This is a genomic window from Micromonospora sp. NPDC048040 (assembly GCF_055587185.1).
The window spans coordinates 305252-400219 of record NZ_JBVJGT010000003.1 but is presented as its reverse complement, the minus strand read 5'-3'; the positions used below and the strand labels follow the sequence as shown (position 1 = coordinate 400219).

The 94968-nt window shown below is 75.2% G+C and carries 87 protein-coding genes, 1 tRNA gene and 2 pseudogenes (1 of these 90 running past the window's edge); 23 read left to right on the top strand and 67 right to left on the bottom strand.

The genetic code is table 11. The annotated features are described in order from the left end of the window. Positions 1-132 precede the first annotated feature (132 nt). The 3 genes from ACZ6O2_RS06390 to ACZ6O2_RS06380 form a co-directional block, all read right to left on the bottom strand. A complete protein-coding gene (locus ACZ6O2_RS06390; protein ID WP_350709241.1) occupies positions 133-1293 on the bottom strand; it encodes a branched-chain amino acid ABC transporter substrate-binding protein in 1161 nt (386 codons plus the stop codon). A gap of 259 nt (positions 1294-1552) precedes the next feature. Beyond that, positions 1553-2722 carry a hypothetical protein gene (locus ACZ6O2_RS06385; protein WP_466022195.1) on the bottom strand — a complete coding sequence of 390 codons (1170 nt, stop codon included), beginning with the start codon at positions 2720-2722 and terminating at the stop codon, positions 1553-1555. A 148-nt stretch (positions 2723-2870) separates the two neighbouring features. Continuing rightward, positions 2871-3491 (bottom strand): ANTAR domain-containing response regulator, encoded by a 621-nt coding sequence (locus tag ACZ6O2_RS06380; protein ID WP_357456729.1) that lies wholly within the window; start codon positions 3489-3491, stop codon positions 2871-2873. Positions 3492-3595: 104 nt separating this feature from the next. On the opposite strand from ACZ6O2_RS06380, the gene ACZ6O2_RS06375 reads away from it, so the two are divergent. After that, positions 3596-3669: transfer RNA gene (locus tag ACZ6O2_RS06375), tRNA-Leu, on the top strand. 36 nt (positions 3670-3705) lie between these two features. Next, positions 3706-4452, top strand: a complete 747-nt coding sequence (locus ACZ6O2_RS06370) for a transcriptional regulator (RefSeq protein WP_466022194.1) — start codon at positions 3706-3708, stop codon at positions 4450-4452. A gap of 265 nt (positions 4453-4717) precedes the next feature. On the opposite strand, the gene ACZ6O2_RS06365 is transcribed toward ACZ6O2_RS06370, so the two are convergent. Beyond that, on the bottom strand, positions 4718-5896 hold the full coding sequence (locus tag ACZ6O2_RS06365) for a trans-sulfuration enzyme family protein (RefSeq protein WP_350709245.1): 1179 nt from the start codon (positions 5894-5896) through the stop codon (positions 4718-4720). Between the two features lie 83 nt (positions 5897-5979). On the opposite strand from ACZ6O2_RS06365, the gene ACZ6O2_RS06360 reads away from it, so the two are divergent. The 3 genes from ACZ6O2_RS06360 to ACZ6O2_RS06350 all read left to right on the top strand — a co-directional run bounded on the left by ACZ6O2_RS06360 (position 5980) and on the right by ACZ6O2_RS06350 (position 9305). Further along, on the top strand, positions 5980-6459 hold the full coding sequence (locus ACZ6O2_RS06360; protein WP_466022193.1) for an Lrp/AsnC family transcriptional regulator: 480 nt from the start codon (positions 5980-5982) through the stop codon (positions 6457-6459). A gap of 76 nt (positions 6460-6535) precedes the next feature. Beyond that, positions 6536-7546: an LLM class flavin-dependent oxidoreductase gene (locus tag ACZ6O2_RS06355; RefSeq protein ID WP_466022192.1), complete on the top strand. Its 1011-nt coding sequence runs from the start codon at positions 6536-6538 to the stop codon at positions 7544-7546. 325 nt (positions 7547-7871) lie between these two features. Then, positions 7872-9305, top strand: a complete 1434-nt coding sequence (locus tag ACZ6O2_RS06350; RefSeq protein ID WP_466022191.1) for a pyridoxal-dependent decarboxylase — start codon at positions 7872-7874, stop codon at positions 9303-9305. A 15-nt stretch (positions 9306-9320) separates the two neighbouring features. Here ACZ6O2_RS06350 and ACZ6O2_RS06345 read toward each other — a convergent pair whose 3' ends face one another. From ACZ6O2_RS06345 to ACZ6O2_RS06320, 6 genes are all read right to left on the bottom strand, one after another. Next, positions 9321-10295 carry a sulfite exporter TauE/SafE family protein gene (locus ACZ6O2_RS06345; RefSeq protein ID WP_466022223.1) on the bottom strand — a complete coding sequence of 325 codons (975 nt, stop codon included), beginning with the start codon at positions 10293-10295 and terminating at the stop codon, positions 9321-9323. A gap of 232 nt (positions 10296-10527) precedes the next feature. After that, positions 10528-10998: an RrF2 family transcriptional regulator gene (locus tag ACZ6O2_RS06340; RefSeq protein WP_350709253.1), complete on the bottom strand. Its 471-nt coding sequence runs from the start codon at positions 10996-10998 to the stop codon at positions 10528-10530. 88 nt (positions 10999-11086) lie between these two features. Continuing rightward, positions 11087-11971 (bottom strand): acyl-CoA thioesterase, encoded by an 885-nt coding sequence (locus ACZ6O2_RS06335; RefSeq protein ID WP_350709255.1) that lies wholly within the window; start codon positions 11969-11971, stop codon positions 11087-11089. Beyond that, positions 11968-13416, bottom strand: coding sequence for a pyruvate kinase (pyk, locus tag ACZ6O2_RS06330; RefSeq protein WP_466022190.1), 1449 nt, complete (start codon positions 13414-13416; stop codon positions 11968-11970). Before pyk ends, ACZ6O2_RS06335 begins: the two co-directional genes overlap by 4 nt. Before the next feature lie 530 nt (positions 13417-13946). Further along, positions 13947-14312, bottom strand: a complete 366-nt coding sequence (locus ACZ6O2_RS06325) for a YciI family protein (RefSeq protein ID WP_466022189.1) — start codon at positions 14310-14312, stop codon at positions 13947-13949. Positions 14313-14497: 185 nt separating this feature from the next. Further along, on the bottom strand, positions 14498-15283 hold the full coding sequence (locus ACZ6O2_RS06320) for a lipase family alpha/beta hydrolase (RefSeq protein ID WP_466022188.1): 786 nt from the start codon (positions 15281-15283) through the stop codon (positions 14498-14500). 296 nt (positions 15284-15579) lie between these two features. Between ACZ6O2_RS06320 and ACZ6O2_RS06315 the strand changes: the two genes are divergently transcribed. The 3 genes from ACZ6O2_RS06315 to ACZ6O2_RS06305 are packed head-to-tail and all read left to right on the top strand — an operon-like array spanning position 15580 to position 17914. Further along, positions 15580-16929, top strand: a complete 1350-nt coding sequence (locus ACZ6O2_RS06315) for a pentapeptide repeat-containing protein (protein WP_466022187.1) — start codon at positions 15580-15582, stop codon at positions 16927-16929. Between the two features lie 31 nt (positions 16930-16960). Continuing rightward, on the top strand, positions 16961-17449 hold the full coding sequence (locus tag ACZ6O2_RS06310; protein ID WP_466022186.1) for an isochorismatase family protein: 489 nt from the start codon (positions 16961-16963) through the stop codon (positions 17447-17449). An 18-nt stretch (positions 17450-17467) separates the two neighbouring features. Then, complete coding sequence (locus ACZ6O2_RS06305; RefSeq protein WP_466022185.1) at positions 17468-17914, top strand: nitroreductase family deazaflavin-dependent oxidoreductase; 447 nt, start codon at positions 17468-17470, stop codon at positions 17912-17914. Positions 17915-18034: 120 nt separating this feature from the next. On the opposite strand, the gene ACZ6O2_RS06300 is transcribed toward ACZ6O2_RS06305, so the two are convergent. The 5 genes from ACZ6O2_RS06300 to gltB form a co-directional block, all read right to left on the bottom strand. Then, the gene (locus tag ACZ6O2_RS06300; protein WP_466022184.1) at positions 18035-18919 is read right to left on the bottom strand and encodes a hypothetical protein; all 885 of its coding nucleotides are present in this window, start codon (positions 18917-18919) and stop codon (positions 18035-18037) included. Between the two features lie 4 nt (positions 18920-18923). Continuing rightward, positions 18924-21575: an FtsK/SpoIIIE domain-containing protein gene (locus tag ACZ6O2_RS06295; RefSeq protein WP_466022183.1), complete on the bottom strand. Its 2652-nt coding sequence runs from the start codon at positions 21573-21575 to the stop codon at positions 18924-18926. A 73-nt stretch (positions 21576-21648) separates the two neighbouring features. Then, positions 21649-23187 carry an MFS transporter gene (locus ACZ6O2_RS06290; protein WP_466022182.1) on the bottom strand — a complete coding sequence of 513 codons (1539 nt, stop codon included), beginning with the start codon at positions 23185-23187 and terminating at the stop codon, positions 21649-21651. A 177-nt stretch (positions 23188-23364) separates the two neighbouring features. Then, positions 23365-24873, bottom strand: coding sequence for a glutamate synthase subunit beta (locus tag ACZ6O2_RS06285; RefSeq protein ID WP_363705088.1), 1509 nt, complete (start codon positions 24871-24873; stop codon positions 23365-23367). Beyond that, positions 24866-29560 (bottom strand): glutamate synthase large subunit, encoded by a 4695-nt coding sequence (gltB, locus tag ACZ6O2_RS06280; protein WP_466022181.1) that lies wholly within the window; start codon positions 29558-29560, stop codon positions 24866-24868. Before gltB ends, ACZ6O2_RS06285 begins: the two co-directional genes overlap by 8 nt. Positions 29561-29715: 155 nt before the next feature. Between gltB and ACZ6O2_RS06275 the strand changes: the two genes are divergently transcribed. After that, positions 29716-30552: a GNAT family N-acetyltransferase gene (locus ACZ6O2_RS06275; RefSeq protein WP_466022222.1), complete on the top strand. Its 837-nt coding sequence runs from the start codon at positions 29716-29718 to the stop codon at positions 30550-30552. Positions 30553-30582: 30 nt separating this feature from the next. Here ACZ6O2_RS06275 and ACZ6O2_RS06270 read toward each other — a convergent pair whose 3' ends face one another. Both ACZ6O2_RS06270 and lgt read right to left on the bottom strand, forming a co-directional pair. Then, on the bottom strand, positions 30583-31770 hold the full coding sequence (locus tag ACZ6O2_RS06270) for an FAD-dependent oxidoreductase (RefSeq protein WP_466022180.1): 1188 nt from the start codon (positions 31768-31770) through the stop codon (positions 30583-30585). 13 nt (positions 31771-31783) lie between these two features. Continuing rightward, positions 31784-32941, bottom strand: a complete 1158-nt coding sequence (lgt, locus tag ACZ6O2_RS06265) for a prolipoprotein diacylglyceryl transferase (protein WP_350709280.1) — start codon at positions 32939-32941, stop codon at positions 31784-31786. A 101-nt stretch (positions 32942-33042) separates the two neighbouring features. Here lgt and ACZ6O2_RS06260 point away from each other — a divergent pair, with 101 nt between their 5' ends. After that, positions 33043-33669: an NUDIX hydrolase gene (locus ACZ6O2_RS06260; RefSeq protein ID WP_466022179.1), complete on the top strand. Its 627-nt coding sequence runs from the start codon at positions 33043-33045 to the stop codon at positions 33667-33669. 35 nt (positions 33670-33704) lie between these two features. Here the strand turns inward: ACZ6O2_RS06260 and trpA are convergent, their stop codons facing one another. The 3 genes from trpA to trpC all read right to left on the bottom strand — a co-directional run bounded on the left by trpA (position 33705) and on the right by trpC (position 36672). Beyond that, a complete protein-coding gene (gene trpA / locus ACZ6O2_RS06255) occupies positions 33705-34508 on the bottom strand; it encodes a tryptophan synthase subunit alpha (RefSeq protein ID WP_466022178.1) in 804 nt (267 codons plus the stop codon). A 4-nt stretch (positions 34509-34512) separates the two neighbouring features. Next, positions 34513-35751: a tryptophan synthase subunit beta gene (gene trpB, locus ACZ6O2_RS06250; RefSeq protein ID WP_466022177.1), complete on the bottom strand. Its 1239-nt coding sequence runs from the start codon at positions 35749-35751 to the stop codon at positions 34513-34515. A 117-nt stretch (positions 35752-35868) separates the two neighbouring features. After that, positions 35869-36672, bottom strand: a complete 804-nt coding sequence (gene trpC / locus ACZ6O2_RS06245) for an indole-3-glycerol phosphate synthase TrpC (RefSeq protein ID WP_350681602.1) — start codon at positions 36670-36672, stop codon at positions 35869-35871. Positions 36673-37160: 488 nt separating this feature from the next. Here trpC and ACZ6O2_RS06240 point away from each other — a divergent pair, with 488 nt between their 5' ends. Beyond that, a complete protein-coding gene (locus ACZ6O2_RS06240) occupies positions 37161-37418 on the top strand; it encodes a hypothetical protein (protein WP_350709287.1) in 258 nt (85 codons plus the stop codon). On the opposite strand, the gene ACZ6O2_RS06235 is transcribed toward ACZ6O2_RS06240, so the two are convergent. From ACZ6O2_RS06235 to ACZ6O2_RS06210, 6 genes and pseudogenes are all read right to left on the bottom strand, one after another. Beyond that, positions 37411-38031, bottom strand: a complete 621-nt coding sequence (locus ACZ6O2_RS06235; RefSeq protein WP_466022176.1) for a Trp biosynthesis-associated membrane protein — start codon at positions 38029-38031, stop codon at positions 37411-37413. The genes ACZ6O2_RS06240 and ACZ6O2_RS06235 overlap by 8 nt on opposite strands. Beyond that, positions 38028-39617, bottom strand: a complete 1590-nt coding sequence (locus ACZ6O2_RS06230) for an anthranilate synthase component I (protein WP_466022175.1) — start codon at positions 39615-39617, stop codon at positions 38028-38030. Before ACZ6O2_RS06230 ends, ACZ6O2_RS06235 begins: the two co-directional genes overlap by 4 nt. Further along, positions 39614-40051, bottom strand: coding sequence for a phosphoribosyl-AMP cyclohydrolase (gene hisI / locus ACZ6O2_RS06225; protein ID WP_350709388.1), 438 nt, complete (start codon positions 40049-40051; stop codon positions 39614-39616). The genes ACZ6O2_RS06230 and hisI overlap by 4 nt, the downstream gene beginning before the upstream one ends. A 186-nt stretch (positions 40052-40237) precedes the next feature. Continuing rightward, positions 40238-40828: pseudogene (locus tag ACZ6O2_RS06220) on the bottom strand (phosphoribosyl-AMP cyclohydrolase); the annotation flags it as partial. A 159-nt stretch (positions 40829-40987) separates the two neighbouring features. Next, entirely contained in the window at positions 40988-41992 is a 1005-nt protein-coding gene (locus ACZ6O2_RS06215) for an aldo/keto reductase (protein WP_466022174.1), read from the bottom strand. After that, a complete protein-coding gene (locus ACZ6O2_RS06210) occupies positions 41989-42375 on the bottom strand; it encodes a MerR family transcriptional regulator (RefSeq protein ID WP_466022173.1) in 387 nt (128 codons plus the stop codon). Before ACZ6O2_RS06210 ends, ACZ6O2_RS06215 begins: the two co-directional genes overlap by 4 nt. 108 nt (positions 42376-42483) lie before the next feature. Between ACZ6O2_RS06210 and ACZ6O2_RS06205 the strand changes: the two genes are divergently transcribed. The 3 genes from ACZ6O2_RS06205 to ACZ6O2_RS06195 are packed head-to-tail and all read left to right on the top strand — an operon-like array spanning position 42484 to position 44641. Beyond that, positions 42484-43221, top strand: coding sequence for an ABC transporter ATP-binding protein (locus tag ACZ6O2_RS06205; protein WP_466022172.1), 738 nt, complete (start codon positions 42484-42486; stop codon positions 43219-43221). Further along, positions 43218-43973, top strand: a complete 756-nt coding sequence (locus tag ACZ6O2_RS06200) for an ABC transporter permease (RefSeq protein WP_466022171.1) — start codon at positions 43218-43220, stop codon at positions 43971-43973. Before ACZ6O2_RS06205 ends, ACZ6O2_RS06200 begins: the two co-directional genes overlap by 4 nt. 59 nt (positions 43974-44032) lie before the next feature. Beyond that, positions 44033-44641 (top strand): TetR/AcrR family transcriptional regulator, encoded by a 609-nt coding sequence (locus ACZ6O2_RS06195; RefSeq protein ID WP_350709301.1) that lies wholly within the window; start codon positions 44033-44035, stop codon positions 44639-44641. 60 nt (positions 44642-44701) lie between these two features. Here the strand turns inward: ACZ6O2_RS06195 and ACZ6O2_RS06190 are convergent, their stop codons facing one another. Continuing rightward, positions 44702-45460, bottom strand: coding sequence for a DUF2470 domain-containing protein (locus ACZ6O2_RS06190; RefSeq protein WP_466022170.1), 759 nt, complete (start codon positions 45458-45460; stop codon positions 44702-44704). Between the two features lie 111 nt (positions 45461-45571). Here ACZ6O2_RS06190 and ACZ6O2_RS06185 point away from each other — a divergent pair. Continuing rightward, a pseudogene (locus ACZ6O2_RS06185) lies at positions 45572-45782 on the top strand (30S ribosomal protein S4); the annotation flags it as partial. A gap of 17 nt (positions 45783-45799) precedes the next feature. On the opposite strand, the gene ACZ6O2_RS06180 reads toward ACZ6O2_RS06185, so the two are convergent. Then, positions 45800-46468, bottom strand: coding sequence for a DUF998 domain-containing protein (locus tag ACZ6O2_RS06180; protein ID WP_466022169.1), 669 nt, complete (start codon positions 46466-46468; stop codon positions 45800-45802). A 73-nt stretch (positions 46469-46541) separates the two neighbouring features. Between ACZ6O2_RS06180 and ACZ6O2_RS06175 the strand changes: the two genes are divergently transcribed. Next, positions 46542-46745 (top strand): helix-turn-helix domain-containing protein, encoded by a 204-nt coding sequence (locus tag ACZ6O2_RS06175; protein ID WP_466022168.1) that lies wholly within the window; start codon positions 46542-46544, stop codon positions 46743-46745. Positions 46746-46751: 6 nt separating this feature from the next. Continuing rightward, the gene (locus ACZ6O2_RS06170; RefSeq protein WP_466022167.1) at positions 46752-47210 is read left to right on the top strand and encodes a Clp protease N-terminal domain-containing protein; all 459 of its coding nucleotides are present in this window, start codon (positions 46752-46754) and stop codon (positions 47208-47210) included. A gap of 70 nt (positions 47211-47280) precedes the next feature. On the opposite strand, the gene ACZ6O2_RS06165 is transcribed toward ACZ6O2_RS06170, so the two are convergent. Further along, positions 47281-49083, bottom strand: coding sequence for an ABC transporter ATP-binding protein (locus tag ACZ6O2_RS06165; RefSeq protein WP_350709304.1), 1803 nt, complete (start codon positions 49081-49083; stop codon positions 47281-47283). A gap of 114 nt (positions 49084-49197) precedes the next feature. Further along, positions 49198-51078 carry an ABC transporter ATP-binding protein gene (locus ACZ6O2_RS06160; protein ID WP_466022166.1) on the bottom strand — a complete coding sequence of 627 codons (1881 nt, stop codon included), beginning with the start codon at positions 51076-51078 and terminating at the stop codon, positions 49198-49200. Positions 51079-51224: 146 nt separating this feature from the next. Here ACZ6O2_RS06160 and ACZ6O2_RS06155 point away from each other — a divergent pair, with 146 nt between their 5' ends. The 3 genes from ACZ6O2_RS06155 to ACZ6O2_RS06145 all read left to right on the top strand — a co-directional run bounded on the left by ACZ6O2_RS06155 (position 51225) and on the right by ACZ6O2_RS06145 (position 54895). Further along, on the top strand, positions 51225-51854 hold the full coding sequence (locus tag ACZ6O2_RS06155) for a TIGR03085 family metal-binding protein (RefSeq protein ID WP_466022165.1): 630 nt from the start codon (positions 51225-51227) through the stop codon (positions 51852-51854). Positions 51855-51979: 125 nt separating this feature from the next. After that, a complete protein-coding gene (locus tag ACZ6O2_RS06150; RefSeq protein WP_350709310.1) occupies positions 51980-52930 on the top strand; it encodes a terpene synthase family protein in 951 nt (316 codons plus the stop codon). A gap of 138 nt (positions 52931-53068) precedes the next feature. Further along, positions 53069-54895: an AMP-dependent synthetase/ligase gene (locus ACZ6O2_RS06145; protein ID WP_466022164.1), complete on the top strand. Its 1827-nt coding sequence runs from the start codon at positions 53069-53071 to the stop codon at positions 54893-54895. 83 nt (positions 54896-54978) lie between these two features. On the opposite strand, the gene ACZ6O2_RS06140 is transcribed toward ACZ6O2_RS06145, so the two are convergent. Next, the gene (locus tag ACZ6O2_RS06140) at positions 54979-56262 is read right to left on the bottom strand and encodes a low temperature requirement protein A (RefSeq protein WP_466022163.1); all 1284 of its coding nucleotides are present in this window, start codon (positions 56260-56262) and stop codon (positions 54979-54981) included. A 61-nt stretch (positions 56263-56323) separates the two neighbouring features. Beyond that, complete coding sequence (yczR, locus tag ACZ6O2_RS06135) at positions 56324-57781, bottom strand: MocR-like transcription factor YczR (RefSeq protein ID WP_350709316.1); 1458 nt, start codon at positions 57779-57781, stop codon at positions 56324-56326. Between the two features lie 57 nt (positions 57782-57838). Between yczR and yczE the strand changes: the two genes are divergently transcribed. Both yczE and ACZ6O2_RS06125 read left to right on the top strand, forming a co-directional pair. Then, positions 57839-58492 (top strand): membrane protein YczE, encoded by a 654-nt coding sequence (gene yczE / locus ACZ6O2_RS06130; protein WP_350709317.1) that lies wholly within the window; start codon positions 57839-57841, stop codon positions 58490-58492. A 218-nt stretch (positions 58493-58710) separates the two neighbouring features. Next, on the top strand, positions 58711-59172 hold the full coding sequence (locus ACZ6O2_RS06125; RefSeq protein ID WP_350709318.1) for a hypothetical protein: 462 nt from the start codon (positions 58711-58713) through the stop codon (positions 59170-59172). Between the two features lie 25 nt (positions 59173-59197). Here the strand turns inward: ACZ6O2_RS06125 and hisF are convergent, their stop codons facing one another. From hisF to hisD, 12 genes are all read right to left on the bottom strand, one after another. Next, on the bottom strand, positions 59198-59965 hold the full coding sequence (gene hisF / locus ACZ6O2_RS06120; protein ID WP_466022162.1) for an imidazole glycerol phosphate synthase subunit HisF: 768 nt from the start codon (positions 59963-59965) through the stop codon (positions 59198-59200). A gap of 140 nt (positions 59966-60105) precedes the next feature. Continuing rightward, a complete protein-coding gene (locus ACZ6O2_RS06115) occupies positions 60106-60663 on the bottom strand; it encodes a DUF3558 domain-containing protein (protein ID WP_466022161.1) in 558 nt (185 codons plus the stop codon). Continuing rightward, positions 60660-60938, bottom strand: a complete 279-nt coding sequence (locus ACZ6O2_RS06110) for a hypothetical protein (RefSeq protein WP_350709324.1) — start codon at positions 60936-60938, stop codon at positions 60660-60662. The genes ACZ6O2_RS06115 and ACZ6O2_RS06110 overlap by 4 nt, the downstream gene beginning before the upstream one ends. Positions 60939-60984: 46 nt before the next feature. Next, positions 60985-63741, bottom strand: a complete 2757-nt coding sequence (locus ACZ6O2_RS06105; protein WP_466022160.1) for an AAA family ATPase — start codon at positions 63739-63741, stop codon at positions 60985-60987. A gap of 90 nt (positions 63742-63831) precedes the next feature. Next, entirely contained in the window at positions 63832-64221 is a 390-nt protein-coding gene (locus ACZ6O2_RS06100; RefSeq protein ID WP_350709327.1) for a RidA family protein, read from the bottom strand. Continuing rightward, a complete protein-coding gene (priA, locus tag ACZ6O2_RS06095) occupies positions 64218-64943 on the bottom strand; it encodes a bifunctional 1-(5-phosphoribosyl)-5-((5-phosphoribosylamino)methylideneamino)imidazole-4-carboxamide isomerase/phosphoribosylanthranilate isomerase PriA (protein WP_350709329.1) in 726 nt (241 codons plus the stop codon). Before priA ends, ACZ6O2_RS06100 begins: the two co-directional genes overlap by 4 nt. A gap of 16 nt (positions 64944-64959) precedes the next feature. After that, positions 64960-65283, bottom strand: a complete 324-nt coding sequence (locus ACZ6O2_RS06090) for a hypothetical protein (protein ID WP_466022159.1) — start codon at positions 65281-65283, stop codon at positions 64960-64962. Between the two features lie 36 nt (positions 65284-65319). After that, complete coding sequence (gene hisH, locus ACZ6O2_RS06085) at positions 65320-65952, bottom strand: imidazole glycerol phosphate synthase subunit HisH (RefSeq protein WP_350709333.1); 633 nt, start codon at positions 65950-65952, stop codon at positions 65320-65322. 67 nt (positions 65953-66019) lie between these two features. After that, complete coding sequence (locus tag ACZ6O2_RS06080) at positions 66020-66193, bottom strand: hypothetical protein (protein ID WP_350709335.1); 174 nt, start codon at positions 66191-66193, stop codon at positions 66020-66022. A 58-nt stretch (positions 66194-66251) separates the two neighbouring features. After that, the gene (hisB, locus tag ACZ6O2_RS06075; protein ID WP_088999256.1) at positions 66252-66863 is read right to left on the bottom strand and encodes an imidazoleglycerol-phosphate dehydratase HisB; all 612 of its coding nucleotides are present in this window, start codon (positions 66861-66863) and stop codon (positions 66252-66254) included. Between the two features lie 55 nt (positions 66864-66918). Then, positions 66919-67989, bottom strand: coding sequence for a histidinol-phosphate transaminase (locus ACZ6O2_RS06070; protein ID WP_363707779.1), 1071 nt, complete (start codon positions 67987-67989; stop codon positions 66919-66921). Beyond that, on the bottom strand, positions 67986-69308 hold the full coding sequence (hisD, locus tag ACZ6O2_RS06065) for a histidinol dehydrogenase (protein WP_466022158.1): 1323 nt from the start codon (positions 69306-69308) through the stop codon (positions 67986-67988). Before hisD ends, ACZ6O2_RS06070 begins: the two co-directional genes overlap by 4 nt. 106 nt (positions 69309-69414) lie before the next feature. Between hisD and ACZ6O2_RS06060 the strand changes: the two genes are divergently transcribed. Beyond that, positions 69415-70119: an LON peptidase substrate-binding domain-containing protein gene (locus tag ACZ6O2_RS06060; protein ID WP_350709340.1), complete on the top strand. Its 705-nt coding sequence runs from the start codon at positions 69415-69417 to the stop codon at positions 70117-70119. Here ACZ6O2_RS06060 and ACZ6O2_RS06055 read toward each other — a convergent pair. From ACZ6O2_RS06055 to ftsL, 23 genes are all read right to left on the bottom strand, one after another. Next, positions 70034-70960 (bottom strand): DUF2567 domain-containing protein, encoded by a 927-nt coding sequence (locus ACZ6O2_RS06055; protein WP_466022157.1) that lies wholly within the window; start codon positions 70958-70960, stop codon positions 70034-70036. The two genes, ACZ6O2_RS06060 and ACZ6O2_RS06055, sit on opposite strands and share 86 nt — an antisense overlap. 56 nt (positions 70961-71016) lie before the next feature. Next, positions 71017-72621, bottom strand: coding sequence for a MinD/ParA family ATP-binding protein (locus ACZ6O2_RS06050; protein WP_466022156.1), 1605 nt, complete (start codon positions 72619-72621; stop codon positions 71017-71019). A gap of 77 nt (positions 72622-72698) precedes the next feature. Further along, entirely contained in the window at positions 72699-73712 is a 1014-nt protein-coding gene (locus ACZ6O2_RS06045; protein WP_466022155.1) for a hypothetical protein, read from the bottom strand. 44 nt (positions 73713-73756) lie between these two features. Continuing rightward, positions 73757-74701, bottom strand: coding sequence for an RluA family pseudouridine synthase (locus ACZ6O2_RS06040; protein ID WP_350686255.1), 945 nt, complete (start codon positions 74699-74701; stop codon positions 73757-73759). Beyond that, entirely contained in the window at positions 74698-75309 is a 612-nt protein-coding gene (gene lspA / locus ACZ6O2_RS06035; protein ID WP_466022154.1) for a signal peptidase II, read from the bottom strand. Before lspA ends, ACZ6O2_RS06040 begins: the two co-directional genes overlap by 4 nt. Positions 75310-75375: 66 nt before the next feature. After that, positions 75376-75795 (bottom strand): TraR/DksA family transcriptional regulator, encoded by a 420-nt coding sequence (locus ACZ6O2_RS06030; protein ID WP_088992775.1) that lies wholly within the window; start codon positions 75793-75795, stop codon positions 75376-75378. 221 nt (positions 75796-76016) lie between these two features. Then, the gene (locus tag ACZ6O2_RS06025; RefSeq protein ID WP_350709350.1) at positions 76017-77516 is read right to left on the bottom strand and encodes a potassium/proton antiporter; all 1500 of its coding nucleotides are present in this window, start codon (positions 77514-77516) and stop codon (positions 76017-76019) included. Between the two features lie 22 nt (positions 77517-77538). Continuing rightward, the gene (locus ACZ6O2_RS06020) at positions 77539-77838 is read right to left on the bottom strand and encodes a DUF167 domain-containing protein (protein ID WP_350709352.1); all 300 of its coding nucleotides are present in this window, start codon (positions 77836-77838) and stop codon (positions 77539-77541) included. Between the two features lie 14 nt (positions 77839-77852). Further along, positions 77853-78470, bottom strand: coding sequence for a hypothetical protein (locus ACZ6O2_RS06015; protein ID WP_466022153.1), 618 nt, complete (start codon positions 78468-78470; stop codon positions 77853-77855). Between the two features lie 76 nt (positions 78471-78546). After that, on the bottom strand, positions 78547-79347 hold the full coding sequence (locus ACZ6O2_RS06010) for a DivIVA domain-containing protein (protein WP_393262741.1): 801 nt from the start codon (positions 79345-79347) through the stop codon (positions 78547-78549). A gap of 44 nt (positions 79348-79391) precedes the next feature. Then, complete coding sequence (locus tag ACZ6O2_RS06005; protein ID WP_350709358.1) at positions 79392-79697, bottom strand: YggT family protein; 306 nt, start codon at positions 79695-79697, stop codon at positions 79392-79394. Positions 79698-79727: 30 nt separating this feature from the next. Beyond that, positions 79728-80423, bottom strand: a complete 696-nt coding sequence (locus ACZ6O2_RS06000; RefSeq protein ID WP_350709359.1) for a cell division protein SepF — start codon at positions 80421-80423, stop codon at positions 79728-79730. 196 nt (positions 80424-80619) lie between these two features. Continuing rightward, a complete protein-coding gene (locus ACZ6O2_RS05995; protein ID WP_466022152.1) occupies positions 80620-81366 on the bottom strand; it encodes a YggS family pyridoxal phosphate-dependent enzyme in 747 nt (248 codons plus the stop codon). A gap of 9 nt (positions 81367-81375) precedes the next feature. Further along, positions 81376-82491, bottom strand: coding sequence for a cell division protein FtsZ (gene ftsZ, locus ACZ6O2_RS05990; RefSeq protein ID WP_350686241.1), 1116 nt, complete (start codon positions 82489-82491; stop codon positions 81376-81378). Between the two features lie 252 nt (positions 82492-82743). Next, positions 82744-83559, bottom strand: a complete 816-nt coding sequence (locus tag ACZ6O2_RS05985) for a cell division protein FtsQ/DivIB (RefSeq protein ID WP_466022151.1) — start codon at positions 83557-83559, stop codon at positions 82744-82746. After that, positions 83556-85100 carry a UDP-N-acetylmuramate--L-alanine ligase gene (gene murC / locus ACZ6O2_RS05980; protein ID WP_466022150.1) on the bottom strand — a complete coding sequence of 515 codons (1545 nt, stop codon included), beginning with the start codon at positions 85098-85100 and terminating at the stop codon, positions 83556-83558. Before murC ends, ACZ6O2_RS05985 begins: the two co-directional genes overlap by 4 nt. Positions 85101-85155: 55 nt before the next feature. Next, complete coding sequence (gene murG / locus ACZ6O2_RS05975) at positions 85156-86265, bottom strand: undecaprenyldiphospho-muramoylpentapeptide beta-N-acetylglucosaminyltransferase (RefSeq protein WP_350709365.1); 1110 nt, start codon at positions 86263-86265, stop codon at positions 85156-85158. Then, the gene (locus ACZ6O2_RS05970; protein WP_350709390.1) at positions 86265-87677 is read right to left on the bottom strand and encodes an FtsW/RodA/SpoVE family cell cycle protein; all 1413 of its coding nucleotides are present in this window, start codon (positions 87675-87677) and stop codon (positions 86265-86267) included. Before ACZ6O2_RS05970 ends, murG begins: the two co-directional genes overlap by 1 nt. 306 nt (positions 87678-87983) lie before the next feature. Next, a complete protein-coding gene (mraY, locus tag ACZ6O2_RS05965; protein WP_350712094.1) occupies positions 87984-89111 on the bottom strand; it encodes a phospho-N-acetylmuramoyl-pentapeptide-transferase in 1128 nt (375 codons plus the stop codon). Next, positions 89108-90562: a UDP-N-acetylmuramoyl-tripeptide--D-alanyl-D-alanine ligase gene (locus ACZ6O2_RS05960; protein WP_466022149.1), complete on the bottom strand. Its 1455-nt coding sequence runs from the start codon at positions 90560-90562 to the stop codon at positions 89108-89110. The genes mraY and ACZ6O2_RS05960 overlap by 4 nt, the downstream gene beginning before the upstream one ends. Continuing rightward, entirely contained in the window at positions 90559-92121 is a 1563-nt protein-coding gene (locus ACZ6O2_RS05955; protein WP_466022148.1) for a UDP-N-acetylmuramoyl-L-alanyl-D-glutamate--2,6-diaminopimelate ligase, read from the bottom strand. Before ACZ6O2_RS05955 ends, ACZ6O2_RS05960 begins: the two co-directional genes overlap by 4 nt. Positions 92122-92173: 52 nt before the next feature. After that, positions 92174-94375: a peptidoglycan D,D-transpeptidase FtsI family protein gene (locus ACZ6O2_RS05950; protein ID WP_466022147.1), complete on the bottom strand. Its 2202-nt coding sequence runs from the start codon at positions 94373-94375 to the stop codon at positions 92174-92176. Positions 94376-94380: 5 nt separating this feature from the next. Continuing rightward, positions 94381-94968: the 3' portion of a cell division protein FtsL gene (gene ftsL / locus ACZ6O2_RS05945; protein WP_350712098.1), read on the bottom strand. Its footprint extends 18 nt past the window's final position; 588 of the gene's 606 nt are visible here — the last part of the coding sequence; its start codon lies off the right edge, out of view; its stop codon occupies positions 94381-94383.

Sequence of the window (94968 nt, the reverse complement as noted above, 5' to 3'; positions counted from 1 at the left end):
AATAGTCGGCTTGAGGGTCATAGGTCCCGCCCCCTCCTACCTACACCCCCAACCCCCCCCCCCCCCCCCCCCCCCCCCCCCCCCCCCCCCCCACCCGCGATCACAACTCAATCGCTGTAGCAGCGACCGGCGTCAGGACTTCGGGATCTCCTGATCCGGGACGACCTTGCCACCGACGACCTTGAAGGCCCAGACCTTGACCTGCGCCGGGTCGAGCTCGCCGCCCTCGACGAACTTGTAGCTCGCCGCGACGCCCTCGCCGCTGTAGCCCTTCACGAACTCCAGCAGGCCCGCACGGGTGGTCTTGCCCGCCTTGATGCCGGCGAGCAGGATGTTCGCCGCGTCGTAGGCCGTGTCGCTGTAGGTGCCCGGGTCGGTGCCGTTGAGGGCCTTGTACTCCTGGACGAAGGTGCCCCGAGCCTCGGCGGCCGGCGCGCACGGGCAGGTGAGGATGGTGCCCTCGGCCGCCGCCGCACCCGCGGAGGTGATGTACGCGGCGTCGTTCACGCCGTCACCGGCGATCAGCGGAGCGGTGACCCCGGCAGCGCTGAGCTGCTTGCGGATCAGGCCGGCCTCCTGGTAGTAGCCGCCGTAGAAGATGGCCTTGACGTTCGCGGCCTTGACCTTGGTGACCACGGCGGAGAACTCGGTCTGCTTGCCCTCGCCCTGGACCTTGTCCGAGCCGACGACCGCCGGGCCGAGCAGCTTCTTGACCTCGTCGGCCAGGCCGGCGCCGTACGCGGACTGGTCGTCGATGACGTAGACCTTGTCGGCCTTCAGCACGTTCTTGATGTAGTTGCCGGCCGCCGGGCCCTGGCTGAAGTCGTTGCCGACCGCACGGAAGAAGGTCTTCCAGCCCTGCTCCGCGAGGCTCGGGCGGGTCGCGGAGGGGGTGATGGTCACCAGACCGGCCTCGTTGAACAGCGGACCGGCGGCCTCCGACTCACCCGAGTAGGCCGGGCCGACGACGCCGAGGATCTTCGCGTCGTCGATGGCCTTCTGGGCCAGACTCGGGGCCTGGTCCGGGCTGCCCTGCGAGTCCAGCGGGACCAGCTCGACCTTGCAGTCGGCGTTTTCCTTGTTGTACTTGTCGACGGCCAGCTTGACGCCGTTGTTCTCGTTGATGCCGAGCGCCGCCGAGCTGCCGGTCAGCGCACCGAAGAACGCGATCTTGTTGCCACAGGCTTCCCCACCGGACGCCGTGTCGTCGCCACCGCTGGAGCATGCGGTGCCGCCGGCGACGAGTGCCAGCATGGCGACCCCACCGATAACGCGCGCGAGCTTCTGCCTCAAGGCCCGAACCCTCCTCCGTCCCATGGTCCGAACCACCCGCTGCCTATTGGCCCTTGCGGGGGCGGACGAACCAGACCGTCGTCGCCGGTCTGGGGCCGGACGCTATCCCACCTTTCAGCTGTGACGAAAGCCCCAGCGGAGCGGGTTGACCGAACCGTTACACGCCGTGGCGGATCGGAAACGATCGCTGTAAGAACCGTCGGCCATGAATGCCCCTAGCCTTCGTTTCATCGGTAACGGGCAGGTCAGCGCCCACTCCCTACCGATCGATGATCGAAAGCCCCGTCCACCAGGCACGAGACGCCTGGCCGTCATCGGCGACCAACACCAGTCGATCTCCCTGCGCCGCCACCGCCACCGCCGTGTTGCCGCCGTCGGGCACCACGGCAGGCATCGCCATCGTCCGCCACGAATCACCCGAATCGACCGAGAGCCACAGTCCGTGACCGCCGCCGTCCCCGGTCACCGCCACCAGAGCACGCCCGGCCGGCACCAGACCGTCGACCGACGACACCCCCGGCCCCGGCACGCCGAACCCGCCGACCCGCCGCCACGCGTCCCCGGCCAGCCGCCAGGCCGCGAACCCCTCACGCACCGGACCGACCGCCACCAGCCCGCCGTCGCCCACCGACGCCACCCGCTGCGCCTGGCCGCTCCCGTCGGCCGCCGGCAACGCCACCCGCCGCCAGGCACGGCCGTCCGCCGATGCCCACGCCAGGGGCGCCAGCGCGGTCGCGCCCGGCGGCAGCACCGCCCCCACCACCCACCAGCCCGACGCCACAGCGACCGCGTCGTACGCCACCGTCCGGCCGCGCCCGTCGCCGGCGAGCTCCGGCACGCCCTCCCGGATGGTGAACCGCTCGCCGTCGGGGGACGTCCAGACCGCCGCGCCGTCGACCCGGGCCCCCGCGATCAGCCAACCGGCCGGCCCGGCGGCCAACCGGGTCACGCTCACCGCCCGCGGCCCCGCGTACAGCTCGAAGGGGGCCGGCACCTCCCGCAGCGCGCCGTCCGGGGCCTGCGCCCACGTGCCCGTGCGGGGATTGCCGTGCACGCCGCCGTTCTTCGCCCCGAGAGCCGACACCCGCCCGTCCCGGCAGGCGGCCGCGTACAGCACGTGCTGGCGGCCGTAGAAACTCGACGCCGCCACCGGCAGCGCCGACCACGCCGCGCCGTCGGCGCTGCTCCAGGCCGCCGGCCGCGTCTCCCCCGCCGCGTCGGCCAGCCCGCCCACCACGTACCACCGGCCGGCGCAGGCCACGACGTCGCGCAACAGCGGCCGGCCGGCCGCGCCCGGCGGCGCGGGCAGGGTCAGCGGCTGCCACGCCGGGCGCAGCGGCTCGGCGGCGGGCTCCGCCGGGGCCCGGTCGCAGCCGGCCAGCAGCACGGCGACGACACCGAGCACCGCCACCAGCCGCCGGGACCACATGGGATCAGATGTTATCGATCGGCTGGCCCGCCGGGGAGCCCCGTCGCACGGGCCCCGCGTGTCGCGCCGTCGCTCCCGGGCCCGTCCTGCCGACCGCGACGGAGGGCCCGGCGCGGGATCCGAGCGGCCCGGCGGGTCGCGCCCCGGGTCAGGAGGCGGGCTGCGCGACCTCGCCGCCGGCGGTCTCGGCGAGGATCCGCTCGGCGACCTCCTTCATGGTCATCCGGTGGTCCATCGCCGTGCGCTGGATCCACTTGAACGCCTGCGGCTCGGTCATCCCGTAGGTCGTCATGAGCGCGCCCTTGGCGCGCTCCACGGTCTTGCGGACCTCCAGCCGGTCGGTCAGCCCGGCGACCTCCGACTCCAGCGCGGCGATCTCGGAGTAGCGGGACAGCGCGATCTCCACCGCCGGCACCAGGTCGCTCTTCTGGAAGGGCTTCACGAGGTACGCCATCGCGCCGGCCGCCCGGGCCCGCTCCACCAGGTCGCGCTGGCTGAACGCGGTCAGGATGATCACCGGGGCGATCCGGGCGCCGGCGATCCGCTCGGCGGCGGCGAGCCCGTCCATGATCGGCATCTTGATGTCGAGAATGACCAGATCGGGCTTGAGCTCCTCGGCGAGCCGGACGGCGGTCTCGCCGTCACCGGCCTCCCCGACCACCTCGTAGCCCTCTTCGACCAGCATCTCGGCGAGGTCCAGCCGAATGAGCGCCTCGTCCTCGGCGATCAGAACGCGCCTGCGCTCGACGTCCGTCTGCGTCTCGGCCACGAGCCACTCCCACCACTCTGTTCCCGGCACCCGCCGGTCCGGGTACCGTCGTGCCTAGCGTAGTGGGTAACCTATGTAGCGCCGCCACAGCGTGGGGTGGCGATGTCCCCGTATTCCAACTGGCAGAGAAGCGGAGCTCAAACCTCCGACAGTGTGGGTTCGAATCCCACCGGGGGCACCGAAACTGTCGCACGTACGCACCAAACTCGTCGGCGTGCATCCACCGGAAGTACGCGCACGAGCGCACCAGGTCCACCGCTCGGGAGCGACGGTCGCGGAGACGGCCCGCGCCGTCGGGCTTCCCTACCGCACCGTGTGGGAGTGGTGCCGCCGGCCCGAGGCCCCGGTCCGGGGCACGGCGCTGCGCTGCTTCCGTTGCCGTCCCGGCGTCGACAATCGGACTCAGGCCCGGGCCTACAGCTTCCTGCTCGGCCTCTACCTGGGTGACGGCTATCTGGTGTCCTCCGCCCGGGTGCCGGTGCTGCGAGTGGCATGCGACGGCGCGTGGCCCGGCCTGATCGATGCGTGCGACGCGGCGATGCGCGCGGTCCTGGCGGCTGCCGTCCAGCGGGTGCCGCAGCAGGGTTGTGTTTCCGTGCAGAGTTACGGCACGCACTGGCCCTGCCTGTTCCCTCAACACGGGCCGGGCAAGAAGCACGAGCGCCGGATCGTCCTCACCGACTGGCAGCGGGAGATCGTCACCGCCCATCCCGGCGACTTCGTCCGCGGCCTGTTCCACTCCGACGGGTGTCGGACCACCAACCGGGTGACGGTGCGCGGCAAGCAGTACGTCTACCCGCGCTACATGTTCGTCAACGAGTCGGCCGACATCATGGGCCTCTGCCAGTGGGCGCTCGACCTGCTCGGGGTCGCCTGGCGGATGAACCGCCGCAACTGCCTGTCGGTCGCGCGTCGCGAGGCGGTCGCCGCCCTCGACCGCCACGTCGGCCCGAAGTCCTGACCTGACGGTCGGAATCCCCGGCTGTTCGGCCCGATCGAAGGGGCCAGCCGCTCCGCGCGGTCGGAGAGACCAGCCGGCTCCGCGCGGTCGGCTGCTCGCCTCGCCCGACCCGGCGGGGCTTCGGCTCGACGAGTGGAATCCATGGGTGCGACGCCGCTCTTTGACACCCCTGGTGTTCCACCCGCGCCTCCAATGCGGCGGTCCGACGTGGCGAGGCGGCAGCCGTGCCGAGGTGCCGAGTCGTCGGGCGCGCGGACGTGCCGGCTCAGCCGAGTTCGGCGAGCGCCCGCGCCAGGTCCGCGCGCAGGTCCTCCGGGTCCTCCAGGCCGACGGAGACGCGCAGCAGCCCACCGACCGGCTTGGCCTCCTCCTCGACGGGCCGGTGGGTCAGCGAGGCCGGGTGCTGGATGAGCGTGTCGACCCCACCGAGCGAGACAGCGTGGGTGATCAGCCGGCAGCCGCCGGCGACGGCGGCCGCGGCGGGCGCGCCGCCGCGTACCTCGAAGGCGAGGAGGCTGCCGGGGCCGGCCATCTGCCGGCCGACGAGCCCGGCCGGGTCGTGCAGCGACGGGTGGTGAACCCGCGTGACGGCGGGGTGGGCGGCGAGCCAGGCGGCGAGTTTCTCCGCGCCGGCCTGCTGGGCGCGGACCCGCACCGGCAGGGTCTGCAGGCCGCGGTGCAGGAGGTACGCGCCGAGGGGGTGCAGGATCGCCCCGGTGAGCGCGCGGACCTGGCGCAGCCGGGCGGCCCAGTCGGCGTCGCAGGCGACGACTCCGGCGAGCACGTCGCCGTGTCCGCCGATGCTCTTGGTGGCGCTGTGCAGCACGAGGGCGGCGCCGTGCCGGGTGGGCTGCTGGAGCACGGGGGTCGCGACGGTGTTGTCCACGAGCAGGGGGACGTCGCCGGCGGCCTGCGCGAGGGCGGCGATGTCGACCAGGTCGAGGGTGGGGTTGGCCGGGGTCTCGGCGATGACCAGGGCGGTGTCGGGGCGGACGGCGGCGGCGACCTCGCCCGCGCAGGCCCAGGTGACGGTGGTGCCGAGCAGGCCGGTGGCGAGCACGTGGTCGGTGCCGCCGTAGAGCGGGCGGACGGCGACGAGGTGGCGCTTCCCGTCCCGGGTGGCGGCGAGCAGCGTGGCGGTGAGGGCGGCCATGCCGCTGGCGAAGGCGACGGCGTCGCCGGTGCCTTCGAGGTTGGCGAGGGCGGTCTCGAAGCGGGCGACGGTGGGGTTCCACAGGCGCTGGTAGACGGCGCTGCCGCCGGCGGGGAGCGTGCCCCCGGTGGCGAGGGTCTCGTACGCGTCGCCGCCGGCGCCGACGGACGGCAGGGGGTTGGTGGTGGAGAGGTCGATGGGCGGCACGTGGACGCCGAGGGCGGCGAGGTCGTCGCGGCCGGCGTGCACGGCTCGGGTGTCCACGGTCGTCATGCCGGAAGGATCGAACATAAAGCCAGCAGGGGGCAATAGTTCCGAAGATGATTCGGCCAGATTCCTTTGATTTGCGCGGCGGTTCGACGGAGGATGTCTCCATGGCCCCTGCGACGAACGATGTGCGGCGGTTCGCTGCCCTGGACGACACCGACCGGGCGATCCTGTCCGAGCTGGCCGCGGACGGCCGGCTGCCGAACAACGCCCTCGCCGAGCGGGTCGGGGTGGCCCCCTCGACGTGCCTGACCCGCACCCGCGCGCTGCGCGAGTGCGGTGCGATCCGCGGGTTCCACGCGGAGGTGGATCCGGCGGCGGTGGGGCTGCCGTTGCAGGCGCTGGTGTCGGTGCGGTTGACCGCGCACGAGCGGGCGGCGGTGGACGCGTTCCGGGCCCGGTCGGTGCGGCTGCCGGGGGTGGTGTCGGTGTTCCACGTGGCGGGCGCGGAGGACTACGTGCTGCACGTGCGGGCCGCCTCGGCGGACGCGCTGCGCGACTTCGTGCTGGACCACCTGGCGGTGGACCCGGCGGTGCTGCACACCCAGACGAGCCTGATCTTCGAACAGGCCCGCGGCCTGGGCTGAACACCCGGCGCGACGCGCCGCGTGAGCTTGGTTGCCCCGGGGAACAATTCGGGGGCCGGGCGGGTTGGCCAGCCGTGTGATCAACGTACCGCTGTCTGTTCTTGACCTTGCCCCGGTCGCGGCCGGCGCCACGGCCGGCGAGGCCCTGCGGCACACCACCGAGCTGGCCCGCCGCACCGAGGAGCTCGGATACCACCGGTTCTGGGTGGCCGAGCACCACAACATGCCGGGGATCGCGAGTTCCGCCCCGGCCGTGCTGCTCGCGCACCTGGCGGCGCACACGTCGACGATCCGGCTGGGCTCGGGCGGGGTGATGCTGCCCAACCACGCGCCGCTGGTGGTGGCCGAGCAGTTCGGCACCCTCGACGCGCTGCACCCGGGCCGGATCGACCTGGGCATCGGCCGCGCCCCGGGCACCGACCAGGTGACCGCGCTGGCGCTGCGCCGGACCATGGAGGGGCTGTCGGCGGAGGGCTTCCCCCGGGAACTGGCGGACCTGATGAACTACTTCACCGGCGAGCGGCCGGGGCCGATCACGGCCACCCCGGGTCGCGGGCAGCAGCCGGCGATCTGGCTGCTCGGCTCCAGCGGGTTCAGCGCCCAACTGGCGGGGATGCTGGGGCTGCCGTTCTCGTTCGCGCACCACTTCAGCTCGCAGCACACGCTGCCCGCCCTGGCGCTGTACCGGCAGAGCTTCCGCCCGTCGACGTGGCTGGCCGAGCCGTACGCGATGGTGGCGGTCAACGCGGTCTGCGCGGACACGGACGAGCGGGCGGAGTGGCTGGCGGGGCCGAGCGCGCTGTCGCTGCTGCGGCTGCGCTCGGGTCGACCGGGGCCCCTGGCCGCGCCGGACGAGGCGGCGGCGTACCCGTACACCGAGGTCGAGCGGGAGTTCGTGCGGCAACGCCGGGAGGGCCAGGCGATGGGCTCGCCGGAGACCGTACGGCGGCAGCTCGGCGAGCTGCTGGCGCGTACCGGCGCGGACGAGCTGATGCTGACCACCCTGGTGTACGACGTGGCCGACCGGGTGCGCTCGTACGAGCTGATCGCGGCGAAGGTGGCCGGTGGCCTGCGCCGGGACGGCTGAAACACGATCTTCACGTCGCCGTCACCGGGGAGACGCGCGGGCCGCCTAGGTTTGTCCCCGGTGGTGGTACGGCATCCCCGGTCGGGACGGGTCGGGGGTGCCGCGGTGTGGGGCACCGGGCCGCGGCTGTGCGGATTCCGCGGCTGCGGCCCGGTGCCTGCCCCACGCCCCGGACTTACCCACGCCTCCGGCCTGTCCTGCCGCCACGCCCCCGGCCTGTCCCGCTCCCGCCCCGACGCCGGGCGGGCGGGGGCCGGCAGCGCCGCCTCTCGATACGATCCGCCGTTTCCTTGCCGCCGGCCCGGATTATTGATCAACTCAGGGCGTGGCTGAGCACATGACCCCGGACGAGTTCCGACGCGCCGGGCACGCGGTGGTGGACTGGATCGCCGACTACTGGGCGACGGTGGGGCAGCGCCCGGTGACGTCGCAGGACCCGCCCGGCGCGGTGGCCGCCGGGCTGCCGGCCGGCCCGCCCGAGCACGGCGAGCCCGTGGCGGCCGTCCTCGCCGATCTGGACAGGCTGATCGCCCCGCGCCTGACCCACTGGCAGCACCCCGGTTTCTTCGGCTACTTCCCGGCCAACACCTCCGGGCCCAGCGTGCTGGGCGACCTGGTCAGCTCGGGGCTGGGCGTGCAGGGCATGCTCTGGGCCACCGGGCCGGCGTGCACCGAACTGGAGACGGTGATGCTGGACTGGCTCGCCGACCTGCTGGAGCTGCCGAAGCGGTTCCGCGCCGGCTCCGGCGGCGGCGGGGTGATCCAGGATTCCGCGTCCTCGGCGGCGCTGGTGGCGACCCTGGTCGCGCTGCACCGGGCCGGCGGCGGCCGGTGGCGCGAGGCCGGCGTCGACCGCCGGTACCGCGCCTACACGTCCACCCAGGGCCACTCCTCGATCGAGAAGGCCGCGCGGATCGCCGGGCTGGGCGCCGACGGCGTACGACCGATCGAGGTGGACCCCGGGACGCAGGCGATGTCCCCGGCGGCGCTGCGCGCGGCGATCGAGGCGGACCGGGCCGCCGGCGTGGTGCCCGCCATCGTGGTGGCCACCGTCGGGACCACGTCCACGACCGCGATCGACCCGCTGCCGGAGATCGGCGCGATCTGCGCCGAGTACGGCGTGTTCCTGCACGTCGACGCCGCGTACGCGGGGGCGGCGGCGGTCTGCCCGGAGCTGCGGTTCGGGCACGCCGGCCTGGAGTACGCCGATTCGTACTGTTTCGACCCGCACAAGTGGCTGCTCACCGGCTTCGACTGCGACGCGTTCTGGGTCGCCGACACCGCGGAGCTGATCGAGGCGCTGACCGTGCTGCCGGAGTACCTGCGCAACGCCGCCACCGAATCCGGAGCGGTGATCGACTACCGCGACTGGCAGGTGCCGCTGGGCCGCCGGTTCCGGGCGTTGAAGCTCTGGTTCGTGCTGCGCTGGTACGGCGCCGAGGGGCTGCGGGCGCACATCCGGTCCGGGGTGGCGCTCGCCGCCCGGTTCGCCGAGCAGGTCCGCGCCGACGACCGGTTCGCGCTGGTGGGGGCGCACCCGTACTCGCTGGTCTGCTTCCGGCTGCGCGCCGACGACGAGGTCAACGCGGAACTGCTGGCCCGGGTCAACGCCACGGGTCGGGTGCACCTGACGCACACCCGGGTGAACGGCCGGTACACGCTGCGCCTGGCCGTCGGCTCGCCGCAGACCGCCGAGGCCCACGTCGACGAGGCGTGGTCGCTGCTCCGCGACGCCGCGACCGCCCTCCTGCCCCGCTGACCCACCACTCCCCCGCTAGCGCGGGTCGGCCGTGCCGGCGGTCGGCACCGGGATCCGGGTGCTCGTGCCGGAGACGGACGCCGGGGCCGGGACCGGGGTCGCGGCGAGGGCCGCCGCGGCGACGGCCCGCTCCCGGCGGGTCCGCAGCAGCGCCCGGACGGCCAGCGCCAGGGCGGCGACCCAGGCGGCGGCGAGCAGCGCGTAGACCGCCGGTCGGGCGGGGCCGCCGAGGTCGGTCGAGCGCATCAGCGTGCGGGCGTTGGTCAACACGATCACGCCGCCGATCGCCGCGCCGAGCAGTTGGGCGGGGACGATCCGGACCAGCCAGGCGGCGACCGGCGCGGCGATCAGGCCACCGACGAGCAGCGCGGCCACCATGGGCAGCAGGAAGCCCTCCGCGCCGAGGCCGATGAGGAAGCCGATGCTGGCGGCGCCGGCGACCACGAACTCGGCCGTGTCCACCGAGCCGATCACCCTGCGGGGCTCCAGCCGGCCGCTGACCAGCAGGGCCGGCGTGGCGACCGGCCCCCACCCGCCGCCGCCCGTGGCGTCGACGAAGCCGGCGACCAGGCCGAGCGGGCCGAGGAAGCGCCCCCGCAGCCGACCGGCCCGCCGGTCGGTGCGCAGCGGTCGGGAGAAGCGCACCAGCAGGTACGCGCCGAGCGTGAACAGGATGCCGGCCATCCACGGGGCCGCCGACTCGGTGGAGATCGCGCTGAGGAAGGTCGCGCCGGCGAACGCGCCGACCGCGCCGGGGACGGCGATCCGGGCCACCACCCGCCAGTCGACGTTGCCGAACCGCCAGTGCGCCACCCCGGCGGCGAGCGTGGTGCCGATCTCGGCCAGGTGCACCGACGCCGACGCGGCGGCCGGGGCGACGCCCACGAGCAGCAGCAGCGTGGAGGAGGTCAGCCCGTACGCCATGCCGAGCGCGCCGTCGACGAGTTGCGCGGCGAGCCCGACCAGTGCGAGGACCAGCAGCTTGCGCACGAGCGCCCCCTGACTTTTCGGCATCTCCTATCGACTTGGTCGACAATGCGGCACGCGGGGTACCGGGGTCAAGACTCCGACCGGTCAGTGAGACGACAGTGGCGCGGGCCGGCGGCAGGGACGACGGTGACGACGGTCCGGGCGGCGGGGACGACGGTGACACCGGTCCGGGCGGCCGGGCGACGCGTCGACCGCCGGCGGGCGAGCCCCTACGCCGGCCGTTCGGCCCGGGTCAGGTCCAGGCGCGGGGGTCGGCGGCCAGCTCCGTGACCCGCTCGGGCAGGGTGCCGGCGGCCACGTCGGCGACGGTGACCAGTTCCAGGATCTGGCGTTCGCTGGCCCGCAGGGCGATCCAGACCTCCTGGAGGGAGCGGGCGGCGCCGTGGTAGCCGAGCTCCTCGGGCCGCTGCCCGCGTACGTGTGCGAGCGGGCCGTCGATCACCCGGATCACCTCGGCCAGCGAGATCTCCCCGCCCGGCCGCGCCAGCCAGTAGCCGCCCTCCGGACCGCGCTGGGCGTGCACGATGCCGCCGCGGCGCAGTTGCAGCAGGATGCTCTCCAGGAACTTCGGCGGGATCTCCTGGGCGCGGGCGATCTGCTCGGCGGTCACCGGCCGACCCCGCCCGGCCCCGGCACCGCCGGTCACCGAGGCGAGCTCGGCGACCGCACGGAGGGCGTAGTCGACCCGGGCGGAGAGGCGCATGCCGGCAAGATTAACGCGCTGGTCACCCCGGCCGGCCGATCACCCCTCGGCCGATCGGCCGACGGCGATGTGCCGCCCCGGCTCGGCGTCACTCCCCGACACGGCGCAGCAGCCCCTCCTGCACGGCGGTGGCGATGTGTCGGCCGTCCCTGGTGAACAGGCGACCCGTGGCGAGCCCCCGCGCGCCGGAGGCGGACGGGCTCCAGCAGTCGTAGAGGAACCACTCGTCGGCGCGGAACGGCCGGTGGAACCACAGCGCGTGGTCGAGGCTGGCCCCCACCACCCCGCCGGGGCCCCAGACCTCGCCGTGCACCGACAGCACCGAGTCGAGCAGGGTCAGGTCGGAGGCGTACGTCAGCGCGCAGGCGTGCAGCAGCGGATCGTCGGGCAGCTTGCCGTCGATGCGCATCCAGACCCGCTGGTGCGGGTCGGCCGGCCGGTCGCCGGGGCGCACCCAACCGGGCTCGCCCACGTAACGCACGTCGATCGGGCGCGGGATCTGCGCCCAGATGCCGAGCCGCTCGGGGTAGCGGGAGAGCCGGTCGGTCATCGTCGGGACCTCGTCCGGCCCCGGCACGTCGGGCGGCGTGGGCGCGTGGTGGTCCAGGCCCTCCTCGGGACGGTGGAACGACGCCGACATGAAGAAGATCGGCTTGCCGTGCTGGAGCGCCACGGAGCGGCGTACCGAGAAGGAGCGGCCGTCGCGGATGTTCTCCACCTCGTACGCGATCGGCTCGCTCGGGTCGCCGGCGCGCACGAAGTAGCCGTGCAGGGAGTGCACGAAGCGCGCCGGGTCGACCGTCCGGCCGGCGGCCACCAGGGCCTGGCCGGCGACCTGGCCGCCGTACACCCGCTGAGGGCCGACCGGCGGGCTCATCCCCCGGAAGGTCATCTCGCCGGTGTGCTCCAGGTCGAGCACGTCGAGGAGCTGGTCGACCGCGGCCTGGCCGACCGCGACCTCCCCGGCACTCACTGAAGCGCTCGCGCGGACGCGGCGTCGACCAACGACCCGAGCTGGTGTACGCGCAGCGTGTTGGTCGAGCCGGGGGTGCCGGGCGGGCTGCCGGCGACGATCACCACGTGGTCGCCGGGGTTGGCCCGGTTGAGCCCGAGCAGCGCCTGGTCGACCTGGCGGAACATGTCGTCGGTGTGCTCGACGAACGGCATCAGGAAGGTCTCCACGCCCCAGGAGAGGGCGAGCTGGTTGCGCACCTCGGGCACCGGGGTGAAGGCGAGCAGCGGCAGGTCGCAGTGCAGCCGGGACAGCCGCCGCACGGTGTCGCCGGTCTGCGAGAAGGCGACCATGGCCTTCGCGCCGATGGCCCGGGCGATCGAGGAGGCGGCGACGGTGAGCGCGCCGCCGTGCGTACGCGGGTCGTGCTGGAGGCGCGGCACCCCGATCGAGCCGGACTCGGTGGTGGTGACGATCTTCGCCATGGTGCTGACGGTGAGCACCGGGTACTTGCCGACGCTGGTCTCGCCGGAGAGCATCACGGCGTCCGCCCCGTCGAGCACGGCGTTGGCCACGTCGGAGGCCTCGGCGCGGGTCGGGCGCGAGTTCTCGATCATCGAGTCGAGCATCTGGGTGGCCACGATGACCGGCTTGGCGTTCTCCCGGCAGAGCTGCACGGCGCGCTTCTGCACCAGCGGGACCTGGTCGAGCGGCAGCTCCACGCCGAGGTCGCCGCGGGCGACCATGACCCCGTCGAAGGCCAGCACGATCTGCTCCAGGCAGTCGACCGCCTCGGGCTTCTCCACCTTGGCCAGCACCGGCCGGTGCACCCCGACCTCGGCCATGATGCCGTGCACCAGCTTGATGTCGTCGGCGGAGCGGACGAAGGAGAGCGCGACCAGGTCGACGCCGAGGCCGAGGGCGAAGCGCAGGTCCTCGGCGTCCTTCTCGGACATCGCGGGGACGCTGACCGCCACGTTCGGCAGCGAGACGCCCTTGTTGTTGGAGACCGGGCCACCCTCCGTGACCAGGCAGCGGATGTCGTTGCCGGTGACGTCGGTGACCTCGACGGCGACCCGGCCGTCGTCGATCAGCAGCCGGTCGCCGGGCTTGACCTCCTGCGGAAGCTTCCGGTAGGTGCAGGAGACCCGGTCCTTGGTGCCGAGAACGTCGTCGCCGGTGATCACGACGGAGTCGCCGGTGCGCCACTCGTGCGGGCCGTCGGCGAACCGGCCGAGCCGGATCTTCGGACCCTGCAGGTCGGCGAGCACGGCCACCGGGCGTCCGGCCGCCTCCGCGGCCTCGCGGACCAGCCGGTAGACCGCCTCGTGGTCGGAGTGGCTGCCGTGGCTGAAGTTGAGTCTGGCCACGTTCATGCCGGCCTCGACGAGCCCCCGGATCCGCTCCGGGGACGAGGTGGCAGGACCAAGAGTGCAGACGATCTTCGCGCGGCGTGTCACGCCCATCAGGCTAGTCTCTCCTCCGGGTCGGACTACGGGCCGACCCCTCGCGGGCTGCGGAAAATTGTCCAACGACGCGCGTCACGCGCGCAGCCGGCGGGCGGAACCCACGCCGGAACGTTGAGGCGGCGGGCAACGGCGACCGCGCGCCGGAATCGTACGCCCCCGGCGCCACCGGGCACCGGGGTGCTCCCGGCCGGCGCGCCCGCCGTCGATGGCTGGTCCACGCCGTGCCGCGCCCTGGCCGCACACCCGCCGCGCGGACGCCCGCCCGGCCCCGCCCGCGCACACCCGCCCCGCCCGACCCGCGGCGGCCTGGCCCGCACGCCCGACCCGCTCCCCCGGGCCGGTCCGACGGGTTCCGCTGATGGCGCCGGAGGGTGCCGGCGCGATGGTGACCCGCCGTTCCCCGGCCGCGGGTGCCCGACCGGGTCGCTCGCGCGCCGGGGGCGGACCGCTGCGGGAGGCCGGCGGTGCACGCCGGGTCGGCGGCCCGCGCCGCGCGCCACGGTGCGCCGGGCGTCCGGCGGAACCGCTCAGGTCTGCGTCTTGACCAGTGGGAACTCCAGCGAGCCCGCCGGGCAGAGGAAGGTCATCACGTCCACCCGGTAGAGCCCGGCCTGCACCGCCGGGTCGGCCTCCATCACGCTGCGCACATCGTCCACGGAACCGGTCCGGGCCAGACCGAAGCCGATCGGCGGGTCCGGCTCGCGGGCCTGGCCGTCCACCGAGCCGGCGACCAGGATGATCCTCCGGCGCTGGAGGGCCTGCATGTGCGCGAGGTGCTCGGCCTGCAACCGCTGCACCGTCTCCGCCGGCAGCGCCCGCCCGGCCGCGCCGGGATACAGCACGATGCACTCGTACGTGTCGAGCGCGAAGTCGACCTGCGGCACTCCCGTCATGGGCGTTCCCTCCCGCGTCGCGTTGCGCGGCGACCCGTGGTCGACGCCGACCGGCACGGGCCCAGCGTCGCACGCGCGGGCGGCCCGCACGGGCGCTCCGGTCAACTCCGTCCCCGCCCCGCCCGGTTGCCGCCCCGCTGCGCCCTTTCCCCCACCCGGCCCCGTCCACCCCAGGGCCACGTCCGCTACAGGGCCAGGCAGTCCGGGTGGATCGGGGTGCCGCGCAGCGCCTGCCGGACCACGGTGTACGTGGTGCCGTCGAGTACGAGCCCGAGGTGCCCGACGACCCGTAGCGGGCACGCCGCCTGGATCAGCACGTTGGTCGCGCCGTCGGCGAGCGAGGCGTTGTCGACCGGCCGGACCAGCTCGTCCTGCCACGTCCGGACCGTGGTCCAGCGAACCGCGCCGGGGGTGTCGTCGCCGCCGTTGAGGTCGGCTAGGAAATCGGAGCCGATCGACATCTGCTGACAGGCGACGACTGCGGCGCAGCTGCCGAGGCCGACGACCCGCAGGATGTTCGCGACGTACGTGCCCTGCTGGGGGCTGCCGAGGCTGACGTAGCGGCCGACGGCCGACTCGCCGCCGAGGAACTTCACGTACCAGCGGGAAACCAGTCCGCCCTCGGAGTGGCCGACGACGTCCACCCGGGACGCCCCGGTGACGGACCGGACCTGCTCGACGTACGCGGCGAAGGCACGGGCGGAGTCGCGGATGTCGCCGAAGCCGAGGCCGGGCAACTGGTAGACGAAGACCCGGAAGCCGTCGGCGCGCAGCCGGGCGGCGATCGGCTCGTACGCGATGGAGAGGCCGATCAGGCCGCCGACGACGATGACGGGGTTGACGGCGGCGGCGACCGGGGCGGCGGCGACCGCGGGGGTGGCGGGGCGTTCGGGGGCGGCTGTCGCGGCGGTGGCCGGGACGAGGAGCGCGGCGACCACGGTGGCGGTGGCGAGGATCTTTCGGAGCAGCATGGCTGCACCTCCGGCGGGAGGTACCCGGGAACCCGGGACGGCGGGCGGGGGTCCGATCGATCGTGGGACGATGATGAGGGTCTAGATTCACGGTCGTCAATAACTACGTTACAGGCCGGTAACCCTTGTCGCGCCGGAAGCGCAAACCGGCAATTCGCGCACGGTCGACGCGGGGTCGGGTCGGCCCTTACGGCTGGCGCGTTTCGCGGGCACGCGAGAGCAGGGCGACCCGGCGGCCCGCCGTCCACGCGGGACGGTGCGCGCGCGAGCCCGACGCCGGTGGCATGCTGTGGCCCGTGCCTCAGACACCGACCGGCGAGAAGCCGCTGCGGGTGATGCCCTGGTGGCTCGTGCTCGTCGGGCTGCTGGCCGCCGGGCTGCTGGGCTGGCTGGTCCTGGACTGGCTGCTCGACGAGGCCGGCCGGGCCGCCCAACCGGACACCCGCGCCACCCTGCGCATCGACGCCATCCGCACCGGGCTGACCGTGGTGGCCGGCACCGGCGGCGGCCTTGCGCTGCTGCTGGCCGCCCGCCGCCAGTGGATCAGCGAACGCGCCCAGCGGCACCAGGAGGCCGTCGCCGCGCAGGAGCAGGCGCACCGGGACCGGGCGCAGGCCCACGTGGAGGCGGTCGCCGAGGCCGGGCAGCGGCACCAGGACCGGCAGGCCGAGGCCGCCGAACACGACGCCGCCGAGCGCCGGCTGACCGAGCTATACACCCGCGCCGTCGAGCTGCTCGGCAACGACAAGGCGGCCGTACGCCTCGGCGGACTGCACGCCCTGGAACGGCTCGGGCAGGACAATCCGGCGCAGCGGCCGACGATCGTGGCGGTGCTCTGCGCGTACCTGCGGATGCCGGCGGGCGACGACGACGCGGGCGAGGCGGAGGTGCGCCGCACCGCGCAGCGGGTGTTGACCCGGCACCTGCGCGCCGACGACGACGCGTTCTGGCCCGGCGTCACGCTGGACCTGACCGGCGCCCACCTCGACGGCTTCGACGCCGCCGGCTGCACCCTGGTCGACGCGGACCTCACCGGCGCGGTCTGCGCCGGCACCACCAGCCTCGCCGGTGCGACCGTGCGCGGCCGGCTGTCCCTCGGCGCCACCTTCGCGGACCTGCGCTGCGACGACCTGCGCGGCGACGCCGAGATCGTCCTGGACGACGCCCGGATCGCCGGCCGCCTCAGCTTCGACCGCGCCGAGATCGGCGGCCTGTCGTGCCGGCACGCCACCGTCGCGTGGGCGTACTTCCGGGGCACCACGGTCGGACGGACGGCGAGCTTCGACGGGACCCGCTTCACCAGAAGCGCGACGTTCCGCGAGGCGGTCTTCCTCAGCGGGCTCTCGATGGACCACGCCACGTTAGGGGGCTACGCCGGATTCCGGCAGGTCCGCTTCGCCGACCTGGCCCTGTTCCGCTGGACCGAGTTCGGCGGCCAGGCATGGTTCGAGCGGGCCCGCTTCGAGGGCGCCGCGAACTTCGGCCGGACCCGCTTCCACGACGCGGCGACCTTCGACGGGGCGACGTTCGCCCGGCCTCCCCTGGTCGACCAGGCGCGGGCGGCGGCGGCCGGCCCGCACGTCTGGCCCGAGGGCACGAACGTCGCGCGGCTCGACGACGACTGGCTGCTGCTCACCGACCCCTGATCCGCACCGCCCGCCCTTTATGATCATCAGCGTGACGACGGCCCTCGTGCTCATCGACCTGATGCCCCGGATCATCGCGCTGGAGTTGGCCCCGCACCGTGGCGAGGATGTCCTCGACCGCTGCCGCCGGCTCGCCGCCGTGTTCCGCGCCCAGGGCCGGCCGGTGGTCCAGGTCCGGGTCGAGCGGCCCGGGGTGGCCGAGCAGCCGCCGGGCAGCGACTTCGCCGAGGGGCTGGTCGAGCCGGGGGACGTCGTGGTCGTCAAGCGCACCGTCGGCGCGTTCCACGGCACCGACCTGCACGGGCAGCTGCGCCGGCGCGGGGTCGACACCGTGGTGCTGGCCGGGCTGGTGACCACGATGGGCGTCGAGTCGACCGCCCGCGCGGCCAGCGACCACGGCTACGAGCTGGAGTTCGTGGCCGACGCGATGTCCGGCTTCGCCGCCGACGAACACGAGTTCACCGTCGAGCGGATCTTCCCGCGCTTCGGCGCCGTCCGACGCGCCGACGACTACCGCTGAGGCGGCTAGTCTGCTCCGATGGCGGAGACCATCGAGGACAGTCCGGTCGGCTGGGTGGCCGGCCACGTGGAGCGTTACCTGGCCACCGACGGCGCCGACGGCGGCAGGTACCACGGGTACGACGCCCTGCTGGTCACCACCCGGGGGCGCCGGACGGGCAAGCTGCGGCGGACGGCGCTCATCTACGGCCGGGACGGCGACCGGTACCTGCTGGTGGCGTCGAACGGCGGTGCGGCGCGGCACCCGGCCTGGTACCTCAACCTGTGCGCCGACCCCGAGGTGCAGGTGCAGGTCGGGGCCGACCGGTTCCGGGGCCGGGCGCGGACCGCCACCGCCGAGGAGCGGCCCCGGTTGTGGCAGGTGATGACCGGCGTCTTCCCGACCTACGCCCGCTATCAGCAGGGGACCGACCGGGAGATCCCCGTCGTCGTGGTCGAGCCGGTGCCGACCGACGTCGCGCCGTAGCGGAACCACCGGTGGAACACCACGGCCGTCTCCGGGCGCCGATGACGTCCATCGTGTTCCACCGGTCCCGGCGGCCGGGCGGCGCCCTGGCGACGGCCGGTCAGCGGAGGAGGCGGCCGGTCAGCGGAGGAGGCGGAACAGCAGCAGATAGGCCACGTAGGCGACCGGCACGGCGACGAAGCAGATCAGGAAGCCGAGGTGCACGTAGCGGGGCGGGGTGCCGGCGACCATGGCCGGCCGGCCCCAGCGGCCGAGCACCAGGTAGCCGGCGAAGAACGACAGCGCGGGCAGGCCGGCGCAGATCCAGGCGCCGAGGGTGAACCCGTCGACCAGGCCGACGCCGGAGGCGAGCACCATCACCACCATCAGCACCGCCGCCACGGCCGCGCAGCCGGCGTAGACGGCGAGCGCCCGGGCCACCGGCGACCAGGTCGGCAGCAGCGCGGGGCGTTGCGCGAGCAACTCGGCCTGCTGCCCGTGCCGGTCGGACTCGTCGGCGTAGCGCCGGGCCAGCTCCAGCTCGGTGGTCGGGTCGGTCTCCGCCGGGCGCGGGCCCGGCACCCCGCCCGCCCCCGGCGGCAGCGCGAGCCTCGTCTCCCCCACCCCGACCTGGGGATACGCCCCGACCCCCGGCCGCCCCGGGGCGCCGGCTGCGCCGGCGGGCTCCCCCGCCCCCGGTCCGGCGCCGCCGGTCGGCGCGCCGCCCGGACCGCCGTCACCGACCGACCCGGCGCCGGGCACGGCGGCCGGCCCGGTGACGGGGCCCGCGGGTGCGGTCGCCGGCGCGGGCGCGGGGCCGGTGGGCACGCCGGGGGCCGGGACGCCGATGGCCTGGCCGAGCTGGTCGAGGCGCTGCCCCTGGGCGGTCAGCCGGTGCTGGAGGTAGTCCGCGGCGGCGTGCAGGTTGCGCCGGCGCTCGGCCTCGGCGGCGGCGCCGCGCTCACCGGCCCGACGCCGCTCGGCGAGCTGGCGGGCCAGCGCCGCGTACTCGGAGTAGTCGGACACCGCCTCAGTCCTCCCCGTCCGGGCCGTGCCCGTCGCGGGCGAACGGCACGATGAGCCGGGTGCGCTGGTCGTGCCGGTCGACCAGCAGCGCCCGGTCGGGCCGGGGCGCGTACGCGAGGTCGTGCACCCCGAGGTGCAGCCCGAGGTCGGTGCCGGGCACGTTCAGCGCCACCAGGCAGGCGACGTCGTCGCGGTTGTGCGCGCCGCCGAGGTCGTCGGCGAGCCGGCGCAGCCCGCGCCACCAGCCGAGCAGGTGCACGCCCCGCGCGGGGCCCTGGCGCAGCAGCGCCCCCAGGTCGTCGTGGCCGGAGCGGAACGTCTCCGGGTCGGTGGCGGCGAGCGCCGCGCTGGCGGCGTCCATCCCGAACACGACGAGGTAGGTGCGGCCGGTGTCCGGCGCGGCACTGCCCTCCGGCCGGGCCGGGGTGGTCGGGCCGGACGGCGTGGTGGCGGCCGACAGCCCGGCGGCGAGGGTGGCGACGTGCCGGCGCAGGCCGGCGGTGTCGAGGCGGTCGACGGCGTGACCGGCGGCGATCAGCGTGGCGGCGGTGTCGTCGGCGGCGGGCTCGGCGGCGGTGACCAGCGGGGCGAGGAGGAACCGGGCGTCGCCCGGGGCGTGCTGGCGGGCGAGGCTCAGGGTGGCCGCGCGCAGCACCTCCGCGCCGGTGGCCGAGGTGCCCACCACGGCCAGGTGCCGGCCCGGGGTGGCGTCCAGCATGAACAGCGCGGAGGTGCCGTCCACGTCGACCGTCCGCCCGACCAGGGCGAGCGGGCGACGCCCGCCCGGGCGCAGGCCGGCGAAGGTGGGGTCGTCCTCGACGCGCGCGGTCTCGTAGCCCCTGAACACCGACGGGGGGCGCGCGCCCGCCGGCCGCGCCTGCCACAGCTCGTGCCGCAGCGCGGCCAGCTCGGCCGCGGCGGCGTGGGCGTCGGGGAAGCGGACGACGGCGTCGGCGCCGACCGCCCCGGCGGCGGTGTTGAGCACGGCCGAACCGATGGGCAGGGTGTGGGCGGCCTCGTTCAGCGGGTCGAGCACCCCGCCGCCGCCGGGCAGCGCCACCCGGAGCGCGAACTGACCGAAGATCGCCTCGGCCCGCCCGTAGAGCGCCTCGACGCCGGTCATGCTCTGGCTCGCCAGGACCAGGTGCACGCCGTACGAGCGGCCCTTGCGGGCCAACTCCTCGAGCAGGTCGACCGACTCGCGGGCCAGCGCGTCGTTGCCGGCGAGCAGCACGTGGAACTCGTCGACCACCGCCACGATCCGGGGCATCGGCGTGTCGCGGGGCAGGTCGGCGAGCTTGGTGACGCCGTGCCGCTTGAGCGCGGCGGCCCGCCGCGACAGCTCGCGGCGCAGCTCCCGCAGGACGGCGACGCCGTACTCCCGGTCGGACTCGATGCCGACGGCCCGGGCGTGCGGCAGCCAGGACGGGTCGCGGGGGGTGGGGACGAACTCGGTGAAGCTCACCCCCTCCTTGAAGTCGAGCAGGTAGAGCTGCAGCTCGGCGGGCGGGTAGCGGGCGGCGAGCCCGTAGAGGACGTCGAGCAGGAAGACCGTCTTGCCGGCGCCGGTGCGCCCGCCGACGAGCCAGTGCGGGGTGGCGTCGTCGAAGGCGACGGTGACCCGGTCCCGGCCGGCACGGCCGACCACGGTGCGCAGCCCGTTGCCCGCCGACTCGGCCCACCGCCGCTCGGGCAGCAGCTCGGCGAAGCCCACCGCGTCGCCGCGCCGGGCGGCGGCGCCGAGATGGGCGGCGAGGGCCGCCACCGACGCGGCCGGCGGGTCGCCGTCGAGCAGCACGGGGGCCGCCAGGCCGGTGCCGTCCACGCTGAACGGGGCGCCGGGCGGATCGCCGACGTGGGCGTACCGCTCGGTCAGCCGGACCGTGGTGGTGGCGCCGAGCTGCGGCGGCGGGTCGGCGGACGCGGCGGACGGCTGGCCGGCGACCAGGACGCAGACGGCGGCGGCCGGCCCGGCGTGGGTGAGCGCGGCGAGCCGGGCCGCCTCGCGGGGCGGCGGCGTCGACGCGGCGACGACCAGCAGCAGCTCCTGGTCGGGACGGTCGGCGTGCCGGGCGGCGCGGGCATGCCGCTCGGCGGCGTCGAGCAGGGCGGCCACCTCGGCCTCGCCGGTGGCGGGCGGGTCGAGCACGCCGGCGTCGACCAGCGGGCGCAGCGGCCCGAAGGTGGCGCCCAGCGCGGCGGTGTCGATCCCGGCGACCCGGACTCCGCCGGGCGGCGCCGTGGCGAGCAGCCGCAGCACGAGCGCCCGCAGCAGGCCGGCCACCCGGGGGTCGCGGGCGTCCGCGTCGACCGCGAGGTGGTGGCCGCCGCCCAGCGGCACGAGGACGGGGAAGGCGCCGTCGGGAGTGGACGCCTCGCCGACGCGCACCGGGACGGGCGCGACGGCGACCGGGGTGGCCCCGGGGGTCGGGGTGGCGAGCGCGCCGCCGAGTTCGGCGAGCCGGGCGACGAGCGCGCCCGCGCCGTTCGGGACGGCCGGGGTGGCGTGCCCGGCGAGCGCCCGACGGGCGGTGTCGAGGTGGGACCGGGCGGCGCGGTGCGCCGCGACCGCCTGCCCGTACGCCGACGCGAGCCTGCCCACCCTCTGCTCCCGTCGCCGTCGCCCCGCCTGGTCCTCAAGGACCCTAACGGACACGGGCGACGCCCGGACAGTGGCGAGGCGGGCGCGTCGGTCCTTCCGCACACCGGGAGCTGGTGGGGCGGTGGGGTCAGCCGGAGCGGGGGCACTCGGCCGGCTGGCCGACCGGGGGTGCCGCGCCGGTCAGGCGGGAGCGGCGGCGGGCACGGCGCGGCGTACAGGCGGCGCATTCGTGCTCCTCCCGTCCCGCCCGGGGTCGACCGGTGGCCGGCCGGGGCAGCACGGGGCGGCCGGCCGGGACGTCGCTTCCCGCCGGTCGGACGATCCGTGCGACGGCCCGGACGGACCGGACGGACCGCACCGCGCTCGACGCCGGTCGGACGACGCGGGCCGCCGTCGAGGCGACCCGACGCACCGGACGCCGTACCGCCGGCACGGCCAGCGCCAGGGCGACCCGCCGGCGCAGCGGGCGCCCGCGCAGTCGGTCGAGCCCGATCCCCGCCACCACGGTGGCGATCGCCGTCACCGTCCCGGCCAGCACGAGGGTCTGCCGGGGGCCCGCGTGTTCGGAGAGCCAGCCGAGCAGCGGCGCGCCGACCGCGGCGGAGACGGAGCCGGTGACCGCCAGCGCGGCCAGCACCCGGCCCCGCATCGCGTAGTCGGTGTCGAGCTGGGCGCGGGCGCCGACGGTGGTGTCGATGACCACGGCCGCGGCGGCGACCGGCAGGATCACCGCCGCGAAGCTCAGGGTGCCCGGGGCCACGCCGGCGACGATCTGCAGCACGCTGGCCAGCAGGCCGGCGGCGAGCAGGATCCCGTAGCCCAGCTCACGCCGCCGGGCCGCGACGAGGGCGCCGAGCACCGTGCCGATCGCGAAGACGGTGGAGAGGAACCCGTAGCCGGAGGCACCGCCGCCCAGCGGTCCGTCGCTCATGGCCGCCATGGTCACCTGGTAGTTGCGGCCGAGGCTGCCGAGCACGAACGACAGGGCGAGCGCGACGAGCACCACCGGCTGGCGCAGCAGATAGCGGAAGCCGGCGACGATGCCGCGGTCCGCCGGCTCCGCGTCGGCCGGCGCCGGCTCCCCCGCGTGCAGCTCCCGCTCGCGGACGGCGAACAGGGCCACCACCACCGCGACGAAGCTGGCGGCGTTGACCGCGAAGAGCAGCGCGGGGCCGACGGCGGCGACCAGGACGGCGCCGGCGCTCATGCCGAGGATGCGGCCGGCGGAGTTGGTCAGCGAGCCGAGCGCCAGGGCGTTGCCGAGGCTCTCCCGGTCCACCAGGGTCGAGCACCAGCGGCCCATCACGGGGCCCTCGATGGCCGAGACCGCTCCGGTCACCAGCGAGATCGCGTAGATCGCCGGGAGGCCGCCCACGCCGGTGACGGCGACCAGCGCCAGCCCGGCCGCCAGGGCCGCGTGGAGCGCCTGGGCGACGATCAGCAGCGGCTTCGCGCGCAGCCGGTCGGCCAGCGCTCCGCCCCAGACGCTGAGCAGCAGCGTGGGAAGGGCCTGGAGCAGGACGGTGAAGCCCATCGACGTCGCCGAGCCGGTCTCGGCGAGCACGTACCAGTTCACGCCCAGGACCTGCATCCAGGTCCCGACGACGGACACGAACCCGGCGGCGGCCCAGATCCGGTAGTTCCGGTGGCGCAGCGCGGCGAACACGACTGATTCCCCCGTGGGACGGCGACATGACGGTGCCGAACCCGGGTGGCGGTGCGCGGCAGCCGCCAAGCCTGGCGGCAATTAAACCGATTTGCCGCCTTTCGTGAGGCGGCTCACGCGACGTGGCCCCGGGCCTGCCAGGCGCAGGCCGGGGCCACGTCGGGTCCGAGCGGGTGGTCAGCGGGCCGCGAGCGGCTGCCGGGCCGGGTCCACCGGGGCCGGGAGCGTTCCGACCCCGCCGAGGTACGCGTGGATCGCGGCGGCCGCCGCCCGCCCCTCGGCGATCGCCCAGACGATCAGCGAGGCGCCCCGGTGCATGTCACCGGCGACGAAGACGCCGTCGGTGTCGGTCTGCCAGTCCGGCCGGGCGTCGACCGCCCCGCGCGCGTTGCGGACGACCCCGAACTGGTCGAGCAGCGGCTGCGCCTCGGTGCCCTCGAACCCGATGGCCAGGAGCACCAGGTCGGCCGGCAGCTCCCGCTCCGAGCCGGGCAGTGGGGTGACGATCCGCCGCCCGTCCCGCTTCTCCACGCTCACCTCGGCGATCCGCACCGCCCGCACCTGCCCGGTGCCGTCGTCGACGAACTCCTGCACCGCGACGGCGAAGACCCGCTCGCCGCCCTCCTCGTGCGCCGGGTAGCTGCGCAGGAGCCACGGCCAGGTCGGCCACGGGTCCCGGGCCTCGTCGCGGGCCTGCGGCGGCCGCGGGTAGAGGTCGAGCTGGTGTACGCCGGCCGTGCCCTGCCGGTGCGCCACGCCGAGACAGTCCGCCGCCGTGTCGCCGCCGCCGATGATCACCACGTGCTTCCCGGCCGCGTCGATGGGCGTGCCGTCGGGCAGCACGGCGGTGTCGGGCCGGCCGCCGGCCGCCGCGGCGACCACCCGGTTGGCCGCGACGAGGTGCTCCATCGCCTGGTGCACGCCGCGCAGGTGCCGGCCCGGGGTCTCCGGGGTGTCCCGGCCCTGCAACGCGCCGCAGGCGAGCAGCACCGCGTCGTGCTCGGCGCGCACCTGCTCGGCGGTGACGTCGACGCCGACGTTCACCCCGGTGCGGAAGCGCACGCCCTCGGCGGCGAGCTGGGCCAGCCGCCGGTCGATGTGGGCCTTCTCCAGCTTGAAGTCGGGGATGCCGTAGCGGAGCAGGCCGCCGATCGCGTCGTCGCGCTCGTACACCGTCACGGCGTGACCGGCGCGGGCGAGCTGCTGCGCGGCGGCGAGGCCGGCGGGCCCGGAGCCGACCACGGCGACCGACCGGCCGGTCGGCGCGGGCACCGGGCGCGGCAGCAGGCCGCCCCGCGCGACGGCCGCGTCGGCGATCTCCACCTCGACCTGCTTGATGGTGACCGGCTGGCCGCCGCCGATGCCGAGCACGCAGGCCGCCTCGCAGGGCGCCGGGCAGAGCCGGCCGGTGAACTCCGGGAAGTTGTTGGTGGCGTGCAGCGACTCCACCGCCGCGTCCCAGCCGCCCGTACGGACCAGGTCGTTCCAGTCGGGGATGCGGTTGCCCAGCGGGCAGCCGTCGTGGCAGAACGGGATGCCGCAGTCCATGCAGCGGGTGGCCTGCTCGCGGATCAGCTCCTCGCCGGCGGGCGGGTAGACCTCCCGCCAGTCGCTGATCCGCACCGGCACCGGGCGGCGCGCCGGCAGCCGCCGGTCGTAGCGCAGGAAACCGTTCGGGTCAGGCACGAGCCACCTCCTGGACCGCCGCCCGCGGGGCGGGCGCGGTCGGCATGGACTTCGCGGCGGGCGCGGAGAGCGCGCTCATCACCGCGTCGTCGACGTCGCGGCCGGCGGCTTCGGCGGCCCGCATGATCTCCAGCACCCGGCGGTAGTCCCGGGGCACCACCGCGGTGAACTCCGCCACCGCCTCCGGCCAGCGCTTCAGCAGCTCCTCGGCGACCGCCGAGTCGGTCTCGGCGAAGTGCCGCTGCACCAGCTCGTGCAGCACGGCCTGCTCCTGGTCGGACAGCGGGGCCAGGTCGACCAGCTCCGCGTTGACCCGGCGGCGGTCCAGCCGGTACACGAACGCGGTCCCGCCGGACATGCCGGCGGCGAAGTTGCGGCCGGTCGGCCCCAGCACCACCACGGTCCCGCCGGTCATGTACTCGCAGCCGTGGTCGCCGACACCCTCGACGACGGCCACCGCGCCGGAGTTGCGCACCGCGAACCGCTCCCCCACCCGCCCGCGCAGGAAGAGTTCGCCCGCCGTGGCGCCGTAGAGGATGGTGTTGCCGGCGATGGTCTGGTCCTCGGCCCGCTCCCCGGGTGCGGCGTCGGCGTCGACGAAGGGGGCGGCGGCGTCCGGCCGCACGACGAGCCGGCCACCGGAGAGGCCCTTGCCCACGTAGTCGTTGGCGTCGCCGTGCAGCCGCAGGGTGACCCCGCGCGGCAGGAACGCGCCGAACGACTGCCCGGCGGTGCCGCGCAGCGTGAACTCCACCGTGTCGGCGGGCAGGCCGGCCCCGCCGAAGCGGCGGGTCACCTCGCCACCCAGCATCGCGCCGACGCTGCGGTGCTCGTTGCGCACCGCCACCTCGACCCGTACGGGCGTGCCGTCGCGCAGCGCCGGCCCGGCGAGGGCGATCAGCTCGTTGTCCAGCGCCAGGTCCAGGCCGTGGTCCTGGGCGCGGACGCCCCGGCGGGCGGCGCCGGCCGGCAGCTCCGGCAGGTGCAGCACGGGCGTCAGGTCGAGCCCGCCGGCCTTCCAGTGCGCGATCGCCGGGGCGACGTCGAGCAGCTCGGCGTGCCCGATGGCCTCCTCGATCGAGTGGAAGCCCAGCTCGGCCAGGTAGCCGCGGACCTCCTCGGCGAGGAAGAGGAAGAAGTTCTCCACGAACTCCGGCCTGCCGGTGAAACGTTCCCGCAGCACCGGGTTCTGGGTGGCGATGCCGACCGGGCAGGTGTCCAGGTGGCACACCCGCATCATCACGCAGCCCTCGACGATCAGCGGGGCGGTGGCGAAGCCGAACTCCTCGGCGCCGAGCAGCGCCGCGACCAGCACGTCCCGGCCGGTCTTGAGCTGGCCGTCGACCTGCACGGTGACCCGGTCGCGCAGCTTGTTGAGCAGCAGCGTCTGCTGCGCCTCGGCCAGCCCCAGCTCCCACGGGGTGCCGGCGTGCTTGAGCGAGTTCAGCGGGGACGCGCCGGTGCCGCCGTCGTGGCCGGAGATCAGGATGACGTCGGCCTTGAGCTTCGCCACGCCCGCCGCCACGGTGCCGACGCCGACCTCGCTGACGAGCTTGACGTGCACCCGCGCGGACGGGTTGACGCACTTGAGGTCGTGGACGAGCTGGGCGAGGTCCTCGATGGAGTAGATGTCGTGGTGCGGCGGCGGGGAGATCAGGCCGACGCCCGGCGTGGCGTGCCGGGTGCGGGCGATCCACGGCCAGACCTTGTTGCCGGGTAGCTGCCCGCCCTCGCCGGGCTTGGCGCCCTGGGCCATCTTGATCTGGAGGTCGTCGGCGTTGACCAGGTATTCGCTGGTCACCCCGAACCGGCCGCTGGCGATCTGCTTCACGGCGGAGCGGCGGGCCGGATCGTGCAGCCGCTCGACGTCCTCGCCGCCCTCGCCGGTGTTGGACTTGCCGCCGAGGCGGTTCATGGCGATGGCGAGGGTCTCGTGCGCCTCCGCCGAGATCGACCCGTACGACATGGCGCCGGTGGCGAACCGCTTGACGATCTCGGTGGCCGGCTCGACCTCCTCGATCGGCACCGCCGGCCGCACTCCCGTACGCAGGGTGAACAGCCCGCGCAGGGAGCCGGCCTTCGCGGCCAGCTCGTCGACCTTCGCCGTGTACTGGCGGAAGACGTCGTACTGGCGGCTGCGGGTGGCGTGCTGGAGCAGGAAGACCGTCTCCGGGTTGAACAGGTGCAGCTCACCCTCGCGGCGCCACTGGTACTCGCCGCCCACCGCCAGCCGCCCGGAGGACTCGGCGCCCGGCTCCGGCCAGGCCACGGCGTGCCGGGCGGCCACCTCGGCGTGGATGCCGTCCAGCCCGATCCCGCCGATCTTGCTCGGGGTGCCGCGGAAGTAGCGCTCGACCAGCCGGGAGTCCAGCCCGACGGCCTCGAAGACCTGCGCCCCGCAGTACGACGACACCGTCGAGATGCCCATCTTGGACATGATCTTCAGGACGCCCTTGCCGAGGCCCTTGACGTAGTTGCGGACCGCCTTCACCGGCTCGACGCCGACGAGCGCGCCGGTGGAGATCATGTCCTCCACCGACTCGAAGGCCAGGTACGGGTTGACCGCCGCCGCGCCGTAGCCGATCAGCACGGCCGCGTGGTGCACCTCGCGGCAGTCGCCGGACTCGACGACAAGCGCCACCTGGGTACGGGTCTGCTCGCGGACCAGGTGCTGGTGCACGGCGGCGGTGAGCAGCAGCGACGGGATCGGGGCGAGGTCGGCGTTGGAGTCCCGGTCCGACAGCACCAGGATCCGTACGCCGTCCTCGATCGCCTCGGAGACGTGCCGGCAGATCTCGGTCAGCCGGGCCCTGATCCCGGCGCCGCCCTCCCGGACGCGGTAGAGCCCGGAGACCCGGACGGCCTTGAAGCCCGGCAGGTCGCCGTCCTCGTCGATGGAGAGGATCTTGGCCAGCTCGTCGTTGTCGATCACCGGGTACGGAAGCACGATCTGCCGGCAGCTCGCCGGGCCCGGGTCGAGCAGGTTGCCCTCCGGCCCGATCGTCGACGCCAGGCTGGTCACCAGCTCCTCGCGGATGGCGTCCAGCGGCGGGTTGGTGACCTGCGCGAAGAGCTGGTGGAAGTAGTCGTAGAGCAGCCGCGGCCGGGTGGACAGCGGGGCGATCGGGGTGTCGGTGCCCATCGAGCCGAGCGGCTCGGCGCCCGTCCGCGCCATCGGCGCGAGCAGGATCTTCAGCTCCTCCTCGGTGTAGCCGAAGGTCTGCTGCCGACGGCGCACCGAGTCGTGGGTGTAGACGATGTGCTCGCGCGGGGGCAGGTCGGTCAGCTCGATCAGGCCGGCGTGCAGCCACTCGGCGTACGGCTGCGCGGCGGCCAGCTCCGCCTTGATCTCGTCGTCGTGCACGATCCGCCCGGCGACGGTGTCGACCAGGAACATCTTCCCCGGCTGGAGGCGGCCCTTGGCGACCACCCGGGCGGGGTCGAGGTCGAGCACGCCGGCCTCGCTGCCGAGGACCACCAGGCCGTCGTCCGTCCGCCACCAGCGACCCGGGCGCAGCCCGTTGCGGTCGAGCACGGCGCCGACGATCTCGCCGTCGGTGAAGGCGACCGAGGCCGGCCCGTCCCACGGCTCCATGAGGCTCGCGTGGAAGCGGTAGAAGGCCCGCTTGTCGGGGGCCATGTCCGGGTCGTTCTCCCACGCCTCGGGGATCATCATCAGCACCGCGTGCGGCAGGCTCCGCCCGGCCAGGTGCAGCAGTTCGAGGACCTCGTCGAAGTTCGCCGAGTCGGAGGCGGCGGGGGTGCAGACCGGGAAGACCCGGCGGATGTTGCCGGGGAGATTCGGGCTGCGCAGGAGTGCTTCGCGGGCCTGCATCCAGTTCCGGTTGCCCCGGATGGTGTTGATCTCGCCGTTGTGCGCGATGAGCCGGTACGGGTGCGCCAGCGGCCAGGACGGGAACGTGTTGGTGGAGAACCGGGAGTGCACCAGCGCGATCGCGCTCTCCACCCGCTCGTCGGTCAGCTCGGGGTAGAACGCGGGGAGCTGGTCGGGGGTGAGCATGCCCTTCCAGACCATGGTCCGCGCCGACAGCGACGGAAAGTACGCCGCCACGCCCCGCTCGGCGCTCTCCCGCTCGGCCTGCTTGCGGACGCAGAACGCCACCCGCTCCAGTTCGATGCCGCCCAGCGGCGACCCGGCCGGCCCGGCGGGCGAGTCGGTGAGCCGGTGCGCGGCGAGGAACAGCTGCCGGACCCGGGGCATCGCCGTGAGGGCGGTCTCGCCGAGGCCGCTCGGGTCGACCGGCACGTCCCGCCAGCCGAGCAGGTCTGCCCCCTCGACCAGCGCGTACTTCTCCACCACGCGGCGGGCGCGGGCCTCGGCGGCGTCGTCGTCGGGGAGGAACACCAGGCCGGTGGCGTACTCTCCGGCGGGTGGCAGCGGGAAGTCGACCACCGCGCGCAGGAACGCGTCCGGCACCTGGATCATGATGCCCGCGCCGTCGCCGGTGTTCGGTTCCGCGCCACGGGCTCCCCGGTGGTCCAGTCGGCAGAGCGCGTCGAGGCCGTTGACCACGACCGCGTGCGAGCGCCGTCCGTGCAGGTCCGCCACGAAGGCCACACCGCAGGCGTCGTGCTCCTGGGCGGGGTCGTAGAGCCCGGCCGCGGGCGCTCCCGGGCCGAGGTGCGGGGCCTGCTGGGGGCTGCGGTGAGGGTACGGAAAGGCCACCGGGCCTCCTGTCGTCACTCAGGATGGATCTGGATCGGGACGACGTCGGCCCTCAGGGGTCTATTGAGTCTACGTTAGGGTCCAACGCGCAAGGCCAGTGCAGATTGATCACACCTTCCAGACTCTGGGACGTGTAGTCTCGCCCGGTGGATCGCCTGCCGAAGGACCTGTTCGACCGGTTGGAACGCTTCTACGACGCGGTGCCCCGGGACGTCGCCCGGACGGAGGAGCACGGCGCACTCGTGTTGTTCGTCCGGAACGGGGCCGGCTGGCCGTTCTACGCGCGGCCCAGGCTCGACGCCACCGAGCCGCCGTCGCTGGCCGACGTCGCGGCGGTGCGCGAACGGCAGCGCGAACTCGGCCTGCCCGAGGCCCTCGAGTGGGTGCACGAGACGACCCCGGACCTGCTCGCGGTGGCCCGCTCGGCGGGCCTGTCCGTGCTGGAGGCTCCGCTGATGGTGCTCGACCCGGGCGCCCTGCCCGACCAGGACGCCCTCACCGACGTGCCGGTGCGGCTGCTCGACCCGGCGGGCCCCGGCTTCGCGGCGGACGTGGCCGCGCAACGAGCGGTCGCCGCCGTCGGGTTCGGCGTGCCCGGCACCGACCGCGGCGAGGCCGGCCCGGCGCAGCGGGACGCCGCCGTGGCCGGGTTGGACGAGGCGGCGCTGGACGAGGAGCGGGCCCGGATCGCCGACGGTCGGCGACTGTCGGCGCTGGCCGGCACGCCCGCCGACGGCGCGCTGGCCAGCGGGATGGCGATGCGGGTCGGTGACGTGGCCGAGATCGCCGGGATCGCCACCCTGCCGGCCGCCCGCCGCCGCGGCCTGGGCGCGGCCGTCACGGCCGCGCTGGCCCGCGCGCTGCTCGCCGCCGGCACCGACCTGGTCTTCCTCTCCGCCGGCAGCGAGGACATCGCCCGGGTCTACCTCCGCGTCGGCTTCCGCCGCGTCGGCACCGCCTGCATCGCCGAGCCCGCCCCCGTCACCCCCTGACGCCCGCCCTGGCGCGGCGGGGTGGGCGGGTCAGGTCGGGGGGCGCCACTGGGCGGCCGTGGTGGCGGCGGTCGAGAGCAGGCGGGGCGTGATCGTGCCGAGGGCGGCGTCGCGGGCGCGCAGCGCCAGCGGGCCCCGGGCCTTCAGCACCGCCGACATCCGGCGGGTCTGCCGGACCACCGTCGCCGCGCGGGGACGGCGCGCCCGGTCGTACGCGACCACGGCGTCGGGCAGTCGGGACTCGCGCAGCAGCGAGGCGAGGGTCGCCGCGTCCTCGAAGGCGAGGCAGGCGCCCTGGCCGAGGTGCGGCGGCATGGCGTGCGCGGCGTCGCCGAGCAGCACCACCCCGCCCGGGCCGGCCGGGAAACCGTACGACCTGGGCAGCGGTCGCAGCTCGCGGATCTCCTGCTGCACCAGGTCCGCCGGGTCGGTGGCGTCGAGCAGCTCAGCGATCGGCGCGGGCCAGCCCGCGTACCAGCGGCGCAGCAGGGCCAGCTGGGTCTCCGGCGGCTCCGGGCGCGGCGCCCCGGCGGCCGTGGCCACCCAGTAGATGCCGCCCCGGCTGGAGGCGCCGGAGGATCCGCGCTCGCCCAGCGAGGCGGACACGAACCGGTACCCGGCGCCGAGCACCTCGCCGCCGACGGGCCGGTCGGCGGGCAGCTTCGGCGCGCGGTACCAGGGGATCACCGCCCGCCACGCGGCGCAGCCCGAGCTGACCACCCCGGACTCCGGGGCGAGCTGCCGGCGGATCTCGCTGTCGGTGCCGTCCGCGGCGACCACCAGATCCGCCTCGACGGTGTGCCGGCCGTCGCCGACCGACGGGCGTTGGCCGGGCTCGGCGCGGACCGTCCGCACCGTCACCCCGGTGCGCAGCTCGACCTCGTCGCCCAGCCCGGCGATCAGCGCGTCGTGCAGGTCCTCCCGGTGCACCACCACCGGCATCCGGTCGGCGGGGGTCGGCCGGGGCTGCACCAGCCAGTGGCCGTCCGGGCGGCGCACCCCGCCGTCGGGCAGCGGCGTGGCGATCGCCTCCAGGCCGGCGCCGAGACCGAGGGCGCGCAGCGCGCGTACGCCGTTGGGCCAGAGCACCACGGCGGTCGGCTCGGGGCGGACCCGGTCGGCGCGCTCCAGCAGGGTGACCCGCCACCCGGAGCGGGCCAGCGCGCCGGCGACCGCGAGGCCGCCGATGCCGGCGCCCACCACCACCGCGCTACGCATGTGGTGCTCCCCCTCAGCTGTCGCGGTCGGCGGGCCGGGAGCCGGCAGCCCCCGCCCGGTCCTCCGAGCTCTCCTCGTCGCCGTCCGGCTCGGCGGACCCGTCGCCAGCGCCCGCGGCGTCCGTGTCGGTCGCCGTCTCCTCGCCGGTCGTGGCGGGCAACTCGCCGGTCTCCCGCCAGCGGCGGTACTGCTCCTCGCCGACCACCCGGTAGCCCTCCGGCGCGGCCGGCTTCGCCCCCGCCTCGGCGGCGGAGAGGTCGACCTGCGAGACGTCGGAGTCGGCCGGCACGGGCGGCGTCGCGGCGGCGCCGACCGGAACGAGGTACTCGCGGGGCCCGCGCACCCGCACGAAGTAGACCAGGGCGCCGAGGAACACCAGGCCGGCGGTCCAGACGTTCAGGCGTACGCCGAGGATGGTGTTCGCCTCGTCGGTGCGCATCAGCTCGATCCAGAACCGCCCGGCGGTGTAGCCCATCACGTAGAGGGCGAACGCCCGCCCCCGGCCGAGGCGCAGCTTGCGGTCGAGGACGAAGACCAGCGCGGCGACGCCGAGGTTCCACAGCAGCTCGTACGCGAACGTCGGGTGGTAGAGCCCCGGCTCGAGGATCGGCCGGCCGGCGTCGTCCCGCAGCGCGTGGCCCGGGTTGTCCGGGTCCATCCGGTGGATCTCCAGCCCCCACGGCAGGGTGGTCCGGCCGCCGTAGAGCTCGTTGTTGAACCAGTTGCCGAGCCGGCCGACCGCCTGGGCCAGCGGCAGGCCGGGGGCCAGCGCGTCGGCGACCACCGCGAACGGGATGCCGAGCTGCCGGGCGGCGATCCAGGCGCCGACCGCGCCACCGGCCACCGCGCCCCAGATGCCGAGACCGCCCTCCCAGATGGCGAACGCCTTCAGCGGGTCGCCGCCGGTGCCGAAGTACTTCTCCGGCGAGGTGATCACGTGGTAGATGCGGGCGCCGATGATGCCGGCCGGCACCGCCCAGACCGCGATGTCGAGCACCGCGCCGGGGGCGACGCCGCGCTGGCGCAGTCGCCGTTCGGTGACCCAGCAGGCCACCACGATGCCGACGATGATGCACAGCGCGTACGCCCGGAGCGGCAGCGGTCCGAGCTGCCACACGGCGGTGCTGGGGCTGGGCAGGGCCGCCTGGGGGGTCAGCGAGGCGAGAGTCACGGATGCACACGCTACCGCCGTGCGCCCCTCCGGCGGCACCCCGGTCCACCGTCGCCCGATCCCGGTGACTTCTGGTTTGCGCCCCCGTAGGCTCTTTGTCCATGGGCGCGCTCACCTGGGCGGTCGCGGCGGTCGTCACCGACGACGCCGGCCGGGTGCTGCTCTGCCGGCAGGGCCGGGGCGAGCGACGCCACGGACTCCCGGGCGGCCGGCTGCGGCCGGCGGAGAGCCCGGTGCACGCCGCGGTGCGCGACATCCGGGCCGAGACGGGCTGGGAGGTCGAGGTCGTGGACCTGGTCGGCCTCTACCACCTGGCCGACGCGTCCGCCCCGCCGCCGACGGGCCCCGCCGCCCCGGCCTCGTCGACGGGCCGGGTCGCGTCGTCGGCCGGTCGCGCCGGGCCGCTGCCCGACGTCCTGGTGCACGTCTTCCGGGCGCGCGTCCGGGGGTCGGGGCCGACCGGCGAGCCGATGGGCGGGTGCCGGGCGTCCTGGCACGACCCCACGGCTCTGCCGGAGGCGCTCACGCCGACCACCCGGGCCGCGCTCGCCGACGCGCTGGCGGGCCGCTCCGGCGTCCTGCACACCACCACGCCGCCCACCCCCGCACCGGGCAGCCTCCCACCGGACACCGCGGCTGAGAGGGACAGCACTCCGGGCGCGGTCGCACCCCCGGCCGGACACCCGCCGGGCCAGCGGGCCAATCCACCCACGGCGACCCGCCACTAACTCCCCGCGCGCCCCTACGTCCCCACGCTCCCGCCTCAGCGGGTGGGGGTGCGGACGCCCTGGGCGAGTTCGGCGCTGAGGGCGCGGAGGGCGGCCAGGCCGGACGCCTCGTCCGGGGCGTCGAGCAGGCAGCGGATCAGGGCGCTACCGACGATGACGCCGTCGGCGTACCCGGCGACCGTGGCGGCCTGTGCGCCCGTGCCGACGCCCAGCCCGACGCCGACCGGCAGGTCGGTGACCTCCCGCACCCGGGAGACCAGGACCGGCGCCGCGTCGGAGGTCTTCGCCCGGGCGCCGGTGACGCCCATGATCGCGGTGGCGTAGACGAAGCCCCGGCAGTGCGCCGCGGTCATCGCCAGCCGCGCGTCGGTCGAGGAGGGCGACACCAGGAAGGTGCGGTCCAGCCCGTACGCGTCCGAGGCGGCGAGCCACTCGCCGGCCTCCTCGGGGATCAGGTCCGGGGTGACCAGGCCGGTGCCCCCGGCCGAGGCGAGGTCCCGGGCGAAGGCGTCCACGCCGTAGCGCTCGACCGGGTTCCAGTAGGTCATGGTGACCACGGGCGCCCCGGTGGCCGCGACCGCCTCGATGATGCGCAGCGTGTCAGCGGTGCGTACGCCGCCGGCGAGGGCGATGTCGCTGGCCTTCTGGATCACCGGGCCGTCCATCACCGGGTCGGAGTACGGGATCTCCACCTCGATCACGTCGACGCCGGCCTCGACCATCGCGGTCATCGCGGCGATGCTGCCCTCGACGGTCGGGAACCCGGCTGGCATGCAGCCGACCAGCACCGCCCGCCCGTCGGCGCGCGCCTTGTCGAACGCCACCCCGATCCGGCTCACGTTCTCACTGCTCCTTGTCGAGGATGCCGAAGTAGTTGCCGGCCGTGTGGACGTCCTTGTCGCCCCGGCCGGAGAGGTTGACCACGACGGTGGGCTCCCGACCCAGCTCGGCGGCGAGCTTCGGGGCGATCTTGAGGGTGCCGGCGAGCGCGTGCGCGCTCTCGATCGCCGGGATGATGCCCTCCGTCCGGCAGAGCAGCTCGAACGCGGCCATCGCCTCGTCGTCGGTGACGGGCACGTAACTGGCCCGGCCGGTGTCGTGCAGCCAGGCGTGCTCCGGCCCGACGCCGGGGTAGTCCAGCCCGGCGGAGATCGAGTGCGACTCGCAGGTCTGGCCGTCGGCGTCCTGGAGGACGTACGTGCGGGTGCCGTGCAGCACGCCGGCGGAGCCGCCGGTGATGCTGGCCGCGTGCCGCCCGGTCTCCACCCCGTCGCCGCCGGCCTCGAAGCCGTAGAGCCGCACGTCGGGGTCGCCGACGAAGGCGTGGAAGATGCCCAGCGCGTTGGAGCCGCCGCCGACGCAGGCGGTGACCGCGTCCGGCAGCGCGCCGGTCAGGTCGAGGCACTGCTGGCGCGCCTCGTCGCCGATGCCGCGGACGAAGTCGCGGACCATCGCCGGGAACGGGTGCGGCCCGGCGGCGGTGCCGATCAGGTAGTGGGTGTCGTCGACGTTGGCGACCCAGTCCCGCATCGCCTCGTTCATCGCGTCCTTGAGGGTGCGCGAGCCGTTGGTGACCGGGACGACGGTGGCGCCGAGCATGCGCATCCGCGCCACGTTGAGCGCCTGCCGCTCGGTGTCGACCTGACCCATGTAGACCACGCAGTCGAGGTCGAACAGGGCGGCGGCGGTGGCCGTGGCCACACCGTGCTGGCCGGCGCCGGTCTCCGCGATCACCCGGGTCTTGCCCATCCGCTTGGTCAGCAGCGCCTGGCCGAGCACGTTGCGCACCTTGTGCGCCCCGGTGTGGTTGAGGTCCTCCCGCTTGAGCAGCACCCGCGCGCCGGCCTTGGCGGAGAACCGCTGGGCCGCGTAGAGCAGCGAGGGCGTGCCGGCGTAGTCGCGCAGCAGGGCCGCGAACTCCGCCCGGAACGACTCGTCGGCCATCGCCGTGCGGTGCGCGGCGTCCAGCTCGTCGAGCGCCGCGACCAGCGCCTCCGGTACGAACCGGCCGCCGAACCGGCCGAAGTGACCGGCGGAGTCGGGCTGCGGACCGGCCGGGGCGGCCAGCGCTTCGGCGCTCATGCCCGCACTCCGCTTCGCTCCGTGCCGCCATGAGACACCACCGCACTGAACATGATGATTCGCTCGCTGCGCTCGCTCATGGGATCGTCCTCTCGGTGCTGACGAACCGGCGCGGGATCAGCGCACCGGGCGGGGCGTTGCCGGGTGGTTGCCGGCGTTGACCAGCTCGGCCACCGCCTCGCGGGGGCTCTTCTGGGTGACCAGGCCCTCGCCGACCAGGACCGCGTCGGCGCCCGCCGAGGCGTACCGGATGAGGTCGTGCGGACCACGCACCCCCGACTCGGCGATCTTGACGACGCTGCTGGGCAGGCCGGGCGCGATCCGCTCGAACACCGAGCGGTCGACCTCAAGGGTACGCAGGTTGCGGGCGTTGACCCCGATGACCTGGGCGCCGGCCTCCAGCGCCCGGTCGGCCTCCTCCTCGTCGTGCACCTCGACGAGCGCGGTCATGCCGAGCGACTCGATCCGCTCCAGCAGGCCGACGAGGGCGTTCTGCTCCAGGGCGGCGACGATCAGCAGCACCAGGTCGGCGCCGTGCGCCCGGGCCTCGTGCACCTGGTAGCTGGAGACCACGAAGTCCTTGCGCAGCACCGGGATGTTGACGGCGGCGCGGACGGCGGCCAGGTCGTCGAGCGAGCCGCCGAACCAGCGCCCCTCGGTGAGCACGCTGATCGCCCGCGCGCCACCGGCGGCGTAGTCGCCGGCCAGGTCGGCCGGGTCGGCGATCTCCGCCAGCCGCCCCTTGGACGGCGAGGAGCGCTTCACCTCGGCGATCACCGCGACGCCCGGCTTGCGCAGGGCCGCGTACGCGTCCAGCGGCGGCGGCGCGGCGGCGGCCAGTTCGCGGATCCGCTCCAGCGGAACCTGCTCCTGTCGCCGGGCGACGTCCTCACGCACGCCGGCCAGGATCTCGTCGAGCACGCCTAGGGACGCCGCCGGACCGGCCTCGTCCCCCTCCGCGTGCGCATGCTCAGCAGTCACCAACGGACTCCCCTCTCCGGGTGTCATGGGCCGATGCTAGGGGGCGCCACCTGGCGACGGGTGCCGGGGGTATGGCGTGCCTCACGAGATGGGCTGCGGCATAATGGCCGACTTCCGGTGAACGGGACGTCACGCAGGGCGACCGCGCCCATCGACGTTTGTCACCCCGTCTCGTCGCCCCACCGCGCGGGACATCGGCCCGATCCTGTCCACTCCCGTGCCCGGCCGCCCGGCGCGGCCACGGCGGGACGCCGACCCCCCCCTGTGACCTAGCTCAAGGGCGAACGGCCCTTTCCCTGGTCACGGGCCGGACGGAGAGTTGACGTGTCGGTCACCACGGCGAAACGTGAGCCAGCCAGCATCTCTCTCGGGCAGACTCGATGTCGCGCCTGCCCCACCGACACCAACGATCTCCGTGCGGGGTGATCATGAGCACCGTCGAGCCCAACCAGACCATCGGACTGACGACCATCTCGCGTACCGTCGCGTCGCTCGCCGCCGGCGTGGTCCACACCCTGGAGCGCGCGGTGGTCGGCGAGGCCCGGATGCGGACCGCGCGCGGCAACGCCTGGGAGGCCGTCTGCGCCGACCGGGCCCGCGCCGACCAGCGGGCCGAACTGGACCGCCTGGTGGCGGAGCTGACGGCCGCCCGGGCCGCCGCCCGCGACCGCCAGCCCGTCAGCTGACCGTCGGATCCTCGCCGCGGTCCAGCGCGTCCCACGCCTCCGTCGTGCGCCGGCCGGTGACGCGACCGTCCTCGCCCCGGGCGGCCGGCGCGCCGCCGCCCCGGGCCGGCCGCTCGTAGCGGGCGCCCATCGCCGGCCACCACCGGCCCCGCAGCGCGGTCAGCAGCCCGCCCGCCGCGGCGAGCACCCCGCCGACCAGGCAGAGCGCCGGCCAGTGCCGGCTGACCTCACCGTCGAACCCGGCGACCAGGCCGTAGCCGCCGCCGGCCGCCACCGCCACGCCGAGCCCGCACAGCAGCGCGCCCAGCAGCCGCCGCGACCGGCCCCGGGTGGCGAGCACCGCGCCGCCCCCGGCCAGCCCCACCAGGGCCAGCGCCGGCAGCCACGGCAGCAGGCCCGCGCCCGTGCGCGCGTCACGTACCGGCGGCAGCGGGGTGGGCCGGGCGGTCAGTTCGACCGCCCAGGTGCGGGTCGACGCCCAGAACGCCAGGCCCGCGCCGGCCACACAGAGCAGCACCGCGTACGTCAGCTCGCGCCGGCCCGCGACGGCCCGCGCGCGCTCCTCGACCTCGGCCGCCCCCGGCTCGTGGCCGCGCGGCTGCGCCGCCGTCATCGGGCGGGCCGGAGGGTCTCGGCGGCGGCGATCGCGGCGAGCACCGCGGCGGCCTTGTTCCGGGTCTCCTGGTCCTCGGCGGCCGGGTCCGAGTCGGCCACCACCCCCGCCCCGGCCTGCACGTACGCCCGGCCGTCGCGCATCAGCGCGGTGCGGATGGCGATCGCCATGTCCAGGTCCCCACCGAAGCCGAAGTAGCCGACGGTGCCGCCGTAGAGGCCGCGGCGGACCGGCTCCAGCTCCTCGATGATCTCCATCGCCCGCACCTTCGGCGCGCCGGAGAGCGTGCCGGCGGGGAAGGTCGCGGCGAGCGCGTCGAACGCCGTGCGGTCGTCCCGCAGCGTGCCGACGACGGTCGAGACGATGTGCATGACGTGGCTGTAGCGCTCGATGGTGGCGAACTCCGGCACCTCCACGGTGCCCGGACGGCACACCCGGCCCAGGTCGTTGCGGCCCAGGTCGACCAGCATCACGTGCTCGGCCCGCTCCTTGGGGTCGGTGAGCAGCTCCGCGGCGAGCCGGGCGTCGGCCTCCGGGCTGGCGCCGCGCGGCCGGGTGCCGGCGATCGGGTGCAGCAGCGCCCGCCGCTGCCCCTCCGCGTCGGCGGTCACCTTCAGGTGCGCCTCCGGGGAGGAGCCGACGATGTCGAAGCCGTCGAAGCGCAGCAGGTACATGTACGGGCTGGGATTGGTCGTGCGCAGCACCCGGTAGACGTCCAGCGGGTCGGCGTGCGTCTGCCGCTCGAACCGCTGGGCCAGCACGATCTGGAAGCACTCGCCGGCCCGGATCGCCTCCTTCGCCGCCTCCACCGCCTTCGGGTAACCGCCCTCGGGCGTGCGGCTGCGCACCTCCCCGGCGGGCGGCCGGTCGACGGTGGACACCATCGGCGGGATGGGCCGGGACAGGGCGGTGGTCATCGCGTCGAGCCGGCCGACCGCGTGGTGGTACGCGGCCGCGACCCGGGCCTCGCGGTCCGGCTCGTCCAGTGGCGGCAGGATCGCGTTGGCGACCAGGATCGCCGAGCCGTCGTAGTGGTCCAGCACCACCAGGTCGGCGGCGAGCATCATGCCCAGCTCGGGCAGGCCCAGGTCGTCCTCGGTCAGCTCGGGCAGCCGCTCGAACCGGCGGATCAGCTCGTAGCCGAGGTAGCCGACCATGCCCCCGGTCAGCGGCGGCATGCCGCTGGCCGCGTCCCAGGCCGGGCCGGCGAGGGCGTCGACGGTCTCGCGCAGCACCCGGACCGGGTCGCCGGAGGTGGGCAGGCCGGCCGGCGGCTGCCCGGTCCACACGGCGGCCCCGTCCCGCTCGGTCAGCGTGGCGCTGCTGCGTACGCCGATGAACGAGTACCGCGACCAGGCCAGCCCGGCCGAGCCGACGCCCTGCTCGGCGGACTCCAGCAGGAACGTTCCCGGACCGCCGGCCAGCTTGCGGTAGACACCGACCGGCGTCTCCGCGTCGGCGAGCAGCCGCCGGGTGACCGGGACGACACGCCAGCGGGCGGCCAGCTCCGTGAAGGAGGCCACGTCGGGGCTGACCGCGCCGTCGGTCCGGGACCCGCCGCCGGGCGTCGCGCGCTGCGCCGTCACCGGGCCCCCGCCTCTTCCCCGCTGACCGGCAGCTCCGTGAAGAAGCAGGTGCGGTGCCCGGTGTGGCAGGCCGCGCCGACCTGGTCGACGTCGACCAGCAGCGCGTCGCCGTCGCAGTCCAGGGCGACCGAGCGGACGTACTGGTGGTGCCCGGAGGTGGCGCCCTTGACCCAGTACTCCTGGCGGCTGCGCGACCAGTAGGTGGCCCGCCCGGTGGTCAGGGTGCGGTGCAGCGCCTCGTCGTCCATCCAGGCGACCATCAGAACCTCGCCGGAGTCGTGCTGGCGGACCACCGCGGCCACCAGGCCGTCGGGGGTGCGGCGCAGCCGGGCGGCGATGGCCGGGTCGAGCCGGGACGCACGGGCCGGGCCGCCGGCCGCGGGCTCCTGCGGAGTGGGGTGGACGCCGGTCACCGGCGCGTCAGGTACGGGCACAGTGACCCATTGTCCCGCACGCGGGGCGGGCACCGGCGACGGCTCCCGCCGGGGGCGCGGCGGCCGGCCGGCGGGCCGGGTCAGCTGGTCGACGTAGCGGTCCAGCCGGCCGTCGACCAGGGCGTCGGCCAGGTCCGCGCCGGCGACCCCGGCGATCTCGGCGGCGTACGGGCGGATCAGCGGCAGGGAGCCGGCGACCAGGCGGGCCGCGGCGGCGCAGACCTGCCCGACCGAGCCGGGGCGCAGCCCGAGGCAGAGCAGCATGTCCTCCCGGTAGTTCGGCGGCGCCACCGGCAGGTCGAGGGCGGCGGCGAAGGCCTCCCGGCGGGAGGCCACCCGGACCGTCGGGTTGGCCGGCCGCAGCACGGACGGGCAGAGCCGGGCCAGGTCGGCGGCGGCCAGCCGGACGCCGAGGTGGTCGTCGGCGTCCCGCGCGCCCGCCACCTTGCCGAGAGTGGCGATCAACTCCTCCAACTGCGGCTCGCCGGCCGGCTGGCAGAGCACCGGCAGGTCGATCCGGACCCGCCAGTGCGGATCCGCCCAGAGCAGCCGGGCCGGCGCCGTCACCGGCAGCCCGAACGCCCAGTCGGCCGGCTCGCCGAGCCGGCTCAGCCAGGAACGCACGTCGCGGGCGGCCACGGAGACGTGGGTCAGTCGCCCGGCGTGCTCCGCCAGGTACGCCCGGTGGGCCGCGTACGGGGCGCCACCGAGCAGCACGTCGACGTCGACGTCGCTGTGCGCGGTGGCGGCCCGCCGGGCGTGGCTGCCGCGCAGCATGATGCCGACGACGGGCTGCTCGGCGCCGGCCCGCAACCGGGCGGCCCATTCGCGGAGGAACCCCTCGTCCGGTGACGGAGCGTGACCCACGGCGCCATCGTGCCGTACGCCCGATCGGTGCGCAATGCCCGATGGCGGACCCGGTGTCCGGTCCGAAGGCTAATGCCCGACGAACCTCATCGACGCCTCGGGGTACCGTTCGCCGGCCGCCGCGCCCGGCGGCACCGCCTCGCCCAGCCGGGACCGCTGCGTCGGGGTGAGCCGGATGTCGGCCGCCGCCGCGTTCTCCTCCAGCCGGTGCGCCCGTCGGGTGCCCGGGATCGGGAAGACGTCCCCGCCCTGGGCGAGCAGCCAGGCCAGGGCGGCCTGGGCCGGGGTGCAGCCGATCTCGTCGGCCACCGCCCGCACCTCGTCGACCAGCTTCAGGTTGGCGTCGAGGTTGCCCTCGGCGAAGCGCGGCGCCGCCCGGCGCCAGTCGTCGGCGGCGAGCTGCTCCCGGCTGGTGATCGCCCCGGTCAGCAGCCCCCGCCCCACCGGCGAGTACGCGACCAGCGCCACCCCCAGCTCCCGGCAGGTGGCCAGCATCTCGCCCTCGACGTCCCGGCTGAACAGCGAGTACTCCATCTGCACGGCGGTCACCGGGTGCACCGCGTGCGCCGCACGCAGAGTCGCCGGGCTGACCTCGGACAGGCCGATGAGCCGCACCTTGCCGGCGGCCACCTGCTCGGCCATCGCGCCGACCGTGTCCTCGATCGGGGTGGCCGGGTCGCGCCGGTGCAGGTACCACAGGTCGATGACGTCCACCCCGAGCCGACGCAGGGAGGCGTCGCACGCCGTGCGCGCCCAGGCCGGGCTGCTGTCCACGTACGCACCGGGGCTGCCGGTGGCGCCGGAGCCGTCGCCGCGCAGCCGGTTGCCGAACTTGGTGGCCAGGAAGACCTCGTCGCGGCGCGCCCGCACCACCGGGAAGAGCAGTTCCTCGTTGCGGCCCCGGCCGTACATGTCGGCGGTGTCCAGGTGGTTCACGCCCAGGTCGAGCGCCCGGTGCAGGGTCCGGGTCGACTCGGCGTCGTCGGCCCCGCCGTAGGCGAAACTCATCCCCATGCAGCCCAGCCCGATCGCGGAGACCTCCGGCCCGGCCGCGCCCAGCCGACGGCGGATCATCGGCACCCCTCCGCCCGGCGGTAGTTGTCGATCTTGTAGTTGAGCACCTTCAGGTCCTCCTCCAGCTCGGCCATCCGGCTCAGCACGCGGGAGCGGTGCGCCTCGAACAGCGCCCGCCGGGCGGCCAGGGTGGCGTCGCCCTGCCGGGCCAGCTCGGCGTAGCGGCGCATGTCCCGCACGGGCATGCCCGTGCGGCGCAGCCGGGTGAGCAGGAACAGCCAGTCGACGTCCCGTTCGGTGTAGCGGCGGCGCCCGGCCGAGTCCCGCCCGACCGGGGCGACCAGCCCCTCCTGCTCGTACCAGCGCAGCGTGTAGGTGGTCAGGCCGACCCGCTCGGCCGCCTCGCCGACGGTGAGGGTCGTTTCCCACGTGCTGATGTCCACGCCCCCAGGCTTCCAGTTCGAGTACACGCGAAGTCAACCGTTGCGGCCCGGAAGACATCTCCACTAGCGTCGAGTTCAACAGCCGTTGAGTTTCCGGGGAGGTGGGCGATGGACGAGGCGATCGCCGTCCGTGACCTGGTCGTCGACCGGGGCGGGTGGCGGGTGCTGCACGGCATCAACGCGTCCGTGCCGCGCGGCCGGGTCACCGGCCTGCTCGGGCCGAGCGGCAGCGGCAAGACGACGCTGATGCGCGCGATCGTCGGAGTGCAGGTGGTCGGCGCCGGCTCCGTCACCGTGCTCGGGCGCCCCGCCGGAACGCCGGAGCTGCGCCGCCGGGTCGGCTACCTCACCCAGGCGCCCAGCGTCTACGCCGACCTCACCGTGCGGGAGAACGCGCGCTACTTCGCCGCCCTGCACGGCCGGGGCCGGGCCGACGCCGACCGGGCGGTCGCCGACGTCGGGCTCGCCGGGGCGGCCGGCCAACTCGTCGGCAACCTCTCCGGCGGGCAGCGCAGCCGCGCGTCCCTGGCCTGCGCGCTGGTCGGGGAGCCGGAGGTGGTCGTCCTCGACGAGCCGACGGTCGGCCAGGACCCGGTCCTGCGGGCCGACCTCTGGGCCCGGTTCCACGCCATGGCCGCCGCCGGCACCACCCTGCTGGTCTCCAGCCACGTGATGGACGAGGCGGCCCGCTGCGACCGGCTGCTGCTGATCCGCGAGGGGCGGCTGATCGCCGACGACACCCCGGACGCGGTGCGCGCCGCCGCCGGCGTCGACGACCTGGACGAGGCGTTCCTGCGGCTGATCAGGGCGGGCGAGGCGGGCGCCGCCGGACGGGAGGCGTCGTGAACCCGCGGATCCTGGCCGCCACCACCGGCCGCATCCTGCGCCAGCTGCGGCACGACCGGCGCACCGTGGCGCTGCTCGTGGTGGTGCCGTCGGCGCTGCTCGCCCTGGTCTACTTCATGTACGTCGACCAGCCCGCCCCGCCGGGGCAGCCGTCGACGTTCGACCGGGTCGCCCTGGTGATGCTCGGCTTCTTCCCCTTCGTGATCATGTTCCTGGTGACCAGCATCGCGATGCTGCGCGAGCGCACCACCGGCACCCTGGAGCGGCTGCTCACCACCCCGCTGGGCAAGCTCGACCTGCTCTTCGGCTACGGCATCGCGTTCGGGCTGGCCGCGGTCGTCCAGGCCGTCATCGCGTCCGCCGTGGCGTACGGGGTCTTCGACCTGGACACCGCCGGCAGCAGCGGTCTGGTGATCATGATCGCCGCGCTGAACGCGGTGCTCGCGGTCGCGCTCGGGCTCTTCTGCAGCGCCTTCGCCCGCACCGAGTTCCAGGCCGTACAGTTCATGCCGGTCGTGGTGGTGCCCCAGTTGCTGCTCTGCGGGCTGTTCGTGCCCCGGGGCGAGATGGCCGGCTGGTTGCAGGCGGTCAGTGACGTGCTGCCGCTGTCGTACGCCGTCGAGGCGCTGCAGGAGGTGGGCGCGAACGCCGAGCCGACCGCCACCATGTGGCGGGACATGGCGGTCGTCGCCGGCGCGGCGGTGCTGGCGCTGGTGCTCGCCGCGGCCACCCTGCGGCGGCGCAGCGGCTGACGCCACCGGCACCCGCCCCGGTGGGACCGGCGGCGGACGACGACGAGCGAAGGGCGGCGATGGCGCGGCGGACCGGACGGCGACCCGGCAACCCGGACACCCGGGAGGCGATCCTCGGGGCCGCCCGCGCCGCCTTCGCCGAGCGGGGTTTCGACGGGGCCTCGATCCGGGCCATCGCCGCCGCCGCGCAGGTGGACCCGGCGCTGGTGCACCACTACTTCGGCAGCAAGGACCAGCTCTTCCTGGCCGCGATGCACGCGCCGGTCGACCCGGGCGAGCTGCTGCCGAAGGTGCTCGCAGGGGACCGGGAGGGCCTCGGGGAGCGGCTGGTCCGCACGTTCCTGGGCGTCTGGGACTCCCCGGCCGGCACCGCCGGGGTAGCCCTGCTGCGCTCGGCGGTGAGCAACGAGTGGACCGCCCGCCTGCTGCGGGAGTTCCTGGTCAGCCAGGTGCTCCGCAAGGTCCTCGACCAGCTCGACGCCGACCCGGCCGAGCTGCCGCTGCGGGGCTCGCTGGTGGCCAGCCAGATGATCGGGCTGGCCATGATGCGACACGTGGTCCGGCTGGAGCCGGTCGCCTCGGCCGCCCCGGAGACGCTCGTCGCGGCGGTCGGCCCGACGGTGCAGCGCTACCTGACCGGCGACCTCGCCGAGGTCTTCGCCGGCTGACCCGCGCCGGCACCCCTGGCCGGCCGAGCGGCACCCGGCGGCGGGCCAGCCGCGGCGGGCTCAGGCGTGGTCGGCGTGCCGGGAGGCGGCGTGGCGGCAGAGCATCGGGGGCAGGAGGCGGGCCAGCTCCTCCTCGCCGTCGAGCGGGCGCGGGAACGCCAGGCGGGCCCGCCGGCGGGCGCCGGGCCGGCCGTGGTCCACCAGCAGGCCGTACCGGTCGATCCGGACCACCCGGGGCGCGGCGTCCGGGGCGCTGTCGGCCAGGCCGAGCTGCCGCCGCAGGTAGGCGGCCACCTCGGCCGCGTGGTGCTCGGCGAGGTCGGCCAGCAACCCGGCCTCGACCGCGTGCAGGGGGTCCGGCTCGGCCTCGGCGTACGCCGTGGGGTCGATCCGGCGCACAGCGTCGGCGCGTTCCCAGCGGGCCTCGGCCACCTCGAAGCGGTGCAGCCGGAACCGGGTGCCGACGTCGAGCAGGTCGCCGGTCGGCTCGACCGCCGCGAAGTCCAGCGCGGCCCGGCGTTCCTCCGCGCCCTCGAGGCGGGTCGCCCAGCCGGAGACCCAGGCCCGGCCGAGGCTCGGCGCGCCCGCGGCGGGCGGCAGGTCGAGCACGTCCAGCACCAACGCCACGTCGGACTCGCCGTCGGCGGGCCGCAGTGCGGCGGCGAGGTCGCTGACCACCGGCACCAGCAGCAGCACCCGCCCGTCCGGGTCGGTCACGTGCCGGACCTGGTGCGGGCCGGGTCGGTGCGCGACGTGGGCGATGCCGGGCAACCGGCCCGCGACAAGGGTACGGACGATCTCCGCCGGGCTGGGCCGCATGACACGACCTCCTTTGGTTAGGCTTACCTAACCCGGAGACTAGAGCACCGGTCCGGGGACGTCCAGCGTGACCACCCCGGGCCCAAGGCCCGGCTCTCCCGCGCCCTCGGCATCCCGCTCATCCCAAGTGCGTGCGACACCTCGAACGGCGCCCCTTCCCGCCCGGCGTGCACGGGCGGCAGCGCCGCAAGACCTCGGACTACCAGGTGCGGCTGCTGGAGAAGCAGCGCCTGCGCCACCAGCACAACGTCAGCGAGACCAACTGCGGCGCACGTTCGACTTGTGTGCCGGGATTGTCGGCTGCCCATCGTCCAAGACCGGCTTTCGCAAGCCCTTCGGCTAGCCGACACGGACGCCTGGCCTTGATCGTGCATCGCTGCGCAGTACCTCCCGGGCGAGCAGGGTCAGCCATAACCAGGCCACGACGATCATGACCCGCTGAAACAGGCCGCCGAACGCTACGAGGTCCTGCGACTGAGCGAAGGCGGCGCTCGACAGTCCGAGTGCGATGAGGACGACGATGGCCGTTATGGACGAGTAGAACGCCCAGCCCCACCGGTTGTAGGCGACGAACCGGCGGGTGAATGCGATGCAGGCCGCTGTGATTGCGATGAAGGCGACCAGCGATACGCCGTCGTGCAGGGCCGCCTTGGTGCCGCTGTAGGCGGGCAGCCGGTCCGGGCTGCCGGGTGGGTACCCGCTGACCGGGTCCGTGGCGAACAGCCCTGCGCCGACGAGGCCGAGCGCCCACACGCCGACAAGGAGGGGGCCCCACAGCCGGCCAGGTCCTGCGCGCAGAGTCCGCCGGAGTCCGACGGCGAACACGGCGGTCAACGCGCCGGCGACCAGGAACGTTGCCGTCTGCACCCAGCCGTGGTCGCCGAGGGCGAGGGAACTGACCGGATGGCGCTGCGGATCGTAACCGTCCCGGGCTGCGCCCTGGATCAGGAAGCTGAGCACGAACAGCGGGCCGGCGGCGATACCGCAGATGAATAGGGCCTTCAACATGGAACTCCTCGCGTTGTCGAGGTCTGTCAGTCTGGATTGACAACGCGGCGCCTGTCAATCCAGACTGACAGACATGGAGGAGTCCGAACTGGTCGCCCGATTGCGGTCCCATGATCCGGCCGTGTTGCTTCGAGCCGTCGGTGCCCTGCACCGGCTCGCCGAGCAGGTCGAGGCTGCCGCGGTTGCCCGCGCCCGGGCCGAAGGCTGGTCCTGGGAGCAGATCGGCGACGCCCTCGGCGTCTCACGCCAGTCCGCCCATACCAAGCATGGAAAGTGAGTTGCCATGTTCGAACGATTTACGGCTGGTGCCCGAGCCGCGGTTGCGGCGCACGCACCGGCGGAGGCGCGTAGGCGTGGCGACCGGCGCGTCGGCACGGAACATCTGCTCCTCGGAGTGCTCCATGACGCAGAGGCGGCCCAGACTCTCGGCGTCGACGTCGAATCGGCGCGGTCCGCGCTCGCCGCTTTGGACGAGGCGGCTCTTGCCGCAATCGGCGTTGACGCCCGTGGCGTCGAGCGGGCCACGATTCCCGAACCGTCGAAACGGTTGCCGTTCACGTCCGGCGCGAAGGCCACGCTGTCCCGGGCTCTCGCCGTGGCCAGACGCACCGGCGCGCGTCGGATCACCGCTCTCCACCTGCTGTCCGGGCTCCTGACCGGTGACCGCACCGACCCCGCAACGGACGTATTGACCGAACTCGGCGTAGACCGCGCAGCTGTCGGCGCCCGTCTTGCGCGGTAGCCGTCGCGTCAGCACGTCCCGTCCGGGCCGCGGTGGACGCGTTCGGCGCGCCGGCCGCGGCCCGGGCGGGTCAGCGGGTCTGCTCCAGCCAGGAGGCGTAGAGCAGGCCGTAGACCGACTCCGGGTCGCGGACCAACTCGTCGTGCGGGCCGCGCTGCACGATCCGGCCCCGGTCCACCACGATCACCTCGTCCGCGGACTGCGCCGTGGAGAGCCGGTGCGCGATGGCGAGGGTCGTCCGCCCCCGCGTCACCGCGTCCAGGGTGCGTTGCAGCCGCACCTCGGTGGCCGGGTCCACCGCGCTGGTCGCCTCGTCCAGCACCAGCAGGTCCGGGTCGGCCACGTACGCGCGGGCCAGCGCCACCAACTGCCGCTCCCCGACGCTCAGCGCCTCGCCCCGCTCCCCCACCGGGGTGCGCAGGCCCGCCGGCAGCCCCTCCAGCCAGTCGGCCAGACCCAACTCCGTGAAGGCCGCGGCGAGCTGCTCGTCGGTCAGCTCGGGGCGGGCGAAGCGGACGTTCTCCGCCACGGTGGCGTCGAAGAGGAAACCGTCCTGTGGCACCATCACCACCCGCGACCGCAGCGAGGCGAACCGGACCTGCTCCAGCGGCACCCCGGAAAGCAGCACCCGGCCGGCGGTCGGGTCCATGAGCCGGGTCAGCAGCTTGGCGAACGTGGTCTTGCCGCTGCCGGTCTCGCCGACCACCGCCACCCGGCTCTTCGCCGGGATCTCCACGTCGATCCCGTGCAGCACGGGCGGGCCGCCCGGGTAGGCGAAGCCCACCCCCGCGAAGCGGATGTCCAGCGGGCCGGGCGGCAGCTCGCGCCCCTGCTCGCCGGGGTCGGCGACGTCCGGCGCGACGTCCAGCACGTCCAGCACCCGGCGCCAGCCGGCGATGGCGTTCTGCGCCTCGTTGAGCACCTCCGTGGCGATCTGCACCGGCTGGATGAAGAGGGTGACCAGGAAGAGGAAGGCGGTCACCTCGCCGACGCTCAGGGTGCGGTCGGCGCCCAGGGTCACCCCGAGCACCACCACGCCCGCGAGGGCCAGCCCGGCGGCCAGCTCACCGACGGAGCTACCCATGATGCTGATCCTGATCGCCCGCTGCTGCGCCCGCCGCTGGCCGTCGATCGCCTCGTCGAGCCGGCGCGCGGTGCGCCCGGCGATCCCGTACGCCCGGATGACCGGCGCGCCGACCACGCTCTCCCCGATCGCGCCGAGCAGCGCTCCCGTGCGCTGCCGGACCACCCCGTACGCCCCGGCGAGGCGGCGCTGGAGCACCCGGATCACGAGCACGGCGGGCAGGAAGGCGGCGTAGACGACCAGGGTCAACTGCCAGGAGTACGCCAGCATCACCAGCGTGGTGACCACCAGCTGGCCGAGGTTGATCACCAGGATCACGCCGCCCCACTGGAGGAACTGGGTGATCTGGTCGACGTCGCTGGTCACCCGCGACACCAGCGAGCCGCGCCGCTCGGACTGCTGGTGCAACATGGAGAGGTCGTGCACGTGCCGGAACGCCCGTACCCGCACGTTGGCCAGCGCGGTCTCGCTGACCGTGAACAGCCGGCGCATCATCAGGTAGCCGCAGACCGTGGTCACCACCAGCACGGCGGCGGTGGCGGCGACCACCGTCCAGACCACGGTCAGGTCCAGACCACCGACGATGCCGTTGTCGATGCCCTGCTGCACGGCCACCGGCACGGCCGCCCGGCCGACCATGTAGACCAGGGCCAGGCCGAGCGTGCCGGCCAGGCCGACCCGCAGCTCCGGGGAGAGCGCCAGGCCCCGCCGCAGCGTCCGCCAGGTCGTCTCGGTCACCTCGGCCGTCTCGGCCGACTCCGCCTTGCGCTCGGTCGTGGTCGCGCTCATCGGCCCCGCCTTTCGTTCGCGACTGCGGGGCTCCGCTCCGCTGCACTCCTCGCGCTCACCGGGCCCGCCTCTCGTTCGCGACTGCGGGGCTCCGCTCCGCTGCACTCCTCGCGCTCACCGGTCCACCTCGATCTCCAGGCCCGAGTTCAGCGGGGCGACCTCGTCGTACGTCTCGTCCTTGGCGTGGTCGACCTCGGCCTGCTCGTAGGCGGTGACCAGGTCGGCGTAGCCGGGCACGGTGGCGAGCAGCTCGGCGTGCGTGCCACGGGCGACCACCCGACCCTGCTCCAGGTAGACCACCTCGTCGGCCAGCGCGATGGTGGCCCGCCGGTAGGCGACCACCAGGATCGACGCGGCCGGCGCGCCGGGCTCCCCGGCGGAGGACCGCAGCCCGGCCAGGATGGCCGCCTCCACGCGGGGGTCGACGGCGCTGGTCGCGTCGTCGAGGACGAGCAGGCGTGGCCGGCCCGCGAGCGCGCGGGCCAGGGTGAGCCGCTGCCGCTGCCCGCCGGAGAGCGAGGTGCCCCGCTCGCCGACCTTCGTGTCGAGGCCGTCGGGCAGTGCGGCGACGAAGCCGTCCGCCTCGGCGAGCCGCAACGCGGCCCAGACGTCGTCGTCGCCGATGCCCGGCCGGTCCAGGGTGATGTTGGCCCGCACCGTGTCGTCGAAGACGAACGGCACCTGGGCGACCAGCGCGGCGGTGCGGGCCAGCGAGGCGGCGGTGAGCCGGCGCACGTCCACCCCGTCCAGGGCGACCGTGCCGGCCCGGGGGTCGACCAGCCGCACGGCCAGCGAGGCGATCGTGGACTTGCCGGCGCCCGTCGGCCCGACCAGTGCGACGGTCTTCCCCGCGGGCACGGTGAAGGAGACCTCGCCGAGCACCTCCGTGCCGGGCAGGTGCGCCTCAGCGGGCTCGTAGCCGAACCGGACGCCGGTAAAGGTGAGGGGGGCGGGGCGGAGGTCGGCCGGGTCGAGCGTCGTGTCGCCGTACGGCATCTCGCCGGTGGCGTCGAGGACCCGGCGGACCCGGTCCCAGCCGGCGACGCTGCGCGGCAGCTCCGCCAGCACCCAGCCGATGGCCCGGACGGGGAAGGCCAGCACGGTGAAGAGGAAGGCGACGCTGACCAGCTCGGCGACGCTGATCGCGCCCTGCCGCAGCCGGAACGTGCCGACCACCAGCACCGCGAGGGTGCCGAGGCTGGGCAGGGTCTCCAGCACGGGGTCGAAGACGCCGCGCAGCCGCCCCACCGACACCAGCGCGTCGCGCAGCTCGCCCGCGCGGGCGGCGAACCGGTCCGTCTCCTGGGCCTCCCGGCCCATCGTCTTGACCACCAGCGCGCCGTCGAAGCTCTCGTGGGCGATGCCGCTGACCTCGGCGCGCAGCCGCTGGGCCCGCGCCTGGCGGGGGGCCATCCGGCGCGAGTAGGCGACGTTGAGCGCGAAGAGCGCCGGGAAGACCGCCAGGCCGACCAGGGCCAGCGCCCAGTCGGTGGCGAAGAGCGAGGCCACCGCGCCGACCAGCATCACCAGGGTGCCGACCGCGAACGGCAGCGGGGCGATCGGGTGCCAGGCGGCCTCGACGTCGGAGTTGGCGTTGGACAGCAGGGTGCCGGTGGCGTTGCGGTGGTGCCAGGACAGCGGCAGCTCCAGGTAGCGCCGGGTGACCCGGCGCCGGTAGGCGGCCTGGAGGCGGTACTGCATGTAACCCGCGCCGAGCCGGCGGCCGAAGATGCCGGCCACCCGCAGCACGCTGATGCCGAACAGCGCGACGGCGGCCAGGGCGAGCGCCCCGACCCCGACCGAGCCGCGCTCGATCGCCGGGACCACCACGTCGCCGACCACCGCGCCCACCACGAACGCGCTGGCCACCGTCATGGCGCCGAAGAGCACGCTGCCGGTCACCGCGACCGCGAAGATCCGCGGCTGCTCCCGGATGGCCACCCCGAGGACGACCAACCCCCGACCGAGCACGTCCCGACTTGTCCTGCTCGCCACGCTCTCCCCCGCCGTAAGCCGCAATTATCTCCCTCATCCTTACCGGTCGGGGCCAGCTCCGCCGCCCCGGGCCGCTATGTCCGCCGTCACGGCCGGCCCGCCGCGCCGGCGCGCCGACCCGGGCGCCCGCGCTTACGATCGATGCCATGCCGCGGTACGCCCGATCGGAGCGCGAGGCGCTCGCCGACCTGATGCTCACGCTGGGACCGGACGCTCCGACGGTCAACGAGGGATGGACGACCCGCGACCTGGCCGCCCACCTGGTGCTGCGCGAGCGCCGCCCGGACGCCGCCGGCGGCATCCTGCTGCGGCCCCTGCGCGGGTACGCCGAGCGGGTGCGCCGGCACATCGCGGCGCGCCCCTGGCCCCACCTCGTCGAGCAGGTGCGCCGGCCACCGGTGTGGAGCCCGGTCAGCAACCCGGTGACCGACGAGCTGGCCAACACGATGGAGTTCTTCATCCACCACGAGGACGTGCGCCGCGCCCGTCCGGGCTGGCTCCCGCGCGACCTGGCCGCCCGGCTCCAGGCGGCACTGTGGACGCGCGCCGCCGGGCTGGCCCGGCTGGCACTGCGCCGGTTCCCGGCCGACGTCTTCGTGCAGGCGCCGGGCTACGGCGCGCTCTCCGTCGGCCGGGGCGGCGAACCCGTCCGGGTGGTCGGGGCACCCGGCGAACTGGTTCTCTTCCTCTCCGGCCGGCAGCGGGTGGCCCGGGTGCAGATCGACGGGCCGGCGGCGCTGGCCGACCGGCTGCGCAACACCCACCTGGGCATGTGACGGACTGCACGGAAGCGGTCACCATATCGCCGGCAGGACGCCTCTCCCCAACGACCGCCGCCGATCCCCCCTCCCGTACGCTGTCCCGCGCCGTCCCGCCCGGGGGCGGCGCGACAGGGGGCGCCATGCGGACCTTCGCACTCTCGGCGCTGCGGGAACCCCCTTTTCCCGCGCGCCGGCACGACGCCACGGATCAGGTGGCACAGGAGAGCACCGAGTGGGTGCTCGGCCACGGCCTGATCGCTAGCGGGCACCGACTCGACCGGCTGCGCCGGGCCGACGCCGCCGGCCTCGCCGGTCGGGCCTGCCCGGAGGGGCCGGTCGACCGGCTGCGGCTGCTCGCCGACCTGATCTCCTGGCTGTTCGTGATGGACGACGCCTGCGACGAGGACGGCCTCGGCGACGGCCCCACCCGGCTGGCGCCGACCGTCGCCGCCATGCTGGACGTGCTGGACCGGCACGGCGACCCGGTGGCGCCCGCCGGCGCCGCCGGCCCGCTGGGCGACGCGCTGGCCGACCTGTGCCGGCGCGTGCGCGCCGCCGGGACGCCGGCGGTGCTGCTGCGCTTCACCAGCCAGGTGCGGGAGTACCTGCTGGCGCTGCTCTGGGAGGCCGCGAACCGCGAGCACGGCCGGGTGCCGGAGCTGGCGGAGTACGTCCAGATGCGCCGGCACACCGGCGCGGTCCACCCCAGCTTCACCCTCACCGAACTGGCCGCCGGCGGTCGGCCGGAGGCGGCCGCCCGCGCCGAGCCCACGCTGGTCACGCTCGACCTGCTCGCCGCCGACCTGGTCTGCTGGTGCAACGACGTCTTCTCGTACGGCAAGGAGAACCTCGCCCAGCCGGACGGCCACAACCTGGTGGCCGTCATCGCCGCCGGGCGGTCCGGCGGCGACGAGCCGTCGGCCCTGCGGGCGGCGGCCGACCGGTTCAACGAGTCCCTGGCGGCCTACCTGGCGACGGAGTCGGCCCTGCTGGCCACCGGCGACGAGGGCCTGCGACCGGCGGTGCTCGCCCGCCGCAACTGGATCCGGGCCACCTACGACTGGTCGCTGCGGGCCGCCCGGTACGCCTGAGGGTGTTCCAGGTCCCGGGACGTGGCCCAGCCGTGATCGACCGGGGCTGGCCGACGCCCGGGGTGCAGGCAATACTCTTCGGTAACGAATACTGACGTGACGACCGTCACGCCTCCACCCCCGAAGGCGGCTACAGCGATGGCTCTCGATGTACCGTACCGCTCCATCCCGGACATGTTCCTCAAGCGCGTGGCGGCGTCCCCCGACCGCGACGCCTTTGCCCACCCGGCCTCCGACGACTCGGGGCCGGTCTGGTTGACCTGGGCACAGGTGGCCCGCCGCGCCAAGGCGGTCGCCGCCGGGCTGCACGGGCTCGGCGTCGGCCAGGAGGATCCGGTGGCGATCCTGGCCAACACCCGGCTCGAATGGGTGCTCGCCGACCTCGGCATCATGTGTGCCGGGGGCGCGACCACCACCGTCTACCCCACCACCGAGCCGGAGGACGCGACCTACATCATCGCCGACTCGGGCTCCCGGGTGCTGTTCGCCGAGAACCCGGCCCAGGCCGCCAAGATCGCCGGAGCCGACCTGCCGGCCCTGACCCACGTGGTGCTCTTCGACGGCGCGGCCGACCCGTCCGCCGCCGTCCCGCAGCTCACCCTCGCCGAGCTGGAGGAGCAGGGCGCCCGGGCGCTGGCCGCCGAGCCCGACCTGATCGAGATGCTGGTCGCCGGGATCGGCCCCGACCACCTGGCCACCCTGATCTACACCTCCGGCACCACCGGGCGCCCGAAGGGCGTCGAGCTGCTGCACGGCGGCTGGTGCTGGGAGGGCGTGGCGCAGGCCGAGCTGGGGCTGCTCCGCGACGACGACCTGCAGTACCTCTGGCTCCCGCTGTCCCACTCGTTCGGCAAGACGCTGCTCTGCGGGGTGATCCACGTGGGCCTGCCGACGTACGTCGACGGGCGGGTGGACAAGCTGGTCGAGCTGCTCGCGGTGGTGAAGCCGACGCTGATGTGCGGCGCGCCGCGGGTCTTCGAGAAGGTCTACAACAAGGCGGTCACCACGGCCCAGGACGCCGGCGGCGCGAAGGCGAAGATCTTCGCCTGGGGCGTGCGGGTCGGCAAGGAGAGGGTCGCCCTGGAGCAGGCCGGCAGGCTGGTCCCGACGGGGCTGAGGCTGAAGTACGCGGTGGCCGAGAAGCTGGTGTTCAGCAAGCTCCAGGCCCGCCTCGGCGGCCGGATCCGGGTGCTCGTCTCGGGCGCCGCCCCGCTCAGCGCGGAGATCGCCACCTTCTTCGCCGCCGCCAACCTGCCGATCTCCGAGGGCTACGGCCTCACCGAGACCAGCGCGGGCAACTTCGTCAACCCGCCGGACGGGCTGCGGATCGGCACCGTCGGCAAGGCGTTGGGTGATCTGGAGTGCCGGATCGACACCGACGGCGAGATCCTCGTCCGCGGCCGGCCGGTCATGCGCGGCTACCACAACCTGCCCGAGGAGACCGCCGCCGCGTTCACCGAGGGCGGCTACTTCCGCACCGGCGACATCGGCACGCTGGACGCCGAGGGCTACCTGAAGATCACCGACCGGAAGAAGGACCTGGTCAAGACCTCGGGCGGCAAGTACATCGCGCCCTCGCACATCGAGGGGATGTTCAAGGCGACCTGCCCGTACACCTCCCAGGCGGTGGTGATCGGCCAGGCCCGCAACTACTGCACGATGCTGGTCACGCTGGACCCGGACGCGATCAGGGGCTGGGCCGCCGGCACCCCGCTGGAGGGCCGCGACTACGCCGAGATCGTCGCCTCGCCCGAGGCGCAGGCCATGGTCGAGGAATACGTCGCGGAGCTCAACGCCAAGCTCAACCGCTGGGAGACGATCAAGAAGGTCGCCATCCTGCCGCGCGACCTGACCATCGAGGACGGCGAGATCACCCCGTCACTCAAGATCAAGCGCAGTGGGGTGGAGAGCAACTTCGCCGCCGAGATCGAGAAGATGTACGCCGGCACGCTCGCCGAACTCTGAGCACGCCGCGTCGGTGGCCCCGCGCCCGCCGGGCACGGGGCCACCGTCCGTCACAGGTGGTGGCCCCGCCACCTCCGGCGGGGTCAGCGGCCGGGCTCGGGCCCGGCGCCGTGCGCGGCCAGCGACGCGTCCCGCAGGGCTCGCCGGTCCTCGCCGAAGAGCCGCACCTCGGCCGCCACCATGCCGACGCAGACGACGGCGAGCACCGCGAGCGCGGCCAGCGCCGGCAGCCGGTCGGCCAGCGGCACGAGAGCGACCAGGAGCACCACCGTCACCGCCCGTGGCCAGTTCACCGAGCCCATGTTGCGCAGCCGGAAGCCCAGGTGCCCGAGCAGGTAGAGCACCACCCCGCCATAGAGGGCGTAGAGGCCCAGGCCGTGCAGCGGGTCGGTGAGGTCGTGCGCGCTGCCGTCGCCCACGTACGACAGGACCTTCTTGAAGCCGAGCGCGAGCAGGATGATGCCGACCACCATCGGCAGGTGCAGGTACGTGTACGAGTCCCGGCCCAGCGCGGCGCGAGCCGCGCCCTCGGCCCGGTGCAGCACCTGCTCCGCCGCGATGGCCACCACGTCGAAGTACGCCCACCACAACGCGGCCGTCACGGTGATGGCCAGCACGGAGGCGACGATGATCGGCCAGGAGATCGGCAGGTGCGTGACGCCGACGCCGATGGCCACCAGCGACTCCCCCAGCGCCACGATGATGATCAGCCCGTGCCGCTCGGTCCAGTGCGCGGCCGAGAAGATCCGCCAGCCATCCGCCCCGATGGCCATGATCCCGCCGTAGTCCACGGCCAGCGCGAGCACCCACAGCGCCGTACGGATGGTGGAGACCCGGGCCGGGTCGTCGGCGACCTGCTGCGGCAGCAACGCGGCGGAGAAGAGCAGCAGCGCCCCGCCCAGCATGGGCAGCACCGCCCGCAGCAACTGCCGGCGCAGCCCCTCGTCGCCACGCGCGGCGTGCCAGTAGATCACCAGGTGCAGCACACGCACGACGAGGTAGCACGCGGCGAAGACCACCGGCCCCGAGAGCCCGCCGGGCAGGTCGTCGAAGGCCTCCGGGATGGTCACCGCGACCACGAACATGGCGGCCATGACCGCGAACAGGGCCACCCGGACGACGCCCTCGTCGGCCCGGACCGTGTTGCCGAGCCACGCGTAGCAGCACCAGCACCACCAGAGCAGTGCCAGCACGAGCAGGCCACGCAGCAACCCACGCCCGGTGAGGTCGTCCGCCATCAGGGCGGTCACCTGGGTGAGCGCGTAGACGAAGACCAGATCGAAGAAGAGTTCGAGCGGGGTCACGGTGGACCCCTCCCGCATGACCCGCATGCGCGGCGCGCGCCGCGTCGTACTACCTGTCGCCACGGCGCACAGTCTGGCAGCCGCCTGCGGTGGAGAGTGTCCCGGCCGGGCCGGCGTCCCGGCGTCAGGCGATGACGGCCGGTTCCCGCCACTGCGGCCGGCCGCCGCGGTCCAGGTCGTACCGGACGGCGGCGATCCGCCCGACCGCCTCGACGAGGTCGCCGACGGGCAGGGTGAACGGCAGCCGCAGGAAACGCTCCAGCGTGCCGTCCAGGCCGAACCGGGGACCAGGCGCCAGCCGTACGCCGACCTCCTCGCTGGCCCGGGCGAGCGCGCTGGAGATCGGGCCGTCGAGTTCGGCCCACAGGGTCACGCCGCCGTGCGGCACCGTGACCCGCCACTCGGGCAGGCGCTGGGCGAGCGCCGCCAGCAGCGCGTCGCGCTGGGCCGTGAGCTGCGCCCGACGCGCGGCGACGATGGCCGGGGCGTCGGCGAGCAGGTGGACCGCGACCAACTGGTCCAGCACCGGGCTGGCCATGTCGACGCCGACCCGGGCGGCGGCCAGCCGCTGCACCTGCGGGGCCGAGGCGCGCACCCAGCCGATCCGCAGGCCGCCCCAGAAGGGCTTGCTCATCCCGCCGATGGTGACCACGCGGGAGTGCCGGTCGAAGCTGGCGGTCGGCGGGGGCAGCACCGTCCCGTCCAGGGGCAGGTCGACGAAGGACTCGTCGACGACCAGGTCGGTGCCGACGGCGTGCGCGGTGCCGACCACCCGCTCGCGCAGCGACGCCGGCATCAGGTGGCCGGTCGGGTTCTGGAAGTCCGGGATCAGGTACGCCAGCTTGGGCCGGGCCTGGCGGAGGCTGCCGAGCAGCAGGTCGGCGTCCCACCCGGGCTCGTCGACGGCGAGGCCGTGGGTGGTGATCCGGGCCCGCCGGGCGGCCAGCGCGGCCAGCGCGTTGGGGTAGCTGGGCGCCTCGACCAGCACGTTGCCGCCCGGCGCGAGCGACAGGCGCAGCACCAGGTCCAGCGCGTGCTGGGTGCCGTTGGTGACCATGATCTGGTCGGGCGAGGTGGGCAGGCCACGCTCGGTGTACGCGCGGGCCACCGCCTCACGCAGCTCGATGATCCCGGTCGGGTGGTAGCCGGCGCCGCCCAGGTAGCGCGGCAGGTCCTCGGCGGCGGCTCGGGCGGCCGGCAGCAACTCCGGCGGGGCGGCGAGCGCGGCCACGCCGAGATCGATCATGTCCCGGTCGTCCAGCGGGGTCCACAGGCCCGTGCTCGCCACCCGGTGGGTGCCGGGGAGCATGGTCCAACTGCCGGCACCGCGCCGGCTGGCCAGGTGGCCGCTCTCCCGCAGCTCCCGGTACGCGGCGGTGACCGTGGTCCGGCTGATCTTCAACGCCTCGGCGAGCTCCCGCTCGGCCGGCAGGCGTACGCCGAGCGGCAGCCGGCCGTCGGCGAGCAGGCCCCGCACGGCACCGGCCAGGGCGGCGTAGTCGGGGCTGCGGCGGCGGCCCGGAAGCGCATGCCACTGGCCGAGAAGGCGAGCCAATTGCGCACCCCGAACCTGACTCGTCATGCCACCCCTCCGACATTGGCTCTTCCATCTCGCCAATTGGACCCTAGAGTGGCATGGGTGGCAGCGATTGGCAATCTCCGGCATCGTCCCGCGCGGCGGCTGACCCAGCTCTACGCGGGGCTCGTCCTCTACGGCGTGAGCATGGCCCTCATGATCAACTCCGGGCTGGGCCTCGACCCGTGGGACGTGTTCCACCAGGGCCTGGCCGAGCTGACCGGCCTCTCCTTCGGCACGGTCACCATCGCGGTGGGCGCACTGGTGCTGCTGCTCTGGATCCCGCTGCGCCAGCGCCCCGGCCTCGGCACGGTGAGCAACGTCCTGGTGATCGGGCTGGTGGTGGACGCGACACTGGCCCTGCTGCCGGCCGGCGGGCCGCTCGGCGTACGGATCGGGCTGCTGGTGGCCGGCATCGTGGCCAACGGCGCGGCCACCGGCCTCTACATCGGCGCCCGCCTCGGCCCCGGCCCCCGCGACGGCCTGATGACCGGCTACGTCGCCCGGCGGCCCGGCCGGTCGATCCGGCTGGTCCGCACCGTCATCGAGGTCACCGTGCTGGCGCTCGGCTGGCTGCTCGGCGGGACGGTCGGCGTCGGCACGGTCGCCTACGCGCTAGCCATCGGCCCGCTGACCCAGGTCTTCCTGCCGCTGTTCACCGTCCCCGAGCCGGCGGAGGTCGCCCCGGGCCGGGTCGAGCCGCTCCCCGCGGCCTGACCGGTCCCACCGCGGCGAACGACTCCCGGCGCCCCGGACCCTCCCGGCCCGGACCGGTCACTCCGCTCCGGGCGACCCGACCGCTCCGCCGCGACGGGCACTCCCGGCGACCGACCCCACCGCGAGACCTCGTCCGCAGGCGGCCACGAACCCCTGTTCCGGGAGGCCCGCCCGTCCTCGGTGTTCCCTTCGGCCGCCACGCCCGGCAGAATCCTGGCATGGGGGAGAACGGTTGGCGCTGGACCGATGCCTGGATCTTCGTCTCGCTGGTGATCGCCAGCGGTGCCGGCCGGCACCGCCGGGCCGCGTCCAGCCGCCGGCCCGAGGGCGTGCGCCTCGCCGACGTGCTCTCCACCGCCGACCACCTCAACCAGGCGATCCCCGAGCGACACGAGGTGGAGGCGGCGGTCCGCCGCCTCGTCGGAGCCGGGCTGGTCAGCGTCACCGACGGCTGGTTCCGGATCACCGCCGACGGTGAACGGCTCTGGCGCACCCGACCGAGCGCCGGGCTGGCCACGACGGTGGACACGGTGCAGGGCGTGCTCAGCCGGCGGCACACCCCGGTCAGCGCGGAGTGGCACCTCGACGAGGAGGAGCACGCCGCGGCCGTCCAGGAATACGTGGTGCGGTCGATCCCGGCGCCCCGGCGCTCCCCCGAGAACCGGTCCCGCCCGGACTGACCCCGCCCGACGACCCGGGCCCCGGTCAGCGGACCGGGTGGCCGGCTCCGCGCAGCGCGTCCTTGACCTCGGCGACGGTCAGCTCCCCGAAATGGAAGACGCTGGCGGCGAGCACCGCGTCCGCGCCGGCGCCGACGGCCGGCGCGAAGTGCGCCACCTCGCCCGCGCCACCGCTGGCCACCACCGGCACGTCGACCACCCGGCGCACCGCGCCGATGAGTTCGAGATCGAAGCCGGCCTTGGTGCCGTCGGCGTCCATCGAGTTGAGCAGGATCTCCCCCGCGCCCAGCTCGGCGCCCCGCCGGGCCCAGTCGACCGCGTCCAGCCCCGTGCCGCGCCGGCCGCCGTGGGTGGTCACCTCGAAGCCGCTGGGCGTGGTGCCGGCCGGCGCGCGCCGCACGTCGAGCGAGAGCACCAGCACCTGCCGGCCGAACCGGTCGGCGATCTCGGCGATCAGCTCGGGGCGGGCGATCGCGGCGGTGTTCACCCCGACCTTGTCCGCGCCGGCCCGCAGCAGGGTGTCGACGTCGGCGACCTGCCGGATGCCGCCGCCGACGGTCAACGGGATGAAGACCGACTCCGCGGTGCGGCGAACCACGTCGAGCATGGTGCCGCGGTCGCTGGAGGAGGCGGTGACGTCGAGGAAGGTCAGCTCGTCCGCGCCGGCCCGGTCGTACACCGCGGCCAGCTCCACCGGGTCGCCGGCGTCGCGCAGGTCGAGGAAGTTGACCCCCTTGACCACCCGCCCGGCGTCCACGTCCAGACACGGGATCACGCGTACCGCCACCGTCATGCCGCGAGCCTATCCTTCCCGGTGACGGCGCTGACCGGCCCTGTGAGGCCGACCACCGCCGTCGCCACGGGTTCCCCGCCCTGCCGGAGGTGTCCGGAGGGTGCCCCTCCGCACGCCCGGACGAGCATCCCGCCCACCGCTCAGAGCCGTCCCGCCACCGTACGGGCCACCCGCTCCAGCGGCGCGCGGTTCTCCGCCGGGTCGTTGAGCCGCACCAGGCGCACCGACGCCCAGACCCCCGACCGGTGCACGAAGACGGCCTCGTGGCTCGCGTACGCCTCGTCGCCGACCCCGGCCAGCGGCCGCAGCTCGTGGCCGAGGTCCCGCTCGATGTCCAGGAATTTCCTCGCGCCCTCGCCCACGAAGATCTCCACCTGGGCCGTCGGCCCGCTGGTCGGCCCGGTGTAGGTGCAGGTCTCCCGCACCGGCTGACCCTCCTCCAGCGGGGTGCCGGCGAGCTGTTCGGCCTCCCGCCGGGACACGAGCGCGCACGGGTCCGGGGCCGACGCCGCCGGCGTCGGGGAAGGCTCGGCGGCCAGGGTCCCGGCGACCACCGCCTCCGGGGTCGCCTCGACACCGGCGACGGGCGGGGTCTCCTCCGTATCCCCGCAGCCGGCCACCGGCCCGGCCGTTGCGAGCAGCCCGGCCAGCAGCAGCACGGACCGCCGGTGACGACGGATCTGCTTCGGTACGGTCACGGTCGGTCTCCTCCACTCCACGGCGCCGGGGCGTCCGGCACGGTGATCCACTCGGCCGGGGCCAGCCGGTCGACACGCCAGCCGGCGGCGGCGGCCGCCTCGGCCACCGTCTCCGCGTCGGGCCCCTCGACCAGCGCCAGCGCCACGTCGTCGGCCGGGATCCGCAGCGCGCCCCGCAGCCGGGTGACGCCGGTGCTCAGCGCGCCGGCCGGCACGTCGGCGCACTCCCCCGGAACGCGGTCGTAGCGTTCGAGGACGAAGAGTCGGGTGGCCATGCGTCGACGCTAGGCCCGCCCGACGCCGGGGTAATCGGGTGTTTCCCTACCCTTCGCCGTCGGCCGCGCGGGCCATCGCGGCACCGAGTTCGGCACGGCTGGCAACCCCGAGCTTGCGGTAGATCCGCGCGAGGTTCGCCTCGACCGTCTTCGGGCTGATGAACAGCGTGTCGGCGATGACGCGGTTGGTGCGACCGGCGGCGGCGAGCCGGGCCACCTCGCGTTCCGTGCCGGTGAGCTGGCGGGGCGCGGGCGGGCGGCCGCCGGTGCGGCCCGCTTCCGCGCGGGCCCGGGCCGCCAGGGCGGCCGCCCCGAGCGCCTCGAACTCGGTGGCCGCCGCGACCAGCGCCTCCCGCGCCTCGCGGCGGCGCCGCACCCGCCGGTACGCGACCCCGGCCACCAGCAGGCAACGGGCCCGGTCCAGGGGCAGCACGTCGGCGGGCACCGCGGCCCGGGCGGCGGCCAGCTCCGCCAGGGCGTCCGACGGGTCCCGGCCCCGGGCGCCGGCGAGCAGGGCCCGACTGCGGGCCAGGCCCAGCGTGGTCCACGGCCGCGGCAGCCGCCGGTGCCGGGCGGCCAGCCGGTCCAGCACCGCCTCGGCGGTGACCAGGTCACCCGCGCCGACGCAGGCCTCCAGCCAGTCCGGCTCGAAGCGCTGGGCGATCGGCTCGACCAGGCCCAGCTCGTCGACGGTCGCGGCCAGCTCGCCGTAGTGCCGGGCGGCGGCCGGCAGCCGGCCACCGGTCAGCGCGGCGAAGCCGGCCAGCTGGGCGTAGATCCGCCGCCGCCAACGGTCGTCCAGCTCGGCGGCCCGGCGCAGCCCGTCCTCGGCGACGCGGGCGGCCTCGGCCAGCTCGCCCCGGTACGCGTGGAGCAGCCCGTCCAGCCAGTGTTCGCCGGCCGAGTCGCTGCCGTACTGCTCGCCCAGTTCGCGGGCGGCGGCGATGTGCGCCGCGGCGGCCGGATAGCGCCCGGCGAGCAGCTCGGTCTCCCCGAGGTGGCAGAGGAGCTCGTGCTGGGAGGGCTCGTCGCCGCGGGCGGCGGCCCGCTCCAGCATCCGGTGCAGCCGGTCGCGGGCCCGCCCGTGCTCGTCCACCGCCTTCCACCAGGCAGCCGGCACGATGCCCGCCAGCCAGGACGGTTCCTCCCCCTCCAGCGCCAGCCCCCGGTCCAGCAGGTCGGCGCGGGCCGGCAGCCCGGCGCGCACCTCGTTGAAGAAGAGCAGCAGCAGCGCCGCGGCGTGCACCGGGCGGTCGTCCGGGCGGTCGGCCAGCAGGGCGACCGCCGCCTCCGCGTGCCGCCGGGCCGGGTCCGGCGCGTCCCGGAACAGGCTGAGGTGCGCGTGGATCCGCCCCGCCAGCGACGAGCCGGGCGGGGCGGCGTCGAGCGCCCGGTCGGCCACCGCCCGGACCGCCTCCGGCGGCTCGTCGGAACTCCACGCGACGACCGCCCGCAGCAGCAGCGCCTCGGCGCGCGCCGGCCCGGTCAGCTCCTCGGCCGCGCGGTCGGCGGCAACCTTCGCGGCCGGGTAGTCGCCGCTGTCGAACCGGCACTCCGCGGCGGCCAGTCGCCACCGCGCGTGCCCGCCGGGCGCGCCCGGCGGGGCGAGCCGGGCCGCGCTGTCGTACAGCCCGGCCGCCGTCTCCGGTGCCCCCCGGCTGCGTTGGCGCGCGGCTGCCGCCGCGATCTCGGCCGCCGCCGCCGGGTCGGGGCCGGCGACGCACCGGGCCAGCTGCCGGGCCCGCTCGTCCGGGTCGGTCGCGGTGTCGGCCAGCAGCCGGTGCGACCGGCGGCGCACCCCCGGCGGCACGTCGTCGCGAACGGCGGCCGCGTAGACGGGGTGGGTGAACACGACCTCCTCCCCGCGCACCGCGACCAGGCCGGCCTCCTCGGCCGGGTCGAGGGCGGCCGCCGGGACCCCGGCCCGGGCCAGCCCCGCCACGGTGGGCAGGCCGGAGAGAGCGACCAGCCGGATCGCGTGCCGGGTGTCCGGCGGCAGGGCGGCCACCCGCTCGGCGACGAGCTGCCGCAGCGACGGCGCGGCCGGCAGGTCGGCACCGGGCGCCGGCAGCTGCGGCATCCGCAGGACCGCCCGGGCCAACTCGATGGCGAGCAGCGGATTACCCCCGGACTCCTCGGCGATCCGCACCAGCAGGGGCCGGGGCAGCGCCGTCCCGGTCTCGTTGTGCAGCACGTGGTGCAGCGCCCCCACGCCGAGCGGGCCGAGGGACACCCGGTCGAGTCGGGCGCCGGCGGCGCCGCGGTCGAGCCCGAGCGGGGCCGGCTCCGTCCCGGCGGGTTCGGCGCGGGCGGTGACCAGGACGGCGACCCGGGGCACCAGCCGGCGCACCGCGAACCGCAGCGCGCGCTCGCTCGGCGGGTCGAGCCACGGGGCGTCGTCGACGGCCAGCAACAGCCGCGGCGCGGCCGGGTCGGCGGCGGCGTCCAGCAGCGACCGGGTGGCCGCGCCGACCGTCCGCTCGTCGACCGGCTGCGCCACCTCGTCGCCGGCGAGCAGCACCCCGCCGAGCGCCGCGCGCTGCGGCGCGGGCAGCTCGGGCACCCGGGCGGCGAGCGGGGCCAGCAGGTCGGCGAGCGCCGCGAACGGCAGCGCCGCCTCCGTCTCCGTCGGCGCGCAGGCCAGCACCAGCCAGCCGGCCCGGCCGGCCGCGGCCAGCAGCGCCCGGTGCACGACGGTCTTGCCGATCCCGGCAGGGCCCTCCACCAGCACCGACCGGCCCTCGTCCAGAGCCCGCCAGGCGCGGTCGACCACCGTGTCCCGACCGACGGCCGCCCCGTTCACCGGGTCAGTCTGGCACCGGCGGGCCGGGTCGGTCGAGGACCGGACGGCGGGTCGCGCACGGCCGTCCGGAGCGGAATGCCCCGGCTGCGCTCAGCGGTCGCCGAGGTACGCCTCCACCTCCACCTCCACGAGGTGGTCCGGATCCAGCAGGCCGGCGACCACCACCATCGTGGCGGCCGGGCGGACCGCTCCGAAGACCGCGTTGTGCGCCCGACCCACCTCGTCGGCGTACGCGCGGTCGGTGACGTACATCCGGGTGCGGACCACGTCGCCGGGCGCCGCGCCGACCTCGGCGAGCGCGTCCAGGGCGATCCGCAGGGCCTGCGCGGTCTGCGCCGCGGCGTCCCCGACGTGGGTGACCACGCCGTCCACGGTGGAGGTGCACCCGGCGGTCCAGGCCAGGTCGCCGGCCCGGACCACCCGGGAGTAGCCGTACACGGACTCCCAGGGGCCGCCGGAGCCGAGCCGGGTGGCGGTCACGCCGCGGCCAGGGTGTCCAGCGCCTGCGCGACGGTGAACGCGCCCGCGTAGAGCGCCTTGCCGGCGATCACGCCCTCCACGCCGATCGGCTCCAGGGTGGCCAGCGCCCGCAGGTCGTCCAGGGTGGAGACGCCACCGGAGGCGATCACCGGGGCGTCCGTGCGCGCGCAGACCTCGCGCAGCAGGTCCAGGTTCGGCCCGCGCATGGTGCCGTCCTTGGTGATGTCGGTGACCACGTACCGCGCCGCGCCGGCCTTGTCCAGCCGCTCCAGCACCTCGTAGAGGTCGCCGCCGTCGCGGGTCCAGCCCCGGGCGGAGAGGGTACGGCCCCGCACGTCGAGCCCGATCGCCACCCGGTCGCCGTACTCGCCGCAGATCCGGTCGCACCAGACCGGGTCCTCCAGGGCCGCGGTGCCGATGTTCACCCGGGCCGCGCCGGTACCGAGCGCGGCCTGCAACGACTCGTCGTCGCGGATGCCGCCGGAAAGCTCCACCTTCACGTCGAGCTGGCGCACCACCTCGGCCAGCAGGTGCGCGTTGGAGCCCCGTCCGAACGCCGCGTCGAGGTCGACCAGGTGGATCCACTCGGCACCGTCCCGCTGCCAGGCCAGCGCGGCCTCCAGTGGGTCGCCGTACGTCGTCTCGCTGCCGGCGGCGCCCTGCACGAGCCGGACGGCCTGGCCGTCGGCGACGTCCACGGCGGGCAACAGGGTGAGGCTCACGATTCTTCTCCTCGGGTCAGGTGCGACGGTCCAGGGCGATCACCACGATCGCCGGCAGTACGAGCAGCAACAGCACGACCAGCGCGATCCGCAGCGCCAGGTCGTCCACGAGCGACCAGATCAGGACCATCGCCGCCAGGGTCAGCAGCACGATCGCGGCCCGCTCGCCGCGGCTGTGCCGGGGCAGCCGGCCGGTACGCCGCCGCCGCAGCGTGGGCGTGATCCGGCGGACCAGCGCCCGCCGGCGCGCCCGCCGGGCCGCCCGCCGCTCCCGGACTACCCGGTCCCGGGCCGCCTCGGCCTCCCGGGCCGCCCGGCGACGGGCCCGCTCCTTGCTCACGACGTGCCCCGCCGACGGGCGGGGGCGGACGGGCGCTCAGTCACCGGTGGAGAGCGTGGCGAGCCAGTTGCCCAGCAGCGCGGCACCGGTGTCGGCGGACTTCTCCGGGTGGAACTGCGCCGCGCACAGCGCGCCCCGCTCCACGGCCGCCACGAAGTCGGTCCCGTGGTGGGCGGTGGTGACCGTGGCGCCGGCGGCGGCCAGGGCCCCCGGGTCGCCGACGGCGTACGAGTGCACGAAGTAGAACCGGCTGTCGGCGGGCAGCCCGGCGAAGAGCACCGACCCGGCCGGCGCCGACACCGTGTTCCAGCCCATGTGCGGCAGGCGGTCGGCGGCCAGCCTCGTCACCCCGCCGGGGAGCAGCCCGAGGCCCTTGGTCACCACGCCGTGCTCGTCACCGTGCTCGAAGAGCACCTGCATGCCGACGCAGATGCCCAGCACCGGACGCCCCGCGGCGACGCGCTCCGCGATCACCGGCCCGGCGCCGAGCGCCTCGATGCCGGCCATGCAGGCGGCGAACGCGCCCACGCCCGGCACCACCAGCCCGTCCGCCTCGGCGGCGGCGGTCAGGTCGTCGGTCACCGTCACGTCCGCGCCGGCGCGGGCCAGGGCCCGCTCCGCCGAGCGCAGGTTGCCCGACCCGTAGTCGAGCACCACCACGTTGCTCATGCCGCCACCTCGCCGCCCCGGGCGACGGCTCGGGGCCGCGCCGCGGCCGGCCCGACGAGCCGCCGGCTCACGAGCCGTCCCCGGGCAGCAGCCAGAGCACGCCGCCGGCCGTGGCCAGCACGGCGAGCAGCGCGGTCACGACCACCGCGCCGCGCGGCGCGCCCTGCTTGTGCAGCGACCAGGTGCCGCCCACCAGCACACCGGCCAGGATCAGCAGCAACGTCGGCAGGACCCCGCCCATCAACTCCGCCCTCCGTCCGCGGCTGCGGGGCTCCGCCGTGCCGCCTTCCTCGCGCCCATCAGAGAGCACCCTTCGTGCTGGGGATCGCGCCCGCGGCGCGCGGGTCGATCGCGGTGGCCTCGCGCAGCGCGCGCGAGACGGCCTTGAACTGCGCCTCCACCACGTGGTGGGCGTCCGGGTGCCCGCCGGGGCGGGCCGCTCGCAGCACGTCCACGTGCAGGGTGATCCGGGCCGCCTGGCCGAAGGACTCCCAGATGTGCCGGGTCATGCTGGTCGGGTAGACAGGCCCGATGTACGGCGCGAGCGCCGGCTCGTCGTGCACCACGTACGGGCGGCCGGAGAGGTCGACCGCGGCCCGGACGAGGACCTCGTCCATCGGGACGGTGGCGGAGCCGTACCGCCGGATGCCGGCCTTGTCGCCCAGCGCCTGGTCGAACGCGGCGCCCAGGGCGAGCGCGGTGTCCTCCATCGTGTGGTGGGCGTCGATCTCCAGGTCGCCGACGGTGCGCACCGTCAGGTCGAAGCCGCCGTGCCGGGCGATCTGGTGCAGCATGTGGTCGTAGAAGCCCACCCCGGTGCCGATCTCGGCGCGGCCGGTGCCGTCGAGGTCGATCTCGACGAGGACCTTGGTCTCCTTGGTGATCCGCTCCACCCGGGCGGTCCGGCTCATTGTCTGCCTCTCGGTCGCGACTGCGGGGCTCGCAAGCTCACTCCTCGCGCTCCCACTAGATCTTCTCCATGGCGGCGAGGAAGGCGTCGGTCTCGGCGGGGGTGCCGGCGGTGACCCGCAGCCAGCCGGGCAGGCCGACGTCGCGGACCAGCACGCCGGCGTCGAGCAGGGTGCGCCAGGCGGCGGCCTGGTCGCCCCCGACCTCGAACAGCACGAAGTTGGCGTCGCTGTCCGCGACCCGCAGCCCCCGGCCCCGCAGCTCCGCCACGATCCGGTCGCGCTGCCGCATGATCGCGGCCACCGTGCCGAGCAGGGCGTCGCGGTGCGCCAGCGCCGCCCGGGCCGCGGCCTGGGTCAGCGCCGAGAGGTGGTACGGCAGCCGGACCAGCTGCACCGCCGCCACCACCGCCGGGTCGGCGGCCAGGTAGCCCAGCCGGCCGCCGGCGAACCCGAACGCCTTGCTCATCGTCCGGGTCACCACCAGCCGCGGGTGCCCGGGCAGCACCGCCAGCGCGCTGACCGTGCCGGGGCGGGCGAACTCGGCGTACGCCTCGTCGACGACCACCATGCCGGGCGCGACGTCCAGCACGGCGGCGACCACGGCCGGGTCGAGCGCCGTGCCGGTCGGGTTGTTCGGCGAGCAGAGGAAGACCACGTCCGGGGCGTGCGCGCGGACCTGGGCGACCGCCTCGTCGGCGGTCAGCCCGAAGTCGACGCCGCGCCGGGCCGGCACCCAGCGCGTGCCGGTGCCGAGCGCCAGCAGCGGGTGCATCGAGTACGCCGGGGTGAAGCCGAGCGCGGTACGCCCCGGCCCGCCGAACGCCTGGAGCAGCTGCTGCTGGATCTCGTTGGAGCCGTTGGCCGCCCACACCTGCTCGACGGTGAGCCCGTGGCCCAGGTAGCCGGCGAGGTCGGCGCGCAGCGCCACGGCGTCGCGGTCCGGGTAGCGGTTGAGGTCGCGCAGCTCCGCCGCGAGGGCCTTGCCGATGGCGTCCACCACCGGCTCGGGCACCGGGTAGGAGTTCTCGTTGGTGTTCAGCCGCACCGCGACGTCGAGCTGCGGCGCCCCGTACGGCGTGAGCCCGCGCAGGTCGTCCCGGATCGGCAGGTCGTCGAGCCCGCTCACGACGCCGTCCCCGGGAAGCGCACGCTGACCGCCTGCCCGTGCGCGGGCAGGTCCTCCACTCCTGCGAGGGTGACCACGTGCGGGGCCACCTCGCGCAGCGCCTCCTGCGAATACTCCACCAGGTGGATGCCGCGCAGGAAGGACTGCACGGAGAGCCCGGAGGAGTGCCGGGCGCAGCCCCCGGTGGGCAGCACGTGGTTGGAGCCGGCGCAGTAGTCGCCGAGCGACACCGGCGACCAGGCGCCGACGAAGATCGCCCCGGCGTTACGCACGCGCAGCGCCCACTCGCGGGCGTCCCGGGTCTGGATCTCCAGGTGCTCGGCCGCGTAGGCGTCGACCACCCGCAGCCCGGCGTCGAGGTCGTCGACCAGGACCACGCCGCTCTGCTCGCCGGTCAGCGCGGTGGTGACCCGCTCGGCGTGCTTGGTGGCCGGCACCTGCCGGGCCAACTCCCGCTCGACCGCGTCGACCAGCGCGACCGACGGGGTGACCAGCACGCTGGCGGCGAGGGGGTCGTGCTCGGCCTGGCTGATCAGGTCGGCCGCGACGTGCGCCGGGTCGGCGGTGTCGTCGGCCAGGATGGCGATCTCGGTCGGGCCGGCCTCGGCGTCGATGCCGACGACGCCGCGCAGCAGCCGCTTGGCGGCGGTCACCCAGATGTTGCCCGGGCCGGTGATCATGTCGACGGGGTCGCAGTGCGCGTCGCCCCCGGCGTCGACGGCCGCCCCGTACGCGAGCATCGCGACAGCCTGGGCGCCGCCGACGGCGTAGACCTCGTCGACGCCGAGCAGGGCGCACGCGGCGAGCACCCGGGGATCGGGCAGGCCGCCGTTGTCCTTCTGCGGCGGGCTGACCACGACCAGGGAGCGGACCCCGGCCGCCTGGGCCGGCACCACGTTCATCACCACGGTCGACGGGTACATCGCCAGGCCACCGGGGACGTAGAGGCCGACCCGGTCGACCGGCACCCAGCGCTCGGTCACCGTGCCGCCCGGCACCACCTGGGTGGTGTGGTCGGTGCGCCGCTGGTCGGCGTGCACCTTGCGGGCCCGCGTGATCGACTCCAGGAGCGCGGTGCGCACCGCGGGGTCGAGGGTCCCCTCCGCCTCGGCGATCGCCTCGCCGGGCACCCGCAGCACCTCGGGCGAGACCCCGTCGAACCGCTCGCTGGCCTCCCGGATCGCCGGGTAACCATGCTCCCGGACCGCCTCCACGAGCGGGCGGATCCTCTCGACGGCCACGGAGACGTCGAGCTGGGCACGGGGCAGCAGGCGGCGCGGGTCGCGGACGCCGCCGCGCAGGTCGATCCGGTTCAACACCCTTGCGAGTCTAGGCGGCCGGCCCGGACGCCGACCGCTGCCGCCCGTACGCCGGGACGGTGAGCCGGGACACGCCGCCGCGCCGGGATCGGGCTACCCTCGACGCGTGACTGCGCGGCTGCCGGTATTTCCGCTCGGGACGGTCCTCTTCCCCGGTCTGGTGCTGCCACTGCACATATTCGAGGAGCGTTACCGAGCCCTGGTCCGGCACCTGGTCGGGCTCCCCGAAGGCGCCCCACGCGAGTTCGGCGTGGTGGCCATCCAGGCCGGCTGGGAGGTCGCCCCCACCGCCCCGGACGGCCGGCCGGTGCCCGGCGGTGGCGACGTCACCCTGCACGAGGTGGGCTGCACGGCCGAGCTGCGGCAGGTCACCGAGCGCCCCGACGGGGGCTTCGACATCGTCACGGTGGGCCGGCGCCGGTTCCGCGTCACCGACGTCGACCGCGAGACCGCGCCCTACCTCACCGCGGAGGTGGAGTGGCTGCCGGAGCCGGACGGGCCGGACGAGGTCGCCGACCTGCTCGCCGCCCGGGTGATCTCGGTCTTCCGGCAGTACCTGGGACTGATCCGGGCCGACCCGGAGGAGCTGTCCGAGCAGTTGCCGGAGGACCCGACGGTGCTCTCCCACCTGGTCGCCGCGACGGCGGCGCTGACGGTGGCCGACCGCCAGCGGCTGCTCGCCATCGACGACACCGCCGCCCGGCTCCGCGCCGAGCTGCGGCTGCTCAACCGTGAGGCGGCGCTGCTGCGCCAGGTGCGGGCGGTTCCGGTGCCGCTGGCGGAGCTGGCCTCCCCGCCGACTCCCAACTGACTCCGGGCGCGCCGGGCTCGGGCTCCGGGCGCAGCGACGGCCAGCGGGACCAGCCCGCCAGCAGGGTGTACGCCACGGCCGCGCCGAAGGCGGGCAGCAGCAGGTTGCCGTGCGGCACCGGCAGCACGCCGAAGATCAGGTCGATCCCGCCGGCCCGCAGGTCCGCCGGCTTGCTGAAGGCCTGGCCGTCCGGGGCGGTCGCCAGCAGCCGCTGGTAGCCGGCCAGCCCGATCCGCCGGCCCACCTGCCAGGCGACCAGCGCCGCGCCGAACGCGCCGAGCACGGTGGCGAGCAGGCCGACGGGCCCCCGCACGCGGCGCAGCACGAACCACAGCGCGAGCGCGGCGAGCACCCCGAAGCCCAGCCCGAGCAGGCTGAACCAGCCGTCGGCGGCGACCGGCTGCTCCGGCTGCGGCTCGGCGTAGATCGCGCCGTCGGGGACCTTGAGCACCGGGGTGTCCGGGGCGAGCGCGGCCCAGAGCAGCCCGAGCGGCACCCCCAGGACGGTCAGCGCGAGCCCCGCGCCCGCCGCGAGCCGCACCGCCCGGCGACGCGGCAGCTCGGGCTCGGCGGGCGGGACCGGTTGGCCCACTCCGTAGACGGCGCCCGGGCCGTAGGGGAACGCGCCGGGGCCGTCGTACGGGCTCGCGGCGCCCGCCGTCGGCGGGGCGTACGGGCCGGCCTCCCGCGCGACCTGCTGGTCGACCTCCCGGGCGGCGTACGGGCCGGCGGGGGCGTCCTCGGCCGGGGCGGCGGGCTCCGCCGGGGCTGCCGGTGCCGGGGCGGCCGGCTCGTCGGGTCGGCGGCCGGGCCGGTCGGGTTCGGGGGTGTCCGCGCTCACCCCGTGATCCTCTCAGGCCGGGCTGCGGCGCGGGTGGCCGGTGGCGGCACACCCGCTCACCGGGCGAACGGTTCCAGCATCACCGCGGCGGCCTTCAGCCACGCCTGCCGGGTCTCCTGCTGGAGCTGCTGGTACTCGATCGAGGAGCCGGTCTCCAGCGCCGGGTCGTACGGCACCACGGCGACGGCGCGGGTGCGGGTGGCGAAGTGGCGCTCCAGGTCGTCCTGCAACGGGGAGCGGCCCGGCGTGGGACAGGAGATCAGGGTGACCGCGTTGTCGGCCAGCTCGCCCATGCCCACCTCGTGCAGCAGGTCCAGCATCCAGTCGGCGCTGAACGCGGCGTCCTCGCGCGGCACCGTGGTCACCACGAGCTGGTCGGCCGCCTGCATGACGGTACGCCAGTTGGCGCTCTCCACGTTGTTGCCGGTGTCCACGCAGATCACGTCGTGGGTGCGCCGCAGCAGCTCCAGCACCCGCCGGACGGTGAACTGGTCGAGCCGCTGGGCGAACCGGGGGCTCTCCTCGCCGGCCAGCACGTCGTACGAGCCGTCGGAGGCGTGCCGCAGGTAGTCGTCGAGGTGCTCCAGCAGCTCCGCGCCCTCCTTGATCTCGATGTGCGCGAGGTCGCCGACCAGGTGCCGGATGGTGCGGGCGTGCCGGGCGCTGCCGGCGCGCAGCCCGAGGGTGCCGCGCAGCTCGTTGTCGTCCCAGGCCAGCACGCCCCGCCCGCGCACGCTGCCGACGGTCGCCGCGGCCAGCACGGTGGCGGTGGTCTTGTGCACGCCGCCCTTGGGGTTGGCGAACGCGAGCACCCGCGGGGTGCCCAGGTCGCGGCGGAGCACCCCGGCGGCGCGCTCCGACTCGCTCTCCGCCCCGCGCGGGCGCCACTCGACGCGGGCCGGGTAGCCCCGCTCGGCGACCGGGGGCGGGGCGGGCGCCGCCGGGGGCGGCTGCTGGTAGGCGGGCTCGGGGCGGTAGCCGCCGTCGAGCAGGGGGGCGTACCGGGACTCGGCCGGGGGCGGTTGGTGCCGGTAGCCGTTGTCCAGCAGCGCGTAGCGCGACTCGACCGGCTCGTGCCCGCGCCGCTGCGTCGGCACGACGTGGGCCGGCTCGGGCCGGTGGGCCGGCGGCTCGCGGTGCTCCGGCTCGGCCGGGTAGCCCGGGTCCACCCGGTAGGCCGGCTCGGCCGGGTCCACCCGGTAGGCCGGCTCGACCCGGTAGGTGGCCTCGGCCCGGTACCCCGCGTCGGCCGAGCGGCCGTACCCGGCGTCCGCCGAGCGGCCGTACCCCCCGTCGGCGGGGCGGCCGTACCCCGAGTCGGCGGGTTGGCCGTATCCGGCGTCGGCCGGGCGGCCGTACCCCGCGTCGGCCGGGCGGCCGTATTCCGTGCCGTACCCCGGCGGGCCGGGCTCCGCGCCGTGCGGCGGCTCGGGGGCCCGCCCGATGGCCGGCACCCGCGCGGCGTAGCCGTTCCCCGACGACCGGCGCGGCAGCGGCTCGGGCGGGGCCGGCGGCACCTCGCGCCGGTCGGTCTCGGTCTGCTCGGCCGGTCGACCGCCGTGCCGGGCCCGGTCGAGCAGCGCCCGCCACCGCGGTGCTGGTTCGGCCGGCTGTGCCCAGCCGGTCTCGCTGCCCTCCACGGCTCGCCCTCCCAGCACCATCGACGTCCGCCTGACAGGCTACGAACGAAACCCTATTCGGACCACACCCGTCCGCGCACCTTCGGCCCTGCCCACCGTCACCCGGCCGGCGCCCCGGTCCCGCCGGCGGCGGCGTCTGCCGAGGTGGGCGGGGTCGGCGGCGGGATTCCGCCGGATGCCGGGCCGGTCCGGACCGGTGACGAATCCGTCACCTCGGGTGCGGGTTCCGACGTTTCGCCCACCGGCGGGGTCGAGGGCGTGCCCCGGTCGCCTCCCCCCGTGGCCGCTCCCGCGACGAGGCCGGCGTCGGCCGGCGGGTGCGCGACCTCCCGCTGCTCGGGCAGCGGCGGCGTGAAGACGGTCCGGTCGAGCCGGGTTACCTCGGGTGCCGGGTCGACCGCCCGCACCCCGGGCCGGGCGGCCAGGCGGCGCAGGGCCACCGGCTCGGCGCGGACCACCGCGGCGTAGAGGCAGGCGCAGCCGGAGCGGTACGCGGCCGCCTCCGCCGCCGACACCTCGGCGCCGCTGTCGTACACCTGCCGCAGCTCGCGCTCGGCCTGCCCGCCGCCGGTCAGCGCGGCGGACCGGGCGCGGTAGTCGGCGGCCTCCCGCTCCTTGCGGGCGGCGACCTCGGCCATCCCGGCGACCACGTCGTCGGGCACCCGCTGCGCGGGGATCCGGACGATCTCGGTCTGCCGGTCGGTGAGCGGCACCCGCCCGAGGACGGTGGCGACCGGCACGTCGCCGAGGATCGCCGCCGCCCCCTGCGGGGCCAGGTAGGACGAGAGGGAGACCAGGGCGTACGTCCCGTCGCCGGCCGCCGGGGCGGCGGGCGGCAGCGCGGCCAGGTCGGCGGCGGCGGCGCGGACGTAGCCGGGGATCGAGTCGCCGTGGGCCACCCCGACCCGGGTCACCTCGCCGACGGTGCGGTCACCGGTCGGGCGGTCGTCGCCGGCCCACACGGCGGTGAGCAGCACGGCGGCGCAGGAGAGCAGCGCGACCGTGGTGAGCACCCGCGGCCGGGCCGGACCGGCGCCGGGCCGGGTCACGGCGCCGGCCAGCCGGGACAGCGGTGGCTGGTCCCATCGCCGCAGCGGGTCGCCGGCGCGCACGGTGCGGGTCCCCCTCGTCGAATCGTCTGGCGGTGGGGCGACGCTCAGTCGCGGAGGATCTCGAGCGCCCGGCCCAGGTCGTCAGGGTAGTCGCTGACGAAGCGCACCTCGTCCCCCGTACGGGGGTGCAGGAAGCTCAACGAGCGGGCGTGCAGCCACTGTCGGGTCAGGCCCAACCGGGCGGAGAGGGTGGGGTCCGCCCCGTAGGTGAGGTCGCCCACGCACGGGTGCCGCAGGGTGGAGAAGTGCACCCGGATCTGGTGGGTGCGGCCGGTCTCCAGCCGGACGTCGACCAGGCTCGCCGCCGGGAACGCCTCCACCGTGTCGTAGTGGGTGATGCTCGGCTTGCCGCCGGAGACCACCGCCCAGCGGTAGTCGTGGGTGGGGTGCCGGTCGATCGGGGCGTCGATGGTGCCCCGCAGCGGGTCGAGGTGCCCCTGCACCACGGCGTGGTAGCGCTTCTCGACCTCGCGGTACTTGAACGCCCGCTTCAGCGCCGTGTACGCCTGCTCGCTCTTGGCCACCACCATGATCCCGGTGGTGCCCACGTCGAGCCGGTGCACCACGCCCTGCCGCTCGGCGGCGCCGCTGGTGGAGATGCGGTGCCCGATCGCGGCCAGCGCGCCGATCACCGTGGGGCCGGTCCAGCCGGGGCTCGGGTGCGCGGCGACGCCGACCGGCTTGTCCACCACCACGATGTCGTCGTCGGCGTGCACGACCCGCAGCCCGGGGACCGCCTGCGGCACCACGGTGGGCGGGGCGGCCGGGGCGGGCAGGGTCACCTCCAGCCAGGAGCCGGCCCTGACCTTGTACGAGTTGGCCCGGACCACCCCGTCGACCAGCGCGTCGCCGGCGTCGACCAGGGCCGCGGCGGCGGTGCGGGAGAGCCCGAAGAGCCGCGACACCGCCTGGTCGAGCCGGGTGCCGTCGAGGCCGTCGGGCAGGGGCAGGGAACGGTGGTCGCCGCCGGCGGCGAAGGCGGAGGTCATGCCCGCTCCCGCTGCCCCGCGTCGGCCGGCGCCGTCGCCCCGGTGGCCCCGTCCTTGCCGATCCGGCTGCCGTCGCGCTGGCGGCCGGTCAACTCCAGCACGACGGCGAGCACCACGCCGCAGACCAGGGCGCTGTCGGCCAGGTTGAACACCGGCCAGACCCGGCCGTACGGGTCGAAGAGGCTGACCATGTCGACCACGTGCCCGACGAACCAGCCCGGGGCGCGGAAGATCCGGTCGGTGAGGTTGCCCAGCGCCCCGCCGAGCACCAGGCCGAGCGAGATCGCCCAGGGCAGCGAACGCAGCCGCAGGGCCATCCAGAGGATCCAGCCGACCACGCCGAGGGTGATCAGCGGGAAGACCCAGGTGTGGTCCGAGCCGATGCTCCAGGCCGCGCCGCTGTTGCGGGTCAGGGTGAGGTAGACCGCGCCGCCGAGCAGCTTGACCGGCTCGCGGTCGGACAGCGTGAGCAGGGCGAGGTGCTTGGTGACCAGGTCGGCCACGAGGGCGGTCAGCGCGACGCCGAGCAGGATGGTGACGGCCCGGCGGCGGGGCGTGCCGCCTCCCGGCTCAGCGCTGCCGGACCCGGCGGGCGGTGCTTCGGACATCTGCTCCCCATCGACGCTCGCGGCGGCGCCCGCGCGCCGCCTCCCATGGCCGCCGGGGAGCGGGCCTCAGCGCCGCTCCTCCAGCTGCTTGCACGTCACGCAGAGGGTGGCCGACGGGAACGCGGCGAGCCGCTCCACCGGGATCGGGTTGCCGCACCGCTCGCACCAGCCGTAGCCACCCTCGTCGAGCCGCTCCAACGCCCGCTCGACCTGCGTGATCCGTTCCAGGATGCTGTTGGCGAGTGAGATCTCCTGCTCGCGTTCGAACGTCTTCGTCCCGGTGTCGGCCTGGTCGTCCCCGGCCGAGTCGGTCAGCCGGTCGCGCTGCAGCTCGGTGATCTCACTCAGCGTCTGATCGTACTCGGCACGCAACTCGTCACGCCGCGCCGCCAGGGCCGCCCGGATCTTCTCGGTCTCCGCCGCGCTGCGGGTGGCCTTCGCCACCGGCTTGCGGCCGGCGGTCCTGGTCTCGGCTGGCTTCGCCATCGTCGCTCCCTCGGCCGCGGAACCGCGGCGGACCGCGGCGCCTGGACAGGGGCCGCCGACATCGGCGCCCCCAGTACAAAAGGGGCGCGCGGCGACGTGGCCGCGCACTCCGGAGATTCGCAAGAATACGGAACGTACAGGCGTCCGACAACGTGCCGCTCCGACGCACCGCCGCTCGGCCCCGAGTCGCACCTTATCGGGGCAAAAGGAACGCTAGCAGATCAACCGTCGCGATCCTCGCCGTACTCGCCAAACCAGCGGGCCAGCCGGCCCCGCCGGCTGACCGCCCGCAGCCGGCGCTCCGCCTCGTCGCGCACTCCGGCGGTCGCCACGATCAGCAGGCTGTCGCCGGTCTTCAGCCGGAAGTCCGGGCCGGGCACGACGCCCGCCCCGTCCCGCAGCACCAGCGTCACCGAGGCGCCCAGCGGCAGCCGCAGCTCGTCGACGTGCACCCCGGCCAGCCGGGAACCGGGCGGCACCTCCACCTGGAGCAGGTCGGCGCGCATCCGTTCCAGCGGGGCCGTCTCCACCCGGATCTCCGCCGCCTCGGCCGGGGCGGTCACCCGCAGCCGCCGGGCCACCGGGGCGAGGGTCCCGGTCTGCAGCAGCGTGAAGATCACCACCAGCACGAAGACCGAGTCGAAGAGCCGGTCGGCGCCGGGCACCCGCTCCGACAGCGGAATGGTGGCGAGCACGATCGGCACCGCGCCGCGCAGCCCCGCCCAGGACAGGAACGCCTGCTCGCGCAGGCCGAACCGGAACGGCAGCGCGGACGCCGCCACCGACAGCGGCCGGGCGAGCAGCACCAGCGCCAGCCCGGCGACCACCGCCGGCAGCACCGCCGAGCCCAGCCGGCTCGGCGTGACGAGCAGCCCGAGCAGCACGAACAGCCCGATCTGCGCCAGCCAGGCCAGCCCGTCGGCGAAACCGAGGATGGCCTGCCGGTGCGGCAGCCGGGCGTTGCCGAGGATCACCCCCGCCACGTAGACGGCGAGAAAGCCCGAGGCGTGCAGCACCGCGCCGGCGGCGTAGGCGAACACGGTCAGCCCGACCGCCGCGATCGGGTAGAGCCCCGCCGACGGCAGGGCGGCGTGCCGCAGCGCCCACCGCCCGCCGACGCCGGCCGCGAAACCGACGGCCGCGCCGACGCCCAGCTCGTAGCTCACCAGGGCGGTCTCGTACCACCACGGATGGGTGATCCCCTCCCGGGACAGCAGCACCACCAGCAGCACGACCGGGGCGTCGTTCATCCCCGACTCGGCCTCGAGGGTCGCCACCAGGCGGGGCGGCAGGCGCAGCCGGCGCAGCGTGGCGAAGACCGCGGCCGCGTCGGTGGAGGAGAGCACCGCCCCGTAGAGCAGCGCCAACCGCCAGTCCAGCCCGAGCAGCAGGTGCACGGCGAGGCCGACGACCAGGATGCTGACCACCACGCCGACGGTGGAGAGCAGGGCGGCGAGCCCAAGCACCGGGCGCAGTGTGCTCCACCGCGCGGTCAGCCCGCCCTCGGCGATGATCACGATGAGCGCGCAGAAGCCGAGGGTCCGGGTCAGCTCGGCGTCGTCGAAGCGGATGCCCAGCCCGGCCTCGCCGATGGCGACGCCGAGGGCCAGGTAGACCAGGAGGCTCGGCACCCCGAGCCGGGTGGACAGCCGCACCGCCCCGACCGCCACCAGCAGCACCGCCGCGCCGAGCAGCAGCGCGAGATCCAGCCCCGGCGTCACGGGTGCCCGACCCGGGCGTACGTCACCCGGCGGCCCCGTCGCGCAGCCGGCGCAGCGCCTCGGTCAGCTCCGGTGCGGGACCCTCGACCAGGAAGAGCTTGTCGCGGCTGGCCGCGCCCGCCCGCAGGGACACCGCAGCCGGTCGGACGCCCAGCGCCCCGGCCAGCGCTCGCCGGGCCGCCTCGGTGGCCCGGCCGTCCACAGCCGGCGCGTTGACGGCGACCACCAGCGCGGGCCCGTGCGGGCCGTCGAATCGGCCGCCGACGCGGGCGCGGGCGGAGCCGGGCTTCACCCGGACCGCCACGGTCAGCGTGTCGTCCATCGGATCCGGGCCGCTCAGAGCCGGCCGGCGTCGGCGAGCAGGGCGGTGTCCGGCGCGCAGTCGGCGCACGGGGTGAAGCCGAGTTCGACGGCCTCGCCGACCGGCAGCGACTCGTGCTCACGGCCCACGAGGTGGGCGCACCCGGTGAGGTGGTAGCGCGGACGCCCGTCGACCACCCGCACCTCGGCGTCGAGGCGGGCCACCCGGGCGGCGTCGGCCGGCGTGACGTCCTGCGCCGCCGGCTCGTCGTCGTACGCCCCGACCGCGCCGGGCGCGGCGCCCCGGGAGCCGACGTCGGCCACCGGCGGCTCGGGCGGTTGCCGCCACCCGGTGCCGCCGGCGTCGACCGTCGGAGGGACGTGCTGGACGGGGATCTCCGGCTCCACGGGCGGCCCGTACGCGAAGGCCGGATCGGCCGGCCGGGTCGCCGTGCGCGACGGCCGCTCGGTGCGCGACGGCCGCTCCGCCGCCAGCCGGTCGCCGGCCGCCTGGCGGGCGCCCACGACCAGCGCGACGGCGGCCAGCAGGCTGGCCGCGATGGAGACGACGAGAAGGACGCTGGAGCCACCGGCCAGGCCGGCCACCAGCAGCACCACCGCGACGAGGATGAGCAGGAGACTCGCGACTATCACGGCTCACCCCCCGCCGTGTCGTGCCGATGAGGCGAGGTCGGCGACCGTCGCGGTGGCGACGGCCGCCGACCGGTGGTCAGCGACCGGATTCGAGGGCGCCGGAACGACCGCCGCCGTAGGAGCCGGCGAGACCGGCTGCGGCGAGCCCGTTGCCGCCGGCAGCCCGGGTGCCCTCACCACGGGTCATCTCGGCCTCCAGGCCCTGGCCACGGCCGTCGAGGTCGCGCAGCTGGCTCTCCAGGTAGGCCTTCAGGCGGGTGCGGTACTCGCGCTCGAACTGCTTGAGCTCCTCGATGTGCTTCTGCAGCGCGGTGCGCTTGGCGTCCAGGCCGCCCATGGCCTCCTGGTGCCGCTGGCGGGCGTCGCGCTCGAGGGCGTCGGCCTTGGAACGGGCCTCGCGGGTGACCTCCTCCGCCTTGGAACGGGCCTCGGAGAGCAGCTGGTCGGCCTCGCGACGGGCGTCCGAGACGTGGTCGTCGGCCGTCCGCTGGGCCATCATCAGCACCCGCAGCGCCTGCTGCTCGCCGTCACCGGTCACCGCCGGCCCGCCGGCCGTACGGACCTGCTCCAGCTCCGCCTGCATCGCCCGGGCGGCCTGCTCGGCCGCCGCCTTGTCGCGCTGCACCCGGTCGAGCTGGGCCTTGACGTCGTTGAGCTCCGCCGCGAGACGGGCGTCGCCGCCGGGGCCGGCGGGGGCGCCGCCACGGCCGCCGCGCTCCACCTGGGCACGCAGCTCGTTGTTCTCCTCGATGAGACGGGCAAGCTCGCGCTCGACCTCGTCCAGGAAAGCGTCGACCTCCTCCTCGTCATACCCCCGCTTGCCGATCGGCGGCTTTTTGAAGGCGACGTTGTGGACGTCGGCCGGGGTCAGCGGCATCGAAACTCCTCGGGTCAGTTGCGGCCGCGAAAGCGCGTCGGTCATCAGACAAGGCTTATGATCGACCGCCTCAACACGAACTCCATCAGCACGAACAGGATAACCAGGAGCACAAGTGAGGCCAGGTCGATGCTCACGGTACCAATTCGCAACGGAGGGATCACACGCCTCAACGCGTTGAGGGGGGGATCAGTGACGCTCCACACGATTTCCAGACCCACCGATGCCCCGCGGCCCGGCTGCCAGCGCCGACCGTACTGGAGGACGGCGCTCAGGACGAACCGGGCGAGCAGGGTGATGAGGAAGATGTAGAGCACCAGATACAGCACTTGCAGCACGATCGACAACACGACAGGCGACGTCCCTCGGGTCGGGCGGGGCTAGCTCAGACTGAAGAAGCCGCCCTCGGCGATCTTGGCCTTGTCCTCCGCGGTGACCTGGACGTTGGCCGGTGAGAGCAGGAACACCCGATTGGTCACGCGCTCGATCGTACCGCGCAGGCCGAACGCGAGCCCGGCGGCGAAGTCGACAAGTCGACGCGCGTCCGCCTCGTCCATCTCGGTGAGGTTGATGATCACCGGGACGCCGTCGCGGAAGTGCTCGCCGATGGTCCGCGCCTCGCGGTAGGTGGTGGGGTGCAGCGTGGTGATCTGGTAGCGCTGCTCCTCCTCGGCGACGACCGCCCGCTCACGCGGCTGCGCCTGCGGCGCCAGGGCCAGGTTGTCGCGGGTGTGGTAGGTCAGCGCCCCGGAGGTCTCGCCGGCGGTCGACCGGGTGATGGAGCGGACGCTGGACCGCTCGGCCCGCTCCGGGCGGTCGCCGTCGGCCCGCTCGGCCTCGGCCGCCCGGGAGGCGACCCGCTCGGAGAGCCGGCCACGGTCGCCGAGGCGGGACCGGGGCGCCGGCGGCTCCTCGGCGTCGTCCTCCTCGTCGTCGGCGAACTCCTCCGAGTACCGGCTCTGCCGGTAGCGCGAATCGCGGTAGCCACCCTTGTCGTAGCCACCGTCGTCGTAGGCCCGCTCGTCGTCCTCTTCGACCAGACCGAGCCAGACCCCCGCCTTGCGCAGTGCACCCATCCCGCGCCCTTCCCGTCCGCCGTGCGGCACGCGCCCCCGTGCCGTGTCGCCTTGTCGCGAGTGGAACACTTTCTGCCCACCGGACCGGACCGGCAATCCCCTGGCGCGCGATTCGCGTCGCACGCCACGACCCCCGACAACGGGACGCCGCCCCTTCAAAACAACACGCATGTAATTTGCTTCTCTCGCGGTCAGGCTACCGCAGCGTGGGACGCATTCCGAGCAACGCGCTGCCCACGCGGACATGTGTCGCGCCGTACCGGATCGCGATCTCCAGGTCCCCGCTCATGCCGGCGGAGAGGGCGGTGGCTCCCGGATGGAGCGTCCAGAACCCGGCGGCCACCTCGGCCAGCCGGGCGAACGCCCGCTCCGGCTCCCAGCCCAGCGGCGCCACCGCCATCAGGCCGGTCAGCCGCAGGCCGTCCGCGCCGGCCACCGCCTCGGCCACCGGGCCGAGCCCGGCGTCCGGGTCGGCCGAGTCGGGCAGCGCCCCGCCCCGGCCGGTGGCCCCGTCGATGCTGACCTGGACCAGCACGTCCAGCGGCCGGTCCCGGCCCGCCGCCGAGGCCGCGTCCAGCGCCCGCGCCAGCCGGACACTGTCGACGGAGTGGACCACGTCGGCGTAGCGGACCACCGACCGGGCCTTGTTGCGCTGCAACTGGCCGATGAAGTGCCACCGGGGCGTCACCCCGGCCGCGGCCACCTCGGCCGCCTTGGCGGACGCCTCCTGGTCCCGGTTCTCCCCCACGTCGGTGACGCCGAGCCCGGCCAGGGCCACCACGTCCCCGGCCGGGTAGGTCTTGGTCACCGCGATCATGGTGATCTCGGAAGTGTCCCGTCCCGCGTCGGCGCACGCCTGCGCGATCCGGGATCGTACGTCGGCCAGGCCGGCCGCGAGTTCGGCGCGCCGGTCCGGGCGCACCGTGGCTGGGCTGTCGGTCATCGGCGGGGCTCAGGAACCGTTCTTGAGGAAGTCGGGCACGTCCACGTCGTCGAAGAGCACCCGGCGCGGCGACTGGGTCGGCGCCGGCATCGTCGGCGGGGGCGTGACCGGCGTGCTGGGCTGGGTGGGCTGGTTCTGGTTGGGCTTGCGGCCCGACTCGGCGGCCTTGTACGCCGGCGCGCCGCCGTCGAAGCCCGCCGCGATGACGGTGACCCGCACCTCGTCGCCGAGGGCGTCGTCGATGACCGCGCCGAAGATGATGTTGGCGTCCGGGTGGGCCGCGTCGGTGACGAGCTGGGCCGCGTCGTTGATCTCGAACAGGCCCAGGTCCGACCCGCCGGCGATGGAGAGCAGCACGCCGCGGGCGCCGTCCATGCTCTGCTCCAGCAGCGGGCTGGAGATGGCCGCCTCGGCCGCCTCGACGGCGCGGTTCTCGCCGCGGGCGCTGCCGATGCCCATCAGCGCGCTGCCCGCGCCGCTCATCACGCTCTTGACGTCGGCGAAGTCCAGGTTGATCAGGCCCGGCGTGGTGATCAGGTCGGTGATGCCCTGGACACCGGAGAGGAGGACCTGGTCGGCGGTGCGGAACGCGTCCATCATGCTGATGTTGCGGTCGCCGAGCGCCAGCAGCCGGTCGTTGGGGATGACGATCAGCGTGTCGCACTGGTTGCGCAGCTCGTCTATCCCGGACTCGGCCTGCACCTGGCGGCGCTTGCCCTCGAAGGAGAACGGCCGGGTCACCACGCCGATGGTCAGCGCGCCGAGCTTGCGCGCGATGTTCGCCACCACGGGCGCCCCGCCGGTGCCGGTGCCGCCGCCCTCGCCGCAGGTCACGAAGACCATGTCGGCGCCCTTGAGCACCTCCTCGATCTCGTCGCGGTGGTCCTCGGCGGCGTTCTTGCCGACGTCGGGGTTGGCGCCCGCGCCGAGCCCACGGGTCAGCTCGCGGCCGACGTCGAGCTTGACGTCGGCGTCGCTCATCAGCAGCGCCTGCGCGTCGGTGTTGATCGCGATGAACTCGACGCCCTTGAGCCCAACCTCGATCATCCGGTTGACGGCGTTGACGCCGCCGCCACCGATGCCGACGACCTTGATGACCGCCAGGTAGTTGTGCGGAGGTGTCATCTCCGGTCCTTTCCCTTCGAGATTGGCATGGGCCGACCGGGTACGGCTTGGCCAGACCAGCGGTCGACGACAGCTGTCACCAGCGAGGATCAGGATTAAACCCTCACCCTCTACTAGAGGCTTACAGTTATGTCAACCACTGAACCCCTTCGGGGCAACGTAAGCGCACCCACGCCGTGAGCCAAGGACCCGCCCGGCGTGTCGCCGTGGGAGCGGGACGGGTCACGTCGCCCGGTGGGACCGAGCTGCCGGTCACCGCAGGGTCACCACGTCCGGGGCGCTCACGTCGATGGTGTCGGCCTCGCGGTCGAGCAGGGCGGTGGCGACCCGCGCCTTGTCCACGCCCCGGGTCGCGTCCCCCCAGACCACCACCCGGTCGTCGCGCAGCCGGAGCTTGATCCGGGCCAGCCCCTCGACGGTCACGTCCACCAGCCCGGCCCGCAGCTCCGGGGTGAGCACGGCGAGCACCTCCAGGGCGGCCCGGGTCGCCCCGTCGTCCGGCCCCGGCTCGGCGAGCCGGACCACCGGCAGGCCGTCCGGCTGCCGGGGCAGGGTCCGGAACACCACGCCCGTCCCGTCGATCACCACGAACTGTTCGCCGCGCGGCACCGCCGCCACGCCCGTGCGCTCGGTCACCCGCACCACCAGCGCGTCCGGCCAGTCCCGGGTGACGACCGCCCGCTCCACCGCCGGCAGTCCCCCGACCCGCCGCGCGATGGCGGCCAGGTCCGCCCCGGCCAGCGGGGCCCCGTCGGGCACCGCCGCCGCGTCGCGCACCTGCACCGCGCTGACCAGTTCCGCGCCCTCGACCCGGACCTCGCGCACCCCGAACAGGCCGGTGCCGAGCAGCGCCCAGGCGACCAGCCCGGCCAGGCCGAGCACGCCGGCCGCGATCGCCCACGGCAGCGCGGCCCGCATCCGGCGCTGCCGGGCGCGGGCCATGAACCGCCGGGTCGAGGCGGGGACCGCGTCGCTGCCGGCCCGGACCAGCTGCCATCGGCGCACCGGTCCGCGCCGGCCACCGCCGTCCGCGCCGGTGGTGCGCCCGCGCGCCGGACCGGGGCTCATCCGGCCGCGGGCGCCGCGCCGTCCGGGACCGCGCCGCCGACGCCGGGAACGGTGCCGCCGATGGTCGTCGCCCCGCCGGCCTCGCCGCCGGGCGTCGTGCCCGCCGGCGCCGCCGGATCGGCGGTACGCGTCGACAGCGCGTCCAGCAGCTGGTCCCCCATCAGCGAGATCGGCGGGGCGCCCATGGTCACCACGACGTCACCGGGGCGGGCCCGCCGGGCCACCTCGGCCGGCGCCGCCTCCCACGAGTCCACGAAGACCTTCCGCTCCGCCGGCAGCGGCACGGCCTCGACCAGCGCCGCCGAGCCCTCCCCCGGCTGGCGCAGCTCGCCCGGGCCGAAGACCTCCAGCAGCACCATCTCGTCGGCGATGGCCAGCGCCTCGGCGATCTCCGTCTGGAGGTCGCGGGTGCGGTAGAGCCGGTAGGGCTGGAACACCACGATCAGCCGGCCGTCCCCGGCCACCTCACGCAACGTTTGCAGCGCCAGCGTCATCGAGGTCGGGTGGTAGGCGTACTCGTCGTAGACCAGCACGTCGTCCGCGACGCCCTTGCGCTCGAAGCGCCGCCGCACGCCGGGGAACGCCGCGAGCGCGGCCTCGGCCGCCTCCAGCGGCAGCCCCAGCAGGTACGCGGCCAGCACCGCCGAGGCGCTGTTGAGCCCCATGTGCCGCCCCGGCACCGGCAGCCGGAACTCGCCCAGCGACCGGCCGTCGATCTCCGCCAGGTAGCGGGCCCCCCGGGCCGAGGAGGCGACGCCGGTCAGCCGCAGGTCGGCGTCGGCCGCCTCGCCGTACGTGTGCACCCGCCGGCCCTCCGCGCGCAGCGTCTCGGCCAGCCGCCGCCCGCCCGGGTCGTCGGCGCAGGTGATGATGAAGCCGTCCGGGTCGGTGAGCCGGGCGAACTCGGCGAAGGCCGCCTCCAGGTTGGCCAGGTCCCCGTAGGTGTTCAGGTGGTCGGCCTCGACGTTCGTGATGATCGACACGTACGGGCGGTAGATCAGGAAGGAGCGGTCGCTCTCGTCCGCCTCGACCACGAAGTACTCGCCCGTGCCGTGGTGGGCGCCCGAGCCGACCTCGGAGATCTCCCCGCCGATCACGAAGGACGGGTCCTGCCCGGCCTGCTGGAGCACCATCGTGACCATCGAGGTGGTGGTGGTCTTGCCGTGCGTGCCGGCGACCGCCACCGTCCGGCGGCCGGTCATCGCCGCCGCGAGGGCCTCGGAGCGGTGCAGCACGCGCAGGCCGCGCCGGCGCGCCTCCACCATCTCGAGGTGGTCCTGCGGGATCGCCGAGGAGTAGACGACCGTGTCGACGCCGTCGAGGTTGGACGCCTCGTGGCTCATGTGGATGGTGCCGCCGAGCGCCCGCAGGCCGGCCAGGGACGGCCACTCCCGCAGCTCGCTGCCGGAGACGGGGATGCCCCGGGTGAGGAAGAGCCGGGCCAGGCCGCTCATGCCGACCCCGCCCACCCCGATCAGGTGGATCGTGCCCAGGTCCTCCGCGGTGAGCGTGCCTGCCGGGGTGAACTGTGCGGTGTTCATGACGGGAACCTTCCGGTCGCGGCGGCGCGGGCCTCGGGGCGGACGGGCCGCGCCCTCATCGGGCCGCCACCGCCTCGTAGACGAAGTTGAGCAGCGCCTCGTCGCCGTCGCGGCGCCCGTACGCGGCGGCGGCGGCACCCATGGCGGCGAGCCGGTGCGGGTCGCGGATCAGCGGGATCACGGTCCGCTCGACCCAGTCGGGGGTCAGCTCGGCGTCGTCGACGAGCAGCCCGCCGCCGGCCTCCACCACGGGCAGCGCGTTGCGCTTCTGCTCCTGGTTGCTGTGCGGGTAGGGCACGTAGATGGTGGGCAGCCCGATCGCGGCCACCTCGGCGCAGGTCATCGCCCCGCCCCGGCCCAGCATCAGGTCGGCGGCGGCGTAGCCGGCCTCCATCTCGGACAGGTACGGCAGCGTCACGTACGGGACCGGCAGGTCGGTGGGGACCGGCACCGGCTCGTTGCGGGCACCGATCACGTGCAGCACCTGCACCCCGTTGCGGGCGAGTTCCTTGGCCGCCCCGGCCACCGCGAGGTTGATCGAGCGGGCGCCCTGCGAGCCGCCGGCGACGAAGAGCACCGGCAGGTCGGGGCGGAGCCCGAAGTGGGCCCGCGCCGCGTTGCGCATGGCGACCCGGTCCAGGCCGGCGATGCCCCGGCGCAGCGGCACGCCGACGACCCGGGCGTCGCGCAGCGCCTCGGACTGGGCGGGCTGGTGCGGGAAGCCGACGGCGAGGTGCTTGGTGAACTTCATGCCGAGCCGGTTGGCCACGCCCGGCGGCACGTTCACCTCGTGGATCACGATCGGCAGCTCGCGCCGCCAGGCCGCGAGGTAGGCCGGCACGGAGACGTACCCGCCGAAGCCCACCACCACGTCGGCGCGCACCTCGTCGATCACCTTGCCCGCGGCGCGGGCCGCGGTCCACATCCGGCCCGGGGTCTTGACCAGGTTCATGTTGACCGACCGGGGCAGCTGGTAGGCCGGGATCTGCCGCAGGTCGTAGCCCTGCGGCGGGATCAGCTCGTTCTCCAGGCCCTTCGGGGTGCCCAGGCAGGTGATCCGGACGCCGGGGTCGTGTCGGCGCAGGCAGTCGGCGAAGGCGAGCAGCGGGTAGATGTGCCCCCCGGTGCCACCTCCCGCGAGCACCACCGAACGCAGCGGACCCATCAACGTCTCCTCTCGTCCGCCGACCCGCGCCGGGTCCGGGCGAGCCGGACGCCGCGCGGTGCGGCCTGGTCGTCGGGCCGCCGCTCCCGCGACCGGGGCACGGACCCTCGGGCAGCCGGGGGCGACGCCGGGCGGCGACGCCGCCCGGGAAGCGGCGGCAACGGGGCCCAGAGTAGTCGGACCCATCGGGCCGGCGGACGGGCATGCAGCGCTCTGGCGGCGTCGGGTTCGGCGCGGGCGAAGGAGGCGAGCATCCCGATCGCGGCGAGCGTCACGACCAGGGCGCTTCCGCCGTCGGAGATGAACGGCAGCGGCAGGCCGGTGATCGGCAGCAGCCCGACCACCCCGCCGATGTTGATCACTGCCTGGCTGACCAGCCAGGTGGTCGCCGCGGCGGCGGCGAGCCGGCGGAACGGGTCCTCGACGCGCCGGGCGATGCGCAGCCCGGTGTAGGCCAGCACGGCGAACAGGCTGAGCACCACGACGCAGCCGATCACGCCCAGCTCCTCGGCGATGATCGCGAAGATGAAGTCGTTGTGCGCCTCCGGCAGCCAGCCGAACTTGAGGCTGGACTTGCCGAGCCCCACGCCGAACCAGCCGCCGTGCTCGATGGCCAGCCGCCCCTGGTAGATCTGGTAGCAGCCCTCGAGCTTGCAGTCGTCCGGGGAGGGCGGGTTGAAGAACGACATCAGTCGCGCGAAGCGGTAGTTCTCCTCGCCCCGCTCGCCGGAGCCGGCGCCCAGGGAGGCGACGGCGATCAGCAGGCCGACGCCGAGCAGCCCGAGCACGGACAGCGTGCCGAAGACGCGCATCCGCACCCCGGCCGCCCAGAGCAGCCCCACCACCACGGCGAGCAGGCAGAGCATCGTGCCGAGGTCGTTGTAGCCGACCAGGACGAAGAGCAGGCCGACGACCGGGAAGAGCGGGGTGGCCAGCTCGCGCCACCAGCCCAGCGCGGCGCCCTTGCGGGCGATCACGTGGGCCCCCCAGAGCACCAGGGCGAACTTCGCCAGCTCCGAGGGCTGCACCTGGATGCCGCCGACGAAGAGCCACAGCAGCCGGGCCTCGATCGGGCCGATCCGGGCGGAGTCCTGGCCCGTCAGCCGCGCGTACGCGAGCAGCAGGTTGAGCACCAGCAGCAGGCCGACGGCGGTGAAGAGCAGCGGCCGGCCGAGCACCCGGTAGGTCTTCGCCGGCAGCCGCTGGCAGGCCCAGAAGGCGACGATGCCGATCACCGCGAAGATCGCCTGCTTGGTGAGCGCGGCGAAGGCGTTGCCGCCCTGGGCGTACTCGCGGACGCTGGTCGCGGAGAAGACCATCGTCAGGCCGATCAGCAGCAGCAGCCCGGCGCTGGACAGCAGCAGGTAGTAGGAGGCCAGCGGACGGTCCAGCAGGCCGCGCAGCGCGGCCAGCCCGCCCGCGGCGTCCACCCCGCGCAGCGCCCGGCCGCCGGCCTCGTCCGGCCCGCGCGTCGCGGCGGGCGCGTCGCGCGTACGGGTGGCTCCGGGTGACCGCCGGGGCGTCGCCTCTGTCGTGCCCTCGATGCCTCTGCCCTCCCCCACGCAGACCATCATCGCGGTTTCCCCGGGTCGCCACCGGCGCAACCGGCCGGTCGGCGTGTCGGGCTTGCGCGCGGCGGCGTGCGCCTCCCCCGCCGGACACGGCGCGGGGCCCGGGCGACGCGCGCCCGGGCCCCGCGGCGGGACCGACCGGTCGGCTCAGGTCATGTTGGCGAGGAACTCGCTGTAGAAGAGGCCGAGCGCGATGGCCACGCCGATGCCGGCGATGATCCAGAACCGGACCACGATGTTGACCTCGCTCCAGCCGGCGAGCTCGAAGTGGTGCTGCAGCGGCGACATCCGGAACACCCGTTTGCCGGTGGTACGGAACGAGATGATCTGGATCACCACGGACATCGTGATGATCACGAAGAGGCCGCCGATGATCGGCAGCAGCAGGATCGTCCGGGTGGACATCGCCATGCCGGCGATCAGGCCGCCGAGGCCCAGGGCCCCGGTGTCACCCATGAAGATCCGTGCCGGCGAGGTGTTCCACCACAGGAAGCCGACGCAGGCGCCGGCCGCCGCGCCGGCGATCAGCGCGATCTCCAGCGGGTCCCGGACCGTGTAGCAGTAGTCCTGGGTGTAGTCCGGGTCGGCGCACCAGTGCCGGTACTGCCAGAACGCGATCAGCGCGTACGCCGCGAGGACCATCACCGAGGCGCCGGTGGCCAGGCCGTCGAGGCCGTCGGTGAGGTTGACGCCGTTGGTCGCGGCCATCACCACGAAGATGAAGATGACCACCGCGCCGATCTTGGTGACGTCCAGCGCCGGGATGTCCCGGATGAAGCTCAGCGTCGTGCTGCCCACGGTCTCGGTGTTGGTCACCGCGCCCGAGGCGTCGGTCATGGTGCTCGGGAAGTAGAGCGCCACCACCCCGAAGACCGCCCCGACCAGGATCTGGCCGAGCAGCTTGCCGCGCTTGTTGAGCCCGCCGCTGTGCCGCTTGCGCACCTTGAGGAAGTCGTCGATGAAGCCGACGGCGCCGGAGAAGACCATCAGCCCCAGCAGCACCAGGGCGGTGATCGTCGGCTCGACCTGGGCGATCTGCGCGTCCGGCAGGGTCGTCAGCGCCAGGTGACCCGCCACGTACGCGATGACCGTGGCCAGGATGAAGACCACGCCGCCCATCGTCGGCGTGCCCTTCTTGCCCTCGTTGCTGGCGAGCCCGAGGTTTGATCGGATCGGCTGGCCGGCCTTCAGCCGGGCGAACACCTTGATCGCGATCGGGGTGCAGAAGAGCGAGATCAGGAAGGCCACCCCGACGGCGACGATGACCGCCCTCATGCAGTGCCACCCTCGGTCGCGACTGCGGGGCCCGCAGGCTCACTCCTCGCGCTCCCGGTGATCTCCCCACCGGCGGCGTCGGCGCGCAGCGCGTCGGCCACCTCCCACGTGCGGTACCGGGAGCCCTTCACCAGGACGACATCGCCCGGCCGTAACTCGCCCCGCAGCACCTCGACGGCCGCCGCCTGATCGGTGAGCAGCACCGACTCTCCTCCCCAGTCACCTACCGATGTCGCGCCTTCGTGGATCGGCGCGGCCGGCTCGCCCACCACGAGCAGCCGGTCGACGCCCAGCTCGGCCGCGAGCCGGCCGACCTCGGCGTGCCCGTCGCGTTCGAACGGACCGAGTTCGGCCATGTAGCCGAGCACCGCGACGGTGCGCCGCTTCCGCCCGATGCCGGCCAGCGCGCGCAGCGCGACCGCCATCGAGGCGGGGTTGGCGTTGTACGAGTCGTCGATCACGGTCACCCCGTCGGCGCGTTCGAAGACGTCCATCCGACGGGTGGAGACCAACCCCAGCGCGCCCAGCGCGATCGCCGTCTCGGCCAGCGGCATGCCCAGCTCGCGGGCCACCGCCGCGGCGGCGAGGGTGTTGGAGACCTGGTGCCGGCCGGTCAGCCCGAGCCGCACCGGCGCGGTCCCCTCCGGGGTCACCAGGGTGTACGCGGCGCGGCCCCGGTCGTCCAGTGTCACGTCCTCGGCCCGCACGTCGGCGTGCGCCGCCTCGCCGTAGCGGACCACCCGGGCGACGGTCCGCGTGGCCATCGCGTCGACCAGCGGGTCGTCGGCGTTCAGCACGGCCAGGCCGTCGGCGGGCAGCGCCTCGACCAGCTCCCCCTTGGCGAGCGCGATCGTCTCCACCGAGCCGAACTCGCCGATGTGCGCCACCCCGACGTTGAGCACCACGGAGATCCGCGGCGGCACCACGTCGCACAGGTAGCGCACGTGCCCCACCCCGCGGGCGCCCTTCTCCATCACCAGGTAGCGGGTCTCCGGCCCGGCCTGCAACGCCGTGTACGGGTGCCCCAGCTCGTTGTTGAACGAGCCGGGCGGGGCGACCGTCGGGCCGAGCCGGGCGGCGAGCTGGGCGATCAGGTCCTTGGTGGTGGTCTTGCCGGAGGATCCGGTCAGCCCGATCACGGTGAGCCCCGGCAGCCGGTCGACCACCGCGCGGGCCAGCCGGCCCATCGCGGCCAGCGCGTCGTCGACCAGCACCATCGGCACGCCGGGCACCTCGCGGGTGCCGAGCACCGCGACCGCGCCGGCCTCCACCGCGGCGGCGGCGTAGTCGTGCCCGTCCACCTTCTCGCCGGGGAAGGCCACGAAGAGCGCGCCCTGGCGCACCTTGCGGGAGTCGAACTCGACCGGGCCGGTGACCGTGGCGTCCGGGTCGGCGGCGGCGAGCCGCCCGTCGACCGCCGAGGCGACCTCGGCCAGGCTGAGCGCGATCACCGCTGACCCGCCGGGTCGGCGAACCGGGCGCGCAGCGCGTCGGCCAGCTCGGTGCGGTCGTCGAACGGGTGCACCTCGCCGCCGATCTCCTGCCCGCGTTCGTGGCCCTTGCCGAGCACCGCGATGACGTCGCCCGGCTCGGCCAGCCGGACGGCCGCGTCGATGGCGGCCCGGCGGTCGGGCACCTCCTCGACCCGGGCGGCCGTGCCGGCCCGGCGGGCGCCGGCGAGCACCTCGGCCCGGATGGCCGCCGGGTCCTCCGTGCGCGGGTTGTCGTCGGTCACCAGCACCACGTCCGCTCCCTCCGCCGCGGCGGCGCCCATCACCGGCCGCTTGCCCCGGTCGCGGTCGCCGCCGGCGCCGATGACGCAGATCAGCCGGCCGGCGCCGAACTCCCGCAGCGCGGCCAGCGCGGCGACGATCGCGTCCGCCTTGTGCGCGTAGTCGACCACGCCGCGCACCGGCCCGGGGGCGGCCACCAGCTCCAGCCGGCCGGGCACCCCGCCGCAGGCGGCCACGCCGGCGGCGGCGGTCTTCGCGTCCACCCCGGCGGCGACCAGGACGGCGATGGCCAGCAGGGCGTTGGCCACGTTGTGCCGCCCCGGCAGCGCCACCCCGGCCGGCAGGGTCAGCCCGTCCGGGCCGTGCACCGTGAAGCGCTGCGCGTACCCCTCGCCGCCGACCTCGTCGGCCCACCAGGTGGCGGTCGGGTCGCCGGCCGCCGAGTAGGTCACCGTCGCCGGCTTGTGCAGGGGCTTCAGCGCCGGGTCGTCCTGGTTGAGCACCTCCACCGCGCAGCGCCCGTCGAACAGCTGCGCCTTCGCGGCGAAGTAGTCCGCCGAGTCGGCGTGGAAGTCCAGGTGGTCGGAGCCGAAGTTGGTGTAGCCGCCGACGGTGAACCGGACGCCCCCGACCCGCCCCATCGCCAGGGCGTGGCTGGACACCTCCATGACCACGGCGGTGACGCCGCGCTCGCGGGCGGCGGCCAGCATCGCGTGCAGGTCGGTCGCCTCGGGCGTGGTGCGCACGCTGTCGACCACCAGGTCGCCGAGGCGGGTCTCCACGGTGCCGATCAGGCCGGTGGTGTGGCCGGCGGCGCGCAGGCCCGACTCGACCAGGTAGGCGGTGGAGGTCTTGCCGGCCGTGCCGGTCACCCCGATCACCGTCAGCCCCTCGGTCGGGTCGCCGTAGACGGCCGAGGCGAGGGCGCCCAGCACCGCGCGCGGATCGGCGACCACCAGCGCCGGCAGGCCCGCCTCGGCCGCGGCCGGGGCGCCCGCCGGGTCGGTCAGCACCGCCACCGCGCCGGCCGCCGCCGCGCCGGCGGCGAACTCCGCGCCGTGCCGGCGGGCACCCGGCAGGGCGGCGTACAGGTCGCCGGGGCGGACCTCCTGGCTGGCGTGGGTCACCCCGGTCACCACCAGCTCGGCGACCCCCTCTGGGGGGTCGACGGCGAGCCGGGCGGCGAGGTCGCCGAGCCGGGCGCCGATCACGGTACGGGGACGAGGATTGCCGGGCACGGCGTCAGACCCTACCCGGTCGTCCGGTTCCGGCCGCACAGCCGCCCCGGTGGTTCGTCCGCACTCACCGATGATGTCCCGCCGTGACCGCTCAGCGCGGATAGACCGTGAACTTCGGGGCCTTCTCCCCGCTCGGCGGCACGCCGTAGTGACGCAGCGTGAACTGCATCATCTCCCGGAACGCCGGCGCGGCGATGTCCCCGCCGCCGCCGGCGGGCGTGTGTGCGAAGACCGCGATCACGTAGCGGGGGTTCTCGGCCGGGGCCATGCCGATGAACGAGGCCACCTCGCCGGGCTGCTTGCGCCCGTCGACCAGCCGCCAGCCGGTGCCGGTCTTGCCGGCGACCCGCCACTCCGGGATCGCGGCGGCCCGGCCGGTGCCGTCCTCGACGGTGGTCACCGCCTCCAGGATGGTGCGCAGGGCGGCGGCGTTCTCCGGGCTGAGCACCGACCGGGTGACCGGCGGCTCGGTCGGGGTGGACTTCCCGTCCGGCCCGATGACCGCCTTGACCAGGCGCGGCTGGACGTACGTGCCGTTGTTGGCGATCGTCGCGTAGACGGCGGCCATCTGCAGCGGCGTGGCGTCCACGCTGTGCCCGATCGGCACCGACCCGTACGACGACCCGCTCCACTCGTCGGCCGGCAGCACTCGCCCGCTGGCCTCGCCGGGCATGCCGACCCCGGTCGGCTCGCCGAGACCGAACCGCTTCTGGTAGTCGATCAGGCGTTCCTGGCCGAGCTTGTCGGCGATCTGGATGGTGCCGACATTCGACGAGTACGCCATCATGCCGGGCAGGCTCATCCGCTTACCGTCGGCGCGGTGCGTGTCGGAGAACCAGGTGTCGCCCATCTTGATGCTGTTGGCGATCGGCAGCGTGGTGTCGGGGGTGATCACCCGCTCCTGGAGCGCGGCGCCGAAGGTGACCGCCTTGTGCACCGAGCCGGGGTCGACCACGAAGCTGGTGGCCGCGTCCTCCCGGTCGGTCGGCTCGCTCGCCTCGGGCTTCGCCGCGTTGTAGGTGGGGTGGCTGGCCTGGGACAGCACCTCGCCGGAGGGAATCTCGATGACCACGGCCGCGCCGGTGCTGCCCTTGCTCTTGGCCATGTGCCGGGCCAGTATCCGCTGTGTCATGAACTGGAGGTCGCGGTCGACGGTGAGCTGCAGGGAGCTGCCCGGCTTGGCCTTCGTCGTCTCGCTGTAGCCGCCGGGGATCGGGGCGGCCAGGTCGCCGAGGCCGACCTCGTAGACCCGCTTGCCGTCCTCGCCGCGCAGCACGTCGTCGTAGCGGGCCTCCAGCCCCTCCAGCCCGACCATGTCCTGGCTGGTGAAGCCGAGCAGGTTGGCGGCGAGGTCGCCGCCGGGCACCTCGCGCCGCTCGTCGCGGTGGGTGCCGATGCCGGGCAGCTCCAGCGCGGTGATCTGCCGGGCCCGGTCGATGTCCACCCCCCGGGCCAGGTACTCGAACTCGGAGTCGGCGCCGTTGATCCGCTTGCGCGGCTTCATCTTCTCGGCCAGTTCGGAGGCCGGGATGCCGAGCAGCGGGGAGAGCGCCTTCGCGGTGCCCTGGATGTCCTTCACCCGGGTCGGGTCGGCGTAGACGTACCGCGCCTCGACGCTGTGCGCCAGCGGGGCGCCGTCCCGGTCGTAGATCGCCCCCCGCGCCGCCGGCAGGGTGACGGTGCGCAGCCGGTCGGCCACGCCGCCGCCCGCGTAGGCCGGGGTGTCCACGGCCTGGAGGACGACCAGCCGGATGCCGATGACGGCGAACAACACCAGGGTCAGCACGGTGCCCAGCCGCAGCCGGCGGCGGGGATCGGCCAGCCGCGGCGGCTTCGGCGGCTTGCGCGACGGTCGCCGGGCGGCCGGGCGGTCCGGCCGGCGCGGCGCGCGGCGGCGGGGTGCCGGCGGCTCGTCGTCGTGGCGCGGGCCGCGCGGGGTGACGGTGCGGACGACGCCGGAGCGGCCCGCCGCCTCCCGGCGGCCGGTCCGGCCGGCGCCCGCGCGCCCGCCGTCGAGCACCTGGAGGGCGGGGCGGAACGGATCGCCGGAGCGGGTGCTGCGCGGGGTCCGGCGCTGCTCGGCGCGGCCGGCGGCGTCGTCGCGCTCGCCCCGGGCTCCGGCGCGCTGCTCCCGGACGGTGCGGCCCCGCGGGGTGTACGCCCGCGCGTCGGAGATGCCACCGGCCCCCGGCTCGCCGGAACGCCGCTCGGCGCCCCGGCCACCGACGTCGCGGGACGAACCGCGCCGGGAGCCCGTGGCGTCCCGGCGCGGTTCCTCCGATCTCGGTGGCACGGTCGTCAGCCTCCCGCGCCCTGCTGGCTGGTGATCGACGGCTGGCCGTCGGCCGGCTGCGGCACACCGATCACCTTGCCGTCGGGCAGCCGGATGTAGGCCGGCTCACCCGCCTCCACCAGGCCGAGCCGGCGGGCCTGGGCCTCCAGGTTGCCCGGGGCCTCCGCGTCGGCGATCTGCTTGTTGAGCTGCTGCTGCTCCAGGTCGAGCTTGGCCTGCTGCTCCTGGAGCTTCTCCAGCCGGAAGGCGTTCTCGTTGATCTTCGTGTTGACCAGCAGGATGCCGAGCACCCCGCCGACCACCAGCACCAGCACCAGCGCCGCGAACGGCGCCCGCGGCACCTTCACCGGCGGCGGCGGCGCCACCCGCAGCCGGGGCGGGCGCGCCGCGGTGGCGCCGCCCCGCTCGGCCGGCCGCAGCGCGGCACTGCCCTGCGTCGGGAACTCGCGCGCCCCCCGGGCGCGAGTCTCCCCCAGCCGGCTCGTCCGGTCCGCCTTCGGCGTGCCGGTCCCGGTGCGCGTGGCCCGCTCCGCCGCGATCCGGCCCCCCGACCGCGGTGCGCGCTGCCCGCCGCCGGTCACGTCCCGGCGGTC

Bases quoted from the DNA above. Each gene is read 5' to 3' on its own strand.
- ACZ6O2_RS06320 (WP_466022188.1), bottom strand. From the start codon at position 15,283: ATGCTGCTCCGAAAGATCCTCGCCACCGCCACCGTGGTCGCCGCGCTC.
- ACZ6O2_RS06365 (WP_350709245.1), bottom strand. From the start codon at position 5,896: ATGTTCGATCCTTCCGGCATGACGACCGTGGACACCCGAGCCGTGCAC.
- ACZ6O2_RS05985 (WP_466022151.1), bottom strand. From the start codon at position 83,559: ATGAGCCCCGGTCCGGCGCGCGGGCGCACCACCGGCGCGGACGGCGGT.
- ACZ6O2_RS06180 (WP_466022169.1), bottom strand. From the start codon at position 46,468: ATGTTGAAGGCCCTATTCATCTGCGGTATCGCCGCCGGCCCGCTGTTC.
- ACZ6O2_RS06010 (WP_393262741.1), bottom strand. From the start codon at position 79,347: ATGCCGCTGACCCCGGCCGACGTCCACAACGTCGCCTTCAAAAAGCCG.
- ACZ6O2_RS06360 (WP_466022193.1), top strand. From the start codon at position 5,980: ATGGCCCCTGCGACGAACGATGTGCGGCGGTTCGCTGCCCTGGACGAC.
- hisH (WP_350709333.1), bottom strand. From the start codon at position 65,952: ATGAGCAACGTGGTGGTGCTCGACTACGGGTCGGGCAACCTGCGCTCG.
- ACZ6O2_RS06040 (WP_350686255.1), bottom strand. From the start codon at position 74,701: ATGACCTCCGCCTTCGCCGCCGGCGGCGACCACCGTTCCCTGCCCCTG.
- ACZ6O2_RS06020 (WP_350709352.1), bottom strand. From the start codon at position 77,838: ATGGACGACACGCTGACCGTGGCGGTCCGGGTGAAGCCCGGCTCCGCC.
- ftsZ (WP_350686241.1), bottom strand. From the start codon at position 82,491: ATGACACCTCCGCACAACTACCTGGCGGTCATCAAGGTCGTCGGCATC.
- ACZ6O2_RS06110 (WP_350709324.1), bottom strand. From the start codon at position 60,938: ATGGCCACCCGACTCTTCGTCCTCGAACGCTACGACCGCGTTCCGGGG.
- pyk (WP_466022190.1), bottom strand. From the start codon at position 13,416: ATGGGCGTGACACGCCGCGCGAAGATCGTCTGCACTCTTGGTCCTGCC.
- ACZ6O2_RS06205 (WP_466022172.1), top strand. From the start codon at position 42,484: ATGGACGAGGCGATCGCCGTCCGTGACCTGGTCGTCGACCGGGGCGGG.
- ACZ6O2_RS06305 (WP_466022185.1), top strand. From the start codon at position 17,468: ATGGCGGAGACCATCGAGGACAGTCCGGTCGGCTGGGTGGCCGGCCAC.
- ACZ6O2_RS06235 (WP_466022176.1), bottom strand. From the start codon at position 38,031: ATGACGGCGGCGCAGCCGCGCGGCCACGAGCCGGGGGCGGCCGAGGTC.
- ACZ6O2_RS06145 (WP_466022164.1), top strand. From the start codon at position 53,069: ATGGCTCTCGATGTACCGTACCGCTCCATCCCGGACATGTTCCTCAAG.
- murC (WP_466022150.1), bottom strand. From the start codon at position 85,100: ATGAACACCGCACAGTTCACCCCGGCAGGCACGCTCACCGCGGAGGAC.
- hisF (WP_466022162.1), bottom strand. From the start codon at position 59,965: ATGACGGTGGCGGTACGCGTGATCCCGTGTCTGGACGTGGACGCCGGG.
- ACZ6O2_RS06270 (WP_466022180.1), bottom strand. From the start codon at position 31,770: ATGCGTAGCGCGGTGGTGGTGGGCGCCGGCATCGGCGGCCTCGCGGTC.
- murG (WP_350709365.1), bottom strand. From the start codon at position 86,265: ATGGGTCCGCTGCGTTCGGTGGTGCTCGCGGGAGGTGGCACCGGGGGG.
- yczR (WP_350709316.1), bottom strand. From the start codon at position 57,781: ATGACGAGTCAGGTTCGGGGTGCGCAATTGGCTCGCCTTCTCGGCCAG.
- trpB (WP_466022177.1), bottom strand. From the start codon at position 35,751: ATGAGCGCCGAAGCGCTGGCCGCCCCGGCCGGTCCGCAGCCCGACTCC.
- mraY (WP_350712094.1), bottom strand. From the start codon at position 89,111: ATGAGGGCGGTCATCGTCGCCGTCGGGGTGGCCTTCCTGATCTCGCTC.
- ACZ6O2_RS06030 (WP_088992775.1), bottom strand. From the start codon at position 75,795: ATGGCGAAGCCAGCCGAGACCAGGACCGCCGGCCGCAAGCCGGTGGCG.
- ACZ6O2_RS06195 (WP_350709301.1), top strand. From the start codon at position 44,033: ATGGCGCGGCGGACCGGACGGCGACCCGGCAACCCGGACACCCGGGAG.
- ACZ6O2_RS06000 (WP_350709359.1), bottom strand. From the start codon at position 80,423: ATGGGTGCACTGCGCAAGGCGGGGGTCTGGCTCGGTCTGGTCGAAGAG.
- ACZ6O2_RS06240 (WP_350709287.1), top strand. From the start codon at position 37,161: ATGAGCACCGTCGAGCCCAACCAGACCATCGGACTGACGACCATCTCG.
- ACZ6O2_RS06150 (WP_350709310.1), top strand. From the start codon at position 51,980: ATGCGGACCTTCGCACTCTCGGCGCTGCGGGAACCCCCTTTTCCCGCG.
- ACZ6O2_RS06190 (WP_466022170.1), bottom strand. From the start codon at position 45,460: ATGCGGCCCAGCCCGGCGGAGATCGTCCGTACCCTTGTCGCGGGCCGG.
- ACZ6O2_RS06080 (WP_350709335.1), bottom strand. From the start codon at position 66,193: ATGGGCGGGGTCCTGCCGACGTTGCTGCTGATCCTGGCCGGTGTGCTG.
- ACZ6O2_RS06170 (WP_466022167.1), top strand. From the start codon at position 46,752: ATGTTCGAACGATTTACGGCTGGTGCCCGAGCCGCGGTTGCGGCGCAC.
- ACZ6O2_RS06125 (WP_350709318.1), top strand. From the start codon at position 58,711: ATGGGGGAGAACGGTTGGCGCTGGACCGATGCCTGGATCTTCGTCTCG.
- ACZ6O2_RS06340 (WP_350709253.1), bottom strand. From the start codon at position 10,998: ATGCGCCTCTCCGCCCGGGTCGACTACGCCCTCCGTGCGGTCGCCGAG.
- ACZ6O2_RS06260 (WP_466022179.1), top strand. From the start codon at position 33,043: ATGGGCGCGCTCACCTGGGCGGTCGCGGCGGTCGTCACCGACGACGCC.
- ACZ6O2_RS06215 (WP_466022174.1), bottom strand. From the start codon at position 41,992: ATGATCCGCCGTCGGCTGGGCGCGGCCGGGCCGGAGGTCTCCGCGATC.
- ACZ6O2_RS06165 (WP_350709304.1), bottom strand. From the start codon at position 49,083: ATGAGCGCGACCACGACCGAGCGCAAGGCGGAGTCGGCCGAGACGGCC.
- ACZ6O2_RS06155 (WP_466022165.1), top strand. From the start codon at position 51,225: ATGCCGCGGTACGCCCGATCGGAGCGCGAGGCGCTCGCCGACCTGATG.
- ACZ6O2_RS06050 (WP_466022156.1), bottom strand. From the start codon at position 72,621: ATGGTGCTGGGAGGGCGAGCCGTGGAGGGCAGCGAGACCGGCTGGGCA.
- ACZ6O2_RS05995 (WP_466022152.1), bottom strand. From the start codon at position 81,366: ATGACCGACAGCCCAGCCACGGTGCGCCCGGACCGGCGCGCCGAACTC.
- ACZ6O2_RS06175 (WP_466022168.1), top strand. From the start codon at position 46,542: ATGGAGGAGTCCGAACTGGTCGCCCGATTGCGGTCCCATGATCCGGCC.
- ACZ6O2_RS06385 (WP_466022195.1), bottom strand. From the start codon at position 2,722: ATGTGGTCCCGGCGGCTGGTGGCGGTGCTCGGTGTCGTCGCCGTGCTG.
- lspA (WP_466022154.1), bottom strand. From the start codon at position 75,309: ATGTCCGAAGCACCGCCCGCCGGGTCCGGCAGCGCTGAGCCGGGAGGC.
- hisB (WP_088999256.1), bottom strand. From the start codon at position 66,863: ATGAGCCGGACCGCCCGGGTGGAGCGGATCACCAAGGAGACCAAGGTC.
- ACZ6O2_RS06325 (WP_466022189.1), bottom strand. From the start codon at position 14,312: ATGACGGGAGTGCCGCAGGTCGACTTCGCGCTCGACACGTACGAGTGC.